At 44.9% G+C, this 115,343-nt stretch carries 105 protein-coding genes (1 of these 105 running past the window's edge); 40 read left to right on the top strand and 65 right to left on the bottom strand.

Features of this window, described 5'->3' with window-relative positions; translation table 11 throughout:
* Positions 1-688 carry the final stretch of a LysM peptidoglycan-binding domain-containing protein gene (locus AB4623_RS02520; RefSeq protein ID WP_017063374.1) on the top strand. The gene continues 887 nt to the left of window position 1, outside the view, so 688 of the gene's 1,575 nt are visible here — the last part of the coding sequence; its start codon lies off the left edge, out of view; its stop codon occupies positions 686-688.
* Positions 685-1,371, top strand: coding sequence for a YIP1 family protein (locus AB4623_RS02515; RefSeq protein WP_017060727.1), 687 nt, complete (start codon positions 685-687; stop codon positions 1,369-1,371). The genes AB4623_RS02520 and AB4623_RS02515 overlap by 4 nt, the downstream gene beginning before the upstream one ends.
* A 106-nt stretch (positions 1,372-1,477) precedes the next feature.
* Here the strand turns inward: AB4623_RS02515 and AB4623_RS02510 are convergent, their stop codons facing one another.
* The 21 genes from AB4623_RS02510 to rpsB form a co-directional block, all read right to left on the bottom strand.
* Positions 1,478-2,320, bottom strand: a complete 843-nt coding sequence (locus AB4623_RS02510) for an endonuclease/exonuclease/phosphatase family protein (protein WP_065583992.1) — start codon at positions 2,318-2,320, stop codon at positions 1,478-1,480.
* 61 nt (positions 2,321-2,381) lie between these two features.
* Positions 2,382-2,720 (bottom strand): nitrogen regulatory protein P-II, encoded by a 339-nt coding sequence (gene glnB / locus AB4623_RS02505; protein ID WP_017063373.1) that lies wholly within the window; start codon positions 2,718-2,720, stop codon positions 2,382-2,384.
* A gap of 130 nt (positions 2,721-2,850) precedes the next feature.
* Positions 2,851-3,174 (bottom strand): cytochrome c, encoded by a 324-nt coding sequence (locus AB4623_RS02500; protein ID WP_170791809.1) that lies wholly within the window; start codon positions 3,172-3,174, stop codon positions 2,851-2,853.
* 46 nt (positions 3,175-3,220) lie between these two features.
* Positions 3,221-4,555 (bottom strand): tRNA lysidine(34) synthetase TilS, encoded by a 1,335-nt coding sequence (gene tilS, locus AB4623_RS02495; protein ID WP_372145673.1) that lies wholly within the window; start codon positions 4,553-4,555, stop codon positions 3,221-3,223.
* A 124-nt stretch (positions 4,556-4,679) separates the two neighbouring features.
* A complete protein-coding gene (accA, locus tag AB4623_RS02490) occupies positions 4,680-5,639 on the bottom strand; it encodes an acetyl-CoA carboxylase carboxyl transferase subunit alpha (protein ID WP_017060731.1) in 960 nt (319 codons plus the stop codon).
* A 45-nt stretch (positions 5,640-5,684) separates the two neighbouring features.
* Positions 5,685-9,164 carry a DNA polymerase III subunit alpha gene (gene dnaE, locus AB4623_RS02485; RefSeq protein ID WP_050649624.1) on the bottom strand — a complete coding sequence of 1,160 codons (3,480 nt, stop codon included), beginning with the start codon at positions 9,162-9,164 and terminating at the stop codon, positions 5,685-5,687.
* Positions 9,165-9,277: 113 nt separating this feature from the next.
* On the bottom strand, positions 9,278-9,898 hold the full coding sequence (rnhB, locus tag AB4623_RS02480) for a ribonuclease HII (RefSeq protein WP_017063371.1): 621 nt from the start codon (positions 9,896-9,898) through the stop codon (positions 9,278-9,280).
* Between the two features lie 33 nt (positions 9,899-9,931).
* Positions 9,932-11,128 (bottom strand): lipid-A-disaccharide synthase, encoded by a 1,197-nt coding sequence (gene lpxB, locus AB4623_RS02475; RefSeq protein ID WP_017066406.1) that lies wholly within the window; start codon positions 11,126-11,128, stop codon positions 9,932-9,934.
* Positions 11,129-11,257: 129 nt separating this feature from the next.
* Positions 11,258-12,046 (bottom strand): acyl-ACP--UDP-N-acetylglucosamine O-acyltransferase, encoded by a 789-nt coding sequence (gene lpxA / locus AB4623_RS02470; protein ID WP_017066405.1) that lies wholly within the window; start codon positions 12,044-12,046, stop codon positions 11,258-11,260.
* A 1-nt stretch (position 12,047) separates the two neighbouring features.
* Complete coding sequence (fabZ, locus tag AB4623_RS02465) at positions 12,048-12,500, bottom strand: 3-hydroxyacyl-ACP dehydratase FabZ (protein ID WP_009847408.1); 453 nt, start codon at positions 12,498-12,500, stop codon at positions 12,048-12,050.
* A 93-nt stretch (positions 12,501-12,593) separates the two neighbouring features.
* On the bottom strand, positions 12,594-13,625 hold the full coding sequence (gene lpxD, locus AB4623_RS02460) for a UDP-3-O-(3-hydroxymyristoyl)glucosamine N-acyltransferase (protein ID WP_017066404.1): 1,032 nt from the start codon (positions 13,623-13,625) through the stop codon (positions 12,594-12,596).
* Positions 13,626-13,630: 5 nt separating this feature from the next.
* A complete protein-coding gene (locus AB4623_RS02455) occupies positions 13,631-14,131 on the bottom strand; it encodes an OmpH family outer membrane protein (RefSeq protein WP_004734343.1) in 501 nt (166 codons plus the stop codon).
* Positions 14,132-14,158: 27 nt separating this feature from the next.
* Positions 14,159-16,564: an outer membrane protein assembly factor BamA gene (gene bamA / locus AB4623_RS02450; RefSeq protein ID WP_372145671.1), complete on the bottom strand. Its 2,406-nt coding sequence runs from the start codon at positions 16,562-16,564 to the stop codon at positions 14,159-14,161.
* Between the two features lie 48 nt (positions 16,565-16,612).
* Positions 16,613-17,971 (bottom strand): sigma E protease regulator RseP, encoded by a 1,359-nt coding sequence (rseP, locus tag AB4623_RS02445; RefSeq protein WP_372145669.1) that lies wholly within the window; start codon positions 17,969-17,971, stop codon positions 16,613-16,615.
* A complete protein-coding gene (gene ispC / locus AB4623_RS02440) occupies positions 17,968-19,176 on the bottom strand; it encodes a 1-deoxy-D-xylulose-5-phosphate reductoisomerase (RefSeq protein ID WP_017060737.1) in 1,209 nt (402 codons plus the stop codon). The genes rseP and ispC overlap by 4 nt, the downstream gene beginning before the upstream one ends.
* Positions 19,177-19,227: 51 nt before the next feature.
* Positions 19,228-20,070 carry a phosphatidate cytidylyltransferase gene (locus AB4623_RS02435; protein ID WP_017066401.1) on the bottom strand — a complete coding sequence of 281 codons (843 nt, stop codon included), beginning with the start codon at positions 20,068-20,070 and terminating at the stop codon, positions 19,228-19,230.
* Between the two features lie 15 nt (positions 20,071-20,085).
* Positions 20,086-20,838 carry an isoprenyl transferase gene (locus AB4623_RS02430; RefSeq protein ID WP_017066400.1) on the bottom strand — a complete coding sequence of 251 codons (753 nt, stop codon included), beginning with the start codon at positions 20,836-20,838 and terminating at the stop codon, positions 20,086-20,088.
* A gap of 98 nt (positions 20,839-20,936) precedes the next feature.
* Entirely contained in the window at positions 20,937-21,494 is a 558-nt protein-coding gene (gene frr / locus AB4623_RS02425) for a ribosome recycling factor (protein WP_017060741.1), read from the bottom strand.
* 98 nt (positions 21,495-21,592) lie between these two features.
* Positions 21,593-22,324, bottom strand: coding sequence for a UMP kinase (pyrH, locus tag AB4623_RS02420; RefSeq protein ID WP_017060742.1), 732 nt, complete (start codon positions 22,322-22,324; stop codon positions 21,593-21,595).
* A 161-nt stretch (positions 22,325-22,485) separates the two neighbouring features.
* On the bottom strand, positions 22,486-23,331 hold the full coding sequence (gene tsf / locus AB4623_RS02415) for a translation elongation factor Ts (RefSeq protein WP_010436487.1): 846 nt from the start codon (positions 23,329-23,331) through the stop codon (positions 22,486-22,488).
* Between the two features lie 138 nt (positions 23,332-23,469).
* Positions 23,470-24,201, bottom strand: a complete 732-nt coding sequence (gene rpsB, locus AB4623_RS02410) for a 30S ribosomal protein S2 (protein WP_009847420.1) — start codon at positions 24,199-24,201, stop codon at positions 23,470-23,472.
* 457 nt (positions 24,202-24,658) lie between these two features.
* Here rpsB and map point away from each other — a divergent pair, with 457 nt between their 5' ends.
* From map to AB4623_RS02395, 3 genes are all read left to right on the top strand, one after another.
* On the top strand, positions 24,659-25,537 hold the full coding sequence (map, locus tag AB4623_RS02405; RefSeq protein WP_010436481.1) for a type I methionyl aminopeptidase: 879 nt from the start codon (positions 24,659-24,661) through the stop codon (positions 25,535-25,537).
* 137 nt (positions 25,538-25,674) lie between these two features.
* Positions 25,675-28,296, top strand: a complete 2,622-nt coding sequence (gene glnD, locus AB4623_RS02400; protein ID WP_372145666.1) for a bifunctional uridylyltransferase/uridylyl-removing protein GlnD — start codon at positions 25,675-25,677, stop codon at positions 28,294-28,296.
* A gap of 218 nt (positions 28,297-28,514) precedes the next feature.
* Positions 28,515-28,898 carry a DUF3461 family protein gene (locus AB4623_RS02395; RefSeq protein WP_004734354.1) on the top strand — a complete coding sequence of 128 codons (384 nt, stop codon included), beginning with the start codon at positions 28,515-28,517 and terminating at the stop codon, positions 28,896-28,898.
* A 125-nt stretch (positions 28,899-29,023) separates the two neighbouring features.
* Here the strand turns inward: AB4623_RS02395 and truC are convergent, their stop codons facing one another.
* Together truC and AB4623_RS02385 are read right to left on the bottom strand one after the other, a co-directional pair.
* Complete coding sequence (truC, locus tag AB4623_RS02390) at positions 29,024-29,773, bottom strand: tRNA pseudouridine(65) synthase TruC (protein WP_372145664.1); 750 nt, start codon at positions 29,771-29,773, stop codon at positions 29,024-29,026.
* A complete protein-coding gene (locus AB4623_RS02385; protein ID WP_016784998.1) occupies positions 29,773-30,087 on the bottom strand; it encodes a YqcC family protein in 315 nt (104 codons plus the stop codon). Before AB4623_RS02385 ends, truC begins: the two co-directional genes overlap by 1 nt.
* Before the next feature lie 87 nt (positions 30,088-30,174).
* Between AB4623_RS02385 and AB4623_RS02380 the strand changes: the two genes are divergently transcribed.
* Together AB4623_RS02380 and AB4623_RS02375 are read left to right on the top strand one after the other, a co-directional pair.
* Positions 30,175-31,218: a DUF3549 family protein gene (locus AB4623_RS02380; protein WP_372145662.1), complete on the top strand. Its 1,044-nt coding sequence runs from the start codon at positions 30,175-30,177 to the stop codon at positions 31,216-31,218.
* Positions 31,219-31,302: 84 nt separating this feature from the next.
* On the top strand, positions 31,303-31,611 hold the full coding sequence (locus AB4623_RS02375) for a DUF3301 domain-containing protein (RefSeq protein WP_016786808.1): 309 nt from the start codon (positions 31,303-31,305) through the stop codon (positions 31,609-31,611).
* Here the strand turns inward: AB4623_RS02375 and AB4623_RS02370 are convergent.
* Positions 31,577-32,095 carry a GNAT family N-acetyltransferase gene (locus AB4623_RS02370; protein ID WP_017060749.1) on the bottom strand — a complete coding sequence of 173 codons (519 nt, stop codon included), beginning with the start codon at positions 32,093-32,095 and terminating at the stop codon, positions 31,577-31,579. The genes AB4623_RS02375 and AB4623_RS02370 overlap by 35 nt on opposite strands.
* Positions 32,096-32,863: 768 nt before the next feature.
* Between AB4623_RS02370 and AB4623_RS02365 the strand changes: the two genes are divergently transcribed.
* Both AB4623_RS02365 and AB4623_RS02360 read left to right on the top strand, forming a co-directional pair.
* Positions 32,864-33,151, top strand: a complete 288-nt coding sequence (locus tag AB4623_RS02365) for a hypothetical protein (protein ID WP_017069390.1) — start codon at positions 32,864-32,866, stop codon at positions 33,149-33,151.
* A gap of 54 nt (positions 33,152-33,205) precedes the next feature.
* Positions 33,206-33,649, top strand: coding sequence for a YaiI/YqxD family protein (locus AB4623_RS02360; RefSeq protein WP_372145660.1), 444 nt, complete (start codon positions 33,206-33,208; stop codon positions 33,647-33,649).
* A gap of 111 nt (positions 33,650-33,760) precedes the next feature.
* On the opposite strand, the gene AB4623_RS02355 is transcribed toward AB4623_RS02360, so the two are convergent.
* From AB4623_RS02355 to AB4623_RS02345, 3 genes are all read right to left on the bottom strand, one after another.
* Entirely contained in the window at positions 33,761-35,347 is a 1,587-nt protein-coding gene (locus AB4623_RS02355; protein ID WP_010436458.1) for an AbgT family transporter, read from the bottom strand.
* A 388-nt stretch (positions 35,348-35,735) separates the two neighbouring features.
* Positions 35,736-35,861: a type B 50S ribosomal protein L36 gene (ykgO, locus tag AB4623_RS02350; RefSeq protein ID WP_010436457.1), complete on the bottom strand. Its 126-nt coding sequence runs from the start codon at positions 35,859-35,861 to the stop codon at positions 35,736-35,738.
* Positions 35,861-36,121, bottom strand: a complete 261-nt coding sequence (locus AB4623_RS02345) for a type B 50S ribosomal protein L31 (protein WP_010436456.1) — start codon at positions 36,119-36,121, stop codon at positions 35,861-35,863. Before AB4623_RS02345 ends, ykgO begins: the two co-directional genes overlap by 1 nt.
* Positions 36,122-36,244: 123 nt before the next feature.
* Here AB4623_RS02345 and tsaA point away from each other — a divergent pair, with 123 nt between their 5' ends.
* The 6 genes from tsaA to AB4623_RS02315 all read left to right on the top strand — a co-directional run bounded on the left by tsaA (position 36,245) and on the right by AB4623_RS02315 (position 40,757).
* Positions 36,245-36,940, top strand: coding sequence for a tRNA (N6-threonylcarbamoyladenosine(37)-N6)-methyltransferase TrmO (tsaA, locus tag AB4623_RS02340; RefSeq protein WP_372145658.1), 696 nt, complete (start codon positions 36,245-36,247; stop codon positions 36,938-36,940).
* Between the two features lie 101 nt (positions 36,941-37,041).
* Positions 37,042-38,757: a proline--tRNA ligase gene (locus tag AB4623_RS02335; RefSeq protein WP_017063353.1), complete on the top strand. Its 1,716-nt coding sequence runs from the start codon at positions 37,042-37,044 to the stop codon at positions 38,755-38,757.
* 190 nt (positions 38,758-38,947) lie between these two features.
* A complete protein-coding gene (locus tag AB4623_RS02330; RefSeq protein WP_017060754.1) occupies positions 38,948-39,637 on the top strand; it encodes a tellurite resistance TerB family protein in 690 nt (229 codons plus the stop codon).
* 164 nt (positions 39,638-39,801) lie between these two features.
* Complete coding sequence (locus tag AB4623_RS02325; RefSeq protein ID WP_008222923.1) at positions 39,802-40,005, top strand: YaeP family protein; 204 nt, start codon at positions 39,802-39,804, stop codon at positions 40,003-40,005.
* Between the two features lies 1 nt (position 40,006).
* A complete protein-coding gene (locus AB4623_RS02320; RefSeq protein ID WP_004738555.1) occupies positions 40,007-40,198 on the top strand; it encodes a DUF4250 domain-containing protein in 192 nt (63 codons plus the stop codon).
* A 232-nt stretch (positions 40,199-40,430) separates the two neighbouring features.
* Positions 40,431-40,757, top strand: coding sequence for a hypothetical protein (locus AB4623_RS02315; RefSeq protein ID WP_017072003.1), 327 nt, complete (start codon positions 40,431-40,433; stop codon positions 40,755-40,757).
* Between the two features lie 506 nt (positions 40,758-41,263).
* Here AB4623_RS02315 and glyA read toward each other — a convergent pair.
* On the bottom strand, positions 41,264-42,514 hold the full coding sequence (gene glyA, locus AB4623_RS02310) for a serine hydroxymethyltransferase (RefSeq protein ID WP_372145656.1): 1,251 nt from the start codon (positions 42,512-42,514) through the stop codon (positions 41,264-41,266).
* Positions 42,515-42,861: 347 nt separating this feature from the next.
* Between glyA and AB4623_RS02305 the strand changes: the two genes are divergently transcribed.
* Positions 42,862-43,464 (top strand): YitT family protein, encoded by a 603-nt coding sequence (locus AB4623_RS02305; protein WP_017060757.1) that lies wholly within the window; start codon positions 42,862-42,864, stop codon positions 43,462-43,464.
* Positions 43,465-43,644: 180 nt separating this feature from the next.
* Here AB4623_RS02305 and treC read toward each other — a convergent pair whose 3' ends face one another.
* The 5 genes from treC to gmhB form a co-directional block, all read right to left on the bottom strand.
* The gene (treC, locus tag AB4623_RS02300; protein ID WP_372104148.1) at positions 43,645-45,330 is read right to left on the bottom strand and encodes an alpha,alpha-phosphotrehalase; all 1,686 of its coding nucleotides are present in this window, start codon (positions 45,328-45,330) and stop codon (positions 43,645-43,647) included.
* 141 nt (positions 45,331-45,471) lie between these two features.
* Positions 45,472-46,896 (bottom strand): PTS trehalose transporter subunit IIBC, encoded by a 1,425-nt coding sequence (gene treB, locus AB4623_RS02295; protein ID WP_017069492.1) that lies wholly within the window; start codon positions 46,894-46,896, stop codon positions 45,472-45,474.
* 205 nt (positions 46,897-47,101) lie between these two features.
* The gene (gene treR, locus AB4623_RS02290; RefSeq protein ID WP_017060760.1) at positions 47,102-48,046 is read right to left on the bottom strand and encodes a trehalose operon repressor TreR; all 945 of its coding nucleotides are present in this window, start codon (positions 48,044-48,046) and stop codon (positions 47,102-47,104) included.
* Between the two features lie 91 nt (positions 48,047-48,137).
* Positions 48,138-48,479, bottom strand: a complete 342-nt coding sequence (locus AB4623_RS02285) for an MliC family protein (RefSeq protein WP_017060761.1) — start codon at positions 48,477-48,479, stop codon at positions 48,138-48,140.
* Between the two features lie 112 nt (positions 48,480-48,591).
* On the bottom strand, positions 48,592-49,176 hold the full coding sequence (gene gmhB, locus AB4623_RS02280; protein ID WP_017060762.1) for a D-glycero-beta-D-manno-heptose 1,7-bisphosphate 7-phosphatase: 585 nt from the start codon (positions 49,174-49,176) through the stop codon (positions 48,592-48,594).
* Positions 49,177-49,383: 207 nt separating this feature from the next.
* Here gmhB and metN point away from each other — a divergent pair, with 207 nt between their 5' ends.
* The 3 genes from metN to AB4623_RS02265 all read left to right on the top strand — a co-directional run bounded on the left by metN (position 49,384) and on the right by AB4623_RS02265 (position 51,967).
* Positions 49,384-50,418: a methionine ABC transporter ATP-binding protein MetN gene (metN, locus tag AB4623_RS02275; protein ID WP_017060763.1), complete on the top strand. Its 1,035-nt coding sequence runs from the start codon at positions 49,384-49,386 to the stop codon at positions 50,416-50,418.
* Positions 50,408-51,091, top strand: coding sequence for a methionine ABC transporter permease (locus tag AB4623_RS02270; RefSeq protein ID WP_017060764.1), 684 nt, complete (start codon positions 50,408-50,410; stop codon positions 51,089-51,091). The genes metN and AB4623_RS02270 overlap by 11 nt, the downstream gene beginning before the upstream one ends.
* Positions 51,092-51,157: 66 nt before the next feature.
* Positions 51,158-51,967: a MetQ/NlpA family lipoprotein gene (locus AB4623_RS02265; RefSeq protein ID WP_017060765.1), complete on the top strand. Its 810-nt coding sequence runs from the start codon at positions 51,158-51,160 to the stop codon at positions 51,965-51,967.
* Between the two features lie 120 nt (positions 51,968-52,087).
* On the opposite strand, the gene AB4623_RS02260 is transcribed toward AB4623_RS02265, so the two are convergent.
* Both AB4623_RS02260 and syd read right to left on the bottom strand, forming a co-directional pair.
* Complete coding sequence (locus tag AB4623_RS02260) at positions 52,088-52,864, bottom strand: Zn-ribbon-containing protein (protein WP_017060766.1); 777 nt, start codon at positions 52,862-52,864, stop codon at positions 52,088-52,090.
* 4 nt (positions 52,865-52,868) lie between these two features.
* On the bottom strand, positions 52,869-53,414 hold the full coding sequence (syd, locus tag AB4623_RS02255) for a SecY-interacting protein (protein ID WP_050633962.1): 546 nt from the start codon (positions 53,412-53,414) through the stop codon (positions 52,869-52,871).
* Between the two features lie 131 nt (positions 53,415-53,545).
* Between syd and queF the strand changes: the two genes are divergently transcribed.
* The 5 genes from queF to xni all read left to right on the top strand — a co-directional run bounded on the left by queF (position 53,546) and on the right by xni (position 60,867).
* Positions 53,546-54,391, top strand: a complete 846-nt coding sequence (gene queF, locus AB4623_RS02250; RefSeq protein WP_372145653.1) for an NADPH-dependent 7-cyano-7-deazaguanine reductase QueF — start codon at positions 53,546-53,548, stop codon at positions 54,389-54,391.
* Positions 54,392-54,449: 58 nt separating this feature from the next.
* Positions 54,450-56,708, top strand: coding sequence for a tetratricopeptide repeat protein (locus tag AB4623_RS02245; protein WP_372145652.1), 2,259 nt, complete (start codon positions 54,450-54,452; stop codon positions 56,706-56,708).
* Between the two features lie 118 nt (positions 56,709-56,826).
* Positions 56,827-58,392, top strand: a complete 1,566-nt coding sequence (locus AB4623_RS02240) for a GGDEF domain-containing protein (RefSeq protein ID WP_372145650.1) — start codon at positions 56,827-56,829, stop codon at positions 58,390-58,392.
* A 243-nt stretch (positions 58,393-58,635) separates the two neighbouring features.
* The gene (gene ppnN, locus AB4623_RS02235; RefSeq protein WP_372083585.1) at positions 58,636-60,000 is read left to right on the top strand and encodes a nucleotide 5'-monophosphate nucleosidase PpnN; all 1,365 of its coding nucleotides are present in this window, start codon (positions 58,636-58,638) and stop codon (positions 59,998-60,000) included.
* A gap of 93 nt (positions 60,001-60,093) precedes the next feature.
* Complete coding sequence (gene xni / locus AB4623_RS02230; RefSeq protein WP_017069498.1) at positions 60,094-60,867, top strand: flap endonuclease Xni; 774 nt, start codon at positions 60,094-60,096, stop codon at positions 60,865-60,867.
* An 80-nt stretch (positions 60,868-60,947) separates the two neighbouring features.
* On the opposite strand, the gene rlmM is transcribed toward xni, so the two are convergent.
* The 7 genes from rlmM to pomA all read right to left on the bottom strand — a co-directional run bounded on the left by rlmM (position 60,948) and on the right by pomA (position 68,103).
* On the bottom strand, positions 60,948-62,039 hold the full coding sequence (gene rlmM / locus AB4623_RS02225) for a 23S rRNA (cytidine(2498)-2'-O)-methyltransferase RlmM (RefSeq protein WP_017063341.1): 1,092 nt from the start codon (positions 62,037-62,039) through the stop codon (positions 60,948-60,950).
* On the bottom strand, positions 62,036-62,434 hold the full coding sequence (locus tag AB4623_RS02220; RefSeq protein ID WP_102319950.1) for a DUF423 domain-containing protein: 399 nt from the start codon (positions 62,432-62,434) through the stop codon (positions 62,036-62,038). Before AB4623_RS02220 ends, rlmM begins: the two co-directional genes overlap by 4 nt.
* Positions 62,424-63,047, bottom strand: a complete 624-nt coding sequence (locus tag AB4623_RS02215) for an alpha/beta fold hydrolase (protein ID WP_017069501.1) — start codon at positions 63,045-63,047, stop codon at positions 62,424-62,426. Before AB4623_RS02215 ends, AB4623_RS02220 begins: the two co-directional genes overlap by 11 nt.
* Complete coding sequence (locus tag AB4623_RS02210; RefSeq protein ID WP_017063339.1) at positions 63,040-63,948, bottom strand: transcriptional regulator GcvA; 909 nt, start codon at positions 63,946-63,948, stop codon at positions 63,040-63,042. The genes AB4623_RS02215 and AB4623_RS02210 overlap by 8 nt, the downstream gene beginning before the upstream one ends.
* Before the next feature lie 663 nt (positions 63,949-64,611).
* Positions 64,612-66,060, bottom strand: a complete 1,449-nt coding sequence (gene thiI / locus AB4623_RS02205; protein WP_372145648.1) for a tRNA uracil 4-sulfurtransferase ThiI — start codon at positions 66,058-66,060, stop codon at positions 64,612-64,614.
* A gap of 318 nt (positions 66,061-66,378) precedes the next feature.
* Entirely contained in the window at positions 66,379-67,326 is a 948-nt protein-coding gene (locus AB4623_RS02200; protein ID WP_017060777.1) for a flagellar motor protein MotB, read from the bottom strand.
* 12 nt (positions 67,327-67,338) lie between these two features.
* Positions 67,339-68,103 (bottom strand): flagellar motor protein PomA, encoded by a 765-nt coding sequence (gene pomA, locus AB4623_RS02195; RefSeq protein ID WP_017060778.1) that lies wholly within the window; start codon positions 68,101-68,103, stop codon positions 67,339-67,341.
* A 298-nt stretch (positions 68,104-68,401) separates the two neighbouring features.
* On the opposite strand from pomA, the gene xseB reads away from it, so the two are divergent.
* Genes xseB through dxs form a run of 3 tightly spaced genes read left to right on the top strand, consistent with a single transcriptional unit; the run spans position 68,402 to position 71,454 of the window.
* Positions 68,402-68,644, top strand: coding sequence for an exodeoxyribonuclease VII small subunit (xseB, locus tag AB4623_RS02190; protein WP_004734405.1), 243 nt, complete (start codon positions 68,402-68,404; stop codon positions 68,642-68,644).
* A 20-nt stretch (positions 68,645-68,664) separates the two neighbouring features.
* Positions 68,665-69,549: a (2E,6E)-farnesyl diphosphate synthase gene (gene ispA / locus AB4623_RS02185; protein WP_017063336.1), complete on the top strand. Its 885-nt coding sequence runs from the start codon at positions 68,665-68,667 to the stop codon at positions 69,547-69,549.
* Positions 69,550-69,570: 21 nt separating this feature from the next.
* The gene (gene dxs / locus AB4623_RS02180; RefSeq protein WP_102331960.1) at positions 69,571-71,454 is read left to right on the top strand and encodes a 1-deoxy-D-xylulose-5-phosphate synthase; all 1,884 of its coding nucleotides are present in this window, start codon (positions 69,571-69,573) and stop codon (positions 71,452-71,454) included.
* A gap of 127 nt (positions 71,455-71,581) precedes the next feature.
* On the opposite strand, the gene pgpA is transcribed toward dxs, so the two are convergent.
* The 14 genes from pgpA to AB4623_RS02110 form a co-directional block, all read right to left on the bottom strand.
* A complete protein-coding gene (pgpA, locus tag AB4623_RS02175) occupies positions 71,582-72,088 on the bottom strand; it encodes a phosphatidylglycerophosphatase A (RefSeq protein ID WP_017060782.1) in 507 nt (168 codons plus the stop codon).
* Positions 72,088-73,062 (bottom strand): thiamine-phosphate kinase, encoded by a 975-nt coding sequence (gene thiL / locus AB4623_RS02170; protein WP_372145679.1) that lies wholly within the window; start codon positions 73,060-73,062, stop codon positions 72,088-72,090. The genes pgpA and thiL overlap by 1 nt, the downstream gene beginning before the upstream one ends.
* A 114-nt stretch (positions 73,063-73,176) precedes the next feature.
* The gene (gene nusB / locus AB4623_RS02165) at positions 73,177-73,644 is read right to left on the bottom strand and encodes a transcription antitermination factor NusB (protein ID WP_004734399.1); all 468 of its coding nucleotides are present in this window, start codon (positions 73,642-73,644) and stop codon (positions 73,177-73,179) included.
* On the bottom strand, positions 73,644-74,114 hold the full coding sequence (gene ribE / locus AB4623_RS02160; RefSeq protein ID WP_004741508.1) for a 6,7-dimethyl-8-ribityllumazine synthase: 471 nt from the start codon (positions 74,112-74,114) through the stop codon (positions 73,644-73,646). The genes nusB and ribE overlap by 1 nt, the downstream gene beginning before the upstream one ends.
* Before the next feature lie 295 nt (positions 74,115-74,409).
* On the bottom strand, positions 74,410-75,519 hold the full coding sequence (gene ribBA / locus AB4623_RS02155) for a bifunctional 3,4-dihydroxy-2-butanone-4-phosphate synthase/GTP cyclohydrolase II (RefSeq protein ID WP_017060784.1): 1,110 nt from the start codon (positions 75,517-75,519) through the stop codon (positions 74,410-74,412).
* A 108-nt stretch (positions 75,520-75,627) separates the two neighbouring features.
* A complete protein-coding gene (locus tag AB4623_RS02150; protein WP_010436361.1) occupies positions 75,628-76,284 on the bottom strand; it encodes a riboflavin synthase in 657 nt (218 codons plus the stop codon).
* 69 nt (positions 76,285-76,353) lie between these two features.
* Complete coding sequence (ribD, locus tag AB4623_RS02145) at positions 76,354-77,433, bottom strand: bifunctional diaminohydroxyphosphoribosylaminopyrimidine deaminase/5-amino-6-(5-phosphoribosylamino)uracil reductase RibD (RefSeq protein ID WP_017060785.1); 1,080 nt, start codon at positions 77,431-77,433, stop codon at positions 76,354-76,356.
* A 40-nt stretch (positions 77,434-77,473) separates the two neighbouring features.
* The gene (gene nrdR / locus AB4623_RS02140; RefSeq protein WP_004734394.1) at positions 77,474-77,923 is read right to left on the bottom strand and encodes a transcriptional regulator NrdR; all 450 of its coding nucleotides are present in this window, start codon (positions 77,921-77,923) and stop codon (positions 77,474-77,476) included.
* A gap of 156 nt (positions 77,924-78,079) precedes the next feature.
* Entirely contained in the window at positions 78,080-79,330 is a 1,251-nt protein-coding gene (locus AB4623_RS02135) for a glutamate-5-semialdehyde dehydrogenase (RefSeq protein WP_017060786.1), read from the bottom strand.
* 66 nt (positions 79,331-79,396) lie between these two features.
* Positions 79,397-80,581 carry a glutamate 5-kinase gene (proB, locus tag AB4623_RS02130; RefSeq protein ID WP_012604650.1) on the bottom strand — a complete coding sequence of 395 codons (1,185 nt, stop codon included), beginning with the start codon at positions 80,579-80,581 and terminating at the stop codon, positions 79,397-79,399.
* Between the two features lie 76 nt (positions 80,582-80,657).
* The gene (gene crl, locus AB4623_RS02125) at positions 80,658-81,047 is read right to left on the bottom strand and encodes a sigma factor-binding protein Crl (protein WP_017060787.1); all 390 of its coding nucleotides are present in this window, start codon (positions 81,045-81,047) and stop codon (positions 80,658-80,660) included.
* Between the two features lie 144 nt (positions 81,048-81,191).
* Positions 81,192-82,445, bottom strand: a complete 1,254-nt coding sequence (frsA, locus tag AB4623_RS02120) for an esterase FrsA (protein WP_372145646.1) — start codon at positions 82,443-82,445, stop codon at positions 81,192-81,194.
* Positions 82,446-82,534: 89 nt separating this feature from the next.
* Complete coding sequence (tet(34), locus tag AB4623_RS02115; RefSeq protein WP_009847475.1) at positions 82,535-82,999, bottom strand: oxytetracycline resistance phosphoribosyltransferase domain-containing protein Tet(34); 465 nt, start codon at positions 82,997-82,999, stop codon at positions 82,535-82,537.
* Positions 83,000-83,083: 84 nt separating this feature from the next.
* Positions 83,084-84,373: an NCS2 family permease gene (locus AB4623_RS02110; RefSeq protein WP_017060789.1), complete on the bottom strand. Its 1,290-nt coding sequence runs from the start codon at positions 84,371-84,373 to the stop codon at positions 83,084-83,086.
* A gap of 1,063 nt (positions 84,374-85,436) precedes the next feature.
* On the opposite strand from AB4623_RS02110, the gene AB4623_RS02105 reads away from it, so the two are divergent.
* On the top strand, positions 85,437-86,909 hold the full coding sequence (locus tag AB4623_RS02105; protein ID WP_372145644.1) for an aminoacyl-histidine dipeptidase: 1,473 nt from the start codon (positions 85,437-85,439) through the stop codon (positions 86,907-86,909).
* Between the two features lie 138 nt (positions 86,910-87,047).
* Here AB4623_RS02105 and AB4623_RS02100 read toward each other — a convergent pair whose 3' ends face one another.
* On the bottom strand, positions 87,048-87,587 hold the full coding sequence (locus AB4623_RS02100; protein WP_017066819.1) for a DUF3332 family protein: 540 nt from the start codon (positions 87,585-87,587) through the stop codon (positions 87,048-87,050).
* A gap of 271 nt (positions 87,588-87,858) precedes the next feature.
* Here AB4623_RS02100 and AB4623_RS02095 point away from each other — a divergent pair, with 271 nt between their 5' ends.
* Positions 87,859-88,905 (top strand): succinylglutamate desuccinylase/aspartoacylase family protein, encoded by a 1,047-nt coding sequence (locus tag AB4623_RS02095; RefSeq protein WP_371720855.1) that lies wholly within the window; start codon positions 87,859-87,861, stop codon positions 88,903-88,905.
* A gap of 202 nt (positions 88,906-89,107) precedes the next feature.
* On the opposite strand, the gene AB4623_RS02090 is transcribed toward AB4623_RS02095, so the two are convergent.
* On the bottom strand, positions 89,108-89,425 hold the full coding sequence (locus AB4623_RS02090) for a DUF3622 domain-containing protein (protein WP_017069509.1): 318 nt from the start codon (positions 89,423-89,425) through the stop codon (positions 89,108-89,110).
* A 354-nt stretch (positions 89,426-89,779) separates the two neighbouring features.
* On the opposite strand from AB4623_RS02090, the gene AB4623_RS02085 reads away from it, so the two are divergent.
* Complete coding sequence (locus AB4623_RS02085; RefSeq protein WP_017069510.1) at positions 89,780-90,787, top strand: adenosine deaminase; 1,008 nt, start codon at positions 89,780-89,782, stop codon at positions 90,785-90,787.
* A 67-nt stretch (positions 90,788-90,854) separates the two neighbouring features.
* Here the strand turns inward: AB4623_RS02085 and AB4623_RS02080 are convergent, their stop codons facing one another.
* On the bottom strand, positions 90,855-92,039 hold the full coding sequence (locus AB4623_RS02080; RefSeq protein ID WP_372145642.1) for an NnrS family protein: 1,185 nt from the start codon (positions 92,037-92,039) through the stop codon (positions 90,855-90,857).
* 288 nt (positions 92,040-92,327) lie between these two features.
* Here AB4623_RS02080 and AB4623_RS02075 point away from each other — a divergent pair, with 288 nt between their 5' ends.
* Positions 92,328-92,882 carry a gamma-glutamylcyclotransferase family protein gene (locus AB4623_RS02075; protein WP_017063327.1) on the top strand — a complete coding sequence of 185 codons (555 nt, stop codon included), beginning with the start codon at positions 92,328-92,330 and terminating at the stop codon, positions 92,880-92,882.
* Positions 92,883-92,928: 46 nt separating this feature from the next.
* On the opposite strand, the gene AB4623_RS02070 is transcribed toward AB4623_RS02075, so the two are convergent.
* Complete coding sequence (locus tag AB4623_RS02070) at positions 92,929-93,261, bottom strand: tRNA-binding protein (RefSeq protein ID WP_017060796.1); 333 nt, start codon at positions 93,259-93,261, stop codon at positions 92,929-92,931.
* A 197-nt stretch (positions 93,262-93,458) separates the two neighbouring features.
* On the opposite strand from AB4623_RS02070, the gene AB4623_RS02065 reads away from it, so the two are divergent.
* Positions 93,459-94,457, top strand: coding sequence for a substrate-binding domain-containing protein (locus tag AB4623_RS02065; protein WP_372145641.1), 999 nt, complete (start codon positions 93,459-93,461; stop codon positions 94,455-94,457).
* Between the two features lie 219 nt (positions 94,458-94,676).
* Here the strand turns inward: AB4623_RS02065 and galM are convergent, their stop codons facing one another.
* From galM to galE, 4 genes are all read right to left on the bottom strand, one after another.
* Positions 94,677-95,756, bottom strand: coding sequence for a galactose-1-epimerase (gene galM / locus AB4623_RS02060; RefSeq protein ID WP_372145640.1), 1,080 nt, complete (start codon positions 95,754-95,756; stop codon positions 94,677-94,679).
* 111 nt (positions 95,757-95,867) lie between these two features.
* On the bottom strand, positions 95,868-97,028 hold the full coding sequence (gene galK, locus AB4623_RS02055; RefSeq protein WP_372106426.1) for a galactokinase: 1,161 nt from the start codon (positions 97,026-97,028) through the stop codon (positions 95,868-95,870).
* A gap of 263 nt (positions 97,029-97,291) precedes the next feature.
* Positions 97,292-98,347 (bottom strand): UDP-glucose--hexose-1-phosphate uridylyltransferase, encoded by a 1,056-nt coding sequence (locus AB4623_RS02050; RefSeq protein ID WP_372145638.1) that lies wholly within the window; start codon positions 98,345-98,347, stop codon positions 97,292-97,294.
* Between the two features lie 228 nt (positions 98,348-98,575).
* A complete protein-coding gene (galE, locus tag AB4623_RS02045; protein WP_229647666.1) occupies positions 98,576-99,586 on the bottom strand; it encodes a UDP-glucose 4-epimerase GalE in 1,011 nt (336 codons plus the stop codon).
* A gap of 393 nt (positions 99,587-99,979) precedes the next feature.
* On the opposite strand from galE, the gene ebgR reads away from it, so the two are divergent.
* The 8 genes from ebgR (at position 99,980) to AB4623_RS02005 (ending at position 114,084) form a co-directional block, all read left to right on the top strand.
* Positions 99,980-100,963: a transcriptional regulator EbgR gene (ebgR, locus tag AB4623_RS02040; RefSeq protein WP_017069515.1), complete on the top strand. Its 984-nt coding sequence runs from the start codon at positions 99,980-99,982 to the stop codon at positions 100,961-100,963.
* A gap of 324 nt (positions 100,964-101,287) precedes the next feature.
* Positions 101,288-104,419: a beta-galactosidase subunit alpha gene (gene ebgA, locus AB4623_RS02035; RefSeq protein WP_372145637.1), complete on the top strand. Its 3,132-nt coding sequence runs from the start codon at positions 101,288-101,290 to the stop codon at positions 104,417-104,419.
* 3 nt (positions 104,420-104,422) lie between these two features.
* Positions 104,423-104,875 carry a beta-galactosidase subunit beta gene (locus tag AB4623_RS02030; RefSeq protein WP_017066026.1) on the top strand — a complete coding sequence of 151 codons (453 nt, stop codon included), beginning with the start codon at positions 104,423-104,425 and terminating at the stop codon, positions 104,873-104,875.
* Between the two features lie 141 nt (positions 104,876-105,016).
* Positions 105,017-106,441 (top strand): amino acid permease, encoded by a 1,425-nt coding sequence (locus AB4623_RS02025; protein ID WP_017063320.1) that lies wholly within the window; start codon positions 105,017-105,019, stop codon positions 106,439-106,441.
* Positions 106,442-107,016: 575 nt separating this feature from the next.
* Positions 107,017-108,450 carry an amino acid permease gene (locus AB4623_RS02020; RefSeq protein WP_017069519.1) on the top strand — a complete coding sequence of 478 codons (1,434 nt, stop codon included), beginning with the start codon at positions 107,017-107,019 and terminating at the stop codon, positions 108,448-108,450.
* A gap of 427 nt (positions 108,451-108,877) precedes the next feature.
* Entirely contained in the window at positions 108,878-109,942 is a 1,065-nt protein-coding gene (gene ygjJ / locus AB4623_RS02015; protein ID WP_004734431.1) for a protein YgjJ, read from the top strand.
* Positions 109,943-109,957: 15 nt separating this feature from the next.
* Positions 109,958-112,351, top strand: coding sequence for an alpha-glucosidase (gene ygjK, locus AB4623_RS02010; protein WP_372145636.1), 2,394 nt, complete (start codon positions 109,958-109,960; stop codon positions 112,349-112,351).
* A 392-nt stretch (positions 112,352-112,743) separates the two neighbouring features.
* A complete protein-coding gene (locus tag AB4623_RS02005) occupies positions 112,744-114,084 on the top strand; it encodes an MATE family efflux transporter (protein ID WP_017060807.1) in 1,341 nt (446 codons plus the stop codon).
* Positions 114,085-114,354: 270 nt separating this feature from the next.
* On the opposite strand, the gene AB4623_RS02000 is transcribed toward AB4623_RS02005, so the two are convergent.
* Positions 114,355-115,281, bottom strand: a complete 927-nt coding sequence (locus AB4623_RS02000) for a LysR family transcriptional regulator (protein ID WP_017060808.1) — start codon at positions 115,279-115,281, stop codon at positions 114,355-114,357.
* Positions 115,282-115,343: the final 62 nt, after the last annotated feature.

Below are 115,343 nucleotides of genomic sequence, written 5' to 3'. Positions count from 1 at the left end.
AGGTTACAACCCGGCTTACAACCAATGGGCAACGGCACCAGAGAAACACCAACAACTATTACTTCCTTTAGATTCAGTTGAGAAATTCAACAAAGAAGTCGCTGCCAATAAAGGCAAAGGCATGAAGTTGGTGCGTTACAAGGTTCAATCTGGTGACAGCATTAGCGTACTGGCAAGCAAATATAACACCACCAGCAAAGTGATCCGCTCTGCAAACGGTTTGAGCAACAACAATATTCGTATTGGCCAGCACTTACTTATCCCAACATCCACCAAAGACGACAAGACATACGCCCTAAGCGCCTCAAACCGCCTAGCAAGCACACAGTCGAAGAGTCGTGGTCAATATAAGCTCAGCCATACTGTAAGAAGTGGTGACAGCCTATGGACGATTGCACGCGCAAATAAGGTCTCTCATCAATCACTGGCTAAGTGGAATGGCATGGGACCACGCGACACGCTTAGAGTTGGTCAAGAACTGGTCATTTGGAAGAACGGCTCAGACGGCGCCATCATCCGTACGATCTTTTATAACGTAAGATCAGGTGACACAGTCAGCGGTATTGCATCAAAGTTCAAAGTAAAAAGTACAGATGTTGTAAAATGGAACACTTTGCAGAACAAAAAATACCTACAGCCAGGACAAAAACTGAAGCTGTATGTTGATGTAACTAAGGTAAGTGTATGAACCCGTCAAGTAACCCACTCGTCATGCTGTTGGATATATTCCGTTCGCCAACAGCTTGTTTCTTAGCGCTTTATCAACGAAGTGCTTGGGGATGGCAACCCTACGTCGTATTAATGCTCAGCCCATTTTTGTTTTGGGGTGCTTATTTTTCGAATGTAGATTTTGCATGGTTAAGTGCAGAGCTCTCGCAGCAACTGGCTCAAACGAACCCTGACCAATTGGCGTTACTTGACAGCAATACCTTACTCGCAAGTGAAATCATCAGCGACGTATTTGGCCGAACATTAACCATCGTTCTATTGGCATTCTGGTTTAACCTAGCAACCAAGCCAAGCCAACATCAGCACAGCTTTTGGCGATGGTTTGCAGCGGCATCGGTTGTTATATTCCCAGCTGTTTTAGGTGATGTAGCAAGCTACGCAAGCCTGATACTCAAGCATGGACATGTGATGAACTACGCTGCCGACTTGAACAGCTTAAATGGCTTGATCAAGTTACCGCTAACTAATGATTGGTCACAGTTTGCTAGCTCATTACCACTGCTTCTGCCATGGTACATCGTGCTAGGTTATGCTGCGGTATTAACGTGGACTGAGTTTGAACGCGGGCAAGCGCTTGTGATTTCAGGCTTACCATGGGTTGGCTACTACCTAATCTGGGCGCTCTACATTTTAATCTTTTAAGTAGAAGAGATAAGGCTAGCGAAGACTCTCTAGCCTATTGTTCCGTTAGATTTCCCAAGGTAACCACCGTGCGAATGGTGAAGTTCCAATGACTAATAGCTAATCACTATTTAGCCTTAAAGGTCACTCGCATAGGGTTATGATCAGAAGCGTCCGTAATGGGCGCTTTTGCTTTTTCTACCTCTAGCCCTCGATAGAACACATGGTCGAGCACCAGTCCTGTAATGAACTGAGTTCTGTTATCTGGCTCAAAGGCAACTTCCGTCAAACCAACCTTCTCCAACGCATCTTTCAATACAGCAACGCGAGCTTCACTCCAGCTATTAAAGTCCCCAGCAAAAATAACCGGCCCACGATACTTTTGCAGATTGTCAGTTAAGCTCTTGAGCTGAGCCTCGTAATCTTCCGTACCAAAGGTAAAGTTCACAGCGTGGATATTAATCACAGCCAGCTCTTCGCCATTGTTTAGTTGGTAACGCGACCAAAGCGCCGATTTAGGCAGTTGAAGCCAAGGTTCTTCATGAGTATAAGCACACGCTTCAATCGGTAAATGGGTTGCTAGGTTGAGTACCCCAGCACTTTGCTCAAAGGCCTCAAACGCATTAACACGTGTGCTTCCCCACTGTCCGCTCATTACCCATTGGCGAAGTCCTTCTGTCATACTAGCTTCTTGCAGCAAGACTAAATCGCTACCTGCCGACAGCTTATTTAACTCACTCTGCCAATTATTTCGGTTTTGCTTGTAGATATTCCACACCGTAATGTCTAAGCCATCAGACACATCAATCGCTTTCGGTGCAGAGTTTTGGTAGCAACTGTAGATGTCGTTACTGGTACTTTGAGAGGAAATGATCAGGTTGGGTTTATTCGGGATCACGAAGATAAAATGAAAACTAACGACAGCAAGCGTTATCAATAACGTGATAACAATGATGGTTTTCTTAAACATACAGCACCCTACCAGAGATGAAAAAGGAGCGATAAACGCTCCTTTTAGGGTAATAGTTTTTTTATACGGCGTCTTCGTCTTCTTCGCCAGTACGAATACGTACCACACGTTCAACTTCAGTAATGAAGATCTTACCGTCACCAATTTTACCTGTTTGAGCCGTCTCAATGATGGTATCAACACATTGGTCAGCCACTTCGTCGGTCACAACGATTTCTAGTTTCACTTTAGGTAAAAAGTCGACCATGTACTCTGCGCCGCGGTATAGCTCAGTATGACCTTTTTGACGTCCAAAGCCTTTAACTTCAGATACTGTCATACCCGTAATACCCACTTCTGCAAGTGCTTCACGTACATCATCAAGTTTGAATGGCTTGATAATGGCTTCAATCTTTTTCATGTTCATCCCTTAAACTGTGCGAATGGCTCATTATCGGTTAGCTATAGTAAACATTCAATGAAAAAAGCCAGAGCTTTAAAGCTCTGGCTCGAAATTTATCATCTTGTTTAATCAGCGCTTTGAGAAGGTTTTACTTAAGGCTTGCGTAGTAAGCGGCTAGATTCGCGATGTCTTCATCACTCAGCATTGAAGCTTGAGCCTGCATTACAGCGGCCAAACCGCCGGTGCGCTGGCCATTCTTATAGGCCTTAATTGATGAAGCGATGTATTGCTCGTTTTGACCTTTAAGGTTTGGATAGCCAGGGATCACTGCGATACCGTCTGCACCATGACATGCCGCACAGATTGCTGCTTTAGCTTGACCCGCAGCAACATCAGCCGCCAGAGCGTTACCACTCAATAGTCCAAATCCAAGAACTAATCCTAGTGTAATTTTCTTCATTGCATATTCCATTAATTATTTTTATTAAAGTGACGGTGAATTGTGACATAAACTTTTTCTACTTGCTCCAAAGCGCTTCACAATCTTGACCTTCGTAGTTTTTATCTACGAATAAGCCTAAAACAGCGATCACTCGATCGCCATCCATTAATATCGGCGTTCTGCGTCTTAACCAACTGGGTACTTGGTACTCTTGAAACAACTTCTTAAGCTTCCTGCTATGACCGCGCCCAACAGGGTGTGCTGACAATCCCTCAGGGTTAAATATCACTCGCAGTGTTCCTCTCGTTGTGTTGAGACTAAAATGTTGCGCATCACAGTGGTTAGATACACCATCACTCGCCGCTGAAGTTAAGTGTAGTTCCCCTAAACCGTCAGGCAAAACTAAGCTCTCTTCCATCGAGATATCACTTTGCCAGTTCGACAAGTCTTTGGTCTCTTTTACGACATAGAGCTGATGATTAAAACGTCTAACCTCAACCTCATTCAACACCAGCTTAGGGTTGGCGTCTGCCTGAGCACATGCCACCTCATCCCATATAAGTTTGAGCTGCTTTTGGCTCGGCATCGGTTGATTACAGCGGCTCAGCCACATTCTTAATAAGCGTGCACGCAGTAAATCAGAGTACTGAGATAATACCTCAATACTTAAGCTGTGCTTCTCAGTCAAAGCTTGTTGTAAGTGAGATTCTAACAACTCATCCAACAGTAACTCCTGCTCTGCACATAGCTGAGCACTACGACTGACCGATTCTCGAAAACTAGGCCAACGCTCGGTCAGTGTCGGAGTGACTTGATGACGAATAAAATTACGGTCAAAGCGAACGTCTTGATTACTCTCATCTTCTATCCAAGTTAAAGCCATATCGCGCGCCGCCCCTTCAATATCCGTTCTCGTCACCGACAGCAGTGGGCGAACGATATGAGCACCTGAAAATGGCATCACTTTCGCCATTGAAGAGAGCCCTTTCGGACCACTGCCACGCTTAAGAGCTAACAAGAAGGTCTCGACTTGGTCATCGATGTGCTGGCCTGTCACTAACACATCACCTTGTCTAATATGCTTTTTAAGGGCTTGGTATCGCGCGTCTCGAGCCAGCTTTTCAACGCTTTCTCCACGGCTAATATCTAGCGAGACTCGTTCAATGAACAAGGGTACCGACAAAGCATCACACCATGTTTTGCACTGCTCTGCCCAATAATCAGCATTGTTGCTTAAGCCGTGGTGAACATGTACCGCACAGCAATCGATGTGATGGGACTTAGCGAATTGGGCAGCCAACTCCAACAACACTCGTGAATCGACACCACCACTGAAAGCGACGATCAACCGACAAGGCTTAAGCGCGCTTTGATCAAGTACAGATGTGAAGGTATCAATTAAGTGTGTCATGAGGCTAATAAACCAAGAGATCGTGTGTTAAGGGATAATGTTTTAATAATAAAAAAGGGTTGGCACTGAGTCCAACCCTTTCATCATTTGTTCGTATAGCTAGCCTTATCGCTAAGGCAAGTTATCAGCAGTAGCCGTAGCTCATTAGACGCTGGTAACGACGCTCAAGCAGCGTTTCGTTATCAAACTGCTCTAGCTCTTCTAGCTGTTTAACTAACATGTCTTTCATGTTTTGAGCGGTTTGTGCAGGGTCGCGGTGCGCGCCACCTAGAGGCTCAGGAATGATTTCGTCGATAAGCTCAAGCTCTTTAAGACGAGGAGCAATCAGGCCCATCGCTTCAGCTGCTTGTGGTGCTTTATCTGAATCGCGCCATAAGATTGAAGCACAACCTTCTGGAGAGATTACTGAGTACGTAGAGTACTGAAGCATGTTCACGTAGTCACCAACACCAATCGCCAGTGCACCACCAGAACCGCCTTCACCCACAACGTTACAGATAACAGGAACTGAAAGGCCAGCCATCACTTTTAGGTTTTTAGCGATAGCTTCAGATTGACCACGCTCTTCAGCACCAACACCTGGGTATGCGCCCGCTGTGTCGATGAAAGTAATAATAGGCATGTTGAAACGCTCAGCAGTTTCCATTAGACGTAGCGCCTTACGGTAACCTTCTGGCTTTGGCATACCAAAGTTACGGATCACTTTCTCTTTAGTCTCACGACCTTTCTGGTGACCAATAACCATAACAGGACGGCCATTTAGACGAGCCATACCACCCACAATAGCTTTGTCGTCAGCGTAAGCGCGATCGCCCGCCATCTCTTCAAACTCTGTGAATGCATGCTCCAGGTAATCTTTGGTGTAAGGACGTTGAGGGTGACGAGCAAGTTGAGCTACCTGCCATGCACCTAAGTCACTAAAGATTTTCTGTTTAAGCTCTAAGCTTTTTTTCTCTAGTTGTTCGATTTCTTTGTCTAGATCTACCGCTGTGTCACCACCGTGACGCGAAACGTCACGTAGCGCTTCGATTTTTGCTTCAAGTTCAGCGATAGGCTTTTCAAATTCTAGAAAGTTCAGGCTCATCTATGAATCCTTGTTGATTCAGCTCCGCATTCGCGAAGCTAAATTTTAGTTAAATTCGAGTTCTACTTGGCTATTTCCAAGCAGCTGTTTTAATTCGTCTAGTAATGTATCACTTGGCGTCACGCGCCATTCTGTGCCCAATGTTAACCGCGCTCTAGCGTCGGCACGCTGGTAGTATACATTGACTGGGACCGTTCCGGCTCTATAAGGTTCTAAGATTTGACTAAAGCGTTCAAAAAATTGACCGTTAATTTGGGATTGGTCGATAGATATCGACACCCCACGAGCATATTTCTCACGGGCGCTTCCTAAGTCCATGACCTCGCGCGCGGACATTTTAAGCCCGCCATTGAAATCATCAAAGCTGACCTGTCCGGAAACGACCACAATTTTGTCTTTTTCGAGCAATTCTGCGTAGCGATCGAGCGCATCCGAGAACAACATCACTTCCATTCGCCCCGAACGGTCATCAAGTGTCATCAAACCAATTCGCGTGCCGCGCTTCGTCGTCATCACTCTCGCAGCAATCACCAAGCCTGCAATTGTTAGTGATTGGTCACGACGCGTTGGCGTGGCATCTTTCAAACGACAGCTGGTGTATTTCGCTAACTCTTTGATGTAAGCGTTAACCGGGTGACCCGTTAAATACAAACCAAGCGTTTCACGTTCACCTTCAAGCCAAACCTTCTCAGGCCATTTAGGCACTTGGGTATACTTGTGTTCAACCTCTTCCGGAGCGTCGGTCAACACGCCAAACATATCAGATTGACCAAAAGACTCGGCATGATGATGTTGACTCGCCGCCTTCACCGCATCTTTCAAAGATGCCATCATTGCCGCTCGGTGAGGACCTAATCTATCTAAGGCTCCGGATAGAATCAACTTTTCGATAACACGTTTGTTGACCTTCTTCAGATCAAGGCGTGCACAGAAGTCGAATAAGTCTTTAAAGTAACCGCCTTTATTTCGCGCTTCAATGATCGCTTCAATAGGGCCTTCACCGACCCCTTTGATCGCACCGATGCCATAAACAATCGCGCCATCTTCATCCACATTGAAACGGTATAAACCTGAGTTGATATCTGGTGGTAAAAGCTTGAGCTTCATACGGAAACATTCATCAACAAGGCCGATAACCTTCTCGGTGTTATCCATATCCGCTGTCATTACCGCAGCCATAAATTCCGCTGGGTAGTGCGTTTTCAGCCATAGCGTTTGATAAGAAACCAGTGCGTATGCGGCCGAGTGAGATTTGTTAAAGCCGTAGCCCGCAAATTTCTCTACCAAGTCAAAGATCTTCATGGCCAGCTCGCCATCAACACCATTGGCTTCAGCACCCTCTTTAAAGGTACCACGCTGCTTTGCCATTTCTTCTGGCTTTTTCTTACCCATCGCACGACGCAACATATCCGCTCCACCAAGCGTATAGCCAGCAAGGATCTGTGCGATTTGCATTACCTGCTCTTGATACAGGATGATGCCGTACGTAGGTTCTAGCGTCTCTTTCAGCGATTCGTGTTGCCACGTTTCATCTGGGTATGAAACCGCTTCTCGGCCGTGCTTACGGTCGATAAAGTTATCTACCATGCCTGATTGCAGAGGACCCGGACGGAACAAGGCTACCAATGCGATAATATCTTCAAAACAGTCCGGTTGTAGACGTTTGATCAGGTCTTTCATACCACGCGATTCCAGCTGGAATACCGCGGTGGTTTCAGAATTTTGTAATAGGTTAAATGACGCTTGGTCATCAAGAGGAATCGACTCGATACGAACCGGCTCTTTGCCTTCTTTCTTCAGGCGAGGGTTTACAAGGCCTAACGCCCAATCGATGATGGTCAGAGTACGTAGACCCAAGAAGTCGAACTTAACCAAACCGGCGGTTTCAACGTCATTCTTATCGAATTGCGTTACTGGGAAGTTACCTTCTGCATCGGCATAGATTGGCGCAAAATCGGTGATCGTGGTGGGTGAGATAACAACACCACCTGCGTGCTTACCGGCATTTCGCGTACAACCTTCAAGGATGCGACACTTATCAATCAGCTCACGAACTTCTTCATCGCCATCGTAAAGCTCTGGCAATGCAGGTTCAGCAAGGAATGCTTTCTCTAGCGTCATACCCGGGTCTGGCGGTACAAGCTTTGAAATTCGATCGACGAAACCAAACGGGTGGCCCAATACACGGCCTACATCGCGGATTACCGCTTTTGCCGCCATGGTACCAAAGGTGATGATCTGAGAAACGGCATCACGACCGTACATTTCAGCCACGTGATCAATAACTTGGTCACGCTTATCCATACAGAAGTCGATATCGAAATCGGGCATGGATACACGTTCTGGGTTCAAGAAACGTTCGAAAAGTAGATCGTATTCAAGTGGATCGAGATCGGTGATATCCAAGGCGTAAGCGACTAGAGAGCCGGCACCAGAACCACGGCCAGGACCTACTGGCACATCGTTGTCTTTTGACCACTGGATGAACTCCATTACGATCAAGAAGTAACCTGGGAAACCCATGTTGTTAACAACTTCGAGCTCAATCTTGAGTCGCTCATCGTATTCCGGTCTGCGCTCAGCACGCACTTTTTCATCTGGGAATAGGAACGCTAGACGTCGCTCAAGGCCTTCTTCAGATTTCTTGATCAAGAAGTCTTCAATCGCCAAACCTTCCGTTGGGAAGTTAGGCAGGAAGTACTCGCCCAGACGAACCGTTACATTACAACGCTTAGCAATCTCAACACTGTTCTCAAGTGCTTCAGGAATGTCTGAGAACAGCTCACACATCTCTTCTTCACTACGTAGATATTGCTGCGCGCTGTAGTTCTTAGGGCGACGAGGATCGACCATAGTGAAACCATCATGGATCGCCACGCGGATTTCGTGAGCATCAAACAGGTCTTCAGTTAGAAAAACCACTTCGTTGGTTGCGACAACAGGCAGGTCTTCCTGTTCAGCAAGCTCTAACGCAAAGTGTAAGTATGACTCTTCATCTGGTCGTCCGGTACGAATCAGTTCCAAGTAAAAACGATCGGCGAAGTACGTTTTGTAAAACTCGACGCTGCTTGCAACCAAGTCACGGTTACCTTTCAGCAACGCCTTACCAATCTCACCTTCTTTGGCGCCCGATAGAATGATCAGGCCTTCTGCATTCTCAATTAGCCACTCTTTATCAATAACAGGCTGATGTTGAACATGACCACGAAGGTAAGCTTTTGAGATGAGTAACGTTAGGTTGTTATAACCTTTATTGTTCGTTGCGATAACGGTGAGCTTGGTCAACTCGTCACCGAATTCTGGAGACTGCATCAAGAAGTCAGCACCAATAATAGGTTTAACCCCACACCCATGGGCAGTACCGTAAAACTTCACTAAACCACACAGGTTGGTAAAGTCGGTCAATGCTAGAGCAGGCATACCCATTTCAGCGACTTTTTTAACTAATGGTGGCACCTTGGATAGGCCATCCACCATCGAAAAGTCACTGTGTACGCGTAGGTGAACAAATTTTGGATCTGACATTATTTTTCCTGAGTTCTAGGTTTGAGCCTAGGATTACAACTGTGTGTATTCTATTTTTTTCTAATACAAGTTAGCAACTTTATTCGATGCTAAGCTCTAGTTAACGTAAAGCTCTAATCTATACCAAGAATACGTTTTACTGGCTTAAAGCTCTTGCGGTAATGCTCGGTTACACCATGTTTTTCAATCGCTTCGAAATGCGCTTTGGTCGGGTAACCTTTATGCTTAGCAAAACCAAACTCTGGATGAAGTTTATCAAGATCTTCCATCTCTTGGTCACGAACGACTTTTGCGATAATAGACGCCGCACTGATTTCAGCCACTCGCAAGTCCCCCTTCACAATCGCAAGACCATCCATCGGCAGTTCTGGGACTCGGTTTCCATCTATCAACGCCATATCAGGTTGAACGCTCAACCCCGCGATAGCTCGCTGCATAGCAACCATCGTCGCTTGCAGAATATTCAACTCATCAATTTCTTGTGGAGAACAACGACCGACAGACCACGCCAAAGCTTTCTCTTTGATTTCAGGAAGTAACGCAAGACGCTTTTTCTCAGACAATTTCTTTGAGTCGTTCAAGCCTTCGATTGGGTTGTTTGGATCAAGGATAACCGCAGCGGTCACCACGTCGCCAACCAAAGGGCCACGCCCTACTTCATCCACGCCAGCAAACAGCTGGTAACCTTGCGGGTATTCAAATGGAGGAAGCTCTTTTTTTTCTTTTACTGCCATAACTAATCTCTTAATGTTCTGTAAATAAGCGCTTTATGCTTCAACAAAAGGTCGGTCAATCAATTTCAATACTGCGTTAGCGGCTTGTTTGTCTGCGTCTTTGCGGATCCAGTGATGCATCTCGGTAAAGCGTTTGATCAAGGCACTGTTATCGGCTGATAGCATTTTATCGACAGACGGGAACAAAAAGTCTGGGTGGCACTCTTCAAGAATATGCTCTTTCACAATCTCTTCACCAGCCAAAATATTCGGCAGTGACACAAACTCAGTGATCGCCAACTTCTTAACAATGTAACCCGTCAGCTTATTTACTTTGTAACCAACCACCATAGGGCGTTTAAGCAACATACATTCAAGAGCCACGGTACCTGAAGCCAAGAGCACAGAATCAGCGGCGGTAATCACGTTGGTTGCCGTATCTTCGACTAACGTGAATTCAAGCTCAGGTGCGGTCGATTGCCAGATTTCAGTAAACTGCTTTTTACGCTGCTCGTTAACGAGCGCAACAACAAAATTGATATCCGGATACTTCTGCTTGATACGTTGGCAAGTTTCGATAAATGGCTGAGCAATCAAACCCATCTCACCACCACGACTACCCGGTAATACGGCTAACCACTGCTTGTCTTGATCAAGACCTAACAGCTCTCGAGCATCTTGTTTACTAGGCTCTAAAGGAATCGCGTCTGCCAACGTGTGACCAACAAACTCACAGGCAACGTTATATTTATCGTAGAACGCTTTTTCGAACGGCAAGAAAGCCAAGACTAAGTCGGTTGCTTTGTCGATTTTAAAGATACGCTTTGGACGCCAAGCCCACACTGAAGGGCTCACGTAATGCACCGTTTTGATACCAGCGTTCTTAAGGTCTAACTCAAGCCTTAGGTTGAAATCGGGCGCGTCGATACCGACAAAGACATCGGGTGGATTTTGAGTGAAATACTTAACCAGCTCTGCTTTTACTTTTAACAAGCGAGGTAAACGGCCAAGCACTTCAACTAAGCCCATAACGGCCAGCTCTTCCATCTCGAAAAGAGACTCACAACCTAGGGCTTTCATTTTCGGCCCGCCAATGCCAACGAACTCTGCATTCGGGTATTGTGATTTGATCGCTTTGATAAAGCCTTCACCAAGCGTATCGCCAGACAGTTCGCCGACAACAATGCCTACGCGCAATGGTTCATTCGAAACGAAGTCCGAGCTATTGGTTGCTGCTTCTTGCTGTGCCATAGTTTTTCAATTCCCTTGTTGCCTAAAACAAAAAAGACCGCCTAACGAGTAGCGATCTTTTTGTTATACCATTCTGATGAAGTAGTTATTGCCATACTCACATTGATTGGTACATAACCATATCGAGTATTAACGAATAATACCGCGCTCAGAGTTCTCTAGCATTTCAAGCATAGGCGCTACCGAAGTAAACTCTTTTGCCATTTCAACTAAAGCCACTTTCGCTTCTTCAAGTGTTTTACCTGAACGGTATAACTCTTTGTACGCCTTCTGTAGTGCACGAATTTCAGGTTTTTCAAATCCGTTACGCTTCAAACCTACTAGATTAAGACCGAATGGAGCCGCGTGGTTACCCTGTGCAAGCACGTACGGCAGTACATCTTGAACAACTGCAGAACAACCACCAATGTATGCGTAAGCACCAATTGAGCAGAATGGGTGAATCGCAGAAAGTGCCATAACACCAGCGTAGTCGCCAACCGTTACATGACCGCCAAGAATAGCGTTGTTACCAATGTGAGTGTGGTTACCAACAATAACATCGTGCGCTACGTGAGCATTAACACAAAGTAAGTTGTCATCACCAATCACTGTGGTTGCTTTGTCTTGAACCGTACCACGATGGATTTGAACCGCTTCACGAATTACGTTGCGATCACCGATTACAACTGTTGTGTCTTCGCCGCCGTATTTCTTATCTTGGTTTTCTTCACCGATAACAGCGTGTGGGAAGATACGATTTTCTTTACCAATGGTTGTGTGACCTTTGATCACAACGTGCGACATCACTTCAGTGTCGTCACCAATTGTCACATTACCAGCAATGTAAGTGAAAGGCCCAACCGTCACGTTAGCACCGATAGTTACATCACCTTCGATTACTGCTGCCGGGTGAATTTTCGCTGTTTCATGAATCATATTAAAACTCTCTACGAGCACATTTAAGTTCAGCTGAACATACAACTACGCCGTCAACCTTAGCAACACCATTAAACGATGCGATGCCACGACGTTCTTTTAAGAATTCAACTTCGATAACCAGTTGGTCACCTGGTACTACTGGCTTACGGAATTTAGCTTTATCTACGCTAGCAAAGTAGTACAACTCGTTGCCAGAAGGCGCACCGAAAGATTTGAATGCTAGAAGGCCTGTTGCTTGTGCCATTGCTTCTAAGATCAACACGCCTGGGAATACAGGAAGCTGAGGGAAGTGGCCTGTGAACTGAGGTTCGTTAACAGAAACATTCTTAATTGCGGTCAGTGTTTTTTCTTTTTCAAAGCTAGTCACACGATCAACCATTAAGAATGGGTAGCGATGAGGTAGTAGTTCCTGAATTTCAGTAATGTTCATCGTTGTCTGTTCAGTAGTCAAAGTCGTATTCCTATGTATATTCTTTATTTAATTAGAAGGATTATAAACGAAAAAGACTCGCTGTACGCGAGCCTTTTATTAGAAATGCTGGAATTATGATTCCGCGCTCTTCTCAATAAGTTTTTCAACGGTTTTCAAACGCTTGTTCATTTCATCAATACGATGAACTCGCGTCGCTGTTTTACGCCAGTCTTTATTTGGCTGTAAAGGAATACCCGAAGAGTACATGCCTTTCTCAGTGATGCTGCGCATTACCATCCCCATACCGGTGATTGTAACGCCGTCAACGATTTCAATGTGACCATTAATCACACAACCACCACCAATAATACAGTACTTACCTATCGTCGTGCTGCCTGCAATGATAGTACCACCAGCAAGAGCTGAACCATATCCGATGTGAACATTGTGAGCAATCTGGAGTTGGTTATCTAGGATAACGTTGTCTTCGATGATTGTGTCATCTAATGCGCCGCGGTCGATGGTAGTACACGCGCCAATTTCTACGCGGTTACCAATGCGAACAGAGCCGACTTGCGGGATCTTAACCCATTCGCCTTTCTCGTTCGCATAACCAAAGCCATCAGAGCCAATAACAGTACTTGATTGGATCAGACATGCTTCACCAATCACAACTTCATGGTAAACACTTACGTTAGCCCACAGCTTAGTGCCTGCGCCAATTTTTGCATTTTTACCAATAAAGCAACCAGCACCGATGATCACATCATCACTAAGTACTACACCAGACTCAATCACAGCGTTCGCACCAATAGACACATTTTGTCCAATAGTTGCATCGCTAGAGATTGAAGCAGAATCAGCAATAGCCGCTGCGGGAGCAGGAGTAGTATCAAGCGCTTGAGCAACCTTAGCAAAAGCAACGTAAGGGTCACTAACCACAATAACGTTGGTCTTACACAATTCGCGCTCACTCTCTTTAACCATAATAGCGGACGCTTTACAGTCACCTAGGTGCTTGCTGTACTTCACGTTAGAAAGGAACGTAATGTTACCTTCTTGCGCTTTATCCATAGGAGCGACTGCTGAGACGGTAATCGTACCGTCTCCGTGTAGCTCTCCCCCAGTAATCGTTGCCAATTCGGCTAAAGTCAGGTTCTTCATAAAACTTATTTCAGTGATTTAATTACTTGCTCAGAGATGTTGTATTCAGGCTTACCGTATTGTAGAGCTTGAATATCAACGATCATGTCGTAGCCTTCTTTCTCTGCAACTTTAGTTACAGCATCTTGAATCACTTTGAACAGCTTCTGCTTCTCTTGTGCTTCACGACGTTGACTTGCTTTTTCTAGTGCTTGAGCTTTGATTTTGTACTTACTGTCTAGTTGGCCTACTTCAATACGAAGCTTCTCAACTTCGTCAGGGCCAAGTAGTTCGCCATCACGCTTAAGCTTTTCAATCTTAGTCTTTGCTTCAGCTTGAATGCTCTGTAACTCAGCCGCTTTATCTTTGAACTCTTCCTGCATTTTTTGAAGAACAACTTCACGCTGAGGTAGAGCCTGGAATACTTGTGCAGTGTTTACATAACCCACTTTTTGCGCAGCTTCGGCAGCTGTTGCAAAGAAAGAAGAGCTAAGAACTACAAGGCCTAAACCTGCTGCTTTAATCATATTTTTCAAAATATTGTCCTTTAAATATTAGAAAGTTCTACCAATGGTAAATGTGAAGAATTCCTCATCATCACCTTCGTAAATTTTAACTGGTTTCGCTAAAGAGAAAACCAGTGGGCCCATCGGTGACATCCATTGCAGGGCAGCACCATAAGATGAACGGTAATTTGTTGGATCAGAGTAATCGTAGTAGTACTGACTGCCACTGTTAGGTGCGCCACGGTCTACGAACTCTGTATCCCATACACTTGCCATGTCGAAGAAGACACTGGTTCGAATCTGGCTGCGCGCTTCATCAGAAGCAAACGGCGTTGGGACAATTAACTCTAAACTGGCCAAAGCAACCGCGTTACCACCAACTGAATCATCGGTTGCAGAGCTGTATGTAGGGTTATTTCCTGTACTGCTTCCGTAAACGGCTTTCGGACCTGCTGAGTTAGAACCAAAACCACGTAGGGTTGTAAAGCCACCCGCATAGTAGTTCTCATAGAACGGGAACAAGTTATCGTTACCATCCGTTTGACCATAACCATTACCATAGCCTAATCGGCCACGCATCAATAGTGTGAACTCATGCTTTTTGGTCAGCGGGATGTAATGTTTTACATCGTACTGTGCTTTGAAGTACTTAGCATCAGAGCCTGGTACTGTCATTTTAGCGAAAGCACGTTGGTGGTTACCCTCAGTTGGGAAGAAACCACGGTTCAAGTTGTTACGCGTCCAAGAGATATTGATATCGAAGTCATCAGTTAAGATGTGCTCATCACCGTATTGGTCGATACTTCTCGCAAACTGTTCAACCTGGATATAAGTCGGTACGTTACCGATCTTGTTGTGCGTATAGCCAACACCGAACTCAATGCGGTTCAGCTCATCCATAGGGAAACCCCAGGTTAAGCTCGTACCATAACTTTGGTTGGTATAGTCGACGATGCCCGCTTCAGAGGCTTCAAATTCGTTGTAGAAGATCTTACCGCCTAAGCTCACACCATCCAGGTTCCAGTATGGGTCACGGTAGTCTAAGCTCACGTTTTTTTGGTAATCGTTCATCATGGCACTTACGCCAACACGGTTACCAGAGCCCGCAAAGTTGTCTTGTTGCAGGCCAACTTGGAAACTCACACCAGATTCAGTACCGTAGCCGACACCAAAGTTGATACTGCCTGAGTTCGCTTCCTTAACGTTGTAAACCAAATCAACTTGGTCTTCACTGCCAGGAACACGCACTGTTTGTACATCAACCGTTTCAAAGAAACCTAAACGGTTAAGACGGCTCTTACCGGTATCAATGGACTTAGAGTTAAGCCAGCTGCCTTCCATTTGACGCATTTCACGACGCAGTACTTCGTCTTTCGTTGAGTTGTTACCCGTGAATCGAATATCACGAACATAGATACGGCTGCCCGCTTCTACATTGATAACCAACGACACTTCTTTGGTCTCATCGTCAAATTCAGGAATCGTGCGAACTTGTGGGTACGCGTAGCCAGATTCACCAAGAATTCGTTTTACGTTCTCTTCCAAAGACGTTACCGAAGAACCGTTGTACGTATCGCCGTCTTCGAATGGCACTAACGCTTCGAAGTCAGCCTCACGACCGATTAATTCACCACGGAAAGAGACATCTTTAACGGTGTAGGCTTCGCCTTCATCGAGGCCAAGCGTGATGTAAACACCTTTTTTGTCTGGAGAGATCGCCACCTGCGTAGAGTCAACCTTAAACTTAAGGTAACCACGGTCAAGGTAGTAAGATTTCAGCGCTTCGATATCACCGGCTAATACTTGCTTTTGGTATTTTTCATCCGCAAGGAAATTCCACCATGCAACATCAACATTCAGATTGAAACGACTAAGCAGTTCAGAGTCAGAGAAGACTTCATTACCGATAAAGTTGATTTGCTGAATCTTAGCGGATACGCCCTCAGTAAACACAAACTTAAGGTCAGAACGGTTACGTGGCAGAGGTGTCACAACCGCTTTTACTGTCGCGTTGTACTTACCAACACTGTAGTAAAAATCTTCAAGGCCTTTTTCAATGTTACTCAGCGTAGTACGGTCAAGGGCTTCACCTTCACGAACACCAGACGCATCTAGGTTCTGCTGAAGCTGTTCTTCTTTAATCGCTTTATTACCAGAGAATGAGATGCTTGCGATGGTCGGTCGTTCTTGAACTTGAACAATCAATACACCTTCATCACGAAGTACTTTAACGTCCTCAAAGTTGCCCGAAGCATACAATGCACGAATGATCTCAGACACATCGCTTTCATCCACTTCATCGCCAATACGTACTGGCATTTTCAGTAGAGCTGCACCAAGTGCAACACGCTGTAAACCTTCGATCTTGATATCTTGAACTACAAAGTTTTGTGCTCCGTTCGCAGCCACACTAGTGGCCAATAGACTTGCGAACAGAATTTGCTTAATCGCCATACTTATTCTAATTATTCCTTGCTACTACCAATGCCTGTGAGAAACCATTCACAGACGAGTAAAATCGTTAAATATTGCCAGAGCCATCAATGAGAAGAGGATTGCCCCTCCCACTCTGTATCCCATTTCCTGAACTTTCTCAGGTACCGGTTTACGAGTAACGGCCTCAATAGCGAAAAACAGCAAATGTCCGCCATCAAGCATAGGCAGCGGAACCAAATTAATAATCCCTAAGTTAACACTAATCAGAGCCAAAAAGCCCAAGAAGTAAACCAGACCATAATCGGCGGTTGTACCTGCACCTTTAGCGATTGAAATAGGGCCACTCAAGTTGTTTAAGCCAACATCACCAACGATGAGCTTCTTAAGCATTGTCAGTGTCAATCCAATGATTTGACCTGTTTTATCAAATGCTTTTCCTACAGACTCAATTACACCAAATTGTAACTCAAAGCGATAATCTTCTGGCCATTCTGCGACTTCCGGAGCAATACCTGCATAGCCGATTGTCGAACCATCAGAAAGCTCTCGACTTTTTGGTGTCATAACCAATGACTGCTCGGCACCATTTCGCAATACGACCAAGTCCAATGATGTCATTGGATTAGCACGAATTAACTCAACAACCGACTGCCACTGTTCAATAGGTTGCCCGTTAATCTCAACAATTTTATCGCCAGCTTCAAGACCTGCATCGTATGCAGCGCCATCATCAATGATTTGAGCCAGTACGGTCGATATCTCTGGAGAATACGGTCTAAAGCCCAGCGTTGTCATTGCAGATTCAGTTTCTGGGTTGAACGACCAGTCTGAAATATCCAATGTCATTTGTTGCTCAAAGCCGATGTCGTCTTGAGAAGCAACCGTCACTGTCATGGATTGATCACCAATGTGCGATATCAACCCCATATTGACTGATTCCCAATCTGCGGTTTTGATTCCTGAAATAGATTTAAGTTCCATTCCAGTTTCAATTCCGGCTTGTGCAGCAATAGATTGTGGAGTGACTTCACCAATCACGGGCTTAACCGCGGGTACGCCAATCAAAAATACTAACCAATACGCGAACACCGCAAAGATAAAGTTGAATGCAGGGCCTGCACCCACAATCGCCGTTCGTTTCCAAAGCGGCTTCTTGTCGAAAGCGTATTGCTGTTGATCTTCAGAAAGATCGTCAACACGACCATCGAGCATCTTAACGTAGCCGCCCAGTGGAATCACTGACAAGCTGTATTCAGTACCATCACGGCCCACTTTACTCAAGATTGATTTACCAAAACCAATCGAGAATTTTTCAACTTTCACACCACAACGACGAGCGACCCAGAAGTGTCCAAACTCATGAACAGCAACCAGAATGCCAAGCGCTACGATAAAAGATGCGAAGTTCCACAGAATTCCACTCATGCTAGCTGCTCTTTAATAAATTGAATGGCTATTTGACGAGACATATTATCGAGCTCGAGAAGGCTTTCCAAGCTATCTAAACCCTCAGAGTTATGTTGTTCACATACTTTGCTCATAACGTGTTCGTTAATGACAGCAATATCGGTAAACTTCACCTGATTGTTCAAGAAAGCATCGACCGCGATCTCGTTTGCTGCATTAATGGCTGTTGTCGCATGCTGACCTAAGTAGCACGCTTCAATCGCTAACCTCAAACACGGGTAACGACTGAAATCTGGTTCTAAGAAGGTAAGCTCACCCACTTTAGTAAAGTCTAAAGGCTTAACACCCGCCTCGGTACGATTAGGGTAAGACATCGTCAAAGCGATTGGCGTTGCCATATCTGGTTCGCCCATTTGAGCAAGCACAGAGCCATCCTTGTACTGAACCATCGAGTGAATCACAGACTGCGGGTGAATGATGACCTTTAACTGCTCCTGAGAAGCATTAAATAGCCATTTCGCTTCAATGTACTCTAGCCCTTTATTCATCATAGTCGCAGAATCGACAGAGATCTTAGGCCCCATAGACCAGTTAGGGTGTGCAATTGCGCGTTCAGGAGTCACTGATTCGAGTTCAGCCACATCGGTATAACGGAAAGGACCACCAGAACCAGTCAGAAGAATATGGTTAATGCCGTTTTCTTCAAGGTTACAGCGGCCTAGGTTAGTTTGTACGTTCTGCGGAAGGCATTGGAAAATAGCATTATGCTCGCTATCGACAGGAAGCAGCTCTGCACCGTATTTTTCCACGGCGTCGATAAACAACTGCCCAGACATCACCAAAGCTTCTTTGTTTGCAAGCAAGATACGCTTGCCCGCTTTAACCGCAGACATAGTAGGAAGTAAACCAGCGGCACCAACAATCGCGGCCATTACCGTGTCCACTTCCTCTAGAGAAGCAACCTGACACATGCCTTCAGTGCCTGAAAGTACTTTTACGTTAGGGTAACTCACGGACAACACTTCAGTCAGTTGAGACGCTGCATCAGAGCAAGCCATAGCAACATAGCTTGGTTGCCACTTTTCAACTAACGCCAGCATCTTTTCAACATTCGAGCCTGCAGCCAGTGCAACCACTGAATAGAGATCTGGGTTTTGCTCAACGACTTTTAGTGTACTTGCACCAATTGAGCCGGTAGCGCCAAGGATAGTTAGATTTCGCATCACATATGACCGTAGAAATGTAATAAAGGGCAGAATCACTGCCCTTTTTTATTAGAATGCTAAATAAAGCAGAGCAAAGACAGGGAATGCAGCCGTTAAGCTATCTATTCTATCTAGTATACCACCATGACCAGGAATCAGATTACTGCTGTCTTTCACCCCAGAAACACGCTTAAACATGCTTTCAACAAGGTCACCTAGAACAGAAATAACAACGGTCACAAGGGTAATAACAATCATGTGAAGTGGGCTTGTGAATTGGATGTCAAACAAGTCAGCAAAGATCCAAGCCACGATCACCGCAGTAATAATGCCACCGATAAGACCTTCAATCGTCTTATTAGGGCTTACCGCTGGTGCCATTTTACGCTTACCAAAACTCTTTCCTGAAAAGTATGCGCCGCTATCTGCAGCCCAAACAAGCAAGCAAACAAACATCACCAGTTTAGCACCGTGGTAAGGATCAGTATCGATACCGTTAGCACGCAGGATAACCACACTCCAGAAGAATGGCAGCAGAGTCAGCACACCAAAGGCGTGACGAAGAAGAGAAGAGGCTTTCCATGCAGGCATAGACTTAGGATAAGTCACCGCCATGCCACTCGCGATTACCCACCAAATCGAGCCAATCGTTAGAATGGCGTAGTGAGCAGTAGACAAGTTATTAAGGCTAAATGCATCAAAAGGGATAAAAGCAAAACTTGCAGCACTTACCACAACCGTTGGAATCAACGCTACATAACGTGATTTGCTTTCAACAAACTGAGTCCACTCCCAAAAACCCAATAGCGAGATTACCGCTAGTGAAAGAATAAATGTAGGAAGTGATAACTCGAAAATACCTAGAATAACTAGGGGAGCTAAAATCAACGCCGTAATAATTCGTTGTTTCAAACCAAAAAATCCTTATTAACTGTCCATCAGAGCTTTAACTTGCTCACCGGTGCATCCAAAACGACGCTCACGGTTAACAAACCAAGTCACAGCTTCTACTAAGCTGTCTTCATTAAAGTCTGGCCAGAATTGTTCAGTGAAATACATTTCGGCGTAAGCCAACTGCCAAAGCATAAAATTACTAATGCGGCATTCGCCACTGGTACGGATAAGTAGATCGACTTCAGGAATATCTGCCATTGTCAGGTGCTGTGTAATCATAGCTTCATCAATGTCATCTACATTAATATCACCAGACTTTACCTGTTGAGCAATAGAGGTCATTGCTTGCTGAATATCCCACTTACCGCCGTAGTTAGCTGCAATATTAATAACCATACCCGTATTGGTGCTAGTCAAAGCTTCCGCTTCTTCTATCTTCTTTTGTAGTCGATCATTGAAACGACTTTTATCACCAATAACACGAAGTTGTAGATTATTTTTATGAAGCTTTTTAACTTCACTCGACAGCACTGAAATAAACAGTTCCATCAAGATACCGACTTCTTCTTCAGGACGACGCCAGTTTTCGCTACTAAATGCAAAAAGAGTAACGGCTTTAATGCCAAGTCTGGCTGCAGAAGAGATAGTTTTACGAACGGCTTGAACACCGTTTTTATGGCCAAAGACGCGAGGCTTGCCCTGAGCTTTTGCCCAGCGACCATTACCATCCATAATGATAGCAATGTGTTTAGGAAGAGAGTCTGTGAACGCTTGAGAATTATGCATAAAAGAGTGAATCAAATTCTAATAGTCGAACAGAGTAGCATAAAAAAACGCTGCACCGTGAGTACAGCGTTTTTCCGGAAAGAAAAGAATATGGAAAATTAAACTTCCATCAACTCTTTTTCTTTAACAGCTAGAACTTCGTCTACGTTCTTAACCGCAGCGTCAGTTAGCTTTTGAATTTCGTCTTGTGCTTTACGATCTTCATCTTCAGAGATTTCTTTATCTTTAAGAAGTGCTTTTAGATCGCCATTCGCGTCACGACGGATGTTACGGATAGCAACACGGCCACCTTCAGCTTCGCCACGAACGATTTTAACTAGGTCTTTACGACGCTCTTCCGTTAGCGGTGGAAGTGGAACACGGATAACTGTACCCGCAGACATAGGGTTTAGGCCTAGGTCAGATGTCAGGATTGCTTTTTCAACTAGAGGAGTCAGCGTTTTATCAAACACTGTAATAGCTAGTGTACGTGCATCTTCAGCGATAACGTTAGCTACTTGAGTCAAAGGCGTTGGAGCACCGTAGTACTCAACAGTAAGACCAGAAAGTAGGCTCGGGTGCGCACGGCCTGTACGAATCTTTTGCAGGCTGTTTTTTAGTGCATCAACACTTTTTACCATGCGCTCTTGAGCGTCTTTTTTGATTTCGTTAATCACAATTTCACCTTGATTATGTTCTTTCTTCAAGAAAGCTTTTTATTTGGAGTGATAAGGATAAGCTTGCCAAGGTACAACACCTCAGTAAGCCCGAAAAATTAGTCAGCGTCGCTGATTAATGTACCTTCAGTTTCACCCATAACCACGCGACGTAGTGCGCCTGGTTTATTCATGTTAAATACACGGATTGGCATTTTGTGATCACGTGCTAGCGTAAATGCAGCCAAGTCCATTACTTTAAGTTCTTTATCAAGAACCGTGTTGTAAGACAACGTATCATACAACTCTGCGTCTGGGTTTGCTACAGGGTCAGAAGTAAATACACCATCTACTTTTGTCGCTTTTAGAACTACGTCAGCTTCGATTTCGATACCACGTAGACATGCAGCAGAATCCGTAGTGAAGAATGGGTTACCCGTACCAGCAGAGAAGATCACAACGCGACCTTGACGTAGTTGGCTGATTGCATCTGCCCAGTTGTAGTCGTCACACACACCTTTAAGAGGGATTGCAGACATTACACGTGCGTTTACGTAAGCACGGTGAAGAGCGTCACGCATTGCAAGGCCGTTCATTACCGTTGCAAGCATACCCATGTGGTCACCAACAACGCGGTTCATGCCAGCTTCAGCAAGACCAGCACCACGGAACAAGTTACCGCCACCGATAACAACACCAACTTGAACGCCTAGTTCAACCAATTCTTTTACTTCTTGAGCCATACGATCAAGGATCGTTGGGTCAATACCAAAACCTTCTTCGCCTTGTAGCGCTTCACCGCTAAGTTTTAACAGAATACGTTGATACACTGGTTTAGGGTTCGTAGTCATGGAGTTTACCTTCCAAAGAGTTGATGATTAACAGTCATGGATAAAAACTGAGTAAGTCAGTTTGCATTCATAACCACTAACGTTGCCTTCAAAAATAGTTCACTATTCATAAAAAGACCGCAGCATTTGCCACGGTCTTTTTTCAAACAATACGCTAAGGATTAACCTTTTTGTACCGCTGCAACTTCGTCAGCGAAGCTCATTTCAGCCGCTTTCTCGATGCCTTCACCAACTTCTAGACGTACGAAGTCAGATACTGAAGCGCCTTTCTCTTTCAGGATAGCGCCAACAGTTTGCTTAGGCTCCATGATGAAAGCTTGACCAGTTAGAGAGATTTCGCCCGTGAATTTCTTCATACGGCCAACAACCATTTTCTCTGCGATTTCAGCTGGTTTGCCTTCGTTCATAGCGATTTCAACTTGAACTGCTTTTTCTTTCTCAACTACGTCTGCAGGTACGTCTTCTGGGTTTAGGAACTCAGGACGTGATGCAGCAACGTGCATTGCAACGTGCTTAAGCGTTTCAGCTTCGCCTTCACCAGCAACAACAACACCGATTTTCTCGCCGTGACGGTAAGAAGCTAGTGCAACACCTTCAACGAATTGTACGCGACGGATGTTGATGTTTTCACCGATCTTAGTTACTAGTGCAATACGCGCTTCTTCAAATTTAGCTTGAAGAGCAGCGATTTCTAGACGTTCTGCTAGAGCAACTTCAGCAACTTCGTTAGCGAATGCAAGGAAACCTGCATCTTTAGCTACGAAATCAGTTTGGCAGTTAACTTCAAGAAGAGCAGCTGCGCCGTTTGCTTCTTTGATGATGATTGCGCCTTCAGCAGCAACGTTACCAGCTTTTTTAGCTGCTTTCGCTGCGCCAGATTTACGCATGTTTTCAATTGCTAGCTCGATGTCGCCTTCAGCAGCAACAAGTGCTTTTTTACATTCCATCATGCCCGCAGCTGTGCGTTCACGAAGTTCTTTAACTAGAGCTGCAGTTACAGTTGCCATTCTCTATTCCTCAGTAAATTCTAAAAAAGATAAAAAACAGGGGCCTAATTAATTGGCCCCTGATATTGACTGTATTCAGTCCGTTAAGCCACCGATTATGACCGCTTAATATGAACTAAATATGGCTCAGAGCCGCTATTATTCAGCTTCTACAAAACCGTCTTTTTCAGCAGCTACAGCAGCAACATCTTTGTTACGACCTTCTTTAACCGCGTCTGCAGCAGCGTTTAGGTAAAGCTGTACTGCACGGATTGCATCATCGTTACCTGGGATAACGAAGTCAACGCCGTCTGGGTTAGAGTTAGTATCAACTACAGCGTAAACTGGGATACCTAGGTTGTTTGCTTCTTTAACTGCGATGTGTTCGTGATCAGCATCGATTACGAATAGAGCGTCTGGTAGGCCGCCCATGTTCTTAATACCACCAAGAGATTTCTCTAGCTTCTCCATTTCACGAGTACGCATTAGAGCTTCTTTCTTAGTAAGCTTGTCGAAAGTACCGTCTTGAGCTTGCGCTTCAAGTTCTTTCAGACGCTTGATAGACTGACGAACAGTTTTGTAGTTCGTTAGCATACCGCCTAACCAGCGGTTGTTAACGTAGAACTGGTTGCTGTTGATAGCAGCTTCTTTAACAGCTTCAGATGCAGCGCGCTTAGTACCAACAAAAAGAACTTTACCTTTCTTCTCGCCAACTTTAGCAATTTCAGCTAGAGCGTCGTTGAACATTGGTACAGTTTTTTCTAGGTTGATGATATGTACTTTGTTACGAGCACCAAAGATGAATGGCTTCATTTTTGGGTTCCAGTAACGAGTTTGGTGACCGAAGTGAACACCAGCTTTAAGCATATCGCGCATTGATACAGTTGCCATTTTAAAATCCTCTATGGGGTTAGGCCTCCACATCCCCCATGAATCCGACCCCTAACAACTAACCACTTTTCAGCCGTTATCTATGTTGTTGAGGCACCCCGGAACATGTGTCGGAATGTGTGTGATTTAAAGAAATAAGTTAGTGGACACAAAGCTTGTTTCGCCAAGTGGAGAAAACAGTCCTGATGTCCGGCGCGCTTTATACCATATTTTGTCTATCTATGGCTAGAAAAAATTCTAAAAATGGCGACTGCTATACTGAACCGTGGCGGCGAATTTCCTCTGTAAAATAGTGTCCTATTCAAATCACGCTGCACCATTAAACCGAACATTATCCACTCAGATTGAGCAGTATCCACCAACATTGTACGGACATGGTAATGTTGCGCTAAAATGCTGCACTGATAGAATAGCCCCAATATGCACACTTAGGTGCTACCAAATTAAGAGATATGCAATGGCTGTAAAAATTAAAACTGCTGAAGAAATCGAAAAAATGCGCGTTGCCGGCAAACTGGCTGCTGAAATTCTAGAGATGATTGAACCTCACATCCAAGTAGGTACAACGACAGAAGAACTGAACAAAATCTGTCACGAGTACGCTCTAGAAAGAGGCGCATACTCAGCACCACTTGATTACCACGGTTTCCCTAAGTCAATCTGTACGTCTATCAACCACATCGTGTGTCACGGCATTCCAGCATCACAAGATGAGACAGGTAGCACAGGTCAATTCAAACCTGCAGTATTGAAAGATGGCGATATTCTAAACGTTGATATCACTGTGATTGTTCCTGATGATGAAAATGCAGACCTAAGCGTTCGTCCACAAGGTTACCACGGTGACACATCTAAGATGTTCCTTGTTGGTGAGGTTTCACCGGCAAACAAGCGTCTATGTATGGTTGCTCAAGAAGCACTTTACGAAGGTATGCGTCAAGTTAAGCCTGGTGTTCAGCTTGGCCAAATCGGTACTGCTATCGAGAAGTACATCAAGACAAACAACAAGAACAACCCACGTGCTAAGTTCTCTATTGTTAAAGATTACTGTGGCCACGGCATCGGTTCTGAGTTCCACGAAGATCCACAAGTGGTTCACTACAAAAACAACGACCGCACTGTGCTAAAAGCTGGCATGTGTTTCACTATCGAACCAATGATCAACGCTGGTAAATTCGGCTGTCGTCTCGATGACGAAGATAGCTGGACAGTGTACACCGCTGACAGCAAGAACTCGGCACAGTGGGAACACACATTGGTTGTGACTGATACAGGTTGTGAAGTACTAACCCTGCGCAGCGATGATACTATTCCACGTATCATGAAGAACGCTTAGTTCATTAAACTGAACGCATCGGCCTTTTAAAAATATCCTCGCATTGTCGAGGATATTTTTTTCCGCTCAATTTCGATTTTCCACCAGCTTCTGGTAAATTGTTTACTATTCTCATTTGCTTGCACGGATAGCAAACTATGCCTTATCAATGTCCTCTTACGTTCAATGATGAACAAATTGAAATCTGCGAATTAAAAAATCAGCTCGAAATCTTCACGCAGTATCAAAAAAATGAATTTCTAAATCATCATCCAGTTACTGATTTAGTACTATTGCGATCCAAATACATGGATTTGCTTCTCAGTCGATTATGGGAACATTTAGGCTTTAATAAACTGCCACATATTTCCCTTGTCGCAGTGGGTGGATATGGTCGAGGTGAACTTCACCCGTTATCGGACATTGATATTCTCATTGTCTCGCAAAAAACGCTTCCACCAGCTCTTGGTGAAAAGGTCAGTCAATTCATTACTCTACTTTGGGATTTAAAGCTCGAAGTTGGCCATGCTGTGCGAACTATTGCTGAGTGTCTTGATATCGGCACCGATGATTTAACCGTCGCGACTAACCTACAAGAGTCACGCTTACTTTGTGGCAGCGAAGACACCTTCCAAGAGCTGAAACTAAAGATTCATTCCGATTCATTTTGGCCTAGTGAGACTTTTTACAAAGCTAAAATTCAAGAACAAAGAGAGCGTCATGCTCGCTACCACGACACCACTTACAATCTAGAGCCAGATATCAAATCAACTCCAGGCGGCTTAAGAGATATTCACACACTGAGTTGGGTAGCTCGTCGACATTTTGGTGCGACATCGTTACTAGAAATGAGTAAATACGGCTTTCTTACCGATGCTGAATATCGCGAGCTCGTTGAGTGCCAAGATTTTTTATGGCGTGTTCGCTTTGCATTGCATATTGAACTGCGCCGTTACGACAACCGTTTAACGTTCGCACATCAAGCTCAAGTCGCTGAGCATCTAGGTTATACTGGTGAAGGAAACCGTGGCGTCGAGATGATGATGAAAGAGTTCTACCGAACACTTCGTCGTGTAGCAGAGCTCAATAAGATGCTACTTAAACTGTTCGATCAAGCGATCATCAATGGCGGTGAGACCCAAGAAGCTGAAATTCTTGATGGCGATTTCCAGCGTCGAGGTTCACTGATAGAGGCGCGTAAGCCTGCACTGTTCCAAGCACGGCCAGAAACGATTCTCGATATGTTTATCCATATTGCCAATGACTCTTCCATCGAAGGAGTAAGCCCACCAACACTGCGACAACTGCGCACAGCGCGCCGTCGACTGAACCGATTCTTACATACCATCCCTGAAGCTCGTGACAAGTTCATGGCATTGGTTCGCCACCCAAATGCTCTGCACAAAGCCTTTAGCTTGATGCACAAGCTAGGCGTCTTATCGGCATACTTACCACAGTGGAGCCAAATTGTTGGTCAGATGCAATTTGACCTATTCCATGCTTACACCGTTGATGAGCACAGTATTCGTCTGCTCAAGCACATTAACCGTTTCAGCCAGATAGAAAACCACGACAAGCACCCTATTTGTTGTGAAGTGTACCCACGAGTTCAGAAGAAAGAACTACTGATTCTGGCGGCTATCTTCCATGACATAGGTAAAGGCCGCGGTGGAGACCACTCAGAAATTGGGGCTGTAGAAGCTTACTCTTTCTGTATTGAACATGGGCTATCTAAACCCGAGGCTAAGCAAGTGTCGTGGTTGGTACAAAACCACCTGTTGATGTCTGTCACTGCACAACGCCGTGATATCCACGATCCCGATGTTATCGCCGAATTTGCCAAAAAAGTACGTGATGAAGAATCACTTGAGCTTTTGGTTTGTCTAACCGTCGCCGATATCTGCGCCACTAACCCTGAGCTCTGGAACAGTTGGAAACGTACCCTACTAGCGGAATTATTCCATTCAACACAAAGAGCACTGCGCCGTGGTTTAGAAAATCCGGTTGATGTCAGAGACCGTATTCGCCACAACCAACAAATGGCCTCCGCCCTGTTACGTAAAGAAGGCTTCACCGCTCGCGAAATCGAAGTGCTTTGGCAACGTTTCAAGGCCGACTACTTCTTGCGTCATACCCACAAGCAAATCGCTTGGCATTGTGAGCACTTACTTCGCTTGAAAGATCCAAGCCAACCCTTGGTATTGATAAGCAAAAAAGCCACTCGTGGTGGTACTGAAGTGTTTGTCTACTGCAAAGACCAGGCTGCACTGTTTGCGACCGTCGTTGCTGAACTCGATCGACGTAACTTTAACGTCCACGACGCACAAGTTATGGTCAGCAAAGATGGCCATGTTTTAGACACCTTTATCGTTCTAGACCAACATGGCAAAGCTATTGATGAGGCAAGACACAAAGCCGTTGCCAAACATTTGGTTCATGTCCTCGCTGATGGTCGCCCAACTAAGATTAAGACGCGTCGCACGCCACGTAACTTGCAACACTTTAAGGTCAAAACCTTAGTTGAGTTCCTACCAACCAAGAGCAAGAAACGTACCTTGATGGAGTTAAGAGCTCTTGATACGCCGGGGTTATTGGCTGAAGTAGGTGCGACCTTTGCTGAGTTAGACATCAATTTACATGGCGCAAAAATCACGACTATCGGCGAACGAGCGGAAGATTTATTTATTCTGACCAGTGACGCAGGAGGAAGGCTTTCAGAGGAACAGGAACAAGCGTTAAGAGAAAGATTAACCGAGCATGTTTCGGAACTCGCACCTTAGAAAGCTAATTTAGTGCTAGAAGTAAGTTATTACTAGGAAACAAGTTTAGCTCTAGGAATAGCTTTAATAGCCAAATAAGTGTGGGCAAAGATAGAGAGCGATCTTGCCCACAACTTACAATCAATTCACAGATATCAACTATCTAGCTCGTCGTTAGGCTGCTACATTGATCAAGTCAATTACATAAAAGTATTACATTCATAACCTAGAGGTCGCTTATGTATCCAAACCTCACTGGCTTAGGTATCCACGAACCTAAACAGATTGAACGTTACTCCCTTCGCCAAGAAGCTCATAAAGATATCCTGAAGATTTACTTTCGTAAGCAGAAAGGTGAACTGTTCGCGAAAAGCGTTAAGTTTAAGTACCCACGACAAGTAAAAAGTGTGCTTGTTAGCGGTGGCAATAATCAATACAAAGAAGTGACTGAGATTAACCGCAACCTCACTCTTGTGATTGATGAGCTCAACAAGATCACCAAACCTACGCCAACCGCTGAGGTCGATGTGAAGCAGAAGATCCTTACCGACTTACGCCACTTAGAGAAGGTTGTATCAAGTAAGATCGCAGAGATCGAAGCCGATCTAGAAAAACTGAAATGATCCCGCGATGAGCGACTAACTAACATTAGTTTTACCGCTAAGATTGCATAGACACAAAAAGGGCTGATATCACTATCAGCCCTTTATTTTTATTCTATTTTCTATGTTTACTAGACGCCTGGTCTTTACTTAGACGACCGTACTTCAGCATTCACCAAGCTGGTATCCCACTCAAAGGTTTCAAACAACCTTAGCCACGTTTCATCTAGGCTGGCCTTCATTACTAATTCTTTCTTTGTAAAAGGATGAATGAAACGCAACTCAGAAGCGTGCAACAACAAACGGTGCGAATCTAAATCATCGCGGAACAGTCGGTTGTGCTTACCATCACCATGTGAAGTATCGCCAACGATTGGATGTCTTAGATGAGCCATGTGACGACGCAGCTGATGTTTGCGACCTGTCTTTGGCATCATCTCAACCAAGCAGTAGCGGCTCGTAGGAAAGCGTCCTGTTGAATATGGCACTTCTACTTTTGCTAGCGGTTCATAGACTGTCACTGCCTCTTGCGCTTCTTTGTCTTCTTTCGCGAACTTATCTGCGATCTTATCCAGCTCAACCTTAAGTGCATAATCGAGCGTATCGCCCTCTTCTATCCAACCACGGACAATCGCATGATAGGTTTTTTGCATCTCATGATTAGCGAACATTGGCATCACCTGTGAAGCAACCTCACTCGACAACGCAAACACCAACACACCCGATGTCGGTCTGTCTAAGCGGTGTAATGGAAATACATGCTGACCAATTTGATCGCGCAATGTCTGCATAACAAATTGCGTTTCGTGTTTATCCAACCATGAACGATGCACTAGCATACCTGCAGGCTTATTCACCGCGACAAAATACTCATCTTGATAAATGATCTCTAACATTACGCGCATACCTCATCAATGCTCAGAATCGTCACTAGCAGTTCAGCTTTGTCTGCCTTATTTTTCCACACTTCACTAAAATAAGGATGAATCGCAAAGCCTTTCGGTAGACTTATTTGGGCATCCATCATTGCGTTGATCTTAACGATAAAGATCCACTGCAACCACTCTTCCGGTTGTAGCGAATCAACCGCGAAAGGTTCAATGCTCGCAAGCGCCTCATCCGAGGGTGGAAACGTGCTCCACAGAGAACATTGGCGCATTTGTTGTTCTAATTGTTGAAGTAAAAGAGGTAACTTTGTGGCAGCTGTCATTTTTCACCAAGTTATTTATCTAGTGACCTTGAAATTGGGGCATAGAGTACCATCTATTTAGGAAAGAAAGTTAGGAGCTTTATTACTATGGAAACCATTCACACGCTCACTCAGTTGCTAAAGAATAGCGGTTGCCAATATGATATCTACGATCTAGGTCGTCGTATCCAAAAGATCGACAACAACCTATTCTCTGATGTTGAGCAGGGGAAACAGCCGTACCCATTTCCACTGCAGAAACAAGCTCACTTAGCGATTAGCTACTGGAACGAACACAAGCAACCTTGGATTTGGTTCCTAAAATTTAAACTGGATGAAAGAGGCCTATTGCATCAAGGAGATGTGGGTAACTTCCTAAAGTTTGTTATTGAAGCAATGGGCACTCGTTTGAACGGCGAGATCACCGAAGAGCAACAACAAAAGCTGTCTAACAACCCATATACCTTCAAGCCTTCTGAAGACAAGATGGCCGTATTCCATAGCCAAGTAAGATCAGGTTTAGACCTTGCAACGAGCCAATACTACGAACACGCTCAACACTACTTCACAGGCGATCTAGGCTGGGACAACTGGAAAACCGTTGGCCTACAAGGCATCACTGATATGTGTGCTCGTTTAGGCAGCCAACAAAATGGTGTCGCGATTCGCAAAGCATTGAATAAGCTGCCTTCAGAACCTCTATACGCGACTCTCGGGGCGCTTGAGCATACGCAAATCAATGACAAGCTCGCTCAACGCTTACAAGAAATGGCAGAGAATGAGATTAACAGTCAAGAGCCAGATCTGTTCTTACTGTCAGCACTGGTACGTGCCCTTTCTGGCGCAGAGCAAAGCACAACCAACGCCGTAATTAACCAAGTTTTGGCTAGCCCACGTTTAAGTCATCAAGAAGTATTAATTGGTTTAGCTGGTCGAAGTTGGAGTGCCCTACAAGATCCAACTATTGCTGAGCAATTTTTGCTGCGTCTCGCACAAACAGGTAATCAAAACCTATTCAATCAGCTATTTGCAGATTTAGTGATGATTCCGACACTAAGAATGGTATTTTTACCATTGTTGAACTCGAATCCATCACCAGAGCTTGCTAATGCATTGGTTGAATTGCAACAAGCAACTAAAGCTCAACAGTAGACTAACTAAAGAGTAGATCTACTCAATAGCTCCTAACACTAAAGTCACAATTGGAAGAAAGAGATAAAAGGAAGTATGGATTAAATGATAGATAACTTATTGGCTATTTTGTTTCTGTGCTTCTTTTGCTTTCTGTTTTGGCAGCAACGCAGGCAATCTGAGTTAGCAAAAACAGCCATTGCGAGAAAGTGTAAAGAACTCGATTTGCAATTATTAAGTGTCGCCTTTAGTGGTCATAAACTGAAGATGCGCCATGAGCTCACCACCATTTGGCGCTGGCATACTGTGTACCATTTTGAGTTTTCGGCGTTAGGTGACGACCTGTACCAAGGAAAACTAACCATGGTAGGTTTCCGCTCTATGCGGTTTGAGCTACAGCCTCATAGAATGTAACGTCGCAATACGCGGTATAACTATATTCATGATAAGGGCCAAACTGATCTTGTTTGGTCTCTTTAAATGCAAAGCCTAACTTTTCAAGTAACTTAATTGATGGGTTATGACCAACATTAACGGTCGCGACAACATTCGTTAGGTGTTCTTCAAAACAAACCAAACTAAAGAAAGGTTTTAGCACTTCACTAGCAAGGCCTTGATTCCAAAACTCCTTGTCCAGAATAAATCCCAGTTCATGCTTCCCTTCTTCAGACGAAACAAACAAATGCCCGAGGTATTCGCGGGTTTGGTTGTGGATAATGGCTCGGCAAAAACCAACGTTGTCGTTCAGTATTTCTTGAAATAGGTGTTTTGCAGAGGCAATAGAATGCGGCCCGTTCATTTCAGCACGATTGATGGGGCAGCAATTCAACTTGATAAAGTCATGTTCTAACTGCTCGGTATAAGGTACCAACAGCGTTCTTGAGGTTGCTATCGTCATAAAACACTCCTTGTGTTGACCATTAGCAGAAAAGCAGATGTCGCGTGCTTAGATAAAAGCTCCTGAATTAAAGAGAGCCCCTAGATAGAGAAAAAGCCTTAGGAAAAGAAAAGCCCCGACACCGAAGTGTCAGGGCTAGGGTCTTACTCGCAGCAGTCCGGCTACTAATTAATGCTCCATGCATCATCCATAATAGTGGCTGTAATCCTTCAGCTCTTTCCTTTACTTCGCCGTCCTAGCGGTGTCCAATCATCCTGAAAGCTAACAATCCTAGTTAGCGCACATCACTTGTTCCGTGAGCGGTGTCCTTTACATCGTCCTGATGCTAATCCAACCCTTTAATCCTAAAGGTGTCCATTGTCATTCCGTTGCAGCTAACTTCCTGTTAACTGACTGTATCCCTACAATGTCCTTACGCTCCATGCTTGATCACTCAATCCTAAGTAACCAAATCTTCATCCTGAAGATAACCAAATCCTTGGTGCTTTCCTGTTCCGTGTCAGAATCCTTCCGACAAGGTTTAATTTACGCGATTTAGGATTTCGGACAATAGATTTGCATCACATTTTGAATTCAAGAAAGTTGTTAATTATATAAAACAATTAAAATTCAACACCTTAACCATGTGCACATCAATATCTCTAGCGATGTATTCGTGTTATCTCACAACCTTTGTAAGAGATCTCTCACAAGCCATGGGCGGTTTTATGATTCGCTATCATTCACCAGAGCGAGTAAAATGACTAAAGACTAAAAATGGAGATCAACATGCTGACAAAAGATGTTTCTGAAGAGTTGAAATCAGTGCTTGAAGGACTGCAAGCGCAAGGGAAAGAGCCGACAGTTGCTTTAGTTAAGGCTCGTATGAGCACATCCGTTCCGATGCCCGCTTTAATCACGACCATCAAGAGCTGGAAAAGCGCAAATCGTGTTCCTAAAGTTGAAGTCGCGACACAAGAAGAGCCAGCACTTGATCGTGTTAGCCAACTGGAAAAGCAAATCCTTGAACTCACCGCTCGCGTTGCCATGCTTGAAGCTAAACTAACTGATCAATAAGGCAACTGAGCAATAAGTTAACTGATAAATAAGCTAATAGAGAAATAGAACACTATGAAGATATGGGTTGATGCGGACGCTTGTCCTAAGGTTATCCGAGAAACAATCGTACGCGCAGCTGAGCGAACAGGTGTGGAATGTACCTTCGTGGCAAACCACTTGGTACCCGTTCCTAAACGCAACAACATTCACTCAATTCAAGTACCAAGCGGGTTTGATATTGCAGATGATGAAATCGTAAAACGCACTGCACCCGGTGATTTAGTGATTACCTCCGATATCCCTCTCGCCGATGAAGTGATCACCAAAGGCGCGCTTGCTTTAAGCTCTCGTGGCGAGCTTTACACAAAAGAAACCATCAAAGCGCGTCTCAACATTCGTGACTTTATGGATACCATGCGTTCAAGTGGCATTCAAACTGGCGGACCAAGCACCCTTTCTCAAACCGACCGTCGTGAGTTTGCCAACCACTTAGATAGAATTCTAGCCAAACGCTAGCTGGCTCATCCGAGCTTAACCTAGTTCTATCTCTCCATAAAAAATCAAAAAACCTGCAAACAATGCAGGTTTTTTTATATCAATTAGAAGAAGGTTTCCCCTACTCTACAACTAAGGCGTGTAGTACGTTGCAGCGCCTGGACCTACTGGTAGACCGAATACGAATACCCATAGGTAGAACAAGATGCTCCAACCAAACATGAATACCATTGAGTAAGGCAACATTGTCGCGATCAGTGTACCGATACCTAGGTTCTTCATGTAGCGAGTTGCTACGGCAAGGATAAGACCGAAGTAGCTCATCATTGGTGTAATGATGTTGGTTGTTGAATCACCGATACGGTAAGCCGCTTGAATCGTTTCAGGTGCGTAGCCTACTAGCATTAGCATTGGAACGAAGATTGGCGCTGTTACTGCCCACTGTGCAGAAGCTGAACCGATCATCAGGTTAATGAAACCACACATTAGGATGAATGCGAAGAACAACATTGGACCCGTTAGGCCGATATCCTGAAGGAATGTTGCGCCGCCTACAGCAACCACTTGACCAAAGTTCGTCCACTTAAAGAAAGCAACAAACTGTGCAGCAAAGAATACAAGAACGATGTACATGCCCATTGAAGACATCGACGTTGCCATTGCATTAATCACATCACGGTCATTCTTCATTGAACCGGTAATTTTGCCGTAAACAAAACCAGGAATAGCAAAGAATACAAAGATAAACGCGACGATACTTTTCAGGAATGGAGAGCCTGAAATCGTGCCCGCCTCTGAACGTAGAACACCGTCAGCAGGAACAACAGTCCAAGCTAAAAGCGCACTCACGATTAATACAGCGACACCCGCCAATCTAAGGCCTTTCTTCTCAATAGCAGTAAGCTTACCCATTGAGTCATTTGAAAGATCTTCAGACGCGTCTTCGACATTGTATTTACCCAGTTTAGGTTCAACAATCTTCTCTGTTACCAATGCACCGGCAATCGAGATAAAGAAGGTCGAAATAAACATGAAGTACCAGTTTGATTCAGGGCCAACAGAGTAAGATGGATCAAGCATTTGTGCTGCTGTTTCTGTGATACCAGAAAGCAGTGGATCAACCGTACCGATAAGTAGATTTGCAGAATAACCACCAGATACACCAGCAAATGCTGCCGCTAGACCTGCTAATGGGTGACGACCCAATGAGTGGAAAAGCATTGCTGCAAGAGGGATAAGTACTACGTAACCCAGCTCTGAAGCCGTGTTAGAGATAATACCGGCAAATACCACGGTTACAGTAACCATGCGCTGAGATGCGCCCATTACCATGCCGCGCATTGCCGCAGATAATAGACCTGAGTGTTCAGCAATCGCAACACCTAGCATTGCAACAAGTACAGTACCAAGTGGCGCAAAGCCAACAAAGTTCGAAACTAGATTCGTTACGATGAGTTGTAAGCCTTCAGCATTAAGTAAGCTTACAACGTGGATCATACCATCAGCAGCACGACCACTAGCACCTTCAGGGCGAGGGTCCATGACAGACACTTCAAAGTAACCAGCAATACCTGAAGAAACTAGGATTGCGACACAGAAGATAGCAAAAAGAGTGATTGGGTGGGGTAAAAGGTTCCCCAAATATTCAACGCTGTCTAAAAAGCGTGTGAAAATAGGTTTTTTTGGTGCGTTGTTTTTTATTGAAGCAGATGAACTCATCTGTTCCCTCCTTGTGTAGTGATTCCTGTGCAATTGTGACAAAGATGTTCAAATTGCCAGCGAAGGGTACGCGACAAAAATATCAATTAGAAATTCAAAATGTTACAAAGTGTGTAACAAACGACGACCTTTAACTCTATTTGAACAATTAATTAGCAAATAAATCCATATTAAACACAAAAACTAGATTTATAATTTACAACAACGCATTCACTAGAAATATAACCCACAATATAACCCATTGATTCACTTGAAAATAAAATACATCGTACGTTAAATACACACTCGATATCCGGTTAAGTTCCTCTCGAAGGAAAAGAAAAACAGACAAATGAATGAAGTTTGACTTTCCCCTCGTTTTTACACACATGTCACATCATATTGACGGTTATTTTTGAACCGCTTTAAATCTTGGATTGGATTTACAGATCACATAGTGACGCCCTCTACGCTTAACTATCTGGCAATCAGGGTGACGGCTTTTCGCACTTTTAAGTGATTTAACAACTTTCATTATTTAGCTCCCTTACCTAATTGACCAAAGCGACGAGTAAAATTAGCAACACGTCCCTCTTTATGTAGCACTCTCTGTTTACCCGTATAGAAAGGATGTGATTTTGAAGACACTTCAATAGTGAAATAAGGGTAAGTATTACCATCTTCCCATTCGATAGTACGCTCTGTTTTCAAGGTGGAGCCAATCAAGAAGTACTCATCAACATTGGTGTCGTGGAACACCACTGTGCGGTAGCCCGGGTGGATATTCGGTTTCATTGTATTTCCCTAAATAATTAAATTGTTATGCTATAACATAACAAATGATAATTATTATCAAAAGAAAAACAAGCGATTTTATGATATTTTCCCGCCATAGATCGTAATCAGAGACGTCCACTCATGTACTCCATTGAACCTATTGGCTTTATAGAGTCTCCCTATAAAGAGAAGTTCGCAGTGCCAAGGCAACCTAGATTGGTACCAACATCCACCTCAAGAGTCAGGCTGGTTGACGCAGCAAACTGTCTTGAGTCTGTTCGGGATATTGAGCAATTTAGCCATGTGTGGTTGTTGTTTCTGTTCGATAAGAACCTTGAAGCGGGCTGGAAACCAACTGTGAGGCCGCCTCGACTTGGCGGCAATGAACGTATCGGTGTTTTCGCATCACGTGCGACATTCAGACCGAATGGGATTGGTATGTCCGCGGTTGAGCTCAAAGGTGTCTATCAAGAAAAAGGACAAACTTGGTTGGACTTGGGCAGCGTCGATCTCGTTGACGGTACGCCTATCATCGACATCAAACCTTATATCTCCTACTCGGATTCAATTCCCGATGCACTAGGAGGGTTTGCCGCCGATGAACCTGAAGTGTTAGATGTGAACTTCTCTCAGCAAGCCCAAAGTAAGCTGTCTGGTCACCCGCAGGCACGCCATATCATTCAAGTGATCAAAGAAGTGCTTGGTCAAGATCCGCGACCTGCCTATAAAAAAGGCAAGCCTGACAACAAGGAATATGCGGTAAATTTGTTCAATCTTAACGTGAAATTCGTGGTTGAAACGCTTTTCATCAATGTAACTGACATTGAACGCTTTTGAGATCCCAAATAGGCTGATATTATATGCGGCTATATCAGATTTGCTGTGGTTACGAACGACAGCAAGTTTTCTTTTATCAATGATGAAACGGATACCATAGAATGCGTACCAGTAACTACCTTCTTTCTACTCTGAAAGAGACTCCAAACGACGCAGAAGTTATCAGCCACCAGCTGATGCTACGTGCAGGTATGATCCGTAAGCTAGCTTCAGGTTTATATACTTGGCTACCTACTGGTCTACGTGTACTGCGTAAAGTCGAAAATATCGTTCGCCAAGAGATCGATAATGCAGGTGCCGTTGAAATCTTGATGCCCGTAGTTCAACCGTTTGAGCTTTGGGAAGAGACTGGCCGTTCTGAAAAGATGGGGCCTGAGCTACTTCGTTTCACAGACCGTCACTCTCGTCCATTTGTTCTTAGCCCAACAGCTGAAGAAGTGGTAACGAGTCTAGTACGTAACGAGATCAGCTCTTACAAACAGCTACCTCTAAATCTGTACCAAATCCAGACTAAATTCCGTGATGAGCGCCGCCCTCGTTTTGGCGTAATGCGTGCACGTGAATTCTCTATGATGGATGCGTACAGCTTTGATATCGACAAAGAAGGCTTAGAAAAGTCTTACCAAGCGATGCACGATGCTTACTGTAAAGCATTCGACCGTATGGGCCTTGAATACCGTCCAGTATTGGCAGACTCTGGCGCAATCGGCGGCAGCGGCTCTCAAGAGTTCCACGTTCTTGCTGAAAGCGGCGAAGACCTAATCGCATTCTCAACTGAGTCAGATTACGCAGCAAACATCGAAAAAGCAGAAGCACTTGCTCCTACTGAAGATGCAGCAGCACCAACTCAAGAGATGGAACTGGTTGATACACCAAATGCGAAAACTATCGCAGAATTGGTAGAGCAACACGGTCTAGCAATCGAGAAGACAGTTAAGACTCTATTCGTTAAAGCTTCTGATGAAGTAGACGCTGATATCATCGCGCTAATCATCCGTGGTGACCACGAACTGAACGAAGTGAAAGCAGAGAACCTTCCACAGGTTGCTTCTCCGCTAGAGATGGCTTCTGAAGAAGAAATCCGCGCACTTGTTGGTGCAGGTCCTGGTTCACTTGGACCTGTTGGCCTAGAGCTACCATTCATCGTTGACCGCTCTGTTGCTGTAATGAGCGACTTTGGCGCTGGTGCAAACGTAGATGGTAAGCACTACTTCGGCATCAACTGGGGTCGTGACGTTGAGCTTGCTCAAGTTGAAGATCTACGTAACGTTGTTGAAGGCGACCTTAGCCCATGTGGTCAAGGTACTATTCAGCTTAAGCGTGGTATCGAAGTTGGTCACATCTTCCAACTGGGTAATACTTACTCTAAAGCAATGAACTGTAACGTGCTTGGTCCTGATGGTAAGAGCGTAATCCTAGAGATGGGTTGTTACGGTATCGGTGTTTCACGTGTTGTTGCATCTGCTATCGAGCAAAACCACGATAAATTCGGTATCACTTGGCCAGACGCACTAGCGCCGTTCCAAGTTGCTATCGTACCAATGAACATGCACAAATCTGAGCGCGTTAAAGAAGCAGCTGAGAAGCTATACGCTGAATTAACAGCTATGGGTATCGAAGTTTTATTCGATGACCGTAAAGAGCGCCCTGGTGTTATGTTTAAAGATATCGAGCTTGTGGGTATCCCTCACACTATCGTTATCGGCGATCGCAGCATGGACGAAGGTAACTTCGAATACAAAAACCGTCGTACTGGTGATAAAGAAGCTATCGCAATGGACACGGTTATCGAGCACCTTAAGGCTCAACTAGCTTAGTAATCCGATTACTGACTAGATAAACATTGAAAGGCTGCCGTTAGGTGGCCTTTTTTGTGCCTGTCATTTCGCTTCAAACTCCCTTCTATTTATCAGTAGAGTAAATAACGTAAGTTAATCCCCTGTTCATCTTTAAATCCGTATATTGGTGTCATCAACTTTTTAGACATGCTCACCATTGGAGGTATCGATGGATATCAAAAGCTTACTGAACCAAGCACTTAAATCAGATCTCGTAAAACAAGGTACTCAGAAACTTTCACAAGGGTCTTCAAGTTTAAGTGGCCTTTCTCAAGGCAGCAATAGCAAGAGTAGCAGTAAAAGTACACTCGGAGCCTTCGGTGCAGGCGCAGTTGGCGGAGGACTGTTAGGTGCGTTAATGGGCTCTAAGAAGACTAAGAAAATGGGTAAGAAAGCGGCTGGGATTGGCGGCGCAGCAGCACTGGGTGCTTTGGCTTATAAAGTCTACAACGACTACCAGTCCAAACAAGGCCAGACACCTAACGCCGAACAGGCTCAGTTTGATGAAAATGATGCAAACCACAGCGTGCTGATTCTACGATCGATGATTGCCGCGTCTAAAGCTGATGGCCATGTTGATGAAGAAGAGATGGCTAAGATAGAGCAAGCCGTCGAGAATATGGGCGCTGATTATCAACTGACTAAATTGGTCTCTGAAGAACTGCATAAGCCACTCGACCCAAGCGAAATCGCTCAACTGGCAACGTCACCTCAACAGGCGAGTGAGATCTACTTAGCCTCTTTGATTGTGGCCGACGAACAGAATTTCATGGAAAAGGCGTACCTGAAAGAGCTCGCGAAACAGCTCAATCTTGCTGATGAAGTCACCTATCAACTTGAACAACAAGTCTCTGGCTAATCGGCAAGTACCAAACGAAGCCGTAAAGAACGGCCTAAGCAGCGAGCTAACCAAGTGAGATATTGAGCAAGGACAAACTAACTCTGAACTTGATCAGATCCACTTTGTTTTTGCTTATCTCTATGTGTATATTGAGATCAGTTATCATTTGGTTAGGTATAAAAATGAAAGTATACGATTGTTGTGATTTGGTTCGTGAACTGTATTCTCAAATTGGCAGTGGCGACCAAGGCTATATCCCTAAAGCGATCACCTGCGCAGTAAAAACATTGAATGACCTTGCTGCAGATGAATCTCTTCCTAAAGAAGCGCGTGAGCGTGCAGCCTTTGCCGCTGCAAACCTGCTGATCTCAGATTTCGAGGACTAATATGAACCTCGCTAATTTTGAAAAAATGGATCCTGTAATGTTGATGAGCATCGTCAACATGAAGCTTCGTGACGACTTCGGCGGTGATTTAGATCGAGTGGTCAACTTCTACGAAATCGACAAAGCAGCCTTAATCGCTAAGCTCGCGTCTGCTGGTTTTGAGTATCTTCCAGAAGCTAAACAGTTTCGATAGTCGTTTAAAAAATCTTCCTATTTAAAGACCAACCTCTGTGTTGGTCTTTTTTTGTTGGTGATACGTAATAAGGAAACACGCAGCAAACCCATTATAAATTATCTGTATGCACCTATACTTTTATATCTTAGAGTCAACGAACGCGCCTTGAACCAAAGCGTATTGTGGCATAGGCTACCTAAACTAGCATATAAAACTCATCACTCAACTTGATGATAGTAAAGGATTAACAATGAAAAGACTCGGACTTTTAGCCGTTATCGCAGCCGCACTCACCGCAGGTTGCGCTTCAAATACTCAGCAAGACAACTTTCGCGAAGCCTCTTTTGAGCTGTGTAATACTGAAGTCGATATTTACTCTGTAAGCCATGATGAACGAGTTCGTATCGTCTGTTCTGATGGCTCTAAATTCGCTTTGAACAGCGAAGACACATTAGAAGTGATGCGTGACATCAACATCGACTACTGTGATGGCGAAGGCCTAGGTAAGTTCAGTGAAAGCCGCCACTACTACTCTTTCAAGTGTAAGTCAGGCACCCTACTTAGCATCAAAAAGTAGAATCGACACTACCAAATACCAAAGGGTTAATGTGAAAGCATTAACCCTTTTTAATACCCGCTTTTCTTTACTCTTAATCCCAAATCCACCAGCCACCAGCCACCAGATACAAAAAATAGCTCCTTTAAAGAAGCCTCTAGTATCATTGCTTTTCAAAGTAGTTGTTTGAAATTCTAAGAGAGCACGCAGAGATTACGGGTGTAAGTGAGCATGCTCGACAACAATTTTAAAACTTCCAAGTACAAAAAAGGCCCCTATTAAGGAGCCTCTAGTATCAATATTTTTCAAAGTAGTTGTTTGAAATTATAGGAGAGCACGCGGAGCTTACGAATGTAAGTGAGCATGCTCGACAACGTAATACCCAAAAAAACAAAAAAAGCTCCCAACAGGAGCCTTTCAAATCGTATTTTTCAATCAAATAGCTTTAGTTCAAGGAAAAGGCGCGGAGTTTACGAATGTAAATGAGCACCTTTGACACAGAAATTAAGCTATTTGAGCCAGAAAAATTAAGCGTAAACAGGTAGACGCTTACAGATCTCTAATACTTTTGCTTTCGTTGCTTCGATAACAGACTCATCACCCATGTTATCTAGGATGTCACAGATCCAACCTGCTAGCTCTTTCGCGTCTGCTTCTGAGAAACCGCGACGAGTGATAGAAGGAGAACCGATACGGATACCTGAAGTAACGAATGGGCTACGTGGGTCGTTTGGTACTGAGTTCTTGTTTACAGTGATGTTTGCTGCACCTAGTGCTGCATCTGCTTCTTTACCTGTGATGTCTTTGTTGATTAGGTCAACTAGGAACAGGTGGTTCTCTGTAGAACCTGAAACGATGTTGTAACCACGAGCTAGGAATTCAGCAACCATTGCTTTTGCGTTAGCAACAACGCGTGCTTGGTATTCTTTGAACTCTGGCTCTAGAGCTTCTTTGAACGCTACTGCTTTACCAGCGATAACGTGCATTAGAGGACCACCTTGGCCGCCTGGGAATACTGCTGAGTTCAGCTTCTTGTAAAGATCTTCGCCTTCGTTAGAAAGGATTAGACCACCACGAGGACCCGCAAGCGTTTTGTGCGTTGTCGTTGTTACAACGTGAGCATGTGGAACTGGGTTCGGGTAAACACCTGCAGCGATTAGACCAGCAACGTGAGCCATATCTACGAAGAAGTAAGCACCTACTTTGTCAGCGATTTCACGCATGCGCTTCCAATCACAAACTTGAGAGTAAGCTGAGAAACCACCGATGATCATCTTAGGTTTGTGCTCGATAGCTAACGCTTCCATCTCTTCGTAATCAATTTGACCTGCTTCATCGATACCGTAAGGAATGATGTTGTAAAGCTTACCAGAGAAGTTTACTGGAGAACCGTGAGTTAGGTGACCACCGTGTGCTAGGCTCATACCTAGAACCGTATCGCCTGCATTTAGTAGTGCCATGTATACAGCGTTATTTGCTTGAGAACCTGAGTGAGGCTGTACGTTTGCGTACTCTGCACCAAATAGTTCACATGCACGTTCAATTGCTAGAGTTTCAACTTTGTCTACGTACTCACAACCACCGTAGTAACGCTTGCCTGGGTAGCCTTCAGCGTATTTGTTTGTTAGCTGAGAACCTTGAGCTTCCATTACACGTGGGCTTGTGTAGTTTTCTGAAGCGATAAGTTCGATATGCTCTTCCTGACGAAGAGTTTCTTCTTGGATAGCTGCGAATAGATCCGCATCGTAATCAGCAATGTTCATGTCACGCTTAAGCATCTGTATCTCCTGACTCAGATTGTACTGAAAGTTTCAAAAAAACCACACAACGACCGAAAGCAAACGTTTCCGTCACCGTTTTGATGTGACGCATTCTACATAATTTGATCTAGGTCATAAAGAGCTAATTGCAATTTTATCATGCAGTTTTTTCATAATCACAAATAAGATTCATCATGGTTATTTGGCTTATCCAACCAAAGATGGCGCTTACTGTCAATTTTACGCTTTACACCCTGTAAAACGCAGATTACATAGGTTTACCTTAATTTTGCCCCTCAAGCTACCGAAAGCTAAGGTTTTTCTCTACTATGCACGCCTTTATTGGTTAGGTAATTATAAAAACGATGGAAAAACACTCACGTAAAGAAGATTGGGTAGCGATTCTCACTGGCACGTTTTTAGTGGCGTTAGGCGTCTTCTTTTTACAGTCAGCGAACCTGCTTACCGGGGGCACTACTGGCTTGGCTCTGCTTTTGAGTCAATTCTTGCCTGTAACCTTTGGTATTTTGTACTTTGTTGCCAATTGTCCATTCTATTTATTAGCATGGAAACGATTCGGCCGTAGCTTTGCTATTAGCAGTGCGATTTCTGGTGCTTTAGTATCTGTGTTTGCCGATCATTTATACTTAGTTATCTCGCTAGAAGTTCATAACGAGATCTATTGTGCTGTTGCCGGCGGCTTATTAATGGGCTTAGGTATGCTAATCCTATTCCGTCACCGCTCAAGTCTGGGTGGCTTCAACGTACTGTGCTTGTTTATCCAAGACCGCTACGGTATCTCGGTAGGTAAAACACAAATGGGTATTGATGCATGTATTCTGTTTGCATCGTTCTTCTTCGTGTCACCTTGGGTGATTGCCGTTTCTGTATTAGGCACCGCAGTATTGAACATCGTATTGGCAATGAACCACAAACCAACTCGCTACTCGGTGAATTACGCGTCTTAGAGTTCATTACCTGCTCTGTCGTTGCTGGCACTCGATGCTCAAACTTCTCGCAAGTAGACTCGAGGCACGATATTCCAGCCATCACTAAAACAAAAAGGCTTTGGGGAGCACTCCAAAGCCTTTGTAGAAGCCCAATCCTTTAAGGGGAATAAGAATCAAGCTTCTTAAAATGAAACAAGGTTAACCTTCAATCAAGAGAATACGAGTCTCGTAAGGACGTAAGACTTGATGATGTAATGCAACTGAAGTGTTCTCTTGTTGATAGTTAGACAACAGACTCTTCGCCTTAGTCATATCAAAACGTTCCGGTAAAACGCACTCCGCCTCTTCACCATAATAGTTGTTAATACACAGCAAGGTTTGCCCTTCGTTCTCACGTGCATATGCAAAAATGGATGAGTGATCAGGCAATAGATCTTGATAGCTGCCATCTGTAATCACTGGCACTTGTTTACGTAACTCAATCAAACTCTTATAGAAATAGAAAACAGAGTCTTTGTCTTCCAGTGCTTGCTCAGCGTTAATCCCAGGGTAATTATTCGCTACATCAAGCCATGGCTGAGCTTGTGAGAACCCTGCGTAAGGCTCACTGTTCCATTGCATTGGTGTACGAGAGTTATCACGAGACTTCTGCGCCAAAATCGCCATCATATCTTGATGAGCCACACCATCACGGTTCACCATGATGTCGTACATATTGGTACTCTCAACATCACGATACTGGCTGATGTCAGTATAGCCAGGGTTGGTCATACCAATCTCTTCACCTTGATAGATATAAGGCGTGCCTTGCATCATGTGCACAGAAGCAGCCAACATCTTGGCCGACTCAACACGATATTGCTGATCATCACCTAAGCGGCTCACGACTCGCGGTTGGTCGTGGTTACACCAAAACAATGCGCCCCAGCCCTTGCCGTTCAAACCCGTTTGCCAATGATTGAAGATCGACTTGAGCTGCAAGAAATCAAACGGCGCATTAGTCCACTTCTCACCATTGGTGTAATCCACCTTAAGGTGGTGGAAGTTAAACACCATCGATAACTCGCTGTTATCAATGTTTGAGTACTGTTGGCAATGCTCGAGTGTCGTTGAAGACATCTCGCCTACTGTCACGCTGCCGTATTTCTGGAATACCGCTTCGCTGATCTCTTTCAGGTATTCGTGCACTCGTGGGCCATCAGTGTAAAAACGACGACCATCACCGATATCATCATTGGGGAAGTCTTGCTGTTTCGAAATCAGGTTGATCACGTCCAAGCGGAAACCATCAACGCCCTTCTCAGCCCAGAAGCTAATGACGTCTTTCACTTCTTCGCGTACAACCGGGTTCTCCCAGTTAAGGTCGGCTTGCTCTTTCGCGAATAGGTGTAGGAAATACTGACCCGTCGCTTCATCCATTTCCCATGCATTACCACCGAACTTAGACTGCCAGTTGGTTGGTGCTTGGCCGTTTACAGGATCTTTCCATATGTAGTAGTCGCGGTATGGGCTGTTTTTATCACCCAATGCTGACTGAAACCACGCATGTTCTGTTGAGGTGTGGTTTACCACGATATCCATCACGATACGAATACCACGTTGGTGCGCTTCAGCCAGCAATAGGTCGAAATCTTCCATGGTGCCGAATTGCGGGTTAATCGCGTAGTAATCTGAAATATCGTAGCCGTTATCGATCATTGGGGATGCGTAAACTGGGGTTAACCAAATGGCATCCACACTCAAGTGTTTAAGATAATCCAGTTTTGAAATGATCCCTTTGATATCGCCAGTACCTTTACTGCCACTGTCACAAAAGCTCTTTGGGTAGATTTGATAGATGGTTGCGGTTTTCCACCAACTTTCATCATGCTCAGTCATCGCCATCTCTAACACTCACTTACCAGAAAATATAAAATAAAAATCACCATGTGAATCATGGTCGAATAGCCGTTATAACTAAAAGAAAAAGCTATAACTAAGAGAAAAAGCGATGGCTCACTTTGGAGTCATCGCTTATTAAATGCATTACGCGTTGGCGGTTTCTAGTTCGCCTTTCATCTGTGCTCGTTTATAGAAGAACAGTGTTAACGTGACGGGTAGTACAATCGCCACCAGCATCGCAATTAAGTAAACAGACCAATATTGCGGTTGAATCGATAAGATGCCTGGCAAGCCACCAACACCGATACCATTCGCCATCACTCCTGCACTACCACAGATAGCAGCCGCAGCGGCACTGCCGATCATTGCGCTCAGCATTGGGAATTTGTATTTAAGGTTGATGCCGTACATCGCTGGCTCTGTTACACCTAAGTAAGCAGAGATTGCAGCTGGAACCGAGATATCTCGTTCGCCTTCGCGTTTGCTTAAGATGATGATGCCAACAACCGCTGAAGCTTGTGCAATATTTGATAGCGCAATCAAAGGCCAGATTGGTGTGCCGCCTAAGTCTTGCATCAGTTGTAGGTCGACGGCATTGGTTGTGTGGTGAATACCTGTAATAACCAAAGGTGCGTATAGGAAGCCAAAGACTACTGAACCAAGAATCGCAAAGTCACCCGTCATTGCCGCTTTAGCCGCGAATGCCACGCCATCGCCTAACATACGGCCAAATGGGCCAATGAAAGCGTGCGCTAGAATCACAGACAAAATAATCGATACGAACGGCACGACAACAAGGTACAGGTAAGAAGGAACAATACGCTTAAGGTTGGTCTCGATGAAGGCCAGAGCCACACCCGCTAACATCGCAGGGATCACCTGAGCCTGATAACCAACTTTCTCTATCACGAACAAGCCAAAGTCCCACACTTCAGGTACCGATTTACCTATCATGTAAGCGTTCATCAATTGCGGGGAAACCAAGGTCACACCGAGCGTGATGCCTAAAATAGGGGTTCCGCCGAGCTTCTTAACCGTTGCCCAACACACACCAACCGGAAGGAAGAAGAAAATAGCTTCGCCGATCAACCATAAGAAAGAGTGAACGGTTGCCCAGAATTGACTGATTTCAACGAGGGTTTTGCCGTCGAACATGCGAATGTCGCCAATCACATTACGGAAACCAAGAATCAAACCACCTGTAATGATGGCAGGCAGCAGTGGTACGAAAATTTCGGCTAAATGGGAGATACCACGCTCAAGGAAGTTCATGTTTTGACGAGCAGCCAGCTTCGCCTCATCTTTTGATGATGCCTCTTTACCTGTCTGTTCAATCAGAAGTGCGTACACTTCATCAACTTCAGTGCCAATCACAACTTGGAATTGGCCTGCATTAGTAAAACAGCCTTTTACTAGCTTCAGTTTTTCGAGTTCAGCTTTGTTGGCCTGCTCTGTATCGTTCAATACAAAACGCAGTCGAGTCAGACAGTGGCTGACACTCGCAATGTTTTCTTTACCACCGACTAACTCGATAAGACGCGCAACGTCTTGCTTCGCTATCTTACTCATACTACCCCACCCTGGTTTCATTCAATTACTCATCTAAACCATGCAAGCTATAATCACTCAGACTTAGATTTATGGGAACATTCCCAATTACGGTTATTATAATGCCCGTATGAATGATAAATTAAAATGGGAACAATCCCATTAATTGAAAGAGATCACACTCTAATTTTAATCTAAGCGGTTCAATTTCGCTTAATTGAGTGGATTATAGAATCGGAGATTGAGTGTGATGAGAGATCTCTGAATTGCCTAAAAGCTGAGAGATCAATAGATTAGCAGCCAGCTTACCTGCAGATTGGTAACCAGGATCAATGCTAAATACTCGTGGGAATAAGAAAGAGAGAAGATCATTGCCACCAACGCCGGTGACGACCACATCTTCACGTTGTAGTTCTTGCAGACGCTTGATTACACCAAGAGCCAGCGTATCACTGGCACAAACGATCGCTTGAGTCGCGGGAGTTAACACCTCATCCACCAGCTGATAAGCACTTTCGTGATGAAGTTGACCAGTACGATAGTTTGCCACTGAACCTGTGTTTTCACACCAATCGAGATAAGCCTTAAGACGCAGTTCACCGGTTGATTTATCACTAGGATCAACCCCGATAAAGCCAACGTCAGAGATCCCTTGATCCGATAAATGCACCAACGCACTATTGATCACCTGTTGGTTATCATAGTTAATCGACGTCACGTTCTCGGTATCCAGAGCAATCACCACCGCTTTGTGTTCCCAAGCTTCGATTGCCGGAATATCGCAGTCAGTAAAACCAAATACAATAATGCCATCAACGTTACGACGCTTTAGAACTTGCAGGTGCTCATTGGCTTTATCTCTATCAAGTTGGCTTTCCATGATCACGACATCGTAATCCGCTCGATACAACTCGGCCAGCATCGTGCTAACGGCTTTGTTTTCAGAGGGAGAGTCCAAACGAGAGATAATCACGCCGATGACTTTTTGGCTGCCACCGCGCATCGATTGCGCAGACTTTGAAGGCGTGTACCCAGATTCTTGAATTACTCTTTCTACCCTTTCACGGGTTTCAGGTTTCACTTTTGGATCATTGGTCAGAACGCGTGATACGGTTGACTTACCAACACCGGACAGCTTTGCAATATCAAGAATAGTGAGTTTTTTGCTCATAAAAAGTCTAACGTTAAAGAGAAGAGAAGAAAAAGTGAGGGTAGATTCCCTCACTTAACTGTTTGTAAATACTAGCAGTTCTTACTATGACTTACTTTTGGCAATTTCGATAGACTACGCGACCAAGTTCTAGACGCGCATTGTCACCTTTCGTGCGCAAAGTGATGCTGTTAATCATCTCTGAAGTGCCATCATCTAAGATGTATTTGGTTCCTGAGCCCGCTGGAACTTGAGTCAGGCGGTATTCATTATCAGGCAAGCGTAGTACCGCTTTTTCATTATCAAGGTAAGACACATCAAACGAGACGTCAGACTCACATTGATAAGTCGCGAATTGATCATTCGATGTTGCGCTATCAGTCTCAGGGGCTGCTGATTTAGAGCACCCAACCAATGCTACTGTACATAGAGATGCTACCAACATAGCTTTCATACTTCGTTCCTCATCTTTATATAGTCAACGACACTTAGCCTATTCACAGGTTCGAACAAACCTAATGTAAGTGCCTAATGATAGGTCCATACCTTAGTTATAAATAAAACGTTTAGCCTTTTAAGAAAGCGGGTACGTCTTTAATGCTATCAAGTACCACGCTAGCCAACGCTTCACCTTTTTCAGTGATGGGTTTACCCGTTCTTACCAAGACTTTAGTACCAACACCTGCTGCTTCTGCAGCCATCATGTCTTCCGCTTTATCGCCGATCATGACCGAGTTAGCCATATCAATCTTCAGAAAGTCACGAGCAGAAATGAACATGCCTGGCTTTGGCTTACGACATTCACAATCTTGCTTGTAGTCACCAATACCGTGCTCAGCGTGGTGAGGACAGTAATAAATGCCATCGAGCTCGACACCATTATCAACAAAGTTCCAATCCATCCACTGCGTTAAAGAAAGAAAACGGTCTTCACTAAACATGCCGCGAGCAATACCAGATTGGTTGGTCACTAGCACCAATAAATAACCCATATCTTTAAACGCTTTCGCCGCTTCAAACACACCATCGATGTATTCAAAGTCATGCTCATCATGTACGTAGCCGTGATCAACGTTAATCACTCCATCACGATCTAAAAAAACAGCAGGTTTAGACAAAATTTTGTTCTCTATCAACTCTCTATTAATCATTAATTATTACACGCTTTATTTGCTTCATCACTATCTATTTAGTTTTGCGTTCGTTAACGATTTGTTTCTAGCTTAGCCATACAATCGACGTTTAGCCGTCTAGACGTAAAAATATCTATTGACTTAGATCATAGAACACCATAGCATCGTCTGTAAATCGAGCGAGCTATCGACATATTATTCTGTTCTACCTGCACGGGTTTCTCTATGATTAAAGTGAATCAAGTCAATAAGGTTTTTTATCAAGGCACTAAAGAAATCAATGCCTTAATTGATATCAACCTCCACATTCCTCAAGGTCAAATCTTTGGAGTCATCGGCTCTTCAGGTGCAGGCAAAAGTACCCTAATCCGCTGTGTAAATATGTTGGAAGCCCCGACTTCGGGTGAAGTGATTGTTGATGGTATCGACCTAACAAAACTCAGCAAATCAGAGCTTAGCGAAGCGCGCCGTAACATCGGCATGATATTCCAGCACTTCAACCTGCTGTCTTCTCGTACTGTATTTAACAATGTAGCACTGCCTCTAGAACTTGCTGGTAAAGATAAAGCGATTATTGAAGCGAAAGTCAGCGAGTTACTTGAACTGGTTGGCCTTGCTGATAAGCGTGACACCTACCCGGCAAACCTAAGTGGTGGTCAAAAGCAGCGTGTGGCGATTGCTCGCGCACTGGCCTCTGACCCGAAAGTACTGCTATGTGATGAAGCCACCAGCGCATTGGATCCAGCAACAACTCAATCTATCCTTGAGCTGCTGCGTGAAATCAACCGCAAGCTGAACATCACTATCCTGCTTATTACACACGAGATGGATGTGGTTAAAAGCATTTGTCACGAGGTTGCGATCATTGGCGGCGGTGAATTGGTAGAGAAAGGTACAGTCGGTGACATCTTTGCTCATCCGAAGACAGAGCTAGCGCATCAGTTTATTCGCTCAACGTTGGATCTGACGATCCCTGAAGATTACCAAGCACGTTTGCAAGAGACTCGCGTAAACAGCAGCTACCCGCTGGTGCGTCTTGAGTTTACTGGTGCAACGGTTGATGCTCCGCTAATGACGCAAATCGCACGTAAATTCAATATCGATGTCAGCATCTTAAGTTCTGACCTTGATTACGCCGGTGGCGTGAAGTTCGGCATGATGGTCGCTGAACTGTTCGGTAATGAAGCAGATGATAATGCTGCTATCCAATTCCTACGCGACAACAATGTAAAAGTAGAGGTGCTTGGTTATGTCCTTTAGTTTCAACGAGATTGCTGACTGGATCAGCCTTAACGGTAACCTTCTATTAGGCGCAACAGGCGAAACGCTTTACATGGTTGCTGTTGCAGGCATTGTTGGCTTCGCGGTCGGTATTCCACTAGGCGTGATTCTGCATACGACTAAAAAAGGTGGCCTGTTAGAGAACACCAAAGTAAACAAGATTCTAGGTGCGATTGTGAACGTGGGTCGTTCAGTACCTTTCTTAGTTTTGATGGTTGCGATTATTCCACTGACTAAGATGCTGATTGGTACCTTCATCGGTACAACAGCAGCGATTGTTCCACTGACGATTGGCGCTATCCCATTCGTGGCTCGACTTATCGAAAGTGCACTACTTGAAGTACCAACAGGTCTAGTGGAAGCGGCCCAATCAATGGGCGCAACACCAACACAAATCATCAATAAGGTTCTGCTTCCAGAAGCACTACCGACTATCATCAACTCAGTAACGATTACGCTAGTGACTCTGGTGAGCTACTCAGCAATGGCCGGTACTGTAGGCGGAGGTGGCCTAGGTGATGTCGCGATTCGTTACGGATTCCACCGCTACGATGTGACCATCATGGCTGTGACAGTAGTGATGTTGATTGTGCTGGTACAAATTATTCAATCAATCGGTGATTCATTAGTTCGCCGTGTTGACCACAGATAAAGACTCACACATAAAGAGTAGAGTCGTCTGAACCTAATTAAATAGATTTATTAAAAGGAGATTATTATGAAATTTAACCTTAAAGGTTTACTAACTATCGCAGCAGCAGCTTCAGCGCTAGTTCTAGCAGGTTGTGGCGATAAAGAAGTGGATACTTCTAAAGTAAAAGTTGGCGTAATGGCAGGTGCAGAAGCGCAAGTTGCTGAAGTGGCAGCTAAAGTAGCGAAAGAGAAATACGGCCTAGACGTTGAACTGGTTACTTTCACGGATTACGTAACACCAAACGCAGCTCTAGATGATGGTTCTATCGACATCAACGCATTCCAACACGCACCGTACCTAGATCAGCAAGTGGCTGACCGTGGCTACAAGCTAACTATCGCTGGTAACACGTTTGTTTACCCAATTGCGGGTTACTCTAAAGAAGTGAAATCGGTAGACGAAATCCAAGACGGTGCTCGTATTGCTGTACCAAACGACCCTACAAACCTAGGTCGCTCTCTACTTCTTCTTGAGCAACAAGGTCTTCTTGAACTTCGTGAAGGCGCAGGTCTTCTAGCTACAGTTCGCGACATCGTGGGTAACCCTAAGAACCTAACGATTGTTGAACTAGACGCAGCTCAACTGCCACGTTCTCTTGATGATGTTGCTCTATCTATCATCAACACAACTTACGCGAGCTCTATCAACCTGACTCCACAAAAAGATGGCGTATTCGTTGAAGACAAAGATTCTCCTTACGTAAACCTAATCGTTTCTCGTGAAGACAACCTAAACGCTGAAAACGTACAAAACTTCGTTAAAGCTTACCAAACTGAAGAAGTGTACAACGCAGCTTCTGACATCTTCCAAGGTGGCGTCGTTAAAGGTTGGTAATCAACTAAACGACAGCACTGTATAGATACCCGAAGGGGCTGACATAACGTCAGCCTCTTTTTTAATGATAAAGATTTGCTAGAAAGTAAAGCATCTCAGATTTAAGCGAAACAAAGTCGATTACTTCAGGTGATCCCAAGAGATGTTTGACACCAATCGGCAGTCATCACACTTGAAATAGAAAATATCGTGGATAGGCGCATCTAGCAGCCATTCACCACCACATTGCGGGCATTTGCGCTCTTTTTCATCTTTCAGGCTGATCCCACCGACACGGTATAAGTAGTAGTAGGTTGGAACCTTAGTCAGATACTCAATGCGCCCTCTTAGACCCCAACCGCGTTTAAACAGCACACTCTTCGTGTCACTGATCTCGGTTAGCGTTGCATGTTCCGCGCGACAACCACCACCCATTTGTACTTCATCACAGGCTTGCCATTCGGTCTGCCATTTCAACACGGCTTTATGGTCGCCATTGAAGGTAGGTGGATTGCGATACAAAGGGATTGGTAGCAAGCTATCGCCACTACGCAGCGGTGAACAGGTGTGCACGAATGTCGTGTATAACACCTGCCAGCTTGGTGTTTCATCTTCTGCCACTTCTTCTGAGTTCAGATCTCGACCTAGCAAACGCATTTTAGGCGCTAGTAGGCTCGCGTTAGACAAGCGATCAAAACACACTTTCACAAAGTCTGAGTGATTACGCGGGTGCAAGCTATCTTGCTCCGGGCACACAACGCGAACATAGAATTCACCATCGCCCATCACGATTGGGAACTCACGACCTAACACTTGTCCGTTATAACGAAGTGCATCCATTAAGCCATTAACCGCCTTGTCGACAGCGCTTACCGTTGTGTTATCAAAACACTCAAATTGAAGTTCTAGTACGTACATCTATTTATACCGCTGGTTGTAGCTTTTCTAAAAATTCTGCCAATGTCTCGGCGAGCACATCACGATTTTTGGTACCTAAGCGCTCCAAAATCACGTTACCCGTTAGGTTACAGATAGAGATAACATCCAGCTCAGCATCGGTCGCGGCAATGAAAACCGTTGGTTTTAGCTTCAAGCGACGCTGAGTTACTAGGTGACCCAAAATGTTTTCTTGTAGGCATTCGAAGTCTTCATCACTCCAAATCTGTAACAGAGTCAATTCGTTACCATCGAAAGTTGCGTTCATATCTGCGCTGAATTGTGCGCCGTAGAAAGTTTTGATGTCTTCATGCAGAGTCAACTCAATACCGGTTTCAACGTTGGTGAAATCCGCGAATTGCTCACGTGGATAGTGCTTCCACAACACGGCATCGCCACTCTTTTCTTCTACGCATGGCGATACGATGTCCACCAACTCCTCATTACGAGGTAAGCTTTGGTGTTTCTGCTGCCACGCGTCAACGTATCGCTGACTAAAAGAAAGTAGTGCGTCTTGAGCACGTTGAGTCATGAAAATCTCCTAAACACAAAATAATAAATAGAATCCGAGCCCTTTCCGCGCCGATTAAGCGATGACTTAATGACAGGGTAAGGGGGATTCAGTAAAATCGACCCCATTCTAATCGAATTTGAAACGAAAGTATGAGCAAATATTCTGACGCAAAAGAGCTAGCGGGTTTAACCCTTGGCCAAAAAACTGAGTACTCTAACCAATACGATGCAAGTTTATTGCAACCAGTGCCTCGTAGCCTTAATCGCGATGATCTTGCGCTAAACGGCGAGCTGCCTTTTGTTGGTCATGATATTTGGACGATGTACGAGCTTTCGTGGCTAAACACCAATGGTCTACCACAAGTGGCTGTCGGTGAAGTTTTCATCCCAGCAACCAGCCCAAATTTAATTGAATCAAAATCTTTCAAGCTGTACCTGAACAGCTACAACCAGACTCAATTTGAAAACTGGGATCAAGTAACCGAGCGCCTGACCCAAGATTTGTCGGCATGTGCAGGCGAAACGGTGATTGTGAATGTAAACTCAGTAACCGACTACACTAACCAACCTATCGTGACGATGGAAGGTGACTGTATCGACAACCAAGACATCCAAATCACTAGCTACGACTTTGAAGCGTCGCTGCTTGAAGGCGCTGCTGGCGAACAAGACGTTGAAGAAACACTGCACAGCCACCTATTGAAGTCGAACTGTTTGATCACCAATCAACCGGATTGGGGCAGCGTTGAGATCGCATATTCTGGTAAGCAAATTGACCATGAAGCTCTGCTACGCTATTTAGTTTCTTTCCGTGAGCACAATGAATTCCACGAACAATGTGTTGAGCGTATCTTCACTGACATCATGAAATACTGTGCACCTTCGAAGCTAACTGTGTTCGCACGTTACACACGTCGTGGTGGTCTGGATATCAACCCATACCGTTCAACAGAGCAAGATAGACCAAGCCACAATAAGCGTATGGCTCGCCAATAATCAGGCGAGAACCACCCACACTTATTTGAACCTACCAAATCTTTAAAGGGACATTGAAATGCGTTGGTTATACGTTGTTAGTCTATTTATTTTAAGCTTAAGCACATCGGTCAATGCGTCGGTTTATTCGTCGGCGCTACTCAATGAAGCCAATAATTTGGTTGAGATCGAGCCGAGCCAAGCAAAACAAATGGCCAACAGCTACCTAACGCTACGTATCCTTTCAGACCAAAGCGAGAAAAGCCCATCGGCTATTTCTCGCGAAGAGACAGACTCTTCGATCAGAACCCCAAACAGCAGTATTGATGCCTACAAGATATTAGCGAAAGCAGAATACAACCTTGGTAATATTCATATTGCGATTCAACATATCGACAAAGCATTTGAGCTTGCGAAAACCTATAAGCTTGAGTACCTAAAACTGGATCTTGAGATCCTAAAAGTACGCTTACTTTGGCTGAGTGACAGGAAATCAGCCAAAGCAAAAACAGAGCTGGCGAGTATCGAAGCAAACCTAGAATCGGTGAATAAAACCTTGCGTTTAACAGAAGGTATTACCTATCGTTTGATCATGCTGAAAGCTGATATTGCCTCTTATGACAATAAGGTCGATGAAGCCGAGAAGTTCTACCAAGAAGCGAAAACCTACCTCGATCAACGTTACTCTGAAAAAGTCACCATCGACTACCATATCTCCGTCGGCGAGTTTTATCTGACTCACAAAGAGTACAACCACGCGTTATCCGAGTTGTTGTATGGCTACTGGAAATCAGTAGAGGGCAATCTAAGTTCACGTTTGGCCAAGGTCAACCGCCTACTTGCGCAGCTTTTCTTTGAGCGCCAAGTGTTGGATAAAGCGTTAGAACACCTATCTCAAGCCGCTGATTTCTATGACAACTTTGAAAACTCGCCTGTCTTAGCACAAGTGCTTAAGAAAATGGGGGATGTGTACTTCTATCAAGGGAAATATAACCTTGCCTTGGTACACTTCTTCAACGTTCTTGATCACGAAAGCACTGACCGAGATATCCACCAAGTCATTGATATCCGACTAAGTCTATCGGCGACCTACTTACGCCTTTATAACTACCCTCTAGCAGAACAGTACCTAACCCGTGCCCTTGAGCTGCTGGAATATACCGACATTCCAAAGCTGGAAGGCCGTGCTGCACTGTTATCTGCAGGGTTAGCGTATCACCTACAAGAAAGCGAAGACGTGATAAAGCATGCGACACGTGCACTTGAGATCTCACGCCAGATAGAGAACATGCGCCTTTCACAACGCTCGTACTACTTACTTTCTTTGGGTTATGAACAGGCAGGTCGTCCACAGCAAGCATTGGCAAACCTCAAGCAATACAACAGCCTTGTCTCTCTAGAGCAGCAAAAACTCAACCGTGTTGGCGAAGACGCGTTCCGTCAACAGAAAGAATTTGCCGAACAAACCCTGCACTACGCAGGCCAAGCGCAAGAGCTAGAGCAATACAAACTGGAGCATCGTAAGTTCCAAAAAATATCGTTCGCCCTATTCCTGTTCAGCATTGTCTTGTTCTTCTTTGTTCTGCGCCGTGGCTATCTCATTCAAACCTTAGCCAAAGAAGTGGACTCACTGCGCACCGACCTATTTACGCACTCACGTTCAAAGCTTCCGAACTTAAGAATGCTCAATGCGAAGCTCTCTAACTCGCTGGAACAAACCAGCCAGACCTTCGAACAGTGGCAACTTGGCGAATTGATTCATGAGCCACTCAACGACCGCTTACGCTTCGTGATGATTGATTTACCGTTCTTACGCAATATGTACACGCAGAACGGTTACAAAGCCGGTCTAGAACTGGAAGACGCTTTCGGTGAATTCCTAAAATCTAAGCTTGAAGGCCCAGCTCGTGTCTACCACTTCTCGGATGCGAACCTGCTTTATATCGAGCCAAACGCGGACCGTGATTTGTCGCCTGAGGACATGTTCAGAAAGATTCAGTCTTGGGTGAATGACTTCGAAACAGAGCGAAACATCAACCGAACGGTCCGTATGGGCATCGCTGACTACCCATTCTTGCCACGCGCTTACACCGCAATTAACGATCAAGAGCTGCTCGACGTATTGTTGATGTCGACCAATCTCGCCCGTGAGATCAGTCTCAAAGAGCGCAGTAGCCAATGGGTCTATCTAAAAGCTATCGATAATGCACCAGCAGCGAGCCTTGCAACTGGTAACATAAGAGAAGCGTGTAAACATGCGATTAATCAAGGGTTAATAAAAATACAATCCTCGTACCAGAATGAGGACAACATCAAAAAAATGCTAAAAGATGACTGATTTGCGAGCGGTTAAGAGCAGCAAGTCGTGACCTTATTTTTAGTTTTGTTATTATCGATGTAACGGAATTTCATCAAAATGATCGAGATCGGTCTACGCGGCGCTAATAAATACATCTATGGGCATTCTTGAAAAAGACATTCAGGCGCAACTCCACCAGCTGAAATCTCAGTTGGAGCAGGTCCGTTTGACGCAAAGAGACACCTCGTTCAAGTTTATTAGAGAACAGAAAGTTCTAAAGCGTATCGTCACGTCTTTAAGTGATGCATGTGTTGGTAGTAACAGCCATTTAGATGAAAACCTCATTGCCCTTAGGGAAGAGCTAGAAAAGCAAAAAGACATTAGCTCAATGATCCCAAAACTGGCAGTATTAGAAAGGATGCTTAAGCAGAAAACGTTGGCTATGGATAAACAGAACGGGTATCTGGACGATAGCATTAAGCACAGTGGGGAAACGCTGCAGCGCATAACTGGCCTTCCAGCACAGCTCAAACGCGACCTACGAAACTTACTTAGCTTCTCCGAATGCAATGGCAGTCAGAAAGTCGACCACGCCATGAAACTTCTCGGTATTTATGAGCGTGCCATAAAGATTATGGCGAATAACTCACGCACCCATTTTGCTGACGCTGCGCACTCTCCGGAACAAGAGCTCCTTTCCGACCTATCAAACGAACTACAACATCTGATCACTGAACTCGACTTCGAGGGTGAATCGGGTGATCTGCTTACCGATATTCGAGCGAAGCTGCTGCTTGGTGTTTCCACACAAAACCTACTTGAGCTAACACTTCAGATCCTCAAACTGGTTATTGAAGGCACCAACCTAGAACGTAAGAAGTCTGAACAATTCATCGATCAGCTTAATTCTTCTTTAGCGTCCAGCATCAAAACGGCAGACCAAAATGCCGACCAGAGCCAGAGCTACTTTGAGCACCGACAAGGTCTAAACTCTGAGTTAAATGAACTAGTCACTAGAAGCCAAAGCTCGGTAGATAAAGCGAAAGATATTGATAGTTTAAAGCTGTCGATTAATCCGCTACTCAGTGAAATTGCCTCTCTTTCGGAAAGGCTGAACCACGCAGAGCAAAAAGAACAAGCTCTGATAGAGAGAATGAGTTACGGAAAGACTCAGTTAGATTCACTCTATGAAGTGACGCAAGATTACCGTAAGCGCTTGGAAGATCAGGCTCAGCGTATGCTGCTTGATCCTCTAACCAAGGTTTACAATCGCACTGCCTTTACTGATCGCTTAGAGCTTGAGTATCGCCGCTGGATCCGCGCACAACACTCACTGCGCGTAGTACTTCTGGACATCGACAACTTCAAAGCCATTAACGATAGCTTTGGTTATACCGCCGGCGATAAAGCGCTTAAGATCATCGCAAGAACCATCACCAAAGAAGCAGGCACGACCGATACTGTGGCGCGTTTTTCAGGTGAAGAATTTGTCTTACTATTGCCAGAGCAAACCGATGAATATTGTCAGCAAGTGATTCAGAACATTCAAACTCAAGTAAGCCGCTTACCCTTTAAGTTCCGTGACCAACAAATCACGATTACTTTATGCGCGGCAAGTACTCAGTTTAAAGAGTCAGATACACCTGAAGAAGTGTTAGAGCGACTCAATACAACACTAAATAAAGCAAAACAACGCGGTAATAACCAACTTGTTTGGCACTAGGCCAGCCCTAGATTTAATTTATTTCATTTTTTCAAATACTTATCACATACCATTTCCCTCAATGTTTGCTAAGCTAATGATTAACATTCGCTTAACAAGCATTCTTGGCAAGCAACGCTGTCGTATCCGTTTCGTCTGGTTAACTCTCCCCCACCTTTAACCAAACACTTTCAACGTTTGCTTCTCACTCTCGAGCCAGAGGGTCACTTCAACGTCCTCTGCTCTTTTCAACAAGGAGGCACTATGATCACTCATATCAGCCCTGCCGGTAGCATGGATTTACTCTCTCAACTTGAGGTTGAGCGTCTTAAGAAAACCGCGTCTAGTGATCTATACCAACTGTATCGTAACTGTACGTTAGCGGTACTCAACTCAGGTAGCCACACCGACAACTCCAAAGAGCTACTCGACAAGTATCAATCGTTTGATGTTGAGGTAGTGCGACGTGAGCGTGGTATCAAACTCGAGCTGAGCAACCCACCAGAGCATGCCTTTGTCGATGGTGAAATCATCAAGGGTATTCAAGAGCACCTATTTTCAGTGCTGCGTGACATTGTTTACGTCAACATGCACTTAGCCGATAACCAAAGGCTCAACCTGACTAATGCCACTCACATTACTAACCTTGTGTTTGGTATCTTGAGAAATGCAGGTGCACTTACGCCGGGCATCGAGCCTAACCTGATCGTGTGTTGGGGTGGTCACTCAATTAATGCCACTGAATACCAGTACACTCGCGAAGTGGGTAATGAACTGGGCCTACGTGAGCTGAACATCTGTACCGGTTGTGGACCGGGTGCGATGGAAGGGCCAATGAAAGGCGCGGCTATTGGTCACGCTAAGCAACGTTATACTGATCATCGTTACTTAGGGCTGACAGAGCCTTCAATCATTGCCGCTGAGCCACCAAACCCGATAGTAAACGAACTGGTGATCATGCCAGATATCGAGAAGCGTCTTGAGGCATTCGTTCGTATGGCGCATGGCATCATCATTTTCCCAGGCGGCCCAGGCACGGCCGAAGAGCTGCTGTACATCTTAGGGATCATGATGCACCCGAATAACGCCGAGCAGCCAATGCCGATTGTCCTAACTGGCTCGAAAGAGAGTGAAGCGTATTTCCGCTCGATCGATAAGTTCATTGGTGAAACTCTAGGGCCTGATGCACAGAAACATTATGAAATCGTGATTGATGACCCAGCACGCGCTGCGAAAATCATGAAACAAGCGATGCCAGATGTGCGCTCTCACCGTAAAGAGACTGGCGATGCCTACAGCTACAACTGGTCACTGCATATTGAGCCTGAGTTCCAACTGCCATTCGACCCAACACACGAATCTATGGCGGCGCTTGATCTTCATATGGACCAAAAAACAGAAAGCCTAGCCGCTAATTTACGTAAAGCGTTCTCAGGCATTGTGGCTGGTAACGTCAAAGCAGAGGGTATTCTGGAGATCGAGAAGCACGGCCCATTCCTAATTGATGGCGACAAAGAGCTAATGACCAAGATGGACCAACTGCTGAATGACTTTGTTGAGCAACATCGAATGAAGTTACCGGGAGGGACCGACTACGTGCCTTGCTATAAAATCGCCTCACGTGATTAAGGCGTTTACGTTACCAACGTTTCAACTCACCAAGTGATACGTTACTATAAGGGGCTAGCAGCCCCTTTTTTATTGCCTATTTAGTGGAAACTTATGTCTATCCATCTTGTTATTATCGATGCCTTAAACCTCATCCGACGCGTGCACTCTGTTCAGCCGGATCCAACCGATATAGCAAGAACCATTACCACCACAATTCGCACTCTCAATAAGATTCTGAATGAATCAAAGCCCACCCACATCATCGCGGTATTTGATCACCATTTACAAGACCGTGGCTGGCGCGCAGATGTGCTTCCTGCTTATAAGCAGAATCGTAAACCGATGCCAGAACCATTGATGAAAGGCCTTGATGCTATTCAACAAGCTTGGTGGGAGTTAGGCATTGATTCACTGCTGTCTGATGGCGATGAAGCGGATGATCTCGTCGCAACACTGGCAAAGAAAGTGGCTGACCACGGAGAAACCGTCACCATCGTCTCGACGGATAAGGGCTACTGCCAACTGTTGTCACCAACGCTTCAGATCCGAGATTACTTCCAGCACCGCTGGTTAGATAAACCCTTTATCGAAGCTGAGTTTGGCGTTAAACCTGAACAACTGGCGGATTACTGGGGATTAACGGGCGTAAGCTCAAGCCAAGTACCGGGCATCCCAGGTATCGGGCCAAAAGCAGCCAAAGAGATATTGACCACTTACCCAGATATCGAAGCGGCCTATCAAGCAGAAGATCTGCCGAAAAAATATCGTAAGAAGTTCGACGAACACATCGAATCCGCTCGTGTATGTAAGCAAGTATCGGCACTCAAAACCGATATTGATTTAGGGTTCAACCTGCAAGATATTCGTTACGAAGCAAACGCTTAAGTCGCTGTGACTCGATAATATTGATACAAAAAATGCCCCTTAAAGGAGCATTTTTTATCACTGACACACTAACGTAAATATTAGTGCGGTGAGATGTTTGAAAGCGCCTGAATGTGGACCGTGATCTCTTCGCGATCGTGGTAAAGGTGCTTAGCCTGCATCTTGAACTTCACTTTGTTCTCAATCAGGAACACTTTTAGGTTCTCGATATCTTGCAGTACTTCATCGTAACGGCCTTTCATAGGCAGTTTAAGGTTGAACAGTGCTTCTTTCGCCCAGCCTTTGATGATCCACTCACCCATAAGGTGAGCAACACGAGCTGGCTTCTCAACCATGTCACAGATAATCCAAGTTACGTTCTTACGGTCTGGTTCAAACTTAAAGCCATCCACCATGTGGTGCTTAATTTGACCTGTTTCCATTAGGCTGTCTGCCATCATGCCGTTATCAACACAGTGGACGAACATCGAGCGCTTAACCAATTGGTAAGTCCAACCACCTGGACATGCACCTAAATCAACACCCCACATACCTGGAGCCAAACGCTCGTCCCACTCATCACGAGGGATGAATACGTGGAATGCTTCTTCTAGCTTCAATGTAGAACGGCTTGGCGCATCTGATGGGAACTTCAGACGAGGGATACCCATAAAGAACTGGGAGTTGTTCGTTGGGTAAGAGTAACCAACAAAACAGTGGCCCGGAGCGATGAAGCATAAATGAAGCACAGGCTTCTTAGCGTTATCTTTCGCTGTCATCAGGCCTTTACCACGCATCGCTTGACGCATCGGCACGGTAAATTTACGGCAGAACTTCAAAAGCTCTTTTGCTTCGTTAGTATCTGGCGTTTCAATACGGATATCACCACAACGAGGGAAACCTTCTTTCTCAGAAAGCGCCTCAAGAATTGGAGAAATACGGTCATCGGTTGGCAGGTCTTTAATTTCAACAGCCACTGCCAACATTTGACGAGCAAAGATCAGTGATTGGAAATCGATCTCTTTTACCAGTTTATCGGCTTCGCCTGCTTGATAACATTCAAACAATACAAAACCTGTATTGTTCTTTAGGCGAGGAAAACCAAACACTTCCAGTTGTGTTGCCTTGTCTTGAATTTCGCCAGCACATTCTTTTTCAAAACCAGAGCGACAATAAAGTAGTACGTGTTTCACTGAGTTACCTCTTTTATATTCAAAGCAGCGAAGGAGAAGACTCCCCAACCAATGATAAATAGTAGACCACCAAACGGAGTGATAGGGCCAAACCATTTTATTCCTGTCAGTGCCAAGCCATAAAGGCTGCCACTAAAACAAAGGATGCCGATGATAAAGCAAATTGCCGCAATGAAAAAATATTTTTGTGATTTAGCGCCAAGTTTCATCTGCAGCAGAGCGCCACACGCCAATATCGCTAGAGTATGGATAAATTGGTACTGAACACCCGTCTCAAACACGCCTAGCAGATATTCAGACAAGATAGCTTTCAAACCGTGAGCTGCAAAGGCGCCAAGCATCACAGCAACCGCACCAGAGATGCCAGCAAACGTGAGTAAATACTTACTTCTCATTGAGTACCTCTTTGATAAACGCTGATAACTTCTCAACGGTTAACGCAATATTCTGCTGCTCGGTGTAACCAGAACTCTTACGAGGTTTAAAGCTGTGGTCGCCATCGGGAATAAATTCAACACGAATAGAATCAGACAGATCAAAATCAGCAAACTCTTCACGCTTACCAAAGGTATCGCGCTCACCTTGTAAAATGAGGCATGGCTTTGCTAACTCAGCCAAGTGCTCACCTTTGTATTTCTCTGGTTTGCCTGGCGGATGAAAAGGAAAGCCTAAACAGGCCATTGCAGCCACCTTATCAACTTCAGACAAATGGCTCGCCATACGTCCTCCCATCGACTTACCGCCAATCACAAGCTTATCGGCATCTACCTGTCCGATAATATCTTGGTAAGCTTCGAGCAGTTTAGGGGCTCGATCAGGTGGACGACGCTTACCATCTTCAGCACGTTTGATCATGTAAGGGAAATTAAAACGAATCACTCGTATCCCTTTAAACGCCAACCCTTTTGCTACCGACTGCATGAACTCATGATCCATACCTGCGCCAGCACCATGTGCAAAGATAAAGGTTATTGGGTTGTCTTCACCATCAATGATGAGGTTATTCATCAAGTAAGTCCTCTTGTTCACTTTGCGCTTTCGCCAACATCCAATCACGGAAAGTCGCAATACGCCCCATGTCAGCTTGTTTCTCATGACACACTACATAGAAGGCGTTCTTACTTACCAACACTTCATCAAAAGGTGCAATCAAACGACCTGCTTCGATTTCAGGTTGCGCCAACACATTATTACCCAAAGCAATACCTTGCCCGTGAGCGGCCGCCTGCAATACCATGGTTGAGTGACTGAAGATAGGGCCATGATTAACGTTTACCCCATCAATACCATTTTGCTTAGCAAACTGTTTCCAATCCTTTCGAGATGTATCATGCAGTAGCGTATGACATGCCAAATCACTGAGAGATTCTAAAGGTTTAGCTCCTAGCAGCACGGAAGGTGAGCAAAGAGGAATTAAGTATTCTTGGTAAAGTTTATCGGCTCTGAGCCCCGACCAATTCCCTCGGCCATAATAGATAGCGACGTCTACATCATCGGTTAGCGAGCCTTCATCCATATCAACGGCTTTGATTCTTACATCAATATCAGGCTCTTGCTGATTAAAGTCAGCGAGCCTTGGTACCAACCATTGAATAGCAAAACTCGGCGGTAAACTGATGGTCAATGCGCCCTTCTCACTTCGCTCCAGCACTTTGTCTGTCGCTTCTGCTAGTGATGTGAAAATATCTTTGATATCTAAGAAGTAGCTTTGACCTTCTTCAGTTAGCAGCAAAGAGCGGTTTCTTCGGCGAAACAGCTTCAAAGATAAGAATTCTTCAAGCGCTTTGATCTGATGACTGACTGCCGCTTGAGTAACAAACAACTCTTCTGCAGCACGCGTAAAACTCAAGTGTCGAGCTGCAGCTTCAAACACTCTTAGCGAGTTTAATGGGGGTAATCGACGAGACATAGGTACTCTCTAAATAAGCATTAGTTTTTTTTATCTGAAACATTATAATTTGTCCATTGCCTAGCGGCCAGAGAAATTCTATATTTCATCCCGCAGCAGCTAGCCTGAACGGCTTGATTCTCTCTAGAATCAATTGGTTTAGCTCCTGCGATGTTGTGTTTGCAAACTCGTTCTTTTCGAGTTGGGTAGAGTTCTACCAAATGTTTTGTTGCAGTTCTATACTGAAACGAGACATGTACTTCCTGTATTTATTTTGACCTGTCTGTCAAATTTGTTTACACCGCCTTATGGGCGGTGTTTTTTTATGTGCAAAGAAAAATAACAACAAGTTTATCAATAGCTGTGCTAATTAATCTTTGTTATTTTTCATCGTTAATCACAGAATCAGACACCCACTCAAATAATCAACTGAACACATACAAATAGAACCATTGAATAGCACTAAAAAGTAACAGAGTTCCTCAGATACTCACACTTCTTCGGTCACCTACAAGCCAACTTAAACCCCATCATTTCAATCTCAGAGTCTCAAGACAGAGCATGATGATAACTCGACAAACTCGCGCCTCTTACTGCCTACTGTAAAACATTCACAATAGAAAATAAAAAAGCCGCTTACTTTTCAGTAAACGGCTTTGCAAAATATTCGGCTACTCTATACCACTATGGGCGGTAAACCTTCACGTTATGGAAGCCTTGCTCTTTTAAATAAAGTGCCTGTAGACGGCTCATTACACCACGGTCACAGTACAGCAAGTACTCTTTCGCTTGGTCTAGGTCGCCAAACTGAGTCGAAAGCTTGAAGAATGGGATGTGTTTAATTTCAACACCCTCGATCTCTAATGGGCTTTCGTCTTCTTCTTCTGGGCTACGGATATCAAGAACGATAGCGTGCTCAGCAACAGCTTGAACTTGTTCAACTTCAGGCGCTTGCTCTTGGCTCTCTTTCTCGATGTCACGGATATCCATAACACGAGCGTTCTCGATCACTTGATCCAGCACTTCAAAGTTAAACTTAGCTTCTTCTGCTTCTAGTTTGCCTTTCTTCGCTTTCACTGTTGGTTTCTTAGAGATAACACCACAGTACTCAGGCATTACTTTAGCGAAGTCTTCAGTACCGATGATACGAGAAAGGTCGATGATGTCTTCTTTGTCCCAGTTGATAAGCGGACGAAGGATCAAAGTATCTGTCACGTTGTCGATGTGGCGAAGGTTAGTTAGCGTTTGGCTAGAAACCTGACCAAGTGCTTCACCCGTTACTAGAGCTTCAATACCGAAGCGCTCTGCAACCATACCACCAGCACGCATGAACATACGCTTAAGAACAACACCCATTTGGCCGTCTTCTACGTTCTCAAGGATTTCAGCAACCACAGGTTCAAAGTCTACAGAAATGAACTTCACTTTTGCAGATGAGCCGTATTTATTCCATAGGTAGTGAGCTACTTGCTTAACGCCAATCTCGTGCGCTGGGCCACCAAGGTTGAAGAAACAGTAGTGAACCTTTGAGCCACGTTTGATGTGCAGGTAGCTTGAAACACCAGAGTCAAAGCCGCCAGAGATCAAGCTCAGTAGATCTTCTTGAGTACCAAGAGGGAAACCACCTAGGCCTTTGTGACGAGCTAGAACTTGGTTAAGCTTGTCGTTAGCCACTTCAACCTTAACGGTTACATCAGGGTTCTTAAGTCGAACTTTCGCTGACTCAACTGCTTGGTTTAGACCGCCGCCTACGTAGCGCTCAAGTTCAATAGAGGTAAAGTCATGCTTACCACGACGCTTAGCACGTACAGAGAAAGTCTTGCCTTCAATGTCAGCACGGCTGCGTTCTAGTACTTGCTCGTAAATATCGTGCAAGTCTTTGAATTCAGACTGTTGAACTTCAAGAGAGTGGTGAATACCTGGAGTGTGAGTCAGGGCCTCTAACACTTCTGCGTAGTACTGGTCACTCTCAGACGTCACTTCAATATGATCGCGACGGTTGAATACCGCAACACTTTCACAGCGACGTTGAATAACGTTACGAATGTTGCACTCTAGAATCCTTGTGAAGCGCTTACGCACCGATTCACTTTTTACAAAAATTTCCGGATGGGGCTTAACAATAAATTTCATAGTACTTTCACAACATTAATGTTCAAAATTTTGAAAACGCTCATCGCCAAGTAAATTAGAGAATTTACACAGCACTTGAAGCAAGAATAGATCATATCTAAATCTAAGGGCGCGAATTATACATGAGAAAGTGAAGCAAGGAAAAGAGTGCTTGCTGTAACACCATCATTAAACCGCTTGTTATTAACAGTAGCAGGTTTCGAAACGACATAAATGCCGCAGAGAGAACCATTGAAGACCAGCAAACAAAAAGCCCAACCTCATTATAAGGTTGGGCTTTCGATGCTATCTGCATGCTACCGTGTGTACACGTATCGGCTATTCATTAATAACAGGCACTTCGTCACTGTAAAGCGGCTCGCCCTGCATGATGCTGATTTCAACGCGGCGGTTGAGGCTACGTTGCCATTCAGTATCGTTCGGCTCGACTGGCTCGGTATCCGCCATGCCGCGTACTCTCAAGCGTTGATGAGAGAAACCACGCACCTTTTCCATCTCTTGAGCAACAGACACTGCTCGCTGTGATGACAAGTCCCAATTAGAGCGATAAAGCTCGGAATCAAGACGTTGATTATCGGTGTGCCCTGAGATTCGAACGATACCCGGAACATCTTTCACCAACTCAGCAACCTGTCTCACCAAAGGTCGGAACTTAGGCTGTAGGAAAGCAGAACCCGATGGGAATGCACCCTTCTCACGAATTCGAATCACAATCTGCTGGCCAAGGTTTTCAACTTCAATCGCGCCTTGGTCTATCTCTCGCTCCAACGCCTTCTTGATGCTTTCCATCAAGGTTTCCATCTCTTGCGATTGAGCTTCGGCTTGCTGTTGCTGTTGGTCTGACTCAGAGTTTTGATTGTCGTGAGTAGAGACCTCTGGCGACTTGCCTCCGGTCATCTTGCCTTGGTCACGCATTGTGCCGCCAGCACGCTCCGATTCACCTTCATGAAACTCAAGCGTTTGCTGCGTAATATCAATCGTCTGCTGCATGATCACATCAATCGGTGTCGGCTCTGGACGACCAGGTCGAAACTCTTGTGCAATGATGCTGGTGCCTTTAGGAATGTCTTTCACTTCCAAGCGGTTTTGTACACCAAACGCAAATTTCATCGAGCCAGCGATCTGTTTGAACTTCAGTACGTCCATCTCAGAGAATGAGAGCAGCAGTACGAAGAAACACATCAGCAGTGACATCAAGTCAGCAAATGTCCCCATCCATTGAGGCAATCCCGGAGGAGGACATTTACATGGATTTTCTTCATCCATCTTCAACTCCTCTTACGCAGGTTCACCATCAATCGTACGCTTACCTTCGTTTAGGTAGCTCTTCAGGTAACCATCGATTACTCGTGGGTTCTGACCATCTTGAATCGCGAGTACGCCATCCATAACCAAACGTCGGTTGAGTGTCTCTTGGTCACGACGCAGCGCAAGCTTGTCGGCAATTGGGAAGAACACCATGTTCGAAAGAATCGCACCATATAGGGTGGTTAAAAGTGCCACCGCCATCGCAGGGCCGATCGCTTTTGGATCATCCATGTTAGAAAGCATGGCAACCAAGCCAACCAAGGTACCAATCATACCCATCGCGGGTGCTACATCACCAAATGCAGAGAACACCTTCGCGCCCTGCTCATGACGCTCTGTGGTTAATGCGATGTCTTTTTGCAGTGCAGCACGAACTACATCTCCATCATGGCCATCCACCAAAAGATCGATGCCCTTTTGCATGAAACTGTTGTTAATTTCCATCTCTTCCAGTGCTAAAAAACCACCTTTACGAGCCGCATCAGCCATCTCTACAACTTTCGCAATAAGATCTTCAGGCTCATCCGCTTTAAACATAAAAGCTTTGCCTGCGATTTTAGTCGCACCAAAGAACTGTCCCATGGTGAACTTCATTAGAACAACAAAGGTTGAGCCCCCAACTACGATCAAAATGGATGTCGTGTCATAGAACATCCCGAGGCTTCCACCTAGGATCATTGCCATAATTACAAAGGCAAATCCACCAATCAAACCTATTAGGGTTGCTAAATCCACTGAGCACTCCTCATGCTTTTTTGTAGCTCTATGTCGACGATAATCTTTGTATCGGCAAGACTATAAGATCTTTTAGTAAATTCTTGGCCTAAGTATCACACTTTTCGTTTTTGAATCCCAACTATTGGCTTACTTTGCTCTTATACGTAGCGCATAAACTCGATAAAGCTAAGGTTATTCAAGCAAAGTACGTTCAAGCCCCTTAAAAACGAACTTTCTAGCAAAATTTCTTGGTTACATTTGACCATCTCAGCGGCCTAGGGTAACGTTCGTTCATCTTTCCAAACGCAGATTTATTATGGCTACTAAGAAACCTGAAAATATGAGCTTTGAAGCAGCAATCGAAGAGCTTGATGGCTTGGTTGATCAACTAGAAAATGGTGATCTAGCTTTAGATGATGCGCTGAAAAAGTTCGAACGAGGCATCTCCCTCGCTCGTGCCGGTCAAAGCAAACTAAACGATGCTGAACAGCGTGTTAGCATCCTACTGCAAAATGATGAAAACGCAGAACTTAGTGACTTTAACCCACAACCAGAATAACGAATTGTATGAGATCCCCTATGATTGAGACTTTATTGTCTTATCAAGCACGTAATAACGAGCAACTGAACCTTTGGCTTGATCGCCTACCACACCAAGATCAGAACCTGATCAACGCGATGCGTTATGGGTTACTTTTAGGCGGTAAACGCGCACGTCCATTTCTTGTCTACATTACAGGGGAAATGCTCGGCTGCACCGCTGAAGAACTCGACACTCCAGCATCTGCAATCGAATGTATTCATGCCTATTCTCTGATTCACGACGACCTTCCAGCAATGGACGACGATGAACTGCGTCGTGGCCATCAGACTTGTCACATCAAATACGATGAAGCAACGGCAATTTTAACTGGCGATGCACTACAAACTCTCGCGTTTACTATACTTGCGGAAGGTACATTAAGTGCTGACGGTGAAAGCAATCGCGTTCGAATGATTCAACGCCTAGCCGAAGCCTCTGGTGCACAAGGTATGTGCATTGGACAAGCACTTGATATTGAAGCTGAAAACCGCTCTGTCACGCTAGAAGAGTTAGAAGAAGTTCACCGCAATAAAACGGGCGCGCTAATGAAATGTGCGATTCGTTTAGGTGCTCTCGCTGCTGGTGAAAAAGCGTTTGAAGTGATGCCTCAATTAGACAAGTACGCCGATGCCATTGGATTAGCATTCCAGGTTCAAGATGATATTTTAGATATCACTGGCGATACTGAAACTTTGGGTAAACCACAGGGTTCTGACCAAGAATTGAACAAAAGCACCTACCCTTCTTTGCTAGGTTTAGAGGGCGCTCAAGAAAAAGCGCAAACTCTGCTACAGGAAGCGCTTCAAGCTTTGGCTGCAATCCCATACAATACCCAGTTACTCGAAGAGTTCGCCCGATACGTCATCGAGCGCAAGAACTAAGACAATAAGCGCGCATTACCTATGACTCTTGATATATCAAAGTACCCAACTCTTGCTTTGGCTGATAAGCCAGAGGATTTGCGTCTACTTCCAAAAGAGACGCTGACACAGCTTTGTGATGAATTACGTACCTATCTTCTTAACTCAGTGAGCCAGTCAAGTGGTCACTTAGCGTCAGGCTTAGGTACAGTAGAGCTGACAGTTGCTCTGCACTATGTGTACAACACGCCTTTTGACCAGTTGGTTTGGGATGTTGGTCACCAAGCATACCCGCACAAAATTCTTACAGGTCGTCGCGACCGCTTGTCGACTATCCGTCAAAAAGATGGACTGCACCCATTCCCATGGCGTCAAGAGAGCGAATACGACACCCTTTCTGTTGGTCACTCTTCAACATCGATCAGTGCTGCACTTGGTATGGCTATCAGTTCGAAGAAAGAAGGCAAGAACCGTAAAGTCGTGAGTGTGATTGGTGATGGCGCGATTACTGCGGGTATGGCATTTGAAGCCATGAACCACGCGGGCGATATTCACAATGACATGCTGGTTATCCTGAACGATAACGAGATGTCGATCTCTGAAAACGTAGGTGCGCTAAACAACCACCTAGCTCAAGTTCTTTCTGGCAGTCTTTACACGTCAATTCGTGAGGGCGGCAAGAAAGTGCTATCAGGCGTTCCGCCGATTAAAGAGCTGGTTCGTCGTACAGAAGAACATCTAAAAGGCATGGTTGTCCCTGGCACCATGTTCGAAGAGTTAGGCTTTAACTACATTGGCCCAATTGATGGTCACGATGTCAATGAGCTGATTAAAACGCTTAAGAACATGAGAGACCTTAAAGGCCCTCAGTTCCTGCATATCATGACTAAGAAAGGCAAAGGCTACGAGCCAGCTGAGAAAGATCCAATCGGTTACCACGGCGTACCGAAATTCGATCCAGCACACTCAAGTCTGCCTAAGAGCACCAGCTCTAAACCAACTTTCTCTAAGATTTTTGGTGACTTCCTGTGTGATATGGCGGCGCAAGATCCTAAGCTAATGGCGATCACGCCTGCAATGCGTGAAGGTTCTGGCATGGTGCGTTTCTCGAAAGAGTACCCAGAACAATACTTCGACGTAGCAATTGCTGAGCAGCATGCTGTGACCCTAGCAACGGGTATGGCGATTGCGGGTGATAAGCCGATTGTCGCTATCTACTCGACGTTCCTACAACGTGGCTACGATCAACTGATCCACGATGTGGCTATCATGGACTTACCGGTCATGTTCGCTATTGACCGTGCAGGTCTTGTCGGTGCTGATGGTCAAACACACCAAGGTGCGTTCGACTTAAGCTTTATGCGTTGTATTCCAAACATGGTGATCATGGCGCCAAGCGACGAAAACGAATGTCGCCAAATGCTTTACACTGGCCACCAGCATACAGGTCCAAGTGCCGTTCGTTACCCTCGCGGTAATGGTATGGGTACTGAGATACAAAATAAATTTACCGCGCTTGAGATTGGTAAAGGTCGTATCGTTCGCGAAAGCGAAAAAACAAAAGATGGCTCGAAAGTCGCTATCTTAAGCTTTGGTACTTTCCTTGAGAGTGCACTTCAAGCCGCTGACGTCATCGATGCGACAGTTGCAGATATGCGCTTTGTGAAACCACTCGATGAAGCTCTGATCAAACAACTTGCTGCTGACCACGATGTACTGGTAACTATCGAAGAGAATGCGATTGTAGGTGGTGCGGGCGCAGGTGTGATTGAGTTCTTGATGCAAGAGAAACTGCTGATGCCAGTATTGAACCTTGGCCTACCAGACAAGTTCATTGCTCAAGGTACGCAAGGCGAACTGCATGAAGAGCTTGGTTTGGACGCGAAAGGCATTGAGAAGTCTATCACTGACTATCTTGCCAAGTAGCTTTAATACGTAAGCTCGTAAGCTCGTAAGCTATGCAAACAAAAAAGGTTGGCCCTAGGGTCAACCTTTTTAGTATCTGCTAATTAGTTTGGTGTATCGCCAACTAAACCTTAGCCCTTCAGTTAACTCACACTAACCAACCTGCGAAATGTGCCACGGCATACAACGAAATAGCCGCCATAATACCCGCTACAATATCGTCAATCATGATACCCAAGCCGCCGTGAATTCGCGCATCTAGCCAACCAATCGGCCAAGGTTTTACCATGTCAAAGAAGCGGAAAAGCACAAAACCAGTCAGAAGCCATTTCCAGTCATCGGCAGGGATATTCAGCATAGGCACTAAGCTCATGGTGATCCAAAAGCCCGCAAACTCATCCCAAACGATAGAACCGTGGTCATGCACGCCCATATCATCAGACGTTACTTGGCAGATCTTAATACCAATAATGCAGCTTACCACCACCACGGCAACGTAAGCAGGAAACGGTAGCTGAACCAACAATAGGTACAACGGAATTGACGCAAGCGTGCCCATTGTGCCGGGAATAATAGGCGATAAGCCACTGCCAAAACCCGTTGCTAAGAAATGCCAAGGATTTTTAAGAGAAATAAGAGAAAGTGGGTTTGTCATCAATTAACCTTAAAGTGATCGTAACCAGTTAAGTTCCAGCTTAGTGGTTCACCATTATTGTGTAATTCAAAATATTCTACAGGTCTTATCTGGCCAATGCAGGTGACTTTTGTACCAGTGTGTGACAAAGCACTTTCCAGCGACCCTTTATTCTCTTCTGGTACAGTAAAGCACAGTTCGTACTCTTCACCACTCGTTAGCGCATACTGCTGAGCTGAAGTGATATCAGGAGCGAACTGACGTAACTCTGGAGAGATAGGCAGCGTGCTTACATCAATACTCGCGCCAACTTGAGAACGCTTAAGGATATGTTTTAAATCAGCAATAACGCCATCAGAGATATCAATCGCAGATGAAGCAAGGTTCACTAGAGCCTGACCCGCTAACACTCGTGGGGCGCTCACATAATGTCTCTCTTCAAGCTCAGCAGCATAGGGCTTCGCTCTGTTCTGCTCAGGGTTAAGTAACACTTCTAAGCCAGCTTTGCTGTCACCTAGATTACCTGTTACGTAAATCCAGTCGCCCACTTTCGCGCCATCTCTGCGCAGCGCTCGTCCTTCAGGAACAAAGCCCTGTACCGTCAGTGTCAGGCTTAGTGGACCTTTGGTTGTGTCGCCACCAATTAACTGAATACCAAAGTAGTCTGCGAGTTTAAAAAAGGAGTCACAGAAGGGAGCAAGCCATGCTTCATCGATTTCAGGTATGGTTAAAGCAAAAGACACCCAAGCAGGCGTCGCGCCCATTGCAGCAAGGTCACTGATATTGGAAGCCAACGCTTTGTGTGCCACCCAAGCCGGATTCGCCTCAGCTAAGAAATGGGTACCAGCCACTAAGGTGTCCGTGCTGATCGCTATCTCAACATTGCCCGGCGCTTTGACCAAAGCACAATCATCGCCAGCAGCTAGAAGAACGTCTTTACGTTGTGGTTGTCGATTTACAAAATATTTTTCAATCAGGTTAAATTCGCCAGACATCACATGCCCTATCTTTAGTCTCATAAAAATCGCCGTAATCATGGATATTACAGAAATTTAGTTACAAAAAAGGCCAGCATAAAAGCTGACCTTTAGATTCAATATACGAACGTCTTATTTCTTACGAACGTGCGGTGCAGCTTTATCAAGCACACCGTTAACAAACTTATGGCTGTCTTCTGCTGCAAATACTTTTGCAAGCTCGATAGCTTCGTTGATAACCACTTTGTATGGTACATCTTCGCGACGAGTCATCTCGTACATAGCTAAACGTAGAAGCGCTAGTTCCATCAGATCCAGATCTTGCATAGGGCGAGATACGAATGGACGAAGCTTGCTATCAAGTTCCATGTGGCTAAGAGCAACACCAGTTAGTAGGTCGCGGAAGTATGCAACGTCTGTTTCTGGCATAGCAAGAGCAGGCTCTGCAGCATGATGCTCTTCTTCATCATACTTACCACCAGATAAGAACTGTTCTTCAACGGTAGCAATATTTTCTTTAGTAATTTGCCAAGAATAAATTGCTTGTAGAGCAAATTGACGTGCGTTACGACGTGCGGCTGGTTTCACACTGGCCCCCATTAGGAATCGATTTCAGAAAGAACGTTGATCATCTCAAGTGCGCTAAGTGCTGCTTCTGCACCCTTATTACCAGCCTTGGTTCCTGCGCGTTCAATAGCTTGATCGATCGTATCAACAGTAAGAACACCAAACGCTACTGGAAGAGAATATTCCAGAGACACTTGTGCCAAACCTTTATTACATTCACTACAAACATAGTCAAAGTGAGGTGTACCGCCACGAATTACTGTACCAAGAGATACAATCGCATCGAACTTACCTGTTTTTGCAACGCGCTGCGCTACAAGTGGAAGTTCTACTGCACCAGGGCAACGAACAACAGTGATGTTGTCTTCGCTTACTTGTCCATGACGCTTTAAAGTATCGATTGCACCAGAAAGTAAACTTTCGTTAATAAAACTGTTGAAACGAGCAATAACGATAGCAATTTTTGCATTTGGCGCTGGGAAGCCACCCTCGATCACTTTCATAAGCCTTCCTTTAACTATTTTCATCAAGTGAGAATCGCCGGATTCTAGCACAAAACTGTGAGCAATATCTAATGGTAATTTAGAAGAACAGACACCGGCAATGTAAAGATGATAATGCAGCGCTGATCCCAAGCATATAGGAACAGCGAGTAACCAAGTTTGTGTGTTGAACACGTTTTGAGTCGGACTTGGCTACTTTGCTCTTTTGGCAAGATTTATCACCAAAAGAGCCACTGAAATCATCGGTAAATTATGTTGCTACAAACGGAGAAACGTCTGCTTGCTAACGCATGGTTTATTCGCAAACGTACTCAACAACGTTAAGGCCAAAACCACCCAATGCGTGGTAACGCTTAGTGCTTGAAGAAAGCAGACGCATATCGTGCACGCCTAGGTCTTGAAGAATCTGAGAACCGACACCAACACGACGCGAGGTACCCTGCTTCTTCGCCATAGTTGGCTGCTCGTTCTTGTCTTGCGCTTCGAATGTCTTCACTTTGTGAATCAAAGAATCAGACGACTCTTCGTTGCCAAGAATAACCAACACACCGCCTTCGTCGCCAATACGCTTCATCGCTTTATCTAGCGACCAGCTGCGTTCAGTACCACGGTCTGAATGAAGCAGATCGGTGAACGTGTCATGCAGGTGAACACGTACCAAAGGAGCACCTTCAGATAGGTCGCCTTTTTGCATCGCGTAGTGGATCTGGTTATCAATTGTATCGCGGTAAGTCACCAGCTCGAAATCACCAAACTCTGTTGGTAAATGGCATTGTGCTACACGCTCAATCGTTGTTTCTGTGTTGTTGCGGTATTCAATCAAGTCAGCAATCGTACCTAGCTTGATGTCGTGTTTTTCAGCAAACACTTCAAGGTCAGGGCGACGAGCCATAGTACCGTCGTCGTTAAGGATCTCAACGATAACCGATGCTGGCTCGCAGCCTGCAAGACGTGCTAAATCACAACCTGCTTCTGTGTGTCCTGCGCGAGTCAGAACACCGCCATCTTGCGCTGTCAGTGGGAAAATATGACCAGGTTGAACAAGATCAGCCGCTTTCGCATCTTTCGCCACTGCCGCTTGAACCGTCACTGCACGGTCTGATGCAGAGATACCCGTTGTTACGCCCTCTGCCGCTTCAATCGAAACAGTAAAGTTAGTGGTGTACTGTGCGTTGTTATCTTGAACCATAGGCGCTAGACCCATGCGGTTTGAACGCTCTTTGGTTAGCGTCAGACAAATTAAACCACGGCCGTACATCGCCATGAAGTTAATCGCTTCTGGCGTCACATGTTCTGCTGCCATGATCAGATCGCCTTCATTTTCGCGATCTTCATCATCCATCAGGATAACCATTTTTCCTAGGCGAATGTCTTCAATAATTTCTTGAGGAGTACTAATTGGCATTGTTCTATATCCTTTGAAATGGTTCTGCTTCCTAGAACCGACACTATTTAAACCTGATGATATTGCTTCGCTTTACAAAGTCTCGCTTAACGCACTTTGTATCAACGGTTAGGCAAAACCATTCTGCTGTAAGAATTCCATCGTTAATCGAGATTCAGGCTCAGATTCTTGTTGCTGACCTTGCAGTAAACGCTCCATGTAACGTGCTAATACATCAACTTCTAGATTCACTTTACGACCGACATTGAATTGGTCGATGGTGGTTTCTGAAGAAGTATGAGGAACGATAGTCAGCTTGAATGCGTTCTTACGTAAATCGTTCACAGTCAGGCTAATGCCATCAACTGTTACTGAGCCTTTTTGAGCCACGTATTTTGAGATTTCTGCTGGCATTTCTACCCAGAATTCAATCGCACGGCCAACTTGGTTACGTTCAACAATCTCACCCACGCCATCAACGTGACCAGACACTATATGTCCACCGAAACGCGTGGTTGGTAACATTGCTTTCTCAAGGTTAACTTTATCGCCCGCTTGGTAATCGACAAAACCCGTTTTTTTCAGGGTCTCAAGCGAAAGATCTGCACTGTAGCTGTGGTCGTTATATTCAACAACTGTCAAACACACACCATTGGTAGCGATACTGTCGCCTAACTTAACGTCAGCCATATCAAGCTTACCAACATTAACCGTTACGGTGATGTCTTCTCCGCGGGGAGTGATTGCACTCAATGTACCTACGGCTTCTACAATTCCTGTAAACATTTTAAAACTCTTTTTGTTGTCAACGACACGTATGTAGTTGGAGTAACTATTTCCACTGTGGTTTCGTTACTATCTGTTTCGAAATACGGGTTTCGCAACGATGCGAATATCCACACCAACCTGTCGAACATCTTTAATTTCTAGGTCAATAACGTCAGACATTGAAGTGAGCCCTAATGCACCCATCAAACCTCGTCCGTCACTGCCCATAAGTTTAGGTGCTAAATAAAGGATTAGCTCATCCACCAGCTGCTCTTCAATCAAGCTTTTTGCCAATGTTGCGCCCGCTTCGACCCAAATATGGTCGATATGATTGGCAGGTAATTGACGCATCAGATCGTGCAAATCGAGCTGACCTGCATCTGTGGTTGCGACTTCAATATCAGCAGATGCTTCGGCAACTCTCAACACCGATGTTGGAGTCTGGAATAACTTGAGTTCAGGACGCAGTTGGTTTTGACGATCAAGAATCACGCGAATCGGCTGACGCAGCTCGTCTTCAGCGTAATGACCTTTGATACTGCTTGGCAACTCTGCCCAACGAACATTCAACGACGCGTTGTCTTCAATCACCGTCTGGCTAGTTGACAACACAGCGCCTGATTTTGCTCGGTAGTTCTGAACATCACGACGTGCTTCTGGCGATGTGATCCACTGGCTTTGACCATTTTCCAATGCCGTTTGCCCATCAAGGCTAGCCGCCATCTTTAACTGAACGAATGGCATGCCCGTTTGCATACGCTTGATAAATGCAGGGTTCAAGTCGAGAGCGTCTTGCTCTAGCAAACCGATTTCAACCTCAATACCCGCATCGCGTAGCATTTTGATACCACGACCTGCGACTTTTGGGTTTGGGTCCTGCATGGCACAAATCACTTTGGCTACTTGAGCCTTAATCAAACCTTCAGCACAAGGCGGCGTTCGACCGTAATGAGAACAAGGCTCTAGCGTGACATAAGCCGTCGCACCTTTTGCTTTGTCGCCTGCCATTCGCATGGCATGTACTTCAGCATGAGGTTCGCCAGCTTTGGCATGAAAACCTTCACCAACGATCTGACCGTCGGTTTGTACAATGACACAACCCACATTAGGGTTTGGCGCAGTAGTGTAAATGCCGCGTTTTGCTAACTGAATAGCACGCGACATCATTTGAAAATCTAGGGGAGTAAAGTTTGACATGATTGAGGAGTTAATCCTCTAATTTAGCGATTTCTTCGCCAAACTCTCGGATGTCTTCAAAGCTGCGGTAAACAGAGGCAAAACGAATGTACGCCACTTTATCCAATTCTTTCAATTGGCCCATCACAAGATTACCAATCATCTCGCTTGGTACTTCACGCTCACCAGTTGCACGGAGTTGTGACTTAATCGTACTGATCGCAAGTTCAATCGCGTCAGCACTCACTGGGCGTTTTTCTAGGGCGCGCTGTACACCACCCACCATTTTATCTTCATTAAATGGTTCGCGGTTTCCATTCGACTTTATGACTTTAGGCATCACAAGTTCTGCCGATTCGAACGTAGTAAAACGTTCACTACATGCAAGGCATTGACGGCGACGACGAACCTGATGGCCATCGGCTACCAGTCTTGAATCGATTACTTTAGTGTCGTTCTCTGAACAAAAAGGACAATGCATATCACCTCCAAATAATTGAATATCAGTGTAACGGAATTGCCAAACGTTAGGAAAGAAAAAGGGCCAATTAAGGCCCTTTTGTGTGGTGATTCATTGATTATTGCTACTCGACCGCCATTTCAAAAATGAGCTGAGGAGTAAAATTAACGACCAGCGTTAACCGCGGACTAAATAGTTCGCTTTACCTACCCATTTGTAGCTTGTCAGCTCTTCTAAGCCCATTGGGCCGCGAGCATGCAATTTCTGAGTAGACACGGCAACTTCAGCACCTAAACCAAACTGTGCTCCATCAGTGAAACGTGTTGATGCATTCACATAAACCGCTGCAGAACCAACAGAGTTAATGAAACGCTCTGAGCTCTCTAAGCTATTGGTCATGATCGCATCTGAATGACTCGCGTTGTGTACACGCATGTGGTCAATCGCTTCTGCCACATCCGCTACCACTTTCACGCCTAGCGTGTAGCTTAGCCATTCAGTGTCAAAGTCGCCTTCAACCGCATCACGTTGGTCTTCAAAACCCGCTAGCAGCGATTTTGCACTGGTATCTGCAACTAAGGTTACCTTGCCGGCTAAACGCTGTTTCAGCTTAGTTAGGAAAGCTTCAGCAACCGCTTCATGCACTAGCAGTGTATCTAACGAGTTACACGCCGATGGACGTTGAACTTTTGAGTTTTCGACCACATCGACAGATTTCTCAAGATCAGCGCTTTCATCAACGAAGATATGGCTGATACCAAAGCCGCCGATGATTACTGGGATGGTGCTGTTCTCTTTACACATCTTGTGCAGACCAGCGCCGCCACGAGGAATGATCATATCCACGTAGTCGTCCAGTTTAAGCAGTTGAGAAACGAGTTCACGATCAGGCTTCTCGATGTACTGAACAGAAGCGGCTGGAAGCTCCGCTTTCTCTAATGCAGACTGGATAACCTTAACCAGTTCCATGTTCGAGAAAAACGTCTCTTTACCACCACGTAGAATGCTTGCGTTACCTGTCTTCAGACACAGAGCTGCAATATCGATGGTTACGTTCGGACGCGCTTCATAGATAACACCCACCACACCAAGTGGCACACGGCGGCGAGACAGTGACATACCGTTTTCTAGTACCTTACTGTCGATTTCGCTGCCTACAGGGTCGTTAAGGCTAATCACGTTACGAACATCATTCGCAATGCCGGTTAAGCGCTCTTCATTAAGAAGTAGACGATCAAGCAGTGCGTCAGTTAAACCCGCTTCGCGACCTAATTCGATGTCTTTCGCGTTCGCTTCTAAAATCGTTGTTGCGTTTGCTTCTAGCTCATCAGCGATAATCGCCAATGCTTTATTCTTTTGCGCCGTAGATGCGGTCGCTAGGTGGAAAGCAGCGTCTTTTGCTGCGATACCCATGTTAGTTAAATCCACGTTTAACTCTCCCTAAATTCTGTCTGTCTTTGGATGCAAAAAGGTGATTCACCTTATCATCACGAGCTACTCTTGGATTACAACTAGGTCGTCACGGTGAATGACTTCTGACCCATAATCGTATCCAAGGATGTCGCCAATATCTTTACTGTGCTTGCCTGCAATTTTTGCTAGGTCTTGGCTTGAATAACTGGCGATACCACGCGCAATTACTTTGCCTTTGCTGTCTGTGACTTGGGTAACTTCACCACGAGAGAATTCGCCTTTAACTCGAACAACCCCTTTCGCCAACAAGCTGCTGCCTTTGGTGTTGACTGCGTTTACTGCGCCGTCGTCAACCACGATGTCACCTGCTGAAGCAGGGCCCGCTAAAATCCAGCGTTTACGGTTTTCAAGCGCTTCCGCTAAAGGCAAGAAACGTGTGCCTTGTGGGTTATCACTCAGTGAATCAAACACCACATTTTCAGCACTGCCCGCAGCAATAATCACTTCGATGCCTGCGCGACGAGCAATGTCAGCCGCCTGCAGTTTTGTCGCCATGCCGCCAGTACCCAACGTAGTACCGCTGCCACCTGCGATCTTACGCAGCGTGTCATCAATGGTTTTCACTTCTTTGATGAGCTCAGCATTTGGATCTTTACGAGGGTCAGCCGTAAACAGGCCTTTTTGATCGGTTAATAGCAGAAGCTTATCGGCTCCACATAAAATACCAACCAGTGCCGACAAGTTATCGTTGTCGCCCACTTTAATTTCGTTAGTTGCTACTGCATCGTTTTCATTAACCACCGGAATAATATCGTGTTCAACGAGTGCGTTGATCGTGTCGCGAGCATTAAGAAAACGCTCGCGATCATCGAGATCAGCACGAGTCAGTAGCATCTGGCCAATCTTAAGGCCATAGATAGCAAACAAAGACTCCCAAACTTGAATCAACTGACTTTGCCCAACTGCCGCAAGCAACTGTTTGCTCGCCATTGAGTTGGGAAGTGCGGGGTAACCAAGGTGCTCACGTCCTGCTGCAATTGCACCAGACGAAACCATAACCACAGAGTGGCCTTGTTTTTTTAATTCAGCACATTGACGAACCAGCTCAACCATATGAGCGCGGTCTAATGCCAATGTTCCGCCAGTTAAGACACTGGTACCCAGTTTAACAACGACAGTTTTACGCTGTGTTGTTGTCCCGCTTTGATGATTTGTTGTCATGAAGTCTTTTATGGATAAAACAAATAAGAGGTGATGTTTTAGCAATCAAAAGGGGAATTCACAAGCAGAAAAGGTGCGAAATCGCACCTTTTTGCTTTATATAGAAGAGTAACCTTTAAAATTAGACGAATTCGACAGACTCTTCGTCTAATTGGATACTGATTTCAAACTTACTTTGAAGTTCATCAACCAGTTTCTTGTGGAAGGCTTCTTGAGTTCGAGAGACCTCAGCGACCGCCTTTTTAGGTAACGGCAAAGAATCCCAGTTACCATCGATGTTGTACTTGCCGATATTGTACTTCGCCGAATATCCCTCTTCCGACTTATCCAATTCCAGCCACCAGCCCCAGAACTCGCGTTCTTCTGGTGATTTTTTATCGTTCACACATACAGACAAGCAATCAAAGATATAGTGGCCTTCTTCTGATTGCGGTTCCCTTAAGTAAGGCCCGATCGCCTTTAAAACATTCAACAAGCGGTAATGCGTAGGTTGTTGTGTCACTTCTGACATATTGAATCTCCATTTTCAATGTTAAGAATGACGTTACTCAGACTGTTATACGTAGAAACTACGCATTTGGATTTTATAAATGACCTCTGAGTATCAGGTACTTAGTTTGTACATTTTTCATGCTTAACTAATTTAGGAGAAATGTCATCTAAATAATTCATCCTCAAGCCACTTTATCGCCAATTCGAGGGATTGCTCATAACCTTGTGTAATTGACTTAGCTTTGATTTTCTTCGCTTTTCCGTAATCACTGTAAATAGCAACCAGTTGATTATCCATTGGCGGTGAAATCGGGTCGCCTTCCAGAGCCAATGCCAAGATAGGAACACTGGTTTTACTGTTTGACAGCAAACCTTGTACCTTGAGTGACCACGCCATCAACTGCCCAGAAAGGCTATTGATATCGACCGCCCCTTTACCAAGGCGCGAAGCCAACACATCTAGATGCATTTTAGGCATCTGCTTAAGTTTGTCTGCATGAACAAAGATATCGTGAATTGGCGCGCCTAAAGAAATACACGCTTTAATCTTATGTTGCTCGAGGAAAGATAATCTCACCATCGCATTGCCACCGAAGCGGAAACCAAACAAGCCGACTTTGTGGTGATCGACCCATGGGATGTTAGGCAATTCATTCAGCACTGCTTGGTGAAGACAAGATGAGTCTTCTGTTAACGGCCAATGTGCACTGTGCCCTATTGATGGCATGTCTACCGTTAACATAGCAATGTTCTTAGGTGCTAAATAATCCCTAAACAGGCGCCACATATCGGTTTGCAAGCTATCTAGACCCGCGCTGACAATCACAACCGGTTGTGGTTTATCTGTCTTGGTTAGATGCAAGTTCGCTTTGATCTTCTTGTTTTGGTATGGAATATCAATCTGCTTGACGATCAACTTAGTGTGCTTGATCGCTTCAGAATACGCTGCGTTGGCCAACACTTGAGCCTGAGCTGCCAAGTTGTCGTTCTTGAGGTGTGGGTAACCCGCAATACTGAAGCACAACGATGCGGAAAATAGCTCTTCAGCCATCTCTTCACCATTCTTCTCATTAGAACGATTTTGATGCTGCATACCCAGCTTGGTCCATTCGTATGCCCAGTTACCACTTCGGTAACCCATGACCGTATCAAGCCACTCATCGGTTGTACGAGAGTTATCTGATGACGCGATGCGAGCCAATACCGCTTCCTGCTCTATTGGATTAACGCCTTGCCATACCCACTGAAGACGTCTTAGGTTTCGATACCATGATGAGTTTTGCTGTTCACGTTTCTCATCCAATAGCGCTTCAGAGCTTGGCATGTATTGTGTCAACATTGAGGTCTCTTTCGCTTGCTTGTGCTTTACAAACAAAGTTTCCGAAAGGTTCGTGCTCGTTTCTTCTGGTTCAGACATTGGGATACTTAATAAGAAATGGTTGTCACTAATAATATAAAAAAAAATGACCCTATAAAGGGTCATTTCTCAAAAAACTAAGTTTACGCTTATTTTGACTTGCGATTTACTGGCTCTACGTAGCTTAGGCTAGTATCCCAAGGTTGCTCAATCCATGTGTCTTGAGCGATATCAACAATGTACTCGTCTAGCAAATCAGCGCCAGATGGTTTTGCACATACAGCGATCAGTTTCGCTTTAGGGTACATTTCGCGAAGCTTACGTGCAGTGTCACCACTATCAACCAAGTCTTCAACGATTAGGAAGCCTTCGCCGTCACCTTCAGGTGCTTTAACTACTGTCATATCACGTTGGTGATCGTGGTCGTAGCTAGAAATACAAATCGTATCTACGTGACGAATACCTAGCTCACGAGCCAAGATTGCACCAGGAACCAAACCACCACGGCTTACTGCCCAGATGCCTTTCCACTGCTCTGCTGGCATTTGCTTTTCAGCAAGTTGACGGCAGTAAGTCTGCATGTTGTCCCAAGTGATAACGAATTTGTTGCTCATAGTATAAAACCTAATAATTTTGTCATGTTATTAGAGGCTATTTCAAACATAGCCTCTTCAGCGATTAAGCAGAAATCTAGACGATTAAGCGAAAATGTATTTAAGAATAAAGATAGCCGACATTACCCACACAGCAGGTGAAACGTCGCGACCTTTACCACTTAGCAGCTTAATTGCAGCGTAAGCGATGAAACCTAGTGAGATACCCTCAGCGATAGAGTACGTCAGCGGCATAAGCAGACATGTTACCACGACTGGTGCTGCTTCCGTAAGATCACGCCAATCAATGCCAACTAGGCCAGACATCATCAGAATTGCTACATAGAAAAGTGCACCTGATGTTGCGTAAGCCGGAATCATACCTGCAAGTGGCGAGAAGAAAAGAGCCAGTAGGAATAAGATACCAACAACAACAGCCGTTAGACCGGTACGGCCGCCTTCAGCAACACCCGCAACACTCTCAACATAAGAAGTAGTATTTGATGTACCTAGCAGTGCACCAATAGATGTTGCTGTAGAGTCAGCAAGCAGTGCTTTGTTCAAGCGAGGTAGTTTGCCGTCTTCTTTGATTAGGTTTGCTTTCGTTGCAACACCAACCAGAGTACCCGCTGTATCGAACAAATCGACGAACAAGAACGCGAATACCACTGAAATCATACCGATTTCAAATACAGCAGAGAAATCAAGCTGCATGAATGTAGGAGCAAGGCTTGGTGGTGTAGACATGATGCCGCCGTATTGAACGTCACCAATAACAATGCCAAGAGCTGTGATAGCTAGAATCGCAATCATTACTGCCCCTTTCACGCCACGGTGAACAAGAGCAATCGTTAGGAAGAAACCAAGTGAGCCTAGGATAGGAGCAATCGCGGTAATGTCGCCCAGTGAAACTTTAGTTGCTGGGTTAGAAACAACGATGCCTGCATTGCTAAGCGCAATAAACGCTAGGAAAAGACCGATACCTGCAGAGATACCAACACGCAGAGACATAGGGATCGAGTTGATAATCCATTCACGGATCTTAAAGATGCTTAAGAAGATGAAGATTACGCCTGATACGAAAACCGCTGCCAGAGCAACTTGCCACGTATAACCCATACCCATTACAACAGCGTAGGTAAAGAATGCGTTCAAACCCATGCCTGGAGCTTGAGCAATTGGGTAGTTAGCAACAAAGCCCATGATGAAACAGCCAATAGCAGCCGCTAAACAGGTTGCTACAAATACAGCGCCATGGTCCATACCAGCATCAGCTAGAATCATTGGGTTTACAAAAATGATGTAAGCCATTGTTAGGAAGGTTGTTAGACCTGCGATGATTTCAGTGCGCACATTGGTGCCATTTTCACTGAGTTTGAATAGCTTTTCGAACATTATCGAATCCTATAAGGGTAAAAAGTAAACGGTTGCGTAATCGATTGGCTGTGGATTATAAAGTTATCAAATAACAAATTCCAGATAGAATTAAGGCTCTAATCGATATTTATCAGAATGCCGTATGAAACAAAGCGATTAAAAATGAAGATATCATCGATAAATAACCATTAAAAACAAACAATTAACAACAATAGACTCACTAAAACTAGTTGGTTGTTTTTTCTACCATCGGTTATTTTCATTGATAATCTAGCCAGTAAATTCTGAATTCAAACTCACAATAGTTATGTATTTTTCAACAGGATCAGTAATAAGGCGCAAATTGATATTTCGGCGTTTAAAAAACAACCACGCAGAACAGCAAGGAAAGTGACAAGCGAAAGCGGTTTGGAAAAGTAGCAGGCAAAAAAAACGCCACTCAAAACTGAGTGGCGGTAGAATCTGTCAACCAAAAGGGCTGTAAAAGAATTCCAATATATAGGGGTGAACAAAACTGTTCGAGTTACATGCTTACGGTATTAGTAACCAAAGCTTGTAGGGTATGCAAAGTTGCTAGTGTAAACAGAGCTGTTAATCCAGAACATTGCAGATGGTAAACCTTTCATAACTATCACCTTAATAAATCAATAAAAAACGAATTTGATTTCTCGGTTCCTTGGAGGCGATAAAACGGACTCATCCTTTGAGCATTTACTCTTCATCTCAGAAGTTGGTTATTAATATACCCTAAAGAAAAAAGATTACAAGTATTTTTTGCTATGCGTCACATTTTTGGCCATTTACGGTTATTTTACAAACTTATTTTGTAATAAAACTACAAAATAGAATTAAACAAACGTTTGCCTGCTCCATTTATAAGCATCAAGGCGCTTAGCTGTGATCAGATGGACAAGATCGCTTTCAAAATTTGAGCTATTTGAGGTTTAGAACCGCTACTCGTCAAAACGCTCAAGTGGTATGCTGTTGCCATCAAAACAGACCCATATTTTAGATTTTTGTTCTAGGTTTTTCCCCATACAAAACCTAAATATATGGTTATTAAATAAAAAAGGAGTCATCCGTGTCTGAATTCCATTCTGAGATCAGTAAATTATCCCCTGCCCCTATCTGGCAGTTCTTCGATAAGATTTGCTCAATCCCACACCCTTCTAAGCATGAAGAAGAGCTTGCTCAATACATTATTGCTTGGGCAACAGAGCAAGGCCTAGATGTACGTCGTGACCCAACGGGTAACGTATTCATCAAAAAGCCAGCAACGGCGGGTATGGAAAACAAAAAAGGTGTAGTGCTACAAGCTCACATCGATATGGTTCCACAAAAGAACGAAGACACAGTTCATGACTTTGCTAAAGATCCAATTCAACCATACATTGATGGTGAGTGGGTTACAGCTAAAGGCACAACGCTTGGCGCTGATAACGGCATGGGCATAGCTTCTTGCCTAGCGGTTCTTGCTTCAAACGAAATCCAGCACGGCCCTATCGAAGTTCTACTAACAGTAGATGAAGAAGCAGGCATGACTGGTGCTTTCGGTCTTGAAGCGGGTTGGTTAGAAGGCGATATCCTTCTTAACACCGATTCAGAGCAAGAAGGCGAAGTGTACATGGGTTGTGCTGGCGGTATCGACGGCGCAATGACATTTGAAATTGCTCGTAATGCGATTCCAGCTGACTTCGTAACACGTAAGCTAACGCTAAAAGGCCTAAAAGGCGGTCACTCTGGTTGTGACATCCACACAGGTCGTGCAAACGCAAACAAACTGCTTGCTCGCTTCCTAGCGGGTCACGCAAAAGAGCTAGACCTTCGCATCGTCGAATTCAAAGGTGGTAGCCTTCGTAACGCGATCCCTCGTGAAGGTTTCGTAACGGTTGCTGTTCCTGCGGCAAACCAAGAAAAACTGGCTTCACTATACAACTACTACACTGAGCTGCTTTCAACAGAGCTAGGTAAAGTAGAAGACAGCATCGTGACTTTCAATGAAGAAGCTTCTGTAGAAATGGGCGCACTTGCGTCAGCAGACCAAGCTCGCTTTATCGCGGCACTTAACGCATGTCCAAACGGCGTGATTCGTATGAGTGACGAGATTGAAGGTGTTGTGGAAACGTCTCTAAACGTAGGTGTTATCACAACAGAAGAGAACTCAATCACAGTACTTTGCCTGATCCGCTCTCTTATCGATTCAGGTCGTAGCCAAGTAGAAAGCATGCTTCACTCTGTTGCTGAACTAGCAGGCGCTAACATCGCGTTCTCTGGTGCTTACCCAGGTTGGAAACCAGACGCAGATTCAGAAATCATGCATATCTTCCGTGACATGTACGAAGGTATCTACGGTCACAAGCCAAACATCATGGTTATCCATGCTGGTCTTGAGTGTGGTCTATTCAAAGAACCTTACCCGAACATGGATATGGTTTCTTTCGGCCCAACCATCAAGTTTCCGCACTCTCCTGATGAGAAAGTGAAGATCGACACCGTTGAGCTATTCTGGAACCAAATGGTTGCATTGCTTGAAGCGATCCCAGAAAAAGCTTAATTCGATAAGCTATGTTTGTTCAGTAAATGGTGTTTTACAGTAAACACCGTTTATCTGAGACAAAATAAAACAGGTACTCAATGAGTACCTGTTTTTGTATCTAATCTTTGTAGCTACTACTTGTGACTAAATAAACAATTAAGCGCGTGAAGCCGCGTAGCTTTCTAGCTCATCAATTGAAGTTTGTGCCACAACTTCGCCATCGATGAAGTACGTCACCATCTCGCCATCACGAACACCGATTAACGTCGCACGCTCACCAGACTGGTAAGTAATGTCCATTTGGATCGTGTTTTCATCAATCTGCTGCATTTGACCTTTTTCGATCACATCTGCACTCGTGATAGGACCCACTGGCGCTTCCGTTAGAGACGGATCAAGTTGGTGGTTGATGTCTAGGTAAGTATCAGTCTTTGTATCAAAGATGTGCGGAGAACCAGTTAGTGGGTTGCTACCAGTCCAGAACTCTAGTGAGTTGAATACCAGGTAATCGGCAGCAACTGTTAGGCCGTAAGCAGGCGCTAGTAGCATGTTCAAGCCACCACGTGCGTAACGGTTATCAACAGCCTTAACGTTAAACTTCATTAGGTAACCGGTTACTGCGTTACTACCAACACAGCCAGATAAAGCGACAGAAACCACCGCCAGTGCAACGACTTTTGAAATTGTTTTTTTCATTTTTATCTCGATATATGAATTTGGCCGCCAAAAAATGGCGATGAATAATACCAACCAACCGAACAATAAATATCAGCGTTAAATCAATGTATTGTCAGGAAATTCACAATTCTAAACCCCTTCTAACTAGCCAAATCAAAAACAGAAACCAATTAAGAAACGCCTCCATAAAAAAGTTTTGTCGTCACCGTAAAGCGATTGATTCGTACTAAAAATCAACGATTGATACATTCCGTGTTAACGAATTATCACCATGTTGAGAACAACCTAAATGGCAAGACTAAAACCTAATCAACCCTTCGAATTACTTGGTTATACTGTTCAGCCAGGACAGAGAATGGAGATTGAACTGCAAGCGGCTCAGCTTTACACGCATTCTCCACTTTCAATCCCGATTGAAATTATTCATGGTCGCCAAGCGGGCCCAACACTGATGGTAAACGCGGCGATCCACGGAGATGAATTAAACGGTGTTGAGATTGCACGACAGCTGACCAATGCGATTGATCCAAAGAAACTGAAAGGAACACTACTTGTTGTGCCTATCGTTAACGTATTTGGTTTTATCCATAAGTCTCGTTACCTACCAGACCGTCGTGACCTGAACCGTTGCTTCCCTGGAAGTGAGAAAGGATCACTGACATCACGCATCGCTCACACCTTCTTTGAGAACGTAGCGAAGCACTGTGATTACATTTTGGATCTTCACACGGGTGCGATTCACCGTACTAACTTGCCACAGATCCGTGCAAACCTGTCGAACCCTGAAACACTGCGCATCGCAAAAGCGTTCGCAACACCCGTGATCATAGATTCTCCACTGCGTGATGGTTCACTGCGCAGCGAAGCGGAAAAACTGGGTATTCCTGTATTAACTTACGAAGGTGGTGAAGCGCTGCGTTTTGATCACCTAGCGATTCGTGCGGGTTACCTTGGCGTGCATCAAGTGATGAAAGAAATCGGCATGCTGCGCCCTAACCGTAAGAAGTTACCAGAGCCAGTATTGAGTAAGTCGACCAGTTGGATCCGCGCTGAATCAGACGGCATTTTGCGTAATATGGTAAGGCTTGGCGAACAAGTTGAAGCAGGACAAACTCTGGCTTACATCAGCTCTCCATTGGGTCACCAAGAAGGCCAAGTGATCACAACCAAAGGCGGTATCGTGATTGGTCAGCAAACTCTGCCTTTGGTCAACGAAGGTGATGCTGTGTTCCACATCGCTTACTTCAAGCAAGACGATGAAGAAGTAGGACAATCAGTAGAAAGCTACATTGAAGAAGTGGCAGAAGACGATTGGCTAACTGCACTGAATAACTGATCAGACAATTCTTAACAGTTTAAGAGCTCGACGTTAAAAGCGAGAAGCCAAACCGAGCTCTTAAACACAATAAAACAGAACTCCACAAACTAAAAAGCCCCAAAACACTTTTAACTCGAAAGAAAAAAGTTGTATCGGGGCTTTTTTTTCACAAATCCCTTATCTTAAAATTAAGGGATCTATAAATTAGTCATGCACTGAATTATTCAGCGTCTTGTTGCTCTTCTGCACGAGCTTTAGCGCGCGCTTCACGTGCTTGCTCAGCTTTAAGCTCTTTAGTGTGACGTAGTTCGTCACGCTCTTTACGTTGCTCTGATTTACGCTCGTTACGTTCAGCTTGGTTAGCGATGAAAGATGCTAGCTCTTTCTCTGCCCACTCTTGTGCTAGAGCTTCAGTTTCGAAACCAGACTCACGCTTAGATACTGTAGTGCTGCGAGACGTTACTTGACGAGTAATCTCTGCACACCAACCGTTGCGTTTTTCTGTAAGGCGGATATCAAATTTTTTGTTCTTAGACATGTTCTATTTTTTCCTAAGGGAGATCATTAAGGGATCGGTCAACTTTGATAACTCCATCTAAGTGAGCATCTTTTAACACCATCCCTTGGTAAGCGCGGTATTAGAGCACAAATCAATGAATATTGCTGCAAATATTTGCAGCGGATCACACTCCAATGCTGCAAATCGTTTGCGCCTAATTTCAATCGGTTCATAACTCTCGGTTCACCATCAACTTCTATCCTATTTTATCGATAACAATGAAATGAACTATGCTCAAACAGAGATAAATGAAAGAGATACCTGCTTGCTCAGGTTTATAGACTCTACTGTCTCACCTACTCCGCTCATAATTAAAATAGCTAAGGAGTTGCTATGGATAGCTTCATCAAAAATTTACCCAAAGTTGAGCTGCACTTACATATAGAAGGCACATTAGAGCCAGAGCTGATGTTCCAACTCGCCAAGCGTAATAACCTGTCGATTCCCTTTGAGACCCCAGACCAAGTTCGAGACGCGTACCAGTTCCACAATCTTCAATCCTTTCTCGATATCTATTACCAAGGTGCAAACGTACTGATTCATGAACAAGATTTCTACGACCTGACGTGGGCTTATCTGTTGAAGTGTCAGCAAGATAATGTGGTTCATACTGAGATCTTCTTCGACCCTCAGACTCACACTGAACGCGGCATTGACTTTGAAGTCATCGTTGGCGGGATTACTCGAGCTTTGAATCAAGTGGAGCAAGAGCTTGGTATCAGCAGCCAACTGATCATGTGCTTTCTGCGTCATCTCGATGAAGACAGCGCTTTTGAAACACTCAAACAAGCCCTTCCTTATAAAGATAAGATCATTGCCGTTGGGTTAGATTCATCAGAACAGGGCAATCCACCAGAGAAGTTTAAACATGTATTCCAAGAAGCGATCAACCAAGGCTTTCTGACTGTCGCGCACGCCGGAGAAGAAGGCCCAGCACAAAATATTAGCGACGCACTGAGCTTGCTAGGCATTACCCGAATTGATCATGGCGTTCGCTGTGTAGAAGATGAAGAGTTGATGGAACAGCTAATAGCAAAACGTACACCACTGACCGTCTGCCCGCTGTCGAATACCAAGCTCAAGGTGTTTGAGACCATGCAAGAGCACAACATCGTCGAGTTGCTGAGAAAAGGGCTGTGCGTCACCATCAATTCCGATGATCCGGCTTACTTCGGCGGCTATATGAATGATAACTTCCTCGCCGTCGCCAATGCTCACCCAGTGACCAAAAACGAATTGGCGCAGTTCAGTATTAATGCCATCGAAGCCAGTTTTATCTCGCCTCACGCCAAGGAAGATCTCATCACACAGGTACGCCAATACCTTGCTGCGAGTACTTAATGAGTTATCAAGATCAAAAAGGGAAGCTCTGAGCTTCCCTATCTATATCAATAGATAACTAATTGGCTTAGCCCGTGTGACCATCCACTCTTGGCGTTAACAGCATCATCCCAAATTTCCAGATAAATAGACCGAACGCTAACGTCCATAAACCCGCGCTGATATTGACCATCTCAAATAAATACGCCGGGAAGAATGTCACACCTAAACTACGAACGAGTGCCGCGATAAATATAGCCGAGAACGCCAAAGCCATACTTGGCCCTTTATAGATAGCACGGCCAGTATGTCCCATTGTCACGCGCGTGATCATCGCCAGAATTAACCCACTCAAACCGCCAATCGCAAACAGGTGCAGCATGTTATGGCTCGCGAACGGGTTATCTAGCAAACCGCGTAACAGCAAGCTGAGAGGGATACATAGGTAAGCCGCATGCAGCGACCACACCAAGGGTTCTGATAGTGTTGTCCAAGGCTTCCAGCGGATAAAGCGCACCAACTGTGTCACACCTGCAAATACCATCAACTCATTGCCGACTTGAGCAAAGGTCAATGGGAAGAAGCTCAACACAAATAAGCCAACCAAAGGTAGATTGGCTAACCATTCCAACCAAACCAAGGGCTGCGCTTTTTCGAAATCAAAACGACGCGCTGTGAAGAATGGGATTACTCGCCCACCCATCACTGATAAGAGCAAGGTAAACCACCACAACATAGCCTGCCAAACTGCAGACGATGGGAATGGAGGCATCCCCTTAATGGTCGCGTAACTAGCAAAGTTCGCCACGATAGCCAATATAAACAGTGGCACAAAGAATAGATTCTTCCAGCCTTTCGACTTCACGACTCGGAAACCAATTTCGTAGGCGGCGAAGATTAAGAACAGCGCCTCAACCGACGAGATCAGCCATAACGGAGCGGGTGTCCAAAACAGAATACGAGGTGCGAGCCACAAACCGACTAGCGCAGCTAATCGATAATGCTTGGTGCCATTGACACCCGTCCACGTTTGTACTGCCGTTAACACAAAACCGACCACTATCGCCATTGAGAAACCAAACAGCATCTCATGCACGTGCCACCACAGTGCGGGAACTTTTAAAATCTCAGGCTGACCGTTTTGGAACATGATGACCCAAGCGACAATCGCGATCACTGCATAGAGACTGCCTAAAAAGAAGAAAGGTCGAAAGCCTAAACGCAGGTAGGCTGGAATCGCGTCTTCTACACTTTTATCTGTGATATTTAACAAACTCGCTCCTAATTCTCAGATAAGCGGCCAAGGTATTACCTAAACCAAATTTTGTATGCATCAAATCCGATGCAATATGCAGATAACGCTGCATGAAACGCGCCAATTAGATAAAACCAGTAAAAACAGCGACTCACGAGATTCACTAGCCAATAAACAAGTCAAAAAAACACAACCAAAAGAGTCATAAGGACATATAGATGTATAAATAGAAACTTACTGACTTTTGGTATCTCGCCACATATAGTAAGACTAGACTTAAATGGAACAACTCAGACAAGGAATGCGATGTATATTTTTGGTTATGGCAGTTTAATCAACTCATCTTCACGCCAGCTTACCGGTCAGACAGGGCAAGCGATCCCTGCGATTGTTCATGGCTTAATTCGCCATTGGAGCAAGATCGATGACAGCTATGTGTTATCACCTTTGATCGTCAATCTCGGCGAGGGACAAGTGAATGGTGTGTTGCTTGAGGTGGATGATATTGCACTGGCTGAGTTTGATCGCCGTGAGCGTGGTTATCACCGAATCGAGTTAAAGGCCTCTCAGATAGAAAGCCAAGATGAGTTCAAACAGGATCAATCTATCTGGGTTTACATCAAAGACGAGATTGAAGCACCTTGCGAAAACAGCCCTATCGTCCAAACCTATGTCGATACGGTATTGGCAGGATGTTTAGAGGTGTCTGAAAGCTTTGCGGCGCACTTCGTTAAACACACACAAGGTTGGCATCACCCATTAGAAAATGATCGCCACCAGCCTAAATACGGCAACCTTGCTGGGGTTTCCGATCACCATCACAGTGTGATTGATGGCTTGATACTAACTGTACGCAGCTAGTTGATTTAGGTTGGTGAACACATTGACTCACCAACCTAAAGTGAGCTTAAACGACACGAATACCTGCTGGCATCGCACGTTCAGGTGTTAGCAATACACTTTCAGATTCATCTTCCGTTTCTGCACAAAGCAACATGCACTCAGAAGTGTGGCCTCTCATCTTCGCCTTCGCTAGATTGCACAAAACAACAACCTGCTTACCCATCAACTCTTCTTCTGTGTAGTAAGGGACTAGGCTGGTCACCGTTTGCAGTGTCTTGTCACCAACATCCACTTGCACTATGTAAAGCTTGTCGGCGTTTTCATGACGCACAACCTCAATGATCTTACCCACACGCATTTCTAACTTAGCAAAGTCACCATAAGAGACAGTATCCATTTCTCACTTCCTATATTGGTTTATTTTCACTCATTAAATCATTTACTAAAATTAAGTAAAATGTAAATGTTTACACTAGCATTAAACCTAATAATTACAAGCGGTAAAGATCTCATTACTGGAAGTAAAATGAGAGTTTCGTTGCCTTACTATCATTGTCGGTGTTAAATAGATGAAGCAATGTATAGAGGTTAAAAATGGCAACAATTAAAGATGTAGCAAAGGAAGCTGGTGTTTCTGTTGCAACCGTATCTCGAGTGATCAACAAGTCTCCCAAGGCGAGTGCAAGCTCGGTAGAGTCTGTAACTAAAGCGATGTCTAAACTTGGCTATCGACCGAATGCCAATGCTCGAGCGCTGGTAAGCCAAAGCACGAACACTGTTGGTGTATTGGTCGGTGACATCTCCGATCCCTTTTTTGGCACGCTGGTTAAGGCTGTCGACAATGTCGCTCGTGAGAACGGAAAACATATCCTTGTCGGTAATGGCTCGCACGATCGTGAAGAAGAGAGACAAGCGATTGAATTGCTGATTAACAGCCGTTGTGACGCCCTGGTGATCCACTCTAAAGGCCTCACCGACGAAGAACTGATTGCCTATGCAAAAGAGGTCAAAGGCTTAGTACTGCTCAACCGTTATATTGCTGAGATTGCCAACCACTGTATTTTCTTAGACAACAAAAAAGGTGCGTATCTTGCGACGGAATATCTGATCCGCCATGGCCATAAGAACATTGCCTGTATCGCCTCATCGCATAGCATTGAAGATGCCGATGAGCGTATCCAAGGTTACTTAGCGGCACTCTCAGATTACAAAATAGCGCTCTCTGACAGCTATATTGAATACTCAGCGCCGACCAGTGACGGTGGCGAATACGCCATGACTAACCTTCTGACTAAGTCACTGCCAATCACTGGCATTGTGGCGTACAACGATTACATGGCAGCTGGTGCTTTGTCTGTCCTTGATGAAAACGGTATTCAAGCGCCAGACAAAATGTCGATCATCGGTTTCGATGATGGTTTGATTGCCCGCTATGTTCATCCAAAGCTCACCACTATTCGCTACCCGATTCAGATGATGGCAGAGAAAGCGACACGACTCGCGTTGCACTTAGCCAAAGGTGAAAACACCTCAACTGAACCAATGATGTTCTCTCCAACTCTGGTACGCCGTAATTCGGTAGAGAAAGTCTAGGTTCTGGTCGACTCATCAAGCAATAAACAAAAAAAAGCCCTAACAGAATCGCTTCTGTTAGGGCTTTCCTACCTTACTCAGATACTCAACAATTGCGCTTAATAAACCGCACTCTTGTTGAGCGCCACTTTTGCTCATCCCCCAAGAACAACGCGATAATTCACATCGTCCTATTCACAAACAAAAGATATTGACGTAACCGCTTTGAGCTAGAGCGTACTAGTTTGAAGAATCCCCCGAAAATTCAAACTGGTAACAGGTACTGTAGTTATATTCTTGTTCAGGCTTGAGAATACAACTGTCCTGCTTCCACTCTGGGTGGTTAGGAGAGTCAGGTAAGAACTGGGTTTCTAGCGCCAAACCAGCGTAGTCTTCATAGCTGCCACCACTTCGGTTTGGTGTGCCACCAAGCCAGTTTCCGGTGTATAGCTGCATTGCAGGTTTGGTTGAAAATACTTTTAGTGTGACGAGCGCATCTGGTGAGGTTACGGTCGCGGCGCATTGAGTGCGTTTGCAGCCATCAGCCAATAAGAAAGAGTGGTCGTAACCCTTTGCTGCTTTCTGCTGTTCATCGCCCAACAAACGCTCTGAGATCATCATAGGCTGATTGAAGTCAAAGCTGGTCGATTTCACTGATTTAAGGTTACCTAACGGAATACCCACCGAATTGGTCGGTAAGAACTGATTAGCATTGATACTGACAATGTGTGACAAACAGTCGTGTCCAGCTTCAGCGCCAAGTAGATTGAAGTACGCATGATTCGTTAGGTTGACTACAGTCGGCTTGTCTGTGGTTGCAGAGTAATTAATGGAAACTCGATTGTCTTCGGTGATGTCATAACGCACCGACACATTCAAATTCCCCGGAAATCCTTGGTCGCCATCAGCAGACTCAAGAGTAAACACCACTGACGTTTCGGTTTGCTCGGCAATATTCCAACGGCGTTTATCAAATCCGTTCGGGCCACCATGTAAGGTATTGCCCGCTTGGTTGGTTTCCAGCTTGCAATTCTGACCATCAATTTTGAAACGACCATTAGCAATGCGGTTAGCATAACGGCCAACAGTTGTGCCCATATAGCTGGCTTGTTTATCGAAGTTCTCCATTGAGTTAACACCCAACAAAACTTCTCTTTTGTTTCCTTTTACTGGCAGGATACAGCTCAACCATGTTGCACCAATATCCATGAATGTCACTTGCATGCCATGCGTATTTGATAGCGTCACTAACTGAGCGGGTTGGCCATCATAGGCAGGAGTCTGCGTCATGGATTGATGCAGGTTTTGCTCTTGTGTCATTCTAAATTCCTTCTAGTGCCAGTAAAAAGCCTCTACCTGAAGTAAAGGCTTTAGCATTTGGCCTACCATGATCTTTTTACTTGGTAAGCTCTATATTAAATCTCGAAGCCGTTAGATTACTTCAACTAAGCCTGCTCCGTCTTTCGCTTGGCACACATAAATAGATTCTTTTAGACCCGTCGCCGCTTGATATTTCTGCTCAACGGTTGTTTTGATTTCATCAACCAATGCAGGTGGAACTAATGCCACAATACAACCACCGAAACCACCGCCAGTCATACGCACGCCACCTTGTTCACCGATCACTTCTTTGACCATATCAACCAGCGCATCAATCTCTTTCACCGTGATTTCAAAATCATCACGCATTGATGCATGCGATTCAGCCATCAACTCGCCCATACGCTTCATATCATGAGTGCGTAGAGCTTGAGCCGCTTCAACAGTACGGTCATTTTCAGTAATCACGTGACGAGCACGTTTCGCGACCATTTCATCCAATTCAGACTCTTTCGCTTTGAATTGCTCAATGGTCACATCACGAAGTGCCGGAACACCAAAGATGCGCGCCGCTTCTTCACACTGTTCACGACGTGTGTTGTATTCGCTGTCGACTAAGCCGCGTTTCTTGTTTGAGTTAATGATAACCACAGCCATATCTTCTGGCATTGAAACCGCTTGAGTCTCTAGGCTACGACAATCCAAAAGCATCGCGTGGTTTGCGCGACCTTCTGCAGAGACCATTTGGTCCATGATGCCGCAGTTACAGCCCACAAATTCGTTTTCGGCCTGCTGACCATTTAGCGCCACTTCAGCTTGGCTGATCTCTAGGTTATAAAGCACCTTGAATGTTTGACCAATCACCACTTCCAGCGCCGCAGAAGAACTTAAACCTGCACCTTGAGGCACGTTGCCCGTTACAGAGATGTCTGCACCTGTAAATTCAAAGCCGCGACCTTTTAAGCACTTCACCACACCACGAATGTAGTTCGCCCACATCTTGTCTTGTTGGAATGTGATCTCTTGAGTTAAATCGAACTCATCGACTGCATTACCGTAGTCCACTGATACTACGCGAACAATGTTGTCGTCACGCTTAGCCGCGGCGACTACCGTTTGGTAGTTAATGGCACACGGTAGAACAAAACCATCGTTGTAGTCAGTGTGCTCGCCGATCAGGTTCACACGACCTGGTGCTTGGATAATATGAGTCGCTTGGTAACCAAGGACTTGCTCAAAAGATGCTTTCACGTTTTGGATTAGGTCAGACATAAGTAAACTCTCTGGTTAAACTCTTTGTTCAATTGGTTATGGCCCCTTCACGGCACCACTTTAATTCTTTTAGATTCCCTATATCGTTCGTCGCTCACGGTAGGGAATGACAACATCAGCGACTAAACTTCTAAACTTCTATACTTCTATACTTCTAAGCTTCTAAGCTTCTAAGCTTCTAAACTTATGGGCTTCTCACCTGTCGTCATTCCAGAATCGAGGGACGAGATATCAGGAATCTCACTCGTTATCTACGAAACAGGCTATTCCTGATCTTTATAGTGAACGTCACTCAAATCACGAAGACGCTGCGCTGCTTGTTCTGCGGTTAAATCACGCTGAGACTCAGCCAACATTTCGTAGCCGACCATGAACTTGCGAACCGAAGCACTACGTAGCAATGGCGGGTAGAACAACGCATGCAGTTGCCAGTGATCGATGTCCGTGCCTTCTTCAAAGAACGGCGCATAGTGCCAACCCATTGAGTACGGGAATGAGCATTGGAACAAGTTGTCGTAACGACTGGTCAGCTTCTTAATCGCAAGCGCTAAATCATCACGCTGCTCGTCAGTCAGTTCGCTCATACGGCGAATGTGCGTTTTTGGTAGCAACATGGTTTCAAATGGCCACGCCGCCCAGTAAGGCACCACCGCAATCCAATGTTCAGTTTCAACCACAGTGCGAGAGCCGTCTTTCATTTCAGCTTCAACGTAATCCACTAAAAGATTCGAACCTTGTTGTTCGAAGTACTCTTTTAACAATTTCTCTTTGCGTTCAATCTCGTTGGGCAAAAAGCTGTTTGCCCATATCTGACCGTGCGGATGAGGCTGAGAACAGCCCATGGTCTCGCCTTTGTTTTCAAACGCTTGAACCCATAGGTAGTCTTTACCTAGCTCTTCAATCTGTTCATTCCATGTGTCGATAACACCGCGAATCTTGTTTACTGGTAACTCTGGCAGCGTTTTGCTGTGGTCCGGAGAAAAACAGATCACGCGGCTCAACCCGCGAACACCTTGGGTCTTGAATAGAGGGTTATCAGACTCTGGAGCGTCAGGTGAATCAGGCATCAACGCCGCGAAGTCATTACTGAATACATAAGTGCCGTCGTAATCTGGGTTTTCGTCGCCCGAGATACGCGTATTGGTTGGGCACAAGAAACACTCTTTCTCATACGCAGGAAGCTGCGCAGTCGATGGTTTTTCATCTTGGCCACTCCAAGGACGTTTTGCTCGGTGCGGTGATACTAAGATCCACTGACCCGTTAATGGGTTATAACGACGATGCGGGTGGTCTACTGGGTTAAATTCAACTTTTGACATGTTTAGATTGCTCTCAAATTTTGTGTCTTGGTCAATTCACCAAGATGAATAATTCTTCTACAAGGAGATTCCCTATCACGCTCGTGCCTCGCTGTAGGGAATGACGTGTAATCTCGTTGTGCTATTTGTGCAAAGGCCACCACTTCATAGCCTTATGCTCATCCGTCATTCCAGAATAAAGGCACGAGATATCTGGAATCTCTATTTTTTCAATAGCTTAAAAGTTCTTTAGTAACCTTGTGGGTTATTCGACTGCCAATTCCATGTATCCGCCGTCATCTCCATCACGCTACGCGTCGCCTTCCAGCCAAGCTCGCGCTCTGCTTTTTCAGTACTTGCCCAACATTCGGCAATGTCACCTGCGCGGCGTGGGCAAAGTTCATAAGGAACCGGTTTGCCCGATGCTTGTGCGAAGGCTTCAACCATCTCGAGTACACTTGAGCCTTTGCCCGTACCTAGGTTGTAAATGTGTAAACCCGCCTTCTCGCCAACCGCTTTCAATGCGGCTACGTGTCCGTCCGCTAAATCCATAACATGAATATAGTCGCGAACGCCTGTGCCATCGACTGTTGGGTAATCGTTTCCAAAAACAGCCAATTTGTCGCGACGACCTACCGCTACTTGAGCAATAAACGGCATCAGATTGTTTGGGATACCTTGTGGGTCTTCACCCATAGTGCCCGATGGATGTGCGCCAACTGGGTTAAAGTAGCGCAGTAACGTCACGCTCCAGTCGTTTTCGGCGTTGAACAAATCACTCAAACATTCTTCGACCATGTACTTACTGCGACCATAAGGATTAGTTGTTGCACCCGTTGGAGAGCTTTCAGTAATTGGCACCACTTCTGGATCACCGTAAACGGTAGCCGAAGAGCTAAATACAATGCTCTTCACACCCGCTTTCTTCATGCTGCGAGCTAACACCAATGATCCATTGACGTTGTTATCGTAGTACTCCAAAGGTTTAGACACCGACTCCCCAACCGCTTTCAGGCCAGCAAAGTGAATCACGGCTTGGATATCGTTTTCTGAAAACACGCTATCTAGAAAAGATTGATCACGAATGTCGCCAAGATAAAAAGTTGGTCGCTTACCGGTCAATGATTCGATTCGCTCCAGTACTAGCTCTTTGCTGTTGCAAAGGTTATCAACAATGATTGGCTCCATACCCGCCTGTATCATTTGAATACATGTATGACTTCCGATATAACCCATGCCGCCCGTAACCAGTACTTTCACAATCAACCTCTCTTTGTCGTCATTCTTGGACTAACTCGAACTGACATTCAGCTCAGTAGCACCGTATGCCAGAAATAGTAGCAGCCATTTTGACTATAATTCTGTGATCAAAACCACGAAGTGTAAACGTTTACACTAACTCATATCATTGTTACTGAACGTGACATAGGGAGAATCTATAAACAAACACATCTAATTCATTGAATTTTAATAAGATAATTATAGATAGTTAGATTTGAGACATCATAGAGGAGTTGAGCATTTATTTTACTAAAAGTTAATGCAATGACTTCCAGTTTGATTACAATAGGTCTGTAGAATAAAGAGGTGCATTGCTTTTTTACTAAATACCAATTTCAAAGCAGCGCAATGTTCCAATAACAGGAAGTGAGTATGGCAACGTTAAAAGATATCGCGACTGAAGCGAATGTATCATTGGCTACAGTTTCAAGGGTTCTCAATGAAGATCCAACATTAAGCGTCAAGGAAGAGACCAAAAGGCGTATCTTTGAAATTGCAGAGAAGTTGGAATACAAAACCAGCAGCTCACGAAAAACCGTTAGCAGTAAAAAACAAAACCATCACTTTCTAGCACTGTATAACTACAAGCAAGAAGCCGAGGTTAACGACCCTTACTATCTATCGATTCGCCACGGGATTGAAACCCAATGTGAAAAGATGGAAGTTAAGCTAACCAACTGTTATGAAAGTAAAATACAGATCAATTCAGCACCGATCACAGGTGTTTTGTTGGTGGGAAGAATGACACCAGAGGTTATCGAGCAAGCTAAGAAGCTGAGCGATAATATCTGTTATGTCGATTTTACCGATCACTCAGAACCATATGACTCTGTCGATATCGACCTGGCTTTGATCAGCAAAGAGATCACCAACTTCTTTATCAACCAAGGCTATGAGCGCATCGGCTTTATTGGTGGCCAAGACGACGTCAACACCCCTGATATTCGTGAAGTCGCTTTTGCTGAATATGGTGGCCTCAAAAATGTTGTCAGTGAGCAAGACATCTACCGCGGTGACTTCTCTAGCTCTTCAGGTTACAAGCTTGCAAAACAGATGCTCGCGACAGGTGACTACCCTAAAGCCATGTTTATTGCGTCAGATTCCATCGCAATTGGCGTTTTACGAGCAGTTCATGAGCACGGATTAAACATCCCTGAAGATATTGCGCTGATCAGTGTAAACGACATCCCAACAGCTAAATTTACCTTCCCATCTTTATCAACGGTTCGTATTCACTCTGAACTGATGGGAATTCAAGGCGTTAACCTGCTGATTGAAAAAGTACGCGACGGCCGAACCATCCCACTACGTGTCTATGTACCAAGCAAACTCAAGCTGCGCGATACAACAAAATAATTAAATATATCAAGTAGATAAATAAAGGCTGCCTTTGTTGAAGGTGGCCTTTTTTGTGCCCGTCACATACATCAATCTCCACGTATCCCCCTCTTTAATCTGCTACATAAATCAGCCAATAGCATTCTTTTAAGTGGATCACACAGCACCGTAAAAAGACCATAAAAAACGTGATGAAGTTAAAGTAAAACGTTTTCACCAATTTCATTTAGTAAAACTTTTACTAATAATTACCTCAGTCCAAAAATACTCGTATTCACTACGACCCAATTACGCATAAGAACGTCGGTCAGCAAACTGCATTCAGACCGAGAGAGAGGCAACGTGAACAACTGGGAAAACTTCCTGAACTTACATGAGAACCGTATGGCACCGCGTGCATACTTCTTCTCGTACGCATCAGAAAAAAATGCAAAAACGTTTCAGCGTGAACTGAGCAGCCACTTCCAACTATTGAGTGGCCAATGGAATTTCAGCTATTTCACCAATCCGCTATTGGTTCCTGAAGAGTTCTATTCTCAGGAAATGAGCGACTGGGGAAACATCACGGTTCCAAACATGTGGCAAATGGAAGGCCACGGCGATCTTCAATACACAGATGAAGGTTTCCCATTCCCAATTGATGTGCCTTTCGTACCATCAGACAACCCAACCGGCGCATACCAACGCTCTTTCTTCCTTGGCGAAAGCTGGGACGAGAAACAAACCATCATCAAATTTGATGGCGTTGAAACTTACTTCGAAGTTTACGTAAACGGCGAGTACGTGGGCTTCAGCAAAGGCAGCCGCCTAACCGCTGAGTTCGATATCTCTAGCCAGGTAAAAGCAGGCAACAACCTACTTTCTATTCGAGTGATGCAGTGGGCCGACTCTACCTACATTGAAGACCAAGACATGTGGTGGACGGGCGGTATCTTCCGTGACGTTTACCTAGTAGGTAAAGAACAACTGCACGTTCAAGACGTTACCGTTCGCACTGACTTCGACGACGCTTACCAAAGCGCGACCCTGTTATGCAAAGTGGAACTAGAAAACCTAGCAGCAGCGGCAAACGCAACCCTTGAGTACGCATTGCTCGATGGCAGCCAAGTTATCTCCCAAGGCTCAGTAGATAACTTAACTGTTCCTAACCAACAGACTGGCGGCAATGCGAACACTCAATTCTCTATCGATGTCGTGAACCCTGTTCAATGGAATGCTGAAAACCCATACCTTTACCAACTGTTGCTGACGCTAAAAGACACAGACGGCGAAGTGCTAGAAGTGATTCCACAGCGCGTTGGTTTCCGAGACATTAAAGTTCGCGATGGTCTGTTCTACATCAACAACAAATACGTGATGCTGCATGGTGTAAACCGTCACGACAACGACCACCTGAAAGGTCGTGCTGTGGGCATGGATCGCGTTGAGAAAGACTTGGTGTTGATGAAGCAACACAACATCAACTCAGTACGTACTGCGCACTACCCGAATGACCCACGTTTCTACGAACTGTGTGACATCTACGGCCTGTTCGTGATGGGTGAAACCGATGTCGAAACTCACGGCTTTGCTAACGTTGGCGACCTAAGCCGCATCACTAACGATGCAGCATGGGAAGCGGTGTTTGTTGAACGTATCGAACGTCATATCCACGCTCAGAAGAACCACCCTTCTATCATCATGTGGTCGCTAGGTAACGAGTCTGGTTACGGTTGCAACATCCGCTCTATGTACGATGCAGCAAAAGCAATTGATGACACGCGTCTGGTTCATTATGAAGAAGACCGTGATGCTGAAGTAGTCGACATCATTTCAACCATGTACTCACGTGCTCAACTGATGAATGCCTTCGGTGAATTCCCACACGAAAAACCACGCATCATCTGCGAATACGCACACGCAATGGGTAACGGCCCGGGTGGTTTAACTGAATACCAAAACGTGTTCTACAAGCATGACGCAATTCAAGGTCACTATGTTTGGGAATGGTGTGACCACGGCATTCTAGCGCGTGATGAAGCAGGCACAGAGTTCTACAAATACGGCGGTGACTACGGTGACTACCCGAACAACTACAACTTCTGCATGGACGGTTTGATCTACCCAGACCAAACGCCAGGCCCTGGCTTGAAAGAGTACAAGCAAGTGATTGCCCCAGTGAAGCTTCGCGATTTCGATGCACAAACGGGCACCTTCACGGTAGACAACAAACTTTGGTTCTCAAACATCGATGACTACACCATCACTGCGGAAATCCGTGCTGAAGGTGAAACCATTGCTGTGCAACACATCAAGATTGAAGAACTGGCAGAAAACTCGAGCCGTGAACTGACACTTAACTTGCCACAACTTGATGAGCGCGAAGTGTTTGTGAACTTTACCGTGCGCAAGGATTCTCGTACGCCTTACAGCGAAGCGAACCACGACATCGCGGTGTATCAATTCCAAGTGAAAGAGAACACAGCACAGCTAGAAGCCTTCACTAACAACAATGCGACAGCACTGAATGTGGAAGAGTCTCGTTTAGCTTACCTAATCAAAGGCCACAACTTCGCACTGAACTTCTCGAAAGTGAACGGCAAGCTGACGTCATGGTTGGTCAATGGCGAAGAGATGATTAAGTCAGAACCACGAATCAACTTCTTCAAGCCAATGATCGATAACCATAAACAAGAGCACGATGGTTACTGGGAGCCTGCACACTTGCAAATTATGCAGGAGCACTTCCGTAGCATTGACCTTGAATGCGTTAACGTTGAACAGGTAAATGGCAAGGTAGAGATCACCACCACCAGCATCATTGCTCCACCAGTATTCGATTTCGGCATGCGTTGTGAATATCGCTACCAAGTTAATGCTGAAGGCCAATTGAACGTTGAGCTAAGCGGCGAACGTTACGGTGAGTACCCTCATGTAATTCCTGTGATTGGTTTTGATATGGGCATCAACGGCGACTTCGACCAAGTCCAATATTACGGACGCGGCCCTGAAGAGAACTACCAAGACAGCAAGCAAGCCAACATGATTGATGTGTACCAATCAACCGTTGCAGACATGTTCGAGAACTACCCGTTCCCACAGAACAACGGCAACCGCCAACACGTTCGTTGGGCTGCGCTTTCAAGCCGCGCGGGTAATGGTATTGCAGTAAAACCACAGCAAGAAATCAACTTCAGCGCATGGTTCTACACCAACCAAAACCTGCACCAAGCACAACACACCATTGAGCTAGAGAAAAGCGGTTACATCACGTTAAACCTAGATCACCAAGTGATGGGCTTAGGCTCTAACTCTTGGGGCAGCGAAGTGCTCGATTCTTACCGCGTTTACATGGACGAGTTCCGCTACGGTTTAACTCTGATTCCATTCCAAGCAGGCGATTGCGATGCGCAGCACCTAATCAATCACAACTTTGGCGATGAGTTTTTTACGGTGAATGCACCAAAAGCTCAACCACAACTGAACGAGGCATAAGCGATGATCGTTTTAGAGAACTTAGAACAATTTAAAGTCGTCTACCGCGATGGTCGTAAATGGCAACGCTGTGTAGAAGCGATTGAAAACATCGGAAACATCAAAGATGGCGTGATGTATTCAATTGGTGATTCACTGGCTTACATGATTGAAGACGGTGTGGCTCGTAACACAGAAAACTTCACCGGTAATCGTCGTTACTTCGACGTGCACTACTACCTAGAAGGCCGTGAAACGGTTGAATTCGCAGCGAAATCAGAGCTAGAGCAGATCCAAGCTTATAGCGATGAAACCGACCGCGAACACCTAATGGGGAACGGTGAAACTCGTGAGCTAGCTGAAGGCCAAGTGGCGATCTTTGACAACAATCAGGCTTACCGTTTCCACGGTGATAACCGAGTTCGAAAAGTGGTACTGAAAGTGACCATTGAAGACGGTTACTTCCTCAATAAATAAACAATAACGCTATCTATTCACAGTATGTTGGAGCCTTGCCGTTCAAGGCTCCAACATGCTGAACAAAGCCTCAATGCTTCCTCCCTACAAGGAAGCATTGAGAAATAACGACTATAATTACGTGATTCCTCGGAGGACACTATGTCTGAATCTGTACGCGGTAAGTTAGGCAAATTTGCCCTACTCTCCATGACATTTGCAGCGGTATTTAACGTTCGCAACATTGTAAACAACAACATCGAATTGGGATTGAGTTCAGCCCCTATCTTTTTGCTCGCGACCCTTATTTACTTCATTCCGTTCGTGTTCATCATTGCTGAATTCGTATCAGCAAATAAAAATTCTGAGTCAGGCATGTATGACTGGCTAAAAAAACCACTAGGCTCAAAAGCAGCCTACCTAGGTTCCTTCCTATACTGGTTCGTAAACCTTTTCTGGTTTGTATCCCTGCTACCAAACGTAATCGCCTATGCGTCTTACGCGATGTTGGGCTATGAATACGCCTTCTCGCCAGTCGTCACATCGGCTATCTCGATTGCTCTGTTTGCTGCAGCAACTCACATCTCAACTAAAGGCGCGAGCTGGCTAGGTAAGATTGCCGAGATCGTGGCCTACGGTGTATTTGCTCTGTTCGCGATTTACGTTATCGGTGCACTAATGGCACTGGGCGGCAACCATGAGCCAGTAGAACCAATCACGCTTGAAGCAATGACACCGACCATCAACTGGGCAACGCTAGGTATCATGTGTTGGATCTTCCAAGCAGCCGGTGGTGCAGAAACCGCAGCCGCTTACCTAAACGATGTTAAGGGCGGTCACAAGTCTTTCATCAAGGTTATCATTGGTGCAGGTATCGCAATCGGCGCAATGTACGCAGTGGGCTCTCTTCTAGTAAACGTATTCGTTGCTCGTGATGAACTGACCTACGCTGGCGGCATGGTTGAAATCTTCACAGGTATGGCGAACTACTTCGACATTTCACAATCTCTAACGGGTCGCTTCGTCGGTATTATCCTATTCGTTGCTATGTTCGGTTCGATGATGATGTGGACAGCAGCTCCAGTAAAAATTCACTTCTCTGAAATCCCTAAAGGTGTTTACGGCGAGAAGACAACAGAGCTTAACGAACACGGCGTGCCAGTACGTGCAGCTTGGTGGCAGTTCGCGTTTGTATTCGTGATGCTTGTGGTGAACGGCTTCGGCTCTGAATCTGTACAAGACATGATGAATACAGCAATCAATCTAACAGCAGGTACCGCAATGCTACCGCCAATCTTCATCATGGTGGCCTACTTTGTATTCCGCTTGAAACACGACGACACACCGCGTGATTTCCGCATGGGTACTCGAGTTCAAGGTATGGCAGTAGTATCGGTACTGATTGGTATCTTCATTGTGAGCATGACAGCATCGGCATTCCCGACAGGTGTTGACCTTGTTCAAGCCTTCTTCATCAACGTCTTCATGACAGCGGTATTCTCTGGTATCGCATGGTGGTGGATCTCTCGCTTTGAAAAGAAGCAAGCAGGTAAAGAAGCAAAGCTAGAAACGGCTAAGCAGTCGTAATCCAGAATCTATACATCTAGTTAAAAGCGCCTTAATTGGCGCTTTTTTTGTTTTAAATCAGATAATTAAAATAAAAACCCCCAAAAATAAAACGGCGTTCCGTCAAGGTTTCAGTTCACGAAAAACACCAATTAATAGGTAATAAAACTCAAATAAAAACCAAGGTAAAACATTAACTAAATTTATTTACTCAAGGTCACATATTTGATCAATTTCGATTAACTTCCCGCCGCTTAATCTTTAATCTTCTTGCTGAAGAGACAAACTGATTCATATAAAGAAAGCGACAAAAAAGCCCCTACACGCCTTATAAATCGTCGCTCATGAAACAAGCAATCTCTTCAATGAACTTCTTAATCTTTAACTCTTTGTTTTGGTAATAAGTTTACTGAAATACCAAAGAAAAAAAATCCCAAAGAAGTCCGATCGTAAATCTATAAAAACAACAATGAGCCAACCCTGACAAAACAAAGCGGGTGTTTGCCAAACCAACATAACAATAAAAGTGCGGCCTAGAGCTTCCCTCTCTAGGACCAAGTTATAACGATCATCAACGTGATTCACCGGAGAACATCATGTCCGAAAATAAACGCAGTACGATAGGCAAATTTGCCCTACTGTCTATGACCTTCGCGGCGGTATACAGCTTCAATAACATCATTAATAACAACATCGAGATCGGCCTTTCCTCGGCTCCGATGTTCTTTCTAGCAACCATCTTTTACTTTGTGCCATTTTGTTTGATCGTTGCAGAGTTTGTGTCACTGAATAAAGACTCTGAAGCGGGTGTTTACTCTTGGGTTAAAAGCTCTTTAGGCGGCCGCTGGGCGTTTATTTCAGCTTACACCTACTGGTTTGTTAACCTGTTCTTCTTCACCTCTCTGCTCCCTAGAATCATCGCTTACGCGTCGTATGCGTTCTTAGGTTTTGAGTACATATTCACGCCAATGACCACCGCAATTCTAAGTACTATTTTGTTTGCGGTCGCGACTCATATCTCGAATAACGGTGCGAAATTACTGGGCCCTATCACCTCACTAACATCATCACTGATGCTGCTGCTAACGATGTCTTACATCTTACTATCTGGCGGTGCTTTGGTAGGCGGTATCGAGCCAGCTGACCCAATCACCATTGAAGCCATGACACCAAGCTTCAACTGGGCATTCCTTGGCGTAATCACTTGGATCTTCATGGCGGCAGGCGGTGCAGAATCGGTCGCGGTTTACGTTAACGACATCAAAGGCGGTCACAAGTCTTTCGTTAAAGTCATCATCATTGCCGGTATCTTCATCGGTGCGCTTTACTCGGTAGGATCTGTGTTAGCAAACGTGTTTGTTTCGCGTGAAGAGCTTAAATTCACAGGCGGCTCAGTTCAGGTATTTGAAGGGCTAGCAAGACACTTTGGCCTGTCTGAAATCTTGATGAACCGTTTCGTTGGTGTGGTTTCATTCACGGCGATGCTGGGCTCTCTGCTGATGTGGACGGCAACACCCGTTAAGATTTTCTTCTCTGAAATCCCTAAAGGTATCTTCGGTGAGAAAACGGTCGCTCTAAACAAACAAGGCGTTCCAGAGCGTGCGGCTTGGATTCAGTTCTTGATTGTGATTCCACTGATGTTCATTCCGACACTGGCGTCCGATACGGTTCAAGATCTGATGAGTACCATTATCAACATGACAGCTGCAGCATCGATGTTGCCACCGCTATTCATCATGATCGCGTACCTTAATTTACGTTTGAAGTTGGATCACTTACCTCGTGATTTCAGAATGGGCTCACGTATGACAGGCATTACCGTGGTCTCAATTCTGATCGGCATTTTCACTGTTGGCTTCTTTGCGTCAACCTTCCCAACAGGTGCTGACATCATGACCATCATCTTCTACAACGTGGGCGGGATTGTTATCTTCCTTGGCTACGCGTGGTGGAAGTATGGAAAATATGAAAAAAGCTTATCTCCAGAAGAGAAAAAACTAGAAGCAAAACCTGAACCGGCGAACGCTTAGTTTACCCTGCACTCTGATTTAAACTTCGGGCACTCTGACTTAAACTTCAGGCACTCACATTTGGTGAGTGCCTTTTTATTTGTCGGTACATTTCCACTAACCATCTCGATTAAATCAAAGCCATTCAAGAATCAAAACATTCGAACCAACAATCTAACCACCCATCAAACAATTCACCTCCCGAATACTTACAACCCTAGCCATACCTCTGCAAATTCAACTGAAAGTCAAAATAAAAACAAAGTAAATATTTACTAAAAATAGATCGCATTTTTAAACTTAATTAATTTTAAACATCAAAATTATCATTAATATTGGTTTTGCGATCGTAAGTAACCTGACCAATACGCCTTGAAGAGCACCCCATATTAGAAGTCAGAACTGCTTGCGAACCTTCATTTATAACCCCGACACAGAAGTGATTAAAATGAAAAGTAGTTTTACTAAAAACACTCTTATTACAAGCTGTATTCTTGCTGCCTTAAGTACCACTGCCCACGCGGAAGAGTCCGCAGCAAACCACAGTGATACTCAGCCTCCTCAGACAGAAACTGAAACCCTATTTAACTTTTATGGTGAGCTTGGCCTTGGTGGTCACGTGGCACTCGAAGGTGATGATAAAGGCCGCTACGCAGACGGTACTTACATTGAAGCTGGCTTGGCTATCGAGCACGGTAATTGGTTTGGTCTTGCTTATATGGAGGGCTGGACAGTACAAGCCGATGACGAAGGCAATGCTTGGGCAACGGGCCACGGCTGGGGCGGTTTTGAAGGTGGTTTCAACCGCTTTTACGCTGGCTACCGCACAGATAACAAAACAGAATTCATGATTGGTCGTATGGACTCTTCATTAGATGACGTTCAATGGTGGGGTGACCCTACGGTTGAATACGGCTACGCGATCTCAAACACGCGAGACGTGCACCTTGGTGTGAAGATTCAAAACCTAGAAGGCAAGCTTCGCTACAGCGTTTCTTTCGCGCCAGAGTCTGACTTCTCGGAAGACGATGCTCTTGTTCACTTCGGTAAATACGACAGCTTCGCAGACCAATGGAAAGATAAGAACGCCATGGTCAATGGTTACCTTCAATACGATCTGACCGACGACTTAACCCTAATGGGTGGTGGTGAAGTTCGTAACAACGATGGTGGTGAACTATTGCTATTGGGTGCTGAGTACAAAAACTTCGCCACTCGTGTTTGGCACGATACAGATAAAGGCAACCAAGAGTCTTTCGGTAGCGAGTCTGGTATTCAAACCAGTGCATGGTACGAAGCGGCACAAGGCGTTTACCTATCTGCAGCCTACAACTACGCAAACTTTGACGGTGACAATGGCGACAAAGAAATCACCTCTTACATCAATGCTGGCGTTTGGTATGAATACGGCAACGGCGCGTTTGCGACTGCTTTCGATAGCCGCTTTGGCGTAGGCAGCGACACTGAAATCGGCGACGCTCAGGTGTTCGCAATGCAATACTTCTACTGGTAATAACAGGAATTGATCATGAAACTGAATAAATCATTCGCAGCTCTCGCTATCGGTGCAGCCCTTGTCGTTACTGGTTGTGCTTCAAACTCAATCTCTGGCTCAGGCTCTGACACAGAGCAACTGCAAGCCAACGAATTTAAGAACGTTATCGACCGTACTGGCTCACCTGAATACATGCGTGACTACGACTTCGATGACCACCAACGCTTTAACCCATTCTTCGACCTAGGTGCATGGCACGGTCACCTGCTGCCAGACAGTGCAGAAGGCATGGGCGGATTCCCAGGTACAGCACTGCTTACCGAAGAATACATCAACTTCATGGCTGATAACTTCGACCGCCTAAGCGTGTTCAAAGACGGCAAAAAAGTGGCTTTCACTATGGAAGCTTACAGCCTACCGGGAGCATTGGTTCAGACGCTAAAATCTGACGATGTGACCGTAGAAATGACGATGCGTTTTGCCTCAAACCGTACCTCTCTGCTAGAAACCAAAATCACTACCGACTCACCGGTTGAATTGGTGTGGGATGGTGAACTACTAGAAAAGACGCACGCTAAAGAAGGCGTGGCACAAACCGACAAAACAATCGCTGAAACTTACCCTGAGTATGACCGTCAAATCGTCGCAACCGACGATGGCCTAAAGGTGACCTTCGGTAAAGTTCGTTCGACATGGGATCTACTGACTTCTGGTGAGTCTGAATACCAAGTTCACAAGTCGATCCCAACGAAAACCACGGTTGATGGTTTAGCGTTTACTTCAACGGCAAACATTGAAGCATCGACGACTATCTACACCACATACTCGCATGTTCTAACGGCAGAAGAAGCGCAAGCGGAACAGCCTGAAATCAAAAAGATCATGGCAAACCCTACCGACTTCTTAGCGGCATCAGCAGAACGTTGGGAAGGCTATCTTGAGATGGGTTTAACCAACCCGAACGCGACACCAGAGCAAGAGCGTGTTGCGGTTAAAGCGATGGAAACCCTAAACGGTAACTGGCGTGGCGCTGCAGGTGCGATGGAGTTTGACTCTGTGACACCATCCGTGACCGCACGTTGGTTCTCGGGCAACCAAACTTGGCCTTGGGACACATGGAAGCAAGCCCACGCAATGGCTCACTTCAACCCAGATGTAGCGAAAGATAACATCCGCGCGATGTTCGCTTACCAAATTCAGGCTGACGATGCCGTTCGTCCTTGGGATGAAGGTTACGTGCCCGATCTACTCGCTTACAACCTAAGTCCAGAACGTGGCGGCGATGGCGGTAACTGGAATGAACGTAACACCAAACCAAGCCTAGCAGCATGGGCAGTAATGGAAGTCTATAAGACCACCAGCGATGAAGCTTGGCTCGAAGAGATGTATCCAAAGCTCGTGGCATACCACGATTGGTGGCTGCGCAACCGTGACAACAACGGCAACGGCGTACCTGAATACGGCGCAGCACGCGATAAAGCACACAATACACCTGAAGGTGAAATGTACTTCACTGTGGTTCGTGGCGATAAGCACGAGACAGTTATAGGCCAAGCGGCACTGGATAAAGTGATTGCTGAAGGTAACTACGATTACATCGAAAGCCCAGCACAAACTGCCGCGTCTTGGGAGTCAGGTCGTGACGATGCAGCCGCATTTGGTTTCATCGATAAAGACCAGCTAGACGCGTATGTAGCGAATGGCGGCAAGCGCAGCGATTGGGATGTTGAGTTCGCTCAAAACCGCGCTGAAGATGGCACGCTACTGGGCTACTCACTACTGCAAGAATCTGTCGACCAAGCAAGCTATATGTACAGCGATAACAAGTACCTAGCAGAAATGGCTGACATTCTTGGTAAAGACGCAGAAGCGAAAGAGTTCCGTGAAAAAGCTGAGCATCTATCGAACTACATCAACACCTGTATGTTCGACGAAGGCACTAACTTCTTCTACGACATTCGTATCGAAGACAAACCACTAGCGAATGGCTGTGCAGGTAAACCGATTGTAGAGCGTGGTAAAGGCCCTGAAGGTTGGTCACCATTGTTCAATGCAGCTGCCACTCAAGCTAACGCTGATGCAGTTGTTTCTGTAATGAAAGATACAGAAGAGTTCAATACCTACGTTCCACTAGGCACAGCAGCGCTTTCTAGCCCTGCATTTGGTCCAGACATTTACTGGCGTGGACGTGTATGGGTAGACCAGTTCTACTTCGGCCTAAAAGGTATGGACAGCTACGGCTACCGTGACGATGCGATTGAAATGGCAGGCGCATTCTTCGACCACGCCGATGGCTTGGTACAAGACGGTCCTATCCGTGAGAACTACAACCCGCTAAACGGTGAACAACAAGGTGCTCCAAACTTCTCTTGGAGTGCTGCCCACCTATACATGTTATACAACGATTTCTTTACTGACGCAGAGTAAGTAAAAACCTATACCTGTCTTCTGAAATTCAATGAAAATCTAACCTCATAAATTTCAGACTTTGGCACTCAGTTTCTCGCTGAGTGCCTTTTTTATATCTGAAGTAACGTAAGCGAAAAACAAGCACTTAGACCATTTGGCCTACCATGATCCTTTTACTCTGTTCGTTGTACTCAGCTAACACAGGCAAGCTTTTACTCACAAAAAGCAAAGAGTGCTCTTGCTATGAAATCCCATTCAAAAATTTCATCACTCTCACTGAAATATTGGGTTCTGAAGACTTATTCGAATTTTATTTATCCTTATTAGCCTTCCGGACATTAATTTGATAGTCGTTTACTAAATAATAGCTAAACTATAGTGTCGCCTACCCCTTTTTTGAGAAAACCTAAATGCCTAATGCTGATTCCACCCTAAACAAACGTATGGGAATCGTTGCGCTCACCTGGCCAATTTTTATCGAAGTTCTTTTAAGAACCGCACTCAACACCAGTGATGTATTCATGTTATCGGGATACTCGGACAAAGCCGTGTCTGCCGTTGGTGTTATTTCTCAGATATCCTTTTTCCTGATCATTGTCTCGACCATGGTCAGCAGTGGTACGGGTATTCTAATCGCGCAATACAATGGTGCTTCCCGCACTCAAGAGAGCGCTCACGTGGGTGTAGCAAGTATCATTCTGGCCATTATTGCCGGTGTGCTACTGAGTGTGATTGCCGTTCTTGTTGCTGAATATTTTATCCCGCTTTATCAACTCGAACCTCAAGTCGAACAGTACGCGCAAGAATACCTGTTCATCAGTGGTGCTCTCACCTTCAATGTAACCATAGGTGTGGTTCTCACCACTATTTTGCGCAGTCATGGCTATTCAAAGTCACCGATGGTGATCAATATGATTGCAGGTGTCATCAACGTATTCGGTAACTACTGTGCCTTATATCAACCTTTTGGTTTGCCTGTATACGGCGTGCAAGGGGTTGCGACCGCGACCGTCATTAGCCAAGTAATCGGAATGTTGATCTTGATTGGTGTGGTCAGAAGCAAAGGGATTTATCTACCAGTGAAGCAGTTTAAATCTGTGCCGAAAGCCATCTATCAAAAAATCATGAAGATCGGCTCGATGAACGCTGGAGAAGTGCTCTCTTATAACATGGCTCAGATCAGCATTACCTTCTTTGTAGTGCAGATGGGTACGTCTTCACTGGCTGCGTTTACTTACGCACAAAACATCGCTCGCCTCTCTTTTGCGTTTGCACTGGCAATTGGTCAAGGCAGCCAAATCCAAACAGGCTATTACATTGGTAAGGGTTGGATCGACGAGATTACCAAGCGCGTGCAACGTTACTTTGTGGTTGGCTTTATCGCGTCAACCGCGATCACCTGCATGGTGTATGTGTTCCGTTTCGAAATTCTCGATCTGTTCACGCAAGATCCAGAGATCATTGCGCTAACGGCGGCACTGATTGCAGGTTCCATCATTCTTGAAGCTGGACGAGTATTTAACCTTATCTTTATCTCTTGTCTAAAGGCTGCTGGCGACATTAAATTCCCGATCAAAATGGGCATTCTCAGCATGTGGGGCATTGGGGTTGCCATGAGCTATTTGCTTGGCGTGCATTGGGGTTATGGCGTATTGGGTGCTTGGATGGCAATCGCGATGGACGAGTGGTTCCGTGGAATCATCATGGCCTATCGCTGGCGAGCTAAGAAATGGACTCGATTCTCTTTTTAGGTTGTTGTTGATACGTCGAAATTTATCTCGACCAAAAGAAAAAAGCGCTAGGGGGAGCTAGCGCTTTTAAGACCAACTAAGTCCGTTTAGCCTGGTAGATTTTTAAGCTATATCATGAGGATATAACCAATTTTTTTACTTAGGTAAATCAAAAAGCCTATTCTTTACGACTGCCTTGAGTCGTAAATTAAGTATAGTCGGGTTCTTATAATAAACCGGATTTTTCTAAAATTAATTCATATGAATTTGACGATTAACCGACACAATAAACTATTCGGAAATCACAGATGAGATCGCATTAGTAATCAACTTTCTAAGTAGTTTATTTTTATCATCTAAATGCTTTGCCTTTCTATAAACAAGCTGGATATCAAAATCTGGAACATCAATAGGTGGCTTCACAGCTAGTAAGGTTTCTTCACTATCAATATCCTTGCGCGCGACTAGCTTGGGGACAATACACAATAGTTCTCTGCCACGAATGAGTCGTTTAACAGTTAAAAAGTTACTGGAAGATATCGCGACTTTCCGGCTTAAGCCGAGTTCACCTAAACGAGTGTCCACTCCCGTCTTTAAAGCCCCTGCAGGGGAAACAAGCGCGTGCTCGACAGCAACAAATTGTTCTAGCGACATCGGCTCCTCAATAGATAGAACCGATTGATCAAGTAAACAAACATGTTGCTCCGTATACAAATGCTTTGTTCGATATTGCTTTGGTACCTCACCAAAGCTGCCTATCGTCATATCAAGCTTGGCATCGTCAAAGACTTGCTGATAGTTAGATCGATTTACGTTGAACAACGCAATTTGAGAATCAGGAGAGGACTGTTTAATGAGATCAAACAACACTGGAGCAAACATCTGCTCGGCATAATCGGTAAGACCAATCTTCCAACTGCCTTTGTAAGTTGTTGCATCAAATGATTTAGATAACAGAACTTCAGACTGGATGGTATTCAGTAGCGCGTCCACGGTACTTGATAGTTCAATGGCTCGGTCGGTTGCCTCCATCTTGCTACCCACCCGCTCAAACAGAGGATCATCAAACAACTTTCGAAGTCGTTGAAGGCTATGACTCATTGCAGACTGACTGACATAACAGCGCTCAGCCGCTTTACTTACACTGTTCGTTTTGTATAACGCTTGCAGAGCTATCAATAAGTTAAGATCGATACCTTTCCAGTTAAAATCAGCCATCCAGAAGAACCTATTTCATTAATAGTTATAATTAAAACAATTAATTTGAATCATAGTGCAAG

The sequence above is a fragment of the Vibrio sp. 10N.222.52.C12 genome (assembly GCF_041474215.1).
Lineage (GTDB): Bacteria > Pseudomonadota > Gammaproteobacteria > Enterobacterales > Vibrionaceae > Vibrio > Vibrio crassostreae_C.
Note: the sequence above shows the minus strand (reverse complement) of the source record. Positions and strands in the feature narration are given on the sequence as shown.

Excerpts from the sequence above, each read along its gene's own strand:
- AB4623_RS02515 (WP_017060727.1), top strand. The coding sequence starts at position 685 with ATGAACCCGTCAAGTAACCCACTCGTCATGCTGTTGGATATATTCCGT.
- AB4623_RS02510 (WP_065583992.1), bottom strand. The coding sequence starts at position 2,320 with ATGTTTAAGAAAACCATCATTGTTATCACGTTATTGATAACGCTTGCT.
- glnB (WP_017063373.1), bottom strand. The coding sequence starts at position 2,720 with ATGAAAAAGATTGAAGCCATTATCAAGCCATTCAAACTTGATGATGTA.
- AB4623_RS02500 (WP_170791809.1), bottom strand. The coding sequence starts at position 3,174 with ATGGAATATGCAATGAAGAAAATTACACTAGGATTAGTTCTTGGATTT.
- tilS (WP_372145673.1), bottom strand. The coding sequence starts at position 4,555 with ATGACACACTTAATTGATACCTTCACATCTGTACTTGATCAAAGCGCG.
- accA (WP_017060731.1), bottom strand. The coding sequence starts at position 5,639 with ATGAGCCTGAACTTTCTAGAATTTGAAAAGCCTATCGCTGAACTTGAA.
- dnaE (WP_050649624.1), bottom strand. The coding sequence starts at position 9,164 with ATGTCAGATCCAAAATTTGTTCACCTACGCGTACACAGTGACTTTTCG.
- rnhB (WP_017063371.1), bottom strand. The coding sequence starts at position 9,898 with ATGGCAGTAAAAGAAAAAAAAGAGCTTCCTCCATTTGAATACCCGCAA.
- lpxB (WP_017066406.1), bottom strand. The coding sequence starts at position 11,128 with ATGGCACAGCAAGAAGCAGCAACCAATAGCTCGGACTTCGTTTCGAAT.
- lpxA (WP_017066405.1), bottom strand. The coding sequence starts at position 12,046 with ATGATTCATGAAACAGCGAAAATTCACCCGGCAGCAGTAATCGAAGGT.
- lpxD (WP_017066404.1), bottom strand. The coding sequence starts at position 13,625 with ATGAAGAACCTGACTTTAGCCGAATTGGCAACGATTACTGGGGGAGAG.
- AB4623_RS02455 (WP_004734343.1), bottom strand. The coding sequence starts at position 14,131 with ATGATTAAAGCAGCAGGTTTAGGCCTTGTAGTTCTTAGCTCTTCTTTC.
- bamA (WP_372145671.1), bottom strand. The coding sequence starts at position 16,564 with ATGGCGATTAAGCAAATTCTGTTCGCAAGTCTATTGGCCACTAGTGTG.
- rseP (WP_372145669.1), bottom strand. The coding sequence starts at position 17,971 with ATGAGTGGAATTCTGTGGAACTTCGCATCTTTTATCGTAGCGCTTGGC.
- ispC (WP_017060737.1), bottom strand. The coding sequence starts at position 19,176 with ATGCGAAATCTAACTATCCTTGGCGCTACCGGCTCAATTGGTGCAAGT.
- AB4623_RS02430 (WP_017066400.1), bottom strand. The coding sequence starts at position 20,838 with ATGCATAATTCTCAAGCGTTCACAGACTCTCTTCCTAAACACATTGCT.
- pyrH (WP_017060742.1), bottom strand. The coding sequence starts at position 22,324 with ATGACTACGAACCCTAAACCAGTGTATCAACGTATTCTGTTAAAACTT.
- tsf (WP_010436487.1), bottom strand. The coding sequence starts at position 23,331 with ATGGCAACTGTAACTGCAGCTCTAGTTAAAGAACTTCGTGAACGCACA.
- rpsB (WP_009847420.1), bottom strand. The coding sequence starts at position 24,201 with ATGGCAACTGTATCAATGCGCGATATGCTTAAAGCTGGTGTTCACTTC.
- map (WP_010436481.1), top strand. The coding sequence starts at position 24,659 with ATGGCTGTAAAAATTAAAACTGCTGAAGAAATCGAAAAAATGCGCGTT.
- glnD (WP_372145666.1), top strand. The coding sequence starts at position 25,675 with ATGCCTTATCAATGTCCTCTTACGTTCAATGATGAACAAATTGAAATC.
- AB4623_RS02395 (WP_004734354.1), top strand. The coding sequence starts at position 28,515 with ATGTATCCAAACCTCACTGGCTTAGGTATCCACGAACCTAAACAGATT.
- truC (WP_372145664.1), bottom strand. The coding sequence starts at position 29,773 with ATGTTAGAGATCATTTATCAAGATGAGTATTTTGTCGCGGTGAATAAG.
- AB4623_RS02385 (WP_016784998.1), bottom strand. The coding sequence starts at position 30,087 with ATGACAGCTGCCACAAAGTTACCTCTTTTACTTCAACAATTAGAACAA.
- AB4623_RS02380 (WP_372145662.1), top strand. The coding sequence starts at position 30,175 with ATGGAAACCATTCACACGCTCACTCAGTTGCTAAAGAATAGCGGTTGC.
- AB4623_RS02375 (WP_016786808.1), top strand. The coding sequence starts at position 31,303 with ATGATAGATAACTTATTGGCTATTTTGTTTCTGTGCTTCTTTTGCTTT.
- AB4623_RS02370 (WP_017060749.1), bottom strand. The coding sequence starts at position 32,095 with ATGACGATAGCAACCTCAAGAACGCTGTTGGTACCTTATACCGAGCAG.
- AB4623_RS02365 (WP_017069390.1), top strand. The coding sequence starts at position 32,864 with ATGCTGACAAAAGATGTTTCTGAAGAGTTGAAATCAGTGCTTGAAGGA.
- AB4623_RS02360 (WP_372145660.1), top strand. The coding sequence starts at position 33,206 with ATGAAGATATGGGTTGATGCGGACGCTTGTCCTAAGGTTATCCGAGAA.
- AB4623_RS02355 (WP_010436458.1), bottom strand. The coding sequence starts at position 35,347 with ATGAGTTCATCTGCTTCAATAAAAAACAACGCACCAAAAAAACCTATT.
- ykgO (WP_010436457.1), bottom strand. The coding sequence starts at position 35,861 with ATGAAAGTTGTTAAATCACTTAAAAGTGCGAAAAGCCGTCACCCTGAT.
- AB4623_RS02345 (WP_010436456.1), bottom strand. The coding sequence starts at position 36,121 with ATGAAACCGAATATCCACCCGGGCTACCGCACAGTGGTGTTCCACGAC.
- tsaA (WP_372145658.1), top strand. The coding sequence starts at position 36,245 with ATGTACTCCATTGAACCTATTGGCTTTATAGAGTCTCCCTATAAAGAG.
- AB4623_RS02335 (WP_017063353.1), top strand. The coding sequence starts at position 37,042 with ATGCGTACCAGTAACTACCTTCTTTCTACTCTGAAAGAGACTCCAAAC.
- AB4623_RS02330 (WP_017060754.1), top strand. The coding sequence starts at position 38,948 with ATGGATATCAAAAGCTTACTGAACCAAGCACTTAAATCAGATCTCGTA.
- AB4623_RS02325 (WP_008222923.1), top strand. The coding sequence starts at position 39,802 with ATGAAAGTATACGATTGTTGTGATTTGGTTCGTGAACTGTATTCTCAA.
- AB4623_RS02320 (WP_004738555.1), top strand. The coding sequence starts at position 40,007 with ATGAACCTCGCTAATTTTGAAAAAATGGATCCTGTAATGTTGATGAGC.
- AB4623_RS02315 (WP_017072003.1), top strand. The coding sequence starts at position 40,431 with ATGAAAAGACTCGGACTTTTAGCCGTTATCGCAGCCGCACTCACCGCA.
- glyA (WP_372145656.1), bottom strand. The coding sequence starts at position 42,514 with ATGCTTAAGCGTGACATGAACATTGCTGATTACGATGCGGATCTATTC.
- AB4623_RS02305 (WP_017060757.1), top strand. The coding sequence starts at position 42,862 with ATGGAAAAACACTCACGTAAAGAAGATTGGGTAGCGATTCTCACTGGC.
- treC (WP_372104148.1), bottom strand. The coding sequence starts at position 45,330 with ATGGCGATGACTGAGCATGATGAAAGTTGGTGGAAAACCGCAACCATC.
- treB (WP_017069492.1), bottom strand. The coding sequence starts at position 46,896 with ATGAGTAAGATAGCGAAGCAAGACGTTGCGCGTCTTATCGAGTTAGTC.
- treR (WP_017060760.1), bottom strand. The coding sequence starts at position 48,046 with ATGAGCAAAAAACTCACTATTCTTGATATTGCAAAGCTGTCCGGTGTT.
- AB4623_RS02285 (WP_017060761.1), bottom strand. The coding sequence starts at position 48,479 with ATGAAAGCTATGTTGGTAGCATCTCTATGTACAGTAGCATTGGTTGGG.
- gmhB (WP_017060762.1), bottom strand. The coding sequence starts at position 49,176 with ATGATTAATAGAGAGTTGATAGAGAACAAAATTTTGTCTAAACCTGCT.
- metN (WP_017060763.1), top strand. The coding sequence starts at position 49,384 with ATGATTAAAGTGAATCAAGTCAATAAGGTTTTTTATCAAGGCACTAAA.
- AB4623_RS02270 (WP_017060764.1), top strand. The coding sequence starts at position 50,408 with ATGTCCTTTAGTTTCAACGAGATTGCTGACTGGATCAGCCTTAACGGT.
- AB4623_RS02265 (WP_017060765.1), top strand. The coding sequence starts at position 51,158 with ATGAAATTTAACCTTAAAGGTTTACTAACTATCGCAGCAGCAGCTTCA.
- AB4623_RS02260 (WP_017060766.1), bottom strand. The coding sequence starts at position 52,864 with ATGTACGTACTAGAACTTCAATTTGAGTGTTTTGATAACACAACGGTA.
- syd (WP_050633962.1), bottom strand. The coding sequence starts at position 53,414 with ATGACTCAACGTGCTCAAGACGCACTACTTTCTTTTAGTCAGCGATAC.
- queF (WP_372145653.1), top strand. The coding sequence starts at position 53,546 with ATGAGCAAATATTCTGACGCAAAAGAGCTAGCGGGTTTAACCCTTGGC.
- AB4623_RS02245 (WP_372145652.1), top strand. The coding sequence starts at position 54,450 with ATGCGTTGGTTATACGTTGTTAGTCTATTTATTTTAAGCTTAAGCACA.
- AB4623_RS02240 (WP_372145650.1), top strand. The coding sequence starts at position 56,827 with ATGGGCATTCTTGAAAAAGACATTCAGGCGCAACTCCACCAGCTGAAA.
- ppnN (WP_372083585.1), top strand. The coding sequence starts at position 58,636 with ATGATCACTCATATCAGCCCTGCCGGTAGCATGGATTTACTCTCTCAA.
- xni (WP_017069498.1), top strand. The coding sequence starts at position 60,094 with ATGTCTATCCATCTTGTTATTATCGATGCCTTAAACCTCATCCGACGC.
- AB4623_RS02220 (WP_102319950.1), bottom strand. The coding sequence starts at position 62,434 with ATGAGAAGTAAGTATTTACTCACGTTTGCTGGCATCTCTGGTGCGGTT.
- AB4623_RS02215 (WP_017069501.1), bottom strand. The coding sequence starts at position 63,047 with ATGAATAACCTCATCATTGATGGTGAAGACAACCCAATAACCTTTATC.
- AB4623_RS02210 (WP_017063339.1), bottom strand. The coding sequence starts at position 63,948 with ATGTCTCGTCGATTACCCCCATTAAACTCGCTAAGAGTGTTTGAAGCT.
- thiI (WP_372145648.1), bottom strand. The coding sequence starts at position 66,060 with ATGAAATTTATTGTTAAGCCCCATCCGGAAATTTTTGTAAAAAGTGAA.
- AB4623_RS02200 (WP_017060777.1), bottom strand. The coding sequence starts at position 67,326 with ATGGATGAAGAAAATCCATGTAAATGTCCTCCTCCGGGATTGCCTCAA.
- xseB (WP_004734405.1), top strand. The coding sequence starts at position 68,402 with ATGGCTACTAAGAAACCTGAAAATATGAGCTTTGAAGCAGCAATCGAA.
- ispA (WP_017063336.1), top strand. The coding sequence starts at position 68,665 with ATGATTGAGACTTTATTGTCTTATCAAGCACGTAATAACGAGCAACTG.
- dxs (WP_102331960.1), top strand. The coding sequence starts at position 69,571 with ATGACTCTTGATATATCAAAGTACCCAACTCTTGCTTTGGCTGATAAG.
- pgpA (WP_017060782.1), bottom strand. The coding sequence starts at position 72,088 with ATGACAAACCCACTTTCTCTTATTTCTCTTAAAAATCCTTGGCATTTC.
- thiL (WP_372145679.1), bottom strand. The coding sequence starts at position 73,062 with ATGTCTGGCGAATTTAACCTGATTGAAAAATATTTTGTAAATCGACAA.
- nusB (WP_004734399.1), bottom strand. The coding sequence starts at position 73,644 with ATGGGGGCCAGTGTGAAACCAGCCGCACGTCGTAACGCACGTCAATTT.
- ribE (WP_004741508.1), bottom strand. The coding sequence starts at position 74,114 with ATGAAAGTGATCGAGGGTGGCTTCCCAGCGCCAAATGCAAAAATTGCT.
- ribBA (WP_017060784.1), bottom strand. The coding sequence starts at position 75,519 with ATGCCAATTAGTACTCCTCAAGAAATTATTGAAGACATTCGCCTAGGA.
- AB4623_RS02150 (WP_010436361.1), bottom strand. The coding sequence starts at position 76,284 with ATGTTTACAGGAATTGTAGAAGCCGTAGGTACATTGAGTGCAATCACT.
- ribD (WP_017060785.1), bottom strand. The coding sequence starts at position 77,433 with ATGATGTCGCGTGCTATTCAGTTAGCAAAACGCGGCATTTACACTACT.
- nrdR (WP_004734394.1), bottom strand. The coding sequence starts at position 77,923 with ATGCATTGTCCTTTTTGTTCAGAGAACGACACTAAAGTAATCGATTCA.
- crl (WP_017060787.1), bottom strand. The coding sequence starts at position 81,047 with ATGTCAGAAGTGACACAACAACCTACGCATTACCGCTTGTTGAATGTT.
- frsA (WP_372145646.1), bottom strand. The coding sequence starts at position 82,445 with ATGTCTGAACCAGAAGAAACGAGCACGAACCTTTCGGAAACTTTGTTT.
- AB4623_RS02110 (WP_017060789.1), bottom strand. The coding sequence starts at position 84,373 with ATGTTCGAAAAGCTATTCAAACTCAGTGAAAATGGCACCAATGTGCGC.
- AB4623_RS02100 (WP_017066819.1), bottom strand. The coding sequence starts at position 87,587 with ATGAAAAAAACAATTTCAAAAGTCGTTGCACTGGCGGTGGTTTCTGTC.
- AB4623_RS02095 (WP_371720855.1), top strand. The coding sequence starts at position 87,859 with ATGGCAAGACTAAAACCTAATCAACCCTTCGAATTACTTGGTTATACT.
- AB4623_RS02090 (WP_017069509.1), bottom strand. The coding sequence starts at position 89,425 with ATGTCTAAGAACAAAAAATTTGATATCCGCCTTACAGAAAAACGCAAC.
- AB4623_RS02085 (WP_017069510.1), top strand. The coding sequence starts at position 89,780 with ATGGATAGCTTCATCAAAAATTTACCCAAAGTTGAGCTGCACTTACAT.
- AB4623_RS02075 (WP_017063327.1), top strand. The coding sequence starts at position 92,328 with ATGTATATTTTTGGTTATGGCAGTTTAATCAACTCATCTTCACGCCAG.
- AB4623_RS02070 (WP_017060796.1), bottom strand. The coding sequence starts at position 93,261 with ATGGATACTGTCTCTTATGGTGACTTTGCTAAGTTAGAAATGCGTGTG.
- AB4623_RS02065 (WP_372145641.1), top strand. The coding sequence starts at position 93,459 with ATGGCAACAATTAAAGATGTAGCAAAGGAAGCTGGTGTTTCTGTTGCA.
- galM (WP_372145640.1), bottom strand. The coding sequence starts at position 95,756 with ATGACACAAGAGCAAAACCTGCATCAATCCATGACGCAGACTCCTGCC.
- galK (WP_372106426.1), bottom strand. The coding sequence starts at position 97,028 with ATGTCTGACCTAATCCAAAACGTGAAAGCATCTTTTGAGCAAGTCCTT.
- AB4623_RS02050 (WP_372145638.1), bottom strand. The coding sequence starts at position 98,347 with ATGTCAAAAGTTGAATTTAACCCAGTAGACCACCCGCATCGTCGTTAT.
- ebgR (WP_017069515.1), top strand. The coding sequence starts at position 99,980 with ATGGCAACGTTAAAAGATATCGCGACTGAAGCGAATGTATCATTGGCT.
- AB4623_RS02030 (WP_017066026.1), top strand. The coding sequence starts at position 104,423 with ATGATCGTTTTAGAGAACTTAGAACAATTTAAAGTCGTCTACCGCGAT.
- AB4623_RS02025 (WP_017063320.1), top strand. The coding sequence starts at position 105,017 with ATGTCTGAATCTGTACGCGGTAAGTTAGGCAAATTTGCCCTACTCTCC.
- AB4623_RS02020 (WP_017069519.1), top strand. The coding sequence starts at position 107,017 with ATGTCCGAAAATAAACGCAGTACGATAGGCAAATTTGCCCTACTGTCT.
- ygjJ (WP_004734431.1), top strand. The coding sequence starts at position 108,878 with ATGAAAAGTAGTTTTACTAAAAACACTCTTATTACAAGCTGTATTCTT.
- ygjK (WP_372145636.1), top strand. The coding sequence starts at position 109,958 with ATGAAACTGAATAAATCATTCGCAGCTCTCGCTATCGGTGCAGCCCTT.
- AB4623_RS02005 (WP_017060807.1), top strand. The coding sequence starts at position 112,744 with ATGCCTAATGCTGATTCCACCCTAAACAAACGTATGGGAATCGTTGCG.
- AB4623_RS02000 (WP_017060808.1), bottom strand. The coding sequence starts at position 115,281 with ATGGCTGATTTTAACTGGAAAGGTATCGATCTTAACTTATTGATAGCT.